We start from the raw sequence: 115,343 nt of genomic DNA, 5'->3' as shown, positions 1-115,343 counted from the left end.
ACGAGCTGGCCGCCCGTATCTTTGGCGACAGCATCCGTGACATCAAGTTTTTCCGCTTTGGTCTCTTTGCATTTGAAGGGCGTGAAATGGTGGTGGCGCGTTCGGGCTATTCCAAACAGGGCGGTTTTGAGGTCTATGTCGAGGGCGCAGATATCGCGATGCCGCTATGGGATGCGCTGTTCAAGGCGGGCGAGGACCTGAATGTGCGGGCAGGGTGCCCCAATGGCATTGAACGGATCGAGGGCGGATTGCTGTCTTATGGCAACGACATGACGGATGACAACACGCCACATGAATGCGGGCTTGGGCGCTTTTGTGATACACAGACGGCCATCGGCTGTATCGGTCGGGATGCCTTGTTGCGCGTGGCCAAGGAAGGCCCGGTCCAACAAATCAGAGCGATTGCGGTCGAAGGCGACCAGTTGCCGCTGTGTGACCGTGCCTGGGGGCTCTACGCCGGTGATACGCGGGTCGGGCAGCTCACATCTGCCGCCTGGAGCCCGGATCATCAGACCAATGTCGCCATCGGCATGGTGCGCATGACCCATTGGGATACCGGCACCAAGCTGCGCGTTGAAACGCCGGATGGCGCGCGCGAGGCGACCGTGCAGGCCGGTTTCTGGCACTGACAGGTTTTGCTTTTGCCGCGGTTTTCGGCAGAGGCGTCCAACACAATAACAGGGGCACAGTCCCCGGATAGGAGAACTGAATGTTTAAGGCGCTTGTGGTCAACAAGGACGAAGAGAGCGGCAAGACGTCGGCGGCAGTCGAAGAGATGACCGTTGATCAATTGCCCGCTGGTGAGGTCACGGTTGCGGTCGAATATTCGACGGTGAACTATAAGGATGGCCTGTGCATTGGGCCTGGCGGCGGTTTGGTCCGTCATTATCCGCATATTCCGGGGATTGATTTCGCGGGTACAGTCGAGACGTCCGAGGACGCACGTTACGCGCCCGGCGACAAAGTCGTGCTGACAGGCTGGCGCGTGGGCGAGGCGCATTGGGGCGGATATTCTCAGAAGGCGCGCGTCAAGGCGGATTGGCTGGTGCCACTGCCTGCGGGTCTGGACACGCGGCAAGCCATGGCCGTGGGAACGGCAGGTTTCACCTCGATGCTGGCGGTCATGGCGCTTGAAGATCACGGTCTGACACCGGGCAACGGGCCGGTTCTGGTGACCGGGGCTGCAGGCGGTGTCGGGTCGGTCGCGGTCGCGATCCTCGCAAATCTGGGCCATGAAGTGGCGGGTGTCACCGGGCGGCCCGAAACCGGGGATTACCTTAAATCCCTTGGGGCTACGCAGATTGTTGCGCGTGACGAGATCAACGAGACCGTCAAACGCCCGCTTGAAGCTGAGACATGGGCCGGCTGCGTCGATGCGGTCGGGGGTGCCATGCTCGCGCGGGTGCTGGGGCAGATGAAATATGGTGCATCGGTGTCAGCGGTTGGATTGGCCGGCGGCGCGGGTCTGCCTGCCACAGTGATCCCGTTTCTGTTGCGCGGTGTGAACCTGCTGGGCATTGATTCCGTCATGCAGCCCTATGACAACCGGGTACGGGCTTGGGAACGGATCGCGCGTGATCTGCCGATGGACAAGCTCGAAGCGATGGTGCAGCCCGCAACCCTTTCGGACCTGCCCAAGCTCGGCAGCGATATCCTCAAAGGTCAGGTAAAGGGCCGGGTGGTGGTTGACGTAAACGCATAAACCAAGCGGTTTCGTTCTTCCGGATCGATTGTCCGGCCTTGGGTCACCGGGTGATCCGACACCTTTGGACTGCGCTGAATGTTCCGACAACCGGGCGCATTAAAACGCATGTATTAGACAAGACAGCGCGCCACACTGTGGCGCGCTAGCGTAATTTAGATCAGACGGGGTTATTCGGCTGGCTGTGCTGCGGCATCGCCGATACCTGCTTTGTCACGGCGCCCGTCGTTGAACAGCGCCTTGATGAGCGACAAGACCATCAACACCATAATCATGGTAAAGGGCAGCGCCCCGATGATCATGGCGTTTTGCAGCGCGGATAACCCGCCACCGCCCGCCAAAAGCAAGGTGCCAATCACCAAAGTCAGGATAACACCCCAGATGATCCGATGCTTGACGCCGGTTTCTTCTGCACCACCGGACATGATGGTGTTCATGACCAGAATACCGGAGTCCGCCGACGTCACGAGAAAGGTCATGATCAGCACAACGCACATGATGATCAGCGCTTGCAGCACGCCACCAGACAGCATTTGCTCAAGCGTGACGAACAACTTGGCCGAATTTGAGGCCGCAATGATCACGCCATCCGCACCGCCATTGATCTCAAGATCAATCGCGGTACCGCCCAAGATCGTCATCCATGCAAAACACACAAGCGCAGGCGCGAAAACGGCGCCCAGCACAAATTCGCGCACCGTGCGGCCCCGCGAGATACGCGCAAGGAACAACCCCACAAAGGGCGAGAATGCAATCCACCACGCCCAGTAGAATGTCGTCCATCCTGCTTGCCATCCGAACAAACGGCCCTGTTCGCCAGCCGCATAGGCGGCGTCCAGATCGGCAGCGGGCAGGGCGGCAGCGGCCCCTTCAAGCCCGCCTGTAAAGCCTGCATAGCTGCCCCACTGGTTGGTGGCGCCCGAATAGACGGCGGACAACTCTTCGGCGGGCAGGGCCTGCACCGCAGCAGGCGCTGCGGTTGCAAAGGCATCCTGCGCCAGCGGCGCATAGGCCTCAAAGCTCAGGTTCACAAAATGCAGCAGATAGTCGATCAGGGCGGTCGCATAGGTCGTCATGGCAAAAAAGAACGAGCCAAAGATCACGAATGTCATCAGCAGGATCAGCGACAGGACGAGGTTGAGGTTCGACAGGTATTTCACGCCGCGCCCCACACCTGACACGGCCGAGATGATCGACATGCCCATGATGACAACAAGCGCTGCAATCAGGCCCGCCTTGGTCGCAACAGGGGTGTCGCCCGTTGTATCCATCATCCATTCGGCACCGGTGATTGAATATACACCATCCACCAGCTGGCTGACGCCGAAACCGATCGTGACCGACACGCCCAGAATGGTCGCCACAACGCCCAGAACGTCGATCAGGTGGCCAAAGGCCCCGTTTGCAAACCGACCGATCAGAGGTGTCAGCGCCGAACGGATCGTCAATGGCATGCCGCGGGTGTAGGCGTAATAAGCCAGGCTCAACCCGGTCACCACATAGATGGCCCAGGCATGGAACCCATAGTGCAGGAAGGTGTAGCGGAACGTGGACTGCAGCGCTTCGGGTGTGTTGCCCGTGACTTCACCCGATACCACCGAGGGATTTGATCCCCACAAACCAAGCGGTTCTGCCGTTGCAAATGTCATCAGACCCACGCCGAGACCTGCGCCGAACATCATGGAGAACCAGCTGAAATTGGAAAACTCAGGCCTTTGTCCGGGTGTTCCGAGAACGCGTTTTCCTGTCGCGGGGATGATTGCGACAATGATCAGAAAAAACGCAAAGGCCCCCACAGAGAGGATGTAAAAAGTATTGAATGAGTTCAGCAACGTGCTGTTCACATCCGCCAAGATCGCCCCAGCACCGGCAGGAAAAACCAATGCCCAGAGGACCAGAAGCACCATGCCGATCTTTGAGACCAGCGCGATGGGAAGGCTGTAGCCTTCGTAAAAGCCGGAGTCCTGAGTGTTGATCTCAAGGTCCGTGAATGGGGGTTTGACTGTCATTTTTGTTTCCCTGTTTTCGAAACGCTGTTTCAGCGCGTTTTTTATTTCTGAGACAGAGTAGCACAAATGAGTCCATTTTTCGCAGGATGAGTGGTTTTGGACTTAAACGGGTGACATCCGTTCTTTTTTTGTGCAACTATTGCTGCCTACCGATGGGCAGGATCATGATACTGACCCCAAGAGCATAAGGGGCGGTTTTTGTATCTTCATGACTGATTGCGGCGTTTTGGCCTGCAAAACTGTCGTTTCTCTTCGTTGTCCGTCGGGCAGCTCAATTAGCGTTAAGAAACAATAACGAACAGGGAACAGTAAAAAAATGGCTCTTAAACCCCCACTTTCTGATCTGCCGATCAAAACGGCAGACAAGGGATTTTACCGCGGCTTCAGCGTCGATGTGACGGTGGCCAGTAAAATCATCATCAGCGTATTGGTCGTCTGGTGTATCTTCTGGCCGACGCAGTCAGGCCGGGTCCTCAGTGATCTCAATACCGTTATTCTTGCGAATGCGGCGGGGTGGTACATCTGGACGGTCGCTTTCTTTATCATCGTCTGCCTCGGGTTGGCACTATGGCCGACAGCGGGCAAAATGAACCTCGGCATGGATGGTGAAAAACCTGAGTTTTCAAATTTTTCGTGGTTTTCGATGATGTTCGGTGCCGGTATCGGCGTGGGCATGTTGACCTGGGCCGTGGCCGAACCGGTCGCACATTTCGGCAGCAATCCTGAAACAATTCAGGGCCTTACGACGGGTGGCGCCGCCGACAACGTGCGTATGGCCTATAAATGGTCCTTCTTGCACTGGGGTCTTGGGGCCTGGGCCTGTTATGCGGTTTGTGGCTTGTCGCTGGCATTTTTCAGCTACCGGCGCGGATTGCCACTGACGATCCGGTCAGCGCTGACGCCTCTGTTTGGCAAAGCTTTGTCGGGCAAATTGGGCCATATGATCGACATCGTCGCTGTGGTTGCGACCATTCTTGGTGTCGCGCAAACGCTCGGCTTTGGTGTTGAGCAATTCGTGGCTGGTCTGACGCGGATCGGTATTGGTGGTCTGGTCGATGCAGAAGGGGGTGCCACCTTTGTTGGTATTGTCGTCGCATTGCTTGTGATCATGGGCGCTTCAACGCTTTCAGCACTTTCGGGTGTGGGCAAGGGGATCAAGTGGCTGTCCAACATCAACATGGTGCTGTCCATATTCCTCCTTGGCTTCTTCATCCTGTTTGGAGCGACATGGTTCGGGGCGTCAGCGATGTTCCTTGGGCTGATTGATTATCTGCTGGCCTTGCCACAGATGAGCTTCAACGTCTGGCAGTCTGATGGTGTCGAGGGATCGCAAGCCTTCCTGTTGGCGCAGTGGCAGGGCTGGTGGCCCGTGTTCTACTGGGCTTGGTGGATCGCATTTGCACCCTTCGTGGGACTGTTCCTTGCGCGTATCTCGCGCGGTCGCAGCATCCGTGAATTCGTGCTGGGCGCGATGATCGTACCATCGCTGATGTGCTTTGTCTGGTTCGCATGGGCTGGCGGCACCGCGATTGATCTTGAATTGAACGGTGGCGCGAATGGTGTGATTTTTGATGCCGCCAATGGTGACAAGATCTTTGCAATGACCGAATTCATGCTCGCACCGATTGCCGACGCGCTGGCATGGGGCATGGCCTTTTTGATCGTTGTTCTGCTGATGACGTTCCTCGTGACGTCTGCTGACTCTGCGGTACTGATCGTAAACACGATCAACGCCGGGGGCGACGAAGGTCCAAAAGCACGGCCTCATATCCTTTTCTGGGGTGCCGCTTTGGGTCTCGTGGTCGCAGGTCTGTTGCTGTCGGGCGGGACATCCGCCATTCAGACCGCCATGGTCATCGGTGCATTGCCATTCTCGATCGTGATGGTGCTGATGTGCATTTCGTTGATCAAAGCGATTTACAATGACGGGCGCCGTGAGGCAGCTGGCATTCCGGCTGTCATCGACACGGATGCAACGCCTGCCGAGTAAAGGCCTGTATCAACGTGAAAGAGGGCCGCAGTTCACGCTGCGGCCCTTTTCCGTGCAGAGTTCGGTTTCTCATGCAGAAAGGTGCTTGACGCTCCCTGCGCCGCGGACAACTTTGCCATCATGAGACTAGATTCAGATTTCGTGCGCGCGCAGTTCCCCGCGTTTCAGGTGCCCGCCTTGCAGGGGCAGGCGTTTTTCGAGAATGCGGGGGGGTCATATACGTGCAAACATGTGATCGACCGCCTGACGCGATTTTACACGGAACGTAAGGTGCAACCCTACGCCCCTTATGTGGCCAGCGCGCTCGCAGGCGAGGAAATGGATGAAGCGCGCAGCCGCATGGCCGCTCTGCTTGGTGTTGAAACCGATGAGCTGAGCTTTGGTCCGTCCACGACGCAAAACACCTATGTGCTGGCGCAGGCCTTTGCCGAGTTCCTGCAACCGGGCGAAGCGATTGTCGTCACCAATCAGGACCACGAGGCAAACACCGGGCCATGGCGGCGCTTGGCCAAACGCGGCATCGATATCCGCGAATGGCGTGTGGACCCGGTCACCGGGCATCTTGACCCGGAGGACCTCGAAGCCTTGCTGGATGAAAACGTGCGTCTTGTGTGTTTCCCGCACTGCTCAAATGTCGTGGGAGAGATCAACCCGGTGATCGAGATTACCGCGCTTGCCCATGCGGCAGGCGCCTTCGTCTGTGTGGATGGGGTGTCTTATGCGCCGCATGGGTTTGTGGATGTCGGCTCTCTCGGGCCGGACATCTATCTGTTTTCGGCCTATAAAACCTATGGTCCCCATCAGGGTCTGATGGTGATCCGCCGCGTTCTTGGGGGACTGTTGCCCAATCAGGGCCACGAATTTAACGGCGATGCCTTATACAAAAGGTTCACACCCGCCGGACCCGATCACGCACAGGTTGCTGCCTGCGCGGGCATGGCCGATTATATTGACGCGCTGTTTGATCATCACATTGGCGGACCTGCTAGTCCCGCAGAGCGGGGGCGCGCGGTGCATGACCTTATGCGCACCCATGAAGAAGCGTTGCTTGCGCCCTTGCTCGATGCGGTGAGCGGGCGCAATTCGGTGCGTCTGATTGGCCCGATGGACGCCGCAGGTCGCGCGCCAACGGTGGCCCTCGCGCTTGAGCGTCCGGGCGAGGATGTGGCAGCTGAACTGTCGCGCTATGGGGTGATGGCGGGTGGCGGTGATTTCTATGCAGGCCGCGCGCTTTCGGGCATGGGGGTCGACGACAGCCTTGGCGTGTTGCGCCTGAGTTTCACGCATTACACGACCGCTGAGGAAGTCGCGCAGCTGATTGATGCTCTGGACAAGGTGTTGTGAGCGGCAGGACTGATCCAAGGCAGGATCGCGCGCGTAAAAGTTATAATAAATTCAGAAGGGTTACGGCTTGAGCACATCTCCCGTTTTGGTCTGGTTCCGGCGCGATCTGCGTCTGAGCGATCACCCCGCATTGAACGCTGCCGTCAAATCTGGCAATCCGGTCATTCCCGTATTCATCCACGACGATCAGGTTGAGACGCTTGGTGCGGCACCCAAATGGCGTCTCGGTCTTGGGATCGACCATCTGTCAGAAACGCTGGAGGGCCTCAACAGCCGCTTGATCCTGAGGCGCGGTCCGGCGCTTGAAACGCTCCGAACGCTCGTTCAAGAGACGGGGGCAGGGGCCGTGTTCTGGACACGCCTCTATGACCCGGCTGCGGTGGACCGCGACACCGAACTCAAGGCGGCACTCAAGCAGGACGGCATCGATGCGCGCTCTTTCGGGGGGCACCTGATGTTTGAACCCTGGACCGTGGAAACCAAGACGGGCGGGTTTTACAAAGTCTATACGCCCTTCTGGAACATGGTCAAAAACCGCGATGTTGACGCGCCCCTGTCGGCACCGGCAAAGATCCCGGCACCCGACGCGTGGCCAAGCAGCGAAGCGCTCAGCGATTGGAACATGGGCGCTGCGATGGATCGTGGCGCGGCAGTGGTTGCACCCTACGTCCGGCTGGGGGAGGCCGCCGCACAAACGCGCCTCAGCACTTTTATCGACAAGATTGTTGCACGCTATGACACAACCCGCGATCAGCCTGCCGTCGATGGCACATCGGGGCTGTCGGAAAACCTCGCCCTTGGAGAAATAAGCCCGCATCAATGCTGGCACGCCGGGCTGCGCGCGCGCCAAGAGGGGAAACCCGGCGCTGAGACGTTCCTAAAGGAACTGGTCTGGCGCGAATTTGCCTATCACCTGATGCACCACACGCCGCGCATTCTGACGGACAACTGGAAAGAGGGCTGGGATAGTTTCCCTTGGAACCGGGATGAAACGACCGAGGCCGTCATGCGCTGGCAACAGGGGCGCACGGGTATCCAGTTTGTGGATGCCGCCATGCGAGAGCTTTATGTGACGGGCAGGATGCACAACCGGGGTCGCATGATTGTGGCGAGTTACCTGACCAAACATCTCCTGAGCGATTGGAAGATCGGATTGAAATGGTTCGAGGGCTGTCTGATCGACTGGGACCCGGCCAGTAACGCAATGGGCTGGCAGTGGTCTGCAGGTTCTGGCCCCGACGCGACGCCCTATTTTAGAGTGTTCAACCCCGTGACACAGCTGGATAAGTTCGACAAGGACCGCCAATACGTAAAGCGTTGGATCGCGCAGGGGCGGCGTGCGCCCTCAGAAACCGCGCTGTCGTTTTATGATGCAATCCCGCGCGCATGGGGTCTGAGCGGCGATCAGGAATATCCCGCCCCGGTTGTGGCGGCAGATGAGGGCCGTAAACGTGCTTTGGAAGCCTATGAAAATAGAGGGTTTTAATCGTTTGAAACGCTTGATTACAGCCCTAACTCTGTCTTAATGATCTGTTAACACGCGGCAAGAAACGAGCACCTCATTCATGATCCTGACATCGACAGACGGCCAGACAAACTTGCCGCGCTATTTCGTGCAAAGCTTTAAAGTTGCTCAGAAAATCAAGGCCGGGCGTCTGGACATCATCCTGCCGGATGGACGGACGTTTTCCGCCAGCGGAACCTTGCCCGGCCCAATCGCTGTGCTTGAGGTCAAGAATACCGACCTTTTCGCGCGGCTGGTCCGAGAGGGATACGTCGGGTTTTCCGAGGCCTATATGGACGACTGGTGGTCTACGCCCGACCTGCAGGCCTTCATGGATCTTGTGAACAGCGACAATGACGACATGTACAACGGCTATCCCGGACAGAAACTGGTGCAATTGTTCGAAAGGCTGCGGTTTTGGCTGCAACGCAATCACAAGGCGCAAGCGCGCAAGAACATCAGCTATCACTATGATCTGGGAAATGATTTCTACGGATTGTGGCTCGATGACAGCATGACCTATTCCTCGGCGCTGTTTGAAACGGGGCAGGAAAGCCTCGAAGCGGCACAAACTGCAAAATACAAGCTGATGGTGGATGAAATCGGCGCTAAACCGGGCGACCATATTCTGGAGATAGGCTGCGGTTGGGGCGGTTTTGCGGAATACGCCGCTAAGGAGCGTGGGCTTAGGGTGACTTGCCTCACAATCAGTGAAGAGCAGTTTAAGTACGCCAAGGAACGAATTGAAAAAGCTGGGCTTTCTGATCTGGTCGACTTCAAGCTGCAAGACTATCGGGATGAAAGCGGGTCCTACGATGGCATTGCCAGCATTGAGATGTTCGAGGCCGTGGGTGAAAAATACTGGCCGACCTACTTCAGTAAGGTCAGGGACCGGTTGAAACCGGGCAAATCCGCGACGCTGCAAATCATTACCGTCGCAGATGACCGCTGGGAAGCCTATCGCAACGACGTCGATTTCATTCAGAAATATATCTTTCCCGGCGGCATGCTGCCCAGCCCCAGCGCGCTGAAGGATCAAGTCGTGCGTGCGGGCATGGGGGTCGAACGCTCCGTCGAGTTCGGCCAGAGCTATGCGATCACGCTCAAGCGCTGGCACGAGACGTTTAATGAAAAGTGGGATCAGGTCAGTGCGATGGGCTTTGATGAACGATTCAGGCGCATGTGGAACTACTATCTGACGTCCTGTGCGGCGGCGTTCGAAACCGCAAATTGCGATGTGACGCAGATCACGATCAAGCGTCCGGCCTGATCTCGCGCGCAAAAGTCGCCACGCTTCTGCCTTAGTTTTTACACGCTTCAGTGACATGATCGGACCATTCTCGGCTTAGCAAAAAGCCGGAGATGAGGTTCGCACATGAGTATCCGAGGTTGGTTATGCCCGACGCCGCCAGATTGATCGCCGCCATTTGCATTGGCGCGCTTGCCTATGTCGTGTCACTGCAGATCAAGCCGCTGATGCCGGAAAGCACGGCCTTCGGATCATTCGCCTATATCAACGCGATACTGGGCATTGTCTGCGGCTGGACAGTGATGGGCAAACGCGCTGGTCGTGGTGTGGTTGCGGCGATCAACAACGGGTTGAGCGGCGCGTTGGTCCTGGTCATTTGGGGGTTGCTGCTGCACGCCAGCTACCAGATGTTCGACCGGGCGATGGACAATTGGTACAATGGGTTCTTTACCGCGATGGCGGCGATATTCCAGTTCATGGCGGAATACGCGCTTGTCATGGTGGACCCGCTGGTTCTGTTTTCCCTGATGGCGGGCGGTATCATTGCGGGGCTTGCCACGGAATACGCTTGGCGCACGTGGCGATAGCCTTTAACAGTCGGGCATGAGATACCTTTTCCTGTTCGGAACACTTCAACATCGACCGCTGCTGGATGCCGTATTGGGGCACAGCAATGACGTGACAATCGCTGCGGCTGTGTTGCCGGGATATACGGTTCAGGCCGTCGCCGAGGGGCCTTTTCCCACGATCATGGCGCAAGACGGCGTGCGGGCCGAGGGGGCCGTGATCAGCGGGCTCACCCCGGACGATCACGCGCGGCTCGGGTTCTACGAAGCTGCCTTTGGATACGCTCTTGCGCCCGTCACCCTTGAGAATGGTGATACTGCCGAGGCGTATTTCCCGCAATCGGACATGTGGACACCGCAAGGCGCGTGGTCGCTCGATGATTGGATCAGGGACTGGGGCGAGTTGAGCGTGCACGCGGCAACCGAAGTGATGCACTATCTCCATTCAAAGCGGCCCCATGAGGTCGCTGGGATGTTCCCGATGATCCGCGCGCGGGCGTGGTCACAGATCAACGCCAAACAGTCGCGTCACGGTGCCATGACGCTGATGGGTGACACACAGATTGACGCCGTGCGGCGACCCTATGCGCATTATTTTGCGCTTGAGGAATATGACCTCAGGCATCAGCGCTTTGACGGGACCATGACGCCACAGGTGGAGCGCGCGGTGTTTCGTGCGCCCGATGCGGCATTGGTCCTGCCCTACGATCCGGTCCGGGACTGCGTCATGCTGGTGGAACAGATGCGCATGGGCCCCCTTGCACGGGGGGACCGGGCGCTGTGGCAACTTGAACCCATCGCGGGCCGTCTGGACCCCGGCGAGGCACCCGAGGCGGCGGCAAGGCGCGAAGCGGTCGAAGAGGCCGGTCTTGAGATGGGCGAACTGATTGCCGTGGCTGAAACCTATTGCTCACCGGGCAATTCATCAGAGTTTTATTACATATATGTGGGGCTTGCTGATCTGCCGGAACGCGCGGCCGGTCTGGGTGGGGAAGAGGCGGAGGATGAAGACATCCGCTCGCATATCCTGCCTTTTGAGCAGCTGATGCAGATGTGTGATGATCTGCTGGTGGCAAATGCGCCTCTGGTCATGGCTGCATATTGGCTCGATCGTCATCGTGCGCGGCTCAAAAAAGCGTAAATCTAAAGCGGCGTGTGGCGGCGGTTCATCACATTCTTTTGCACGGCGCCATTACAGGTCCGCGTTGCTAAGCCTTGAGGTCGGGCGGGTGCCCCGATAGAGGTAAATGAAATTCGGCTAAAAAGAGGACAGGCTGATGCGTGTCGCGCGCGATCTTGAGCAGGCAATCGGAAACACCCCGCTTATCCGGCTGAAAGCCGCAAGTGAGGCAACAGGGTGTGAAATCCTCGGCAAGGCCGAATTCATGAACCCCGGGCAATCGGTCAAGGACCGCGCCGCCCTGTTCATTATCAAGGATGCCATCGCAAAGGGTATGTTGAAACCTGGCGGCACGATTGTGGAAGGGACCGCGGGCAACACAGGTATCGGTCTCGCCCTTGTGGGGGCGTCGATGGGCTTCAAAACCGTGATCGTCATTCCCGAAACGCAAAGTCAGGAGAAAAAGGACATGTTGCGGCTGGCCGGTGCGGAACTGGTGCAGGTGCCCGCAGCACCCTATCGCAACCCCAACAACTTTGTGCGGTACTCGGAGCGGCTGGCCAATGAACTGGCGCGCACGACAAACGAAGGCGTGATCTGGGCCAACCAATTTGACAATACCGCCAACAGGCAGGCGCATATCGAAGGCACAGGGCCGGAAATCTGGGAACAGACAGGCGGCAAGGTCGATGGTTTCATCTGCGCCGTGGGCTCAGGGGGCACGCTTGCGGGTGTGTCCGAGGCGCTCAAGCCCAAGGGGGTCAAGATCGGTCTGGTCGATCCGGATGGCGCGTCGCTTTATAATTATTACACGCGCGGTGTGCTCGAAATGAGCGAAGGGTCCTCGATCAACGAAGGTATCGGGCAAATCCGGATTACCAAGAACCTTGAAGGGTTCACGCCTGACTTCAGCTATAATGTGCATGACGCCGAGGCGCTGCCCATCGTTTTTGACCTGCTCGAACACGAGGGCCTGTGTCTGGGCGGCTCATCCGGAATGAATATCGCGGGGGCCATGCGTATGGCGCGCGACATGGGGCCGGGACATACGATTGTGACCATCCTGTGCGATTTTGGCACGCGCTATCAGTCGAAACTTTTCAATCCTGAGTTTCTGGCGAGCAAGGGCCTGCCTGTTCCGGCGTGGTTGGATCGCGCGCCTGCCAGCATTCCGGTCGTATTTGAAGACGCATGAGACGTTTCATACCCTTTTTGCTGACGTTGACCGTTTTGATGTGGGCGGCCGTGGCGCAGGCACAGGATCTGGCGGTCCGCGACGAGGACGACTCGCTTTATTCGTTTTGGGAGGATGCTGCATCCCGGGCGGAAGAACGCATCGATGCGGCCGAAGATCTGAGCACAGAAGACCTAGAAACGCTCAGGCAACGGCTTTCGACGTTTCGAGGCGAGTTTGATCTGGCACGACAGGCCAATTCGGCGCGCATCGCAACCATTCGATCCCAGATCAACGCGCTGGGACCCGTGCCCGAAAGCGGCGAGGAATCCGCAGAGATATCGGCGACAAGGGCGGACCTTGATCAGCAATTCGAAGACCTGCAAGCGCCCATTCTTGCGGCGGATGTTGCGTTTCGTCGCGCAGACGGTCTGATCAACGAAATCGACGCCATCGTAAGAGAGCGTGACACACGCCGTCTGCTGTCTTTGGGACCCTCGCCGTTAAATCCGAAAACCTGGCCCATTGCTTTCGCGGACAGTGAGCGCATCCTGCGGGATCTGGCGAATGATCTCGCCAGTATCACAGACGAGCGCAATCAGGAGAATTTCCAGAACAAACTGCCCCTTGTGCTGTTGTTGCTGGCGATTTCACTGACCCTGATTGTCAGGGGCCGTTTATGGGCCGGAATTGCGGTAAATTACATGCGCCGCTTTGGCGGGCGTGGGTCCGGGGTATGGAGCTTTCTGGTCTCCTTGCTGCGGATTTTTCTACCACTTGCGGGCATCTATATTTTTTCCCATGCCATTCTACTGACCGGCGTTTTCGACGACACCTTCGAAAAACTGATATCCCTGATGCCTGTCCTGGGCTTTCTGTTGTTGGGTTTTCGGTGGCTCGCTGAACGACTGTTTGCGCGAGAAGAAGAAGACGCATTGATCTGCCTGACGCAGGAAGGCCGGCGGGCCGGTCGGTTTTACATGCTTATTCTGTCGCTGCTGTTCGTGGCGCGCGGGGTAATCGCCGTCTTGTTTGATCTTGAGCAGGCAGCGCCCGAAACACTCGCGATCACGGCGTTTCCCGTTGTTGTGCTCTTTGGCGTTGTGCTTTTCTTCCTCGGGCTGTTGCTGCGCAAATACGACATTGTGGACGTTGAAGAGGGCGAGGATCACGCACAGAAACCGGGCGTCGGGCGTGTTGTGCGTTTCTTTGGCACCGTTTTGATCGCAGTCAGCCTGCTTGCCCCGGTGATGGCAGCCATCGGCTATTCCGAGGCCGGTAACGCGATGCTATACCCCACCATTCTAAGCTTGTTGGTGCTTGGGCTGGTGATGGTGCTTCAGCGCTTTGCGGCTGATGTATACGGGCTGATTGTGGGGCAGGGCGTGGAAGCGCGCGATAGTCTGATCGCGATATTCGCCGGGTTCCTCCTTGTTATGACGAGCATTCCGTTGCTGGCGCTGATCTGGGGCGCGCGTGTCACCGATCTGACAGAACTCTGGGGCAGATTTCTGGCAGGGTTCGAAATTGGCGGGACACGGATTTCGCCTTCTGACTTTTTGACCTTCGCAATTGTCTTTGTCCTTGGCTATACAATCACGCGCCTTTTGCAGAGCACGTTGCGGGTGAATGTGCTGCCGAAAACGCGGCTTGATATCGGTGGGCAGAATGCCCTGATTTCGGGTATCGGCTATGTGGGGATTTTTCTGGCAGCACTTATCGCCGTTACGGTTGCGGGTGTTGATCTCTCTGCCTTTGCGATTGTTGCGGGGGCCTTGTCTGTTGGGATCGGCTTTGGCCTGCAAACCATCGTGTCGAACTTTGTCTCCGGAATAATCCTGCTGGTTGAACGGCCTATCTCCGAAGGAGACTGGATCGAGGTCGGTGGTCAAATGGGGGTGGTGAAACACATCTCCGTGCGGTCCACCCGCATCGAGACATTTGACCGCACGGACGTTATCGTGCCCAACTCTGACCTGATCGCAGGGACAGTCACCAACTATACGCGCGGCAACACCATAGGTCGCCTGATCGTGAAGGTCGGGGTCGCTTACGGCACGGACACCAAGCGCGTTGACAGGATTTTGCGCGAGATCGCCAATGCTCAGCCGATGGTTTTGAATAATCCTCCCCCCAACGTCGTTTTCATGGGCTTTGGCGCGGACTCGTTGGATTTCGAAATCAGGGCCATCCTGCGGGATGTAAACTGGATACTCTCGGTCCAGAATGACATTAACCATGAAATTGCCGCGCGCTTTACCGAAGAGGGCATTGAAATACCCTTCGCACAGCGCGACGTATGGTTGCGCAACCCGGAAGTTCTGCAGACCAATACAAGCGAGAGTGACTGACGTCAGCTTGTTCGGGGCCGTCCCGAAAGCAGAAAGAGGTTTGGTTTTCGAGCGTGTTTTTGTATCTATATTCTCAGTCCGCGATCTAATTCAGTTCACTTTTTTAGGCGCATGCTTGAGACTGTGCGGTTTTTCAAAAGTCCGAGTGCCGGATCACCCACTGACAAATCACACACCCGGAAGCCAAACCCTAATTTGCCTCTTGCAAAGAACATCATCGCCGGGCTACACCGCGCCCACGGAGCGGTGGCCGAGTGGTCGAAGGCGCACGCCTGGAAAGTGTGTAGGCGGGAGACCGTCTCCAGGGTTCGAATCCCTGTCGCTCCGCCAGACTGCTATTTTCTTGAATTTGTTAAGGTCGCCTTGAGCGGCCTTTTTCTTTTTTAATGTTGGGTTTAACGGGTTCGCAGCTTTACCTTGAGTTTCTTTCGATGGTGCCTATCTTCGTTCCTTGAGTGGTAGAAAATGTGGTATTTTAGGAATGGCCCTATCTGGCAAGCTGACGAAGAAACTGGTCGAGAACCTTGGCGCTGGGCGTCACGGCGATGGCAATGGGCTTTATCTGGTGGTTGACCCTTCCGGTGCGCGACGCTGGATCGTGCGGGTGGTGGTTAAGGGTCAGAAGAATAAAAAGGGCGCGCCTCTTCGCACCGACTTTGGTTTGGGTGGCGCGGATATTGTCACGATCAACCAAGCCCGCGAACGGGCGCTGGAATATCGACGCATGGCCAAAACGGGTCTGAACCCGCGTTTCAATGCCAAACGCGAAATCCCGACGTTTGAAGAATTTGCCAAACAGGTCCACATTGACCGCTTGCCCACATGGAAAAACGCCAAGCATGGCCAGCAATGGATCAACACGTTGCGCGACTATGCTTTTCCCAAGATTGGCCGGATGCCGATTGATTCTGTGAACCAGCCCGAAGTGATGATGTGTCTTGCCCCGATCTGGACCGCAAAGCACGAAACGGCCAAGCGCTTGGCGCAGCGGATCAAGACGGTGCTGGACGTGGCACGCTCGAAAGGGTTTCGCGACGGCGAAAACCCCGTGACGGCGATCAAAGAAGCACATGCATTGCCCAAGGTGAAAGGGAAGGTGAACCATCATAAAGCGATGCACTGGCGCGACGTGCCTGCATTTTATTCCGATCTACGCGGGCGCAATGCGATGTCTGCCAAGGCGCTGATGTTTACCTGCCTGACCGGGTCACGCACGGGTGAAGTGCTGGGCACGCAGTGGGGCGAGATTGATCTGGACGCGCGCGTGTGGACCTGTCCGGCGATACGCATGAAGACGGGCGAGGATCACCGCGTGCCGCTCACGGATGAAATGCTGTCGATCATTGAACCGCTGCGCGCGATGCAGTCGGACTATGTTTTCGAGGGCCAGAAACGCCATAGGCCGCTGTCAAACATGTCCATGCTGATGCTCTTGCGCCGGATGCAGGTCGAAGGCGTCACAGTGCACGGGTTCCGGTCCACGTTCAGGGATTGGGCGTCCGACGTCGCAAACGCGCCGCGTGAGGTATCGGAAATGAGCTTGTCTCACCTAGTCGGGTCAGACGTGGAAAGGGCTTATGCACGGTCGGATTTACTGGACAGGCGGCGGGCTTTGATGGAGCGGTGGTCAAATTACGTGATAGGCTCGCAAACAAACATCATAAAAATGTCTGTTTGAGATGCCAAATTACTACCGTCCAATTGAAATTCCATAATATTGCTTTCTTTCAGAAGCGGTCGAGTGGCTTGCGATTGGTGAGGTGCCGGAAGCGGAATGGGAGCTTCCGGAACAAGCGTGTCAACCCAGCACCTATCCAGCCTTGGTGGAATACAGGTTTTCTTGGGAGTTTATGCCGGGTAACTTCCAGCCCCAAAGTGAAATCACATTGTTTGACAAAAACAATTTTAAATTCACCGGTATACCATTTCGGCACGGATATACAGAAGCGCAGGAGATTTGTGCATCTAATCACCTTGAATGGCGGGAAGAACAGGTCGAAAAGCTGCGCGGGGCATCGCCCTTCTTGGTACTAAATCAAAAAGGCGAAGAGTTCGATTTAAACGCCTTAGAGATTAAGGAACATCGGTCATTGCTCCGGCAGTTTGCAGATGAACTGCAATTGGTTAAAGCGGTGAACGCAGATTTTGCACCTTTCTTTGACGCGGCATGGGCGCGAATATTCACTGCCATTGTTGACGGCAGTCTTGAGATCGACGGAATTGATTTTGAAAGATGGGTCGACCTGAAAGAGGGACAGCGGTACGAAGATGCAGGTGAATTTCAATTATTGCCATCTGCAGCGCTGCCGCTAACTACGGACTGGAAATCAAACTCAGTCCTGTACGAATACCGTGATTTTGTGTCGCTAAGGTGCCGCACTGACGTAATTGCTGAGATGATTGCACCAAGACTTATGCAAACCCAACCCGTCGAAGCGCGAATGTGCGCAGGATTTCTTTGGTCTTCCGAACCTGCCCGCACCCAAAAAGCCAAGCGAGGCCGAGCACCGGCATTGGATTGGTCAGTATTGCGTGATCGGCTCGTGCAACAGGGTCAGGCGGGCTTGCTTCCGCCATCAAAAGAAAGCTGCATCTACGATTTGATCGCTTACGCTGAGGCTGGGCATTATCACTGGCAGCACGAGCCGGCCTGGTATGCCGTCCGCGGCACCGGGCACTGGTCTGGCGACCGCAGGCAGTCGACGCTCTGGTCCATCCCAAACCGGGATCAGGATGCGACGACGGTTCACGGCACGCAAAAGCCGGTGGAGTGTATGCGGCGGCCGATGCTGAACAATGCGTCGGCGGGTCAGGCCATCTATGAGCCGTTTTCCGGATCCTGCACCTCGATCATCGCGGCCGAAAGCAGCGGGCGGCTGTGTCTTGCGATCGAACTGGACCCGGCCTACGTGGATGTGACGGTGCAGCGCTGGCAGGCCTTCACGGGCAAGAACGCTCTCCTCGACGGGGATGGTGGTACGTTCGACGCGGTTGCCACCAAGCGTGGTGCGGAGGCGGCATGAGCCAGTCACACCGCCTGTCATTGCTGGAGGCCGCCACGAATGTCGTGGTGGGATACCTGCTGGCCTTCGCAACGCAGCTGGTGGTGTTTCCGGCCGTTGGCCTGAATGTCGGGCTGCAGGACAACCTGAAGATCAGCGCGGCCTTCGTCGCGGTGTCTCTGGCCCGCAGCTATTTATTGCGCCGCCTGTTTGCGTCGTGTGGGCCGTGATGGCGCGCCCGACGATCACGCTCTCGCCGTCACAGGTGCAGGAGGTGGAGACGCTTGCAGCCTTGCTGACGCAGGCGCAGATCGCGGACTACTTTGGCATCTCGCGTGCCACATTCCAGGCGATTCTCGGGCGCGACGACGAGGTTGTCGTGCATTATAAAAGGGGCAAGGCCAAAGCGATCGCCCATGTCGCCAACGGGCTGCTGCAGAAGGCACGGTCGGGGCACACCGCCTCAATGATTTTCTATTTGAAGACGCAAGGGGGGTGGCGCGAGACAGCGGAGATGGCGCATGTTGTCGAGGAAGGAACTGATGGCAGGGGCGCGGACAAGTTGAAAGTCTTGCTCGACGAGATCGCGGCAAAAAGGAACCGCATCGGTGTTGACCGCTTAGCAGGCGCCGGTGCACCGCATGCCGCTGTCAGGGAAGAGCAACCGTGATCCGGGGGCCGAAGCCAAGGGCGAGGGCTGGCGACCTCGCGGACATGCCGGTGGCGCCTGACGCTCTGCCGCGTTGCCCGGGGCATCTGACGGACGTGGCGCGTAAGGAATGGCGCAGGCTTGCGACACCGCTGCATGTTATGGGTGTGCTTTCCACCACCGACCGCGCGGCTCTTGCGGCGTACTGTCAGGCATAGGCGCGCTGGGTCGAGGCGGAAGAGCATCTCTCAAAAGGCCCGACGCTGATTAAGGCGCCCTCGGGCTACGTCCAGCAGTCGCCCTGGCTCGCCATCGCCAACAAGCAGCTCGAGATCATGGGGCGGTTTATGGCGGAGCTGGGGCTGACGCCTTCCGCTAGGGCGCGGCTGCGTGTGCCGGGCGGGGCGAAGAACGAGGACATCATCACCGAGATCAACTTCGTTTCGGTCTACGAAGACAAGGACGGTAAGCGGATCAAGGAGACAATCCCCGGATGGAAGGCCGTCTGAGACATCCGGCGAAGTGCCGCGAACGCCCGTCCATGCGCTCGATCGACACACTTGCGACTCTTGCTGTTGTGGTATTCGACCTGTCCCGAAGCCGGGAAAATGATCGAACCGGACCTTGAGCGCCGCCGCAGAAAATGATCGGTCCGAGCCCAATTCGACGAATGCTGCGCAACGCACAAATGGCTGCCAAGCATCGTTTGCGGATATTGGAGTTGGCAAAGACCCCCCATAGCAAGCTTTGAGCGTGATCTTGGTATGCTGCCATTGCTCTCAGCTAGCCGGACATGGGCTCCGAGCACACAGCAGAACAGCGTTTGCGTTTATGTATCGTAAAATTCAGCCCAACTTGGCATCGACGAAACCAACCCATTTGGAGTACCGGGCGGATTTATAAGCGAAATACAGAAGCTGCGATCCTCGGTCAGAACTGTAGTCCCAAGAACATCACCGCCAGTGGAACAGGCGAGACGGCGATCAGGATCGTCAGGAACGTGGCGAACGGCGCGAATATCCCGCTTAATCCTGCGACGATCATGATCCCGCCACCGCCGCCAATCAGGGAGTTGCCCGGCATGTTTACCGCGACGGCCAGCGCGACATAGCGGTACTGCAAGGTCGTCGAAACAGCGCGCTTTGATTGCCCTTCCAGAAACATCGCCAGACGTTCGTCCTTTGATAGCGGGGCAGCGCGGGCCACAAGGTCAGCCGCCCGCCCTAAACGAAGGACCCGGAATAGCCTTTCCAGCATGCCGATTGGCAAGAATCTTCCAATCGTGAATGCCAGCATCATAGCTGTCACGGTGCAGACGTAGATCAAGGGAGCGATGGCGGCGCCGAACCCCGCAAGCAGCGCGACGCCGATCTCTGCACCAGGCACGAATGGCATGGAAAGAAACACGATGTAGGCACCCACGCCAATCATGATCGCTTTGTGAACCTGCTGTTCGTTGTCGGGGCGGATCTGAATATCCAAGGCGTCACGGATTATGTGAACGCCCCATGTCGCGAGAACAATCACAGCGATCAGGATACCAAAGCGCAGAACGAGGCCCGGCGGCGTCGAGTTTTTTGACGACACCACCGTCATCTCAGCTCGCTAACTCCGGGGTCGAAGCCACAGCGCCAGTCGCTTGGATCTCGATCTGATTGGTCCAGTACCACCGGCGGGTTGTCCATGTGCCATCGATAACGACCTCGTCGCCCGTGACCCTGCCGTACCACACAACAGTGTGCGGGGCGTCTGGGCAAATTGCGGTGCTCGTGAAGTGAACAACGCCATCGATGGTTTTGGTTTGGTAATTGGACCAACCAAAGTTGCAATAGGTCTCGCAATCGGTCGATTGGAACGTGCCATCGCGAAAGACGATGTCATCTTCCAGCACGGCGCCACTTGCCGGATCTTCGCCATATATTCGAAACGTCCTGCCATCGAGCATGCCGGTTGTGGCCCACGCGCCTTCTGGAACAGCAAAGTCGGGAATGTCCTCGTTCATGACCGACATCGTGGCAGCCCCGGTTCCCAGCGTCGCGATGGTGATGGCGGCGACCTGAAGAGTTTGCATCATCAGATTTTCCTTGTGAGAGAGGTTTGCGCAGCAGCGTTAAACAATCGCTGCGCGCGTTCACGGTTTCAGGGAAAGACTTGGGCCCGGATCATTTGCCATGCCGTCGGGTCCACTGCCGTATTTTACTCGACCCCAAAGACCTCTGACAGCATTGCAACGTAGGCCGGACGAGCGAGTGCCACCCCTTCTTCGAGTGCGGGATGCGGAGACAGGGTCGTTAGGTAGCCCAATTCAAGCATGGATAGGTACGCTTGATCGTCCTCTTCGTAGAACGCGATGTTGCCGCAAGGCATCATGGCCAGATTGTGCAGCCCGGCCTGAACCACATAGCCTCGCATCTCATTGAAGCAGATTTTCATTCCGACGAAAGCGCCACCGGCCATGTCGAACTCACCGTTCAGAGACCATTCATCGCTCATGGCGATGAAATCGCGGAGCAGCGTGGCGGCCTCTTGCGGTGCCTGTTCCAACGGGTGAATGATGAAGTATTCGGACACCTCCGCGTGAGTGGCGGGCGCGGAGGTCAGGGCAGCAAGAGCAGCGACTGACAGGGTCTTTAGGATCGCGTTCATTTGTGTTTCTCCAATGAATTTTGGGTTTTATGTGGTGTTCACTTCGGCCGCATTGATATCGGCCCGAGGCACGGGCTAGGCGATTGCCTCAACCGCTTTGCCAGCCACGATGGATTCCATGAGGTCTGCCGCAGATGACGCACCGTCTAGGTTTCTAATGACCTTCGCCTGCTCTTCCGCGCTGCTTTTGAACGACGTATCACCCAGCACCCTACGCGCCGCCGGTGCAAGCTTGGCTGCATCGGCATCGCCGGGGAGGGCAAGCCCTACCCCCAGCTTTTCAACCAATGCGGCATTCGGCGCCTGGTCGTGCGGGAAACCGGGGATCAAAACCATCGGTACACCATGTTTGAGGGCGCGCATCATGGTGCCGTGCCCACCGTGGGTCACGCACAAGGCGGCGCGCGCAAGGATCGCGTTGTGATCGGCGTATTGAACAACATGGGCGTTGGCCGGGATCGTCAGTGCGGCGGGGTCAATTACCATGCTTGTGGTCACGACCACATGGGCCTCAAGCTCGGCGAGCCCGTCAAGCGCGGTCTGCACCTTAGCAGGGTCCTGCAATTCGGTCGTAGTGTAGCTGACCAGCACAAGCGGCATTGCATCATCTGCGGCCCAGGGCAGATCGATGGGCTGTGCAGGGGCTTCGTTGTCGAGGACGGGCCCGACATGGGTCACGTGATCCCAGCCAGGCAGAGGCGCATCATCTAGCGCATCAACCGAAGTCAAAACCATCTGCGTTTGCGCCTTCCAGAGCGTTTGCATGTCAGGCAGCGGCGCAAAACCGGCCGCCCCGCGCAACTCTGCCAGCTTGGTCATGATGCCCTGCCATTCATCCAGTTGACGCCACAGGAAGGTGTGACAGAACACAGATGTTGGCACGCCGAAAGAGGGCGCGATGTCCAATGCTGCCGGAAACATCGCATCGACCATGATCGCGTCTGGCTTTTCTGTGGCGACAATTTCTTTGATCTCGTCGGCTATGTCCGGCGAAGTCAGCGAACAGGCCACGCGGGTCATAGGCCCCATATCGGGGTACTTGTCGACTTGGGTGTAAGCGTTCTTGAAGCCAATACCGCGAAACCCTTCGCCTTCTATGCGGGCGATCGTTTCAGGTTTGGTCGCGAACACAACCTCATGTCCGCGTTTTCGCAAGGCATGCGCTACACCAAGACTTGGGGGAAGGTTGCCGCCGCTGGAATGGCTGAGCCAAAGATATTTTTTCATGATTTCTTTTTCCTGAATGAGAGATTTGAGAGTAAAAGTTACCGTCGCGACGGCCTCGTCGAAGCTGAGAGCCTCATCCCGGCACAATATTTTCCAGACGTAGATATCGGTCGCAGCCATCAAGGCGCGGAACAGAACCGGGCGGTCTTTGGCCGGCCTGCGCTCGATGTAGGGTGCAAAGACTTGGGACACCCACTCGACGTGATACGACCGACCGAGATCAAGCGCCCCTTGAAACTCTGGTGAGCGATGCTCTTCCGCCAGTGCGTGGATCACCAGATCACCGATTTTGTCGTAGGCCGAGAACACGGTGCGCACGAAAGCGTCGAGATCTTCGATGTCGATGTTCGCGAAAGACGTAAAGTCGACTGCATCGGGGGCGACGCTCTCGAGCGTCGCGATCACCAGGCCATCTTTGCTGCCGAAGGCGCGCAGGATCGTCTGCACACTCACGCCAGCGGCCTGCGCAACATCCTCCAACCTGATCTCGTCAGTATTGGAATCAGCAAGGACCTGGGCCGTGCATTTCAGAATGAGCGCGCGGCGCGCCTCGGCCTGAGCCTTACGTTTTGAGCCGTCGTATTTGCGCCTCTTTGATTTCATGTTTACTCAAGTGACATGAATTTGTTTTCGTGTCAAGTAAATTCACATGAAATAGCTTTTGCAACCCCTGGGTCTTGCACGGTTGGCTTTTTGGGCGTGATGCTCGTTTAAACCCATTGCCACCTATAAGACGAGCGCTGCACACTTCGCGGCTCAGGGGTGATCTATGCCGTGACCGTGGAACACTGATCAGGTCATCGCAAATAGACATCCAAATCCAAGGTCCGCTTGGAGCCCGAAGCGGACATGCTGCGGTGCCGACATTTGCAGATGCAGCAACGTATTTGACCAAATCGATCAACTGCGATGAAGAAAAATAATCAGGTGTTTGTTACCACTAAAGGAAGAATAATGGAGCGCTTACCATCGCGCTTACAGCGCACGAATCACCGCAAGGTGTCATTTTCAAGCAACGATAGCTTGCGTTGCGACATTGACTAAAAGCAGTAGAGAGTCCTTATCCTTCTAGCTTGAGTTGTGATTTGTTCCCGCATTTGGTGTGGCTGAACAAAATCGCCAAAACAATAAGACAAAATTGTGGCAAATACCTCCTCACTTTATATACCGCGCACGCTTTTTTGGCTAATGCTGGGATTAGAAACTTTAATGACATGGGCGAATATTTTATGGACAAGTATTTAATGACACTGAGCGCGGCGCTTTTGTCAGCAAGTGGTGCAATGGCAGCAACATTCGATCCAATTTACATCGAGAGTACTGGAAACCGTCCCAATGCGACGGGGGACATTACTGGTGTTCTCGACTTGGGTCTTATCGCTGCTGGATCGGATGTAGGTGTTGCCGGTCGGATCGTAACAGCCGTGGATACGTGGAAATTCCAGACGGACACCGGATGGTTTATCAGGTTTGTAGACCTGCCAATCGATGACCAGCTGTTCTTTGACAGCTCGAATATCATAAACCCTGTTGGCAGTTTCGCCGGCAACGGCGACACAACAACCGCGATTTTCTCTATTCTTGATGCAACAGACAGCTCGGTTCTTTTCACAAACACAGTGACTGCGGCAGCATTGGGTGCCGGCACAGAGAATGCACTCGACTTCACTGGGGTTGCCGGTAGTTTCCTTCTTAAAATCGATGGCCAAAGCAGTAGCCCTGGTGCTACCTACGACATAGGCATATCAACTGTCCCGCTTCCAGCCGCAGCTTGGCTACTTTTAGCTGGTGTAGGTGGCTTGGTAGCTGTGAAGCGCCGACAAAAGAAAAGCTAGTCTGTCATCAAACATAACTCATTAGTAAAGGCGGTGTTAATACACCGCCTTTTTCGCGTCGGCATGTCTGTCAGTGGCCAAGCCTAACCTGAAAACTGAGCGCACGTATCAGACGGCTTTGTCCGCGACTTGCTTGTTAAACCCGCGCACAGCGAATACGCGATTTGGATTTAGCGAGTTCTGGCCTCATCGAATGGTCGGTTTGGTGAAATCCGCTGTACTTCGGATTGTGCTTTGCTGCACATGCAAAGGTTTTCTGCGTGGGCATAGCTGTACCAGCAAAAGGCGGCTTTGTCCGCACTGCCGATCTCGGGCAATGCCACAATCTCGCGGGAGCAGCGAATGGCAGGTTAGGTGAAGCTGCAGCGCGGCACTTGACTGCCTCGCCAAGGTCCGGAATGGGGCCGTCCTTGCCGGGACGGTGCTGCCTGTCAGGCGCACATGCTGCGACCGACCCAACGGCGGCACTGAGCCCTCCTTGACCGATGCTGCGCCTGTGTCCAATGACCGCTTCAAGGAAGATCATACGATCAAGAGGGGCTTGGGCCTGTTCCAACTCTGGGATGCGCTCGTGTTCCATTAGACAATCCGACGCAAAGCACGATTTCTTCTGTGCGCGGGGCGTCGGGCACCCAGAGCGTTAAGGTGTCGATATGGTCAAAGGACCATGCCTCGTCTTTATGTCCCAGTGGCAGATCAATGGACGCGCCCAAAGCCCCGACTTTGTGTTGGAAGGCATGAGGAACTTACCGCCACCGACGGCGGCTCGCACCGGTTTGCCAAGTGCGGGGGTGCAACAAGGCAGCCCCGTGTTCCATCGCTTCCGAAGATCCGACAAGAGCGGCTTTGCCATAGTAGACAGCGGGTGCTCCCAACATACCACAAGCTCCTTTGTCAGCGACCCTCCAAGCCGCGCGCCAACGTCGAAAAGGGGCGATAGATCTTCTTGATGAACTCCAGCAAATGGGTTTCTGACAACCGCCATCGCGGAAACGCGTGTGATCTGGTCGCACGCCTGACCCATTTCATCTGCGGTGATAATCTCCTTGATGAAAATCGTTTTTCGAATGTTTATCGTCACACTTTCCTTTCCTGATCCATCACAAGCGCGCCTTTGAAAAACTGGAATGCGATGCCAAGCGGCACCACCGCAGCAAAGAGGGTCATTGCAAGAAGCAATGGACCTTGCGGATTGCCAGTCGCGTCAAGGATCGCACCGGCAACCGGCGGCGTGATCCACATGATCGCATAGTAAACCGTAAAAAAAATCCCCATGCCAAAGGCCCTGGCCTGGGGCCGCATGGCTTGCCCCGCCATTGCCATGATAACCCCGGCAGGCGCCATGCCAATCAGTCCAAACAGAATACTTGCGCCAACGCCAGCGCTAGGCAGGCCAAGTAACAAGAGCGCTGTGATGGCACCGCCCATGCAGACAGCCAAGACTGTGTTTTGTCCACCAATTCGATCCACGATCTGTCCGCAGGCCGCACCGGAAAAGATCATTATCCAGCTGCCCACACTTATGATGCCGGCGGCAGCAATAGCGGTTTGGCCGTGGCTTTCAAGAACCTTTGGCGCAAAGGCAAGATAGGTGACGTAGGCGGCGTTAAAGACGCCCCAGGCCGCCGCCGCACACAAGATCAAACGCCATTCCTGTCTTGTCAGCGAGATCCATGTACCACCCGTCGCATCAGGCAAATCATGCGGCGGACGGTAAAGCAAATAGACCCCTAGCGCCGCGATCAAGCAATAGATGGAAGCGGCCTGAAACGGCTCTTGCCAGCCGTATGTCTGGGATAACCAGGCGTGGCCAACTTGTCCCATAGCGATCCCGAAAGGCCAGCTCATCACAAGGATGCTCATGGCCGTGGCAATCTCGCGGCCCTCAAACCAATCCGCGACCATTTTGGTAAAGTAGAGCGTCGTAAAAAGAAACCCCGCCCCGGCAAAAACGCGGCCCATCCCTATGGCCCAGCTTTCCGTCGCAAGCGACGACGCGGCCCCACCCGCAGCCAGTGCGCTCAAACCAAACACCACCATGATGCGATCTGACACGTAACGCCCCCAATACCCGGCAGGTATAGCCAAAAACAATCCGGGTGCCATGAACAGCCCGATCAGGAAGCCGATATCTGCATAGCTGAGTCCGAAGGCGACGACGAGATCGTCGCCAACGGACGCTACGGTTTGGAACTGAAATCCGAGTCCGACACGCGCAAAAAACAGCAACCCCAGAATGCGCCAACGCATCACGCCCAGCCAAGCCCACGCAGCGCGTGTCCGTCGTTCCAGATTTTGGTCATATGGCTGATTTTGTCGCCGTCGAACTGCATCACATAGGCGTAATCTGAAACAACAGCTTTGCCCGTAGGCGCAACCGGTCCACCTTCCCCGGTTTGCGTACCGTGGAATTCGGCGGCGGCAACAACGGTGCCGCGCGTTTCATCCGCCGCAAAAGCTGTCAGCTTGTAACGGCCATCCGGTACGGGAGTCAGAAGCCCCTTCATCCACTCAGCGTATTCAGCAAGGGTTGTCATTTCTGCCAGCGCATCCGCCTGACAGGAAAAACGGGCCCCTTCGTAGCAGAAAGGCTTGCAGCCTTCCCACCCTTTGCCGGTTTCGCAGGCTTCGAAAAAGGCTTTGGCGGTTTCGTATTGTGTCATTGTGCTGTTCTCCATGTTGTTCCCATGGCAGCAACTTAGGTCGGCGCTGATCAATTCGGGTATCGTGCAGATGCTGTAAAATCAGCATTGGACGTGCAGTATTCAAACTACAGCATTTGCAGGATTGCTTGTTGAACGCGTTCTTACCAAACTTAGTACAAGGTCATTTTTCGGAGTATTATGGGTGTCTGGACAATCAGGTCTCAGCCAAAGAGAATTGCAGATCGCGCAATCCTATGCGGGTGGAGAGACCTATCAGACCATTGCCGACACGCTTTGCATTGCGCCATCCACAGTGCGGACGCATCTTGCGACGATCTACCGCAAACTTGAAGTCTCCTCGAAGCTGGAACTGGCAACCTATCTGAATGGCGACGCCCCTGAGCCCCGCAGCCAATCCGAAATGGCCGCCGTGGTGTCCGAATTGGCCCTGAGCCTGGAAGAAGCCATCAGTCGCGAAAAGGCCCTCAGCGAAGTCTTGCGGATTATTAGTGCGTCCCAAGGTGATCTGGACGCAGTAATGCCGCTGATCCTGACCTACGCACTAGAACTTTGCGACGCGGAATTTGGCATTCTGTTCGAGTATCAGCAAGACGGCAGGTTTCTCGCCAATCACACAGTCGGCATTCCGAAACCGTTTCGGGCCTGGCTAGACGCGCAAGGTGTCTTCACTGTCAGCCCCGAAACGGGTCTTGGCCGCATGAATAGTCAGCGTGAGACCATCAATATCATCGACGTCAAATCAGAGGCGATTTATCAGACCGATGATCCTTTGCGCTATGCCACTGCCGATCTTGGCGGGGCGCGGTCCTTTGTTGCCATCCCTATGCTTGCTGGTGACAGTTTGGTTGGCGCATTCACGATCTATCGCCAGACGGTCCGACCTTTTTCCGAAGACACCACTCGGCTAGCACAGATGTTTGCGGCCCAAAGCGTGATTGCATTGGAGAACGCGCGCATGATCCGTGCGATACAGGCGGCGCATTCGTGACCGAAAATTCCGATGAGACAAACATACTCACCGCCCGCGAAAACCAAATTGCAGCGGACTATGCACAAGGCGAAAGCTATCAGCAGATCGCTTGTGTCTTGCCCCATCGACGGTACGCACACATTTGGCGGCTATCTATCGCAAACTTGGTGTATCTTCGAAGTTGGAGCTGCGCGACAGGTTGACACCTGTGGCAACCACGCTCGCTGATTTGCCCATTGAACATCCCAACCGGCCTGAGAAACCGTCTATCGCCGTGCTGGCTTTTGAAAACATGTCCGGTGACCAGGAGCAGGAATATTTCTCAGACGGAATCAGTGACGACATCATCACTGCCCTGTCGCGTTCCCCTTGGCTTTTCATAATCGCGCGCAACACCACATTTACTTACAAAGGTACATCCGTCGATGTCCGCCGCGTTGCTGAAGAGCTTGGGGTTCGGTTTGTCCTGGAAGGCAGTGTTCGGCGATCGGGCGAGCGGGTGCGTGTTACTGCGCAGTTGATCGATGGCATAACAGGTGGGCATGTCTGGTCCGAACGCTACGATGGGCAGCTCGAGGATGTCTTTGACCTGCAAGATGAGATCACCCGCAACGTTGTGGCATCTATCCAGACGACAGTGCATCTCAGTACTATTCAAGAGCCAGTCGAGCGAGCATCACGACGCGATCTGACCGTTTGGGAGCTGACAATGCGGTCCTGGCATCTGCTCTATGATTTTACGCCCGAAAGCTACGCCCACGCCAAGACCTTGCTGGAACGTGCTTTGGCGATTGATCCCGAGAGCGCCGAGGCGAACATGATCTTGTCATTGATCAACCACCACATCGCGATCATGGGGTTTGTCCCTGATGTCCAACCTGCAATGGAAACGGCTTATGCATTGGCGCGACGGGCCACGCAGTTGGATGACCGCAATGAATACGCGCATTGGGCTCTGGGCATTTGTTGCTGGGGGCTGCTCAAATACGACGAATCCCTTGCAGCCTTGGAACGCGCCGTGGCTCTCAACCCAAACTGTTCATTGGCTTATGGCAGTCTTGGGACATTGCTCGGCATCCTTGATCGCTCGGAAGAGGCTATTGCCAATCAGGAAATCGCAATCCGCTCCAATCCCCTCGATCCTAGTATCTTCTTCCGCTTTTCTGGACTTGCGTTGGCACACTATATGGCTGGGCGCTTTGAGGCCGCAATCGAATGGGCCGAGCGCGCTATCCACCGAATGCCACGGTGGTATTTCGCACATCTTGTTTTAGTCGCGAGCTATGTCGCGCTCGACCGCCAAGAAGACGCGGTGAATGCGGTCAAATATTGTCAGGACGTCCTTCCTGACACCAGCATCAAAGATCTTGATCGTGTGCCTTTGAGAGACACCAGCAAACTTAATGAATTGCGAGCTCGTTTGATCAAGGCAGGTTTTTCTAGGCAACCGGTAGTTCACTAAAGCAGCCTTTGGCGCAAACGCAGCGAATTCACCCTTTGTCCGCATTGTGTAAGTTCACGCGCTTTGGAGCGAAGGTCAGCACCATGATCTCAACTTTCTGTCTTGGACGGGGCGATCAGGAGAGTGATTTGACTGGAAGATCGAACCCGCGTTTCCTCAGAAACCTAATGTCCGCTTCAATGGGAGTGTCGACTTTGCTGGCCTGCCCGGTGCAGAAATCACTACGCTTTTGGAAGGAACCGAGCGATGTACAGACCTGCGTAACCAACGTCAGGCAGGTGTGTACATGGTCAACAACGCTGTCCCGTCGCTTCGCCTTGTGGCCTATGAGCGTGTTTCGACGGGACGGCAGGGCAGGGCAGATCAGGACTGGGGCTGGAAGCACAATGCAAGGCCATCGGGGACTTCGCCGAAAGCCGCAACGCTCAGGTTCTCGCCCGGTTCACCGAGGTCGAGAGTGGAGGCCGCGACAACCGGCCGGAACTGGACAAGGCCTTACAACTTGCCAAACTGACCGGCGCCACACTGGTGATCGCCAAACTCGACCGCCTCAGCCGCAACGCCACCTTCCTACTGACCTTGCAGACCAGCGGTGTCCGCTTCCTCGCCGTCGACATGCCCGAAGCCAATGATCTGACCGTGGGGATCATGGCGCTGGTGGCGCAGCAGGAACGCGAGGCCATCTTGCGGCGCACCAAGGAGGCGCTGGCGGCCGCCAAGGCGCGTGGCGTTAAACTGGGCAATCCCAACGGTGCCGCGGCACTCAAGCGGGCAGGGCAGGGAGGTGACGCCCTACGCAAGACCGTCATGGGCAATGCAGACATCTTCGCCGCTGACCTTGCGTCGGTGATCGCCGACATCCGCGCTCAGGGCAATGTCACTCTCCGCGCGATTGCAGGCGAACTGAACCACCGCGGCATTCAGACACGACGCAGCGGGAAATGGTACGTCTCAACGGTGAAGAACCTTCTGGAGAGGATCGGGTAGGTGGGTTGGCGGGGGTCTTTCTGACTACGGTCGTGGGACCTGCAACGGTCCCGCAGCATGCAAAGTTTGCAGAAATTCGCCTCCGTTTGCAATCATTTCAATCAGGAACGCCGCCTCTATTCACGTGACAATTTCAAGCTCAACCGAACCACCGCTCTCGCCGAGTGGCGCCTGCTTTGTTCGGCATAAGTTCCGGTATTTGCCGGCAAACTGAGACTGGTTCGAATCCGTCTGACAGCACCCTTAATCTGTTAAGCCCATGCCGGCTAGGACTTGGCAACTGATGGGCTTGACTGGGCTAAAGCTTCCAGAAGGATGTGCGTCTGCCTAGGCGTAACATCTGACTCTGACAAAGCTTTAAAGCAAAGGGAGAGAATTGTGTCTGAACGGCTACAGGCACCTGCCAGAGTATTTATGCGTTCCGCCTTCGACAAAGCCTCGAACACCGATTTTGTAACGGTGCTATCATTCGAAGGCAGAATCCTATCCAAAGCAACAGCGCGTACAACCGACGCCGCGTCCTTTAGCGCGGCCGTCGCCTCATCGGTTGTCGCGCAATTGCGCACGGCAATTGCACGTACGAGCGCATCAGGGTCTGACAGACATGCTCGTAGCGCCAGAGCTGTCTCCGGGTTCATTGCCAGTATATTAGCCGCTGCAGATCTTATGGCGGGATGTTCATCGGACAATCCACTCTCGATTTCAAACGCGCCTTGTGCGGCAAGCATCCCGCCATCCGCCCGTTTTTCCAATGCACGCCAAGCGGCAAGCCGAAGGGTATCCTCCTCGCTTTCGGTGGCTTCAAGTATCGCGGCCTCTATTGCCGGATCAGAGGCACTGCCCGCAATACCAAGCGCCACCACACGCAGATCGTCGGCGATGGTGTCCGGGCCTTCGACCGGACGACGATGCCGCCGCTTTGCACTCGACTCCTCGGGAGTGTCTTCGGCAAGGTCTGCCTGCTCGAACTGTGATTCATCATTTTGAAGCGCACCAAGCGTAGATTGTGTTGCGTCGATCTTTTCATCTTGATCTACATTTATAATCTCACCATCCCGCGAAATTTTGACGTGCCCGCGGGGCGGCGTGTCGATCTTGGACATCGCCAGGTCCGGGCCGTCTATGTCCTCACGTACCACAACCTCGTTTGCCTGTGACAAGAGTGTGCGGTCGATGGACATTGCCAACGCGCGGCCTGCGGATGTGTCGCCATCCTGGCAACGTATAACTAAACGGGTCAACGCTACCGCCCGCACCTGCTGCGTTTCATGGCTCAGCAAGGCGATCAGGCGTTCAGTGGCGGGCGGATCGTTCAATGTGTCCAGCGCGGTGACGGCGGTAAGCCGCGCTTCGAGCGGACGTGCGGTGTCATAGATCAGCGCCAATAACGGTTCTACGGCATGTTCCGGTGCCAGGCGCGGCAAAATGCGCGCTGCAGCGGTCGCCAGTTTTGATTTGCTGATGCTGGTCCATGCGATGACATTGGCCGTCAGGGTCGTATGCAGATCGTCCTCGAGCGGCAGTGGCAGGTGATCTAGGGCGATCGCCTGCGCGGCCTCGCTCGGGTCTGCCAGGGCTTTGACGGCAAGATCGGGGTGAACCGGTGCGAAAAGCGCCAGCGCTTCACAGCGAAGGTCTTCATCAGGATCACGCAACGCCATGGCCTTGATCCGTTCATCATCCATTTCCAGCAGGGGCAAAGCCAAACGCCGAATATCTGCGGCAGGGTCTTCGACGATGACGTCGAAGGCGTCACGCAAAAGATCTGATCGCATTTCGGCCAAAGCTTCCAACGCGCGCTTGCGACCAAGGCCCGTTTCCGTCTGGGCGATCGACAAAAGCCAAACCACGCCTTCGTTGCCCATCGCCGCCAATGCGGCAAAGACCGGGCCATCAAGTACCTGACCTTCCTCATCATCACGCGCATCGAGGAGGTCCTGAATGCACTCTTTTGCATTCAACTCACCAAGCGCTTTGATCACCGCGATCTGTACATCCAGCCAGTCATCCCAGGAATCGTTGTCATCTTCCCAGGCCACATCATCACTGGCGCGCGAAGTGACAAGTTTTTGGAAAATCGGGATCGATTCTTGGCAGTTTAATCCAGTCAGGGCAAGGATCGCGGCGTGTTTGACCTCGCGTACAGGATCACCACATAGGGACAGGCGCAAGGTTTCCGCGTCCTCTGGTCGCGCGCACTGCACCAAAGCATCCATCGCGTCGGTCCGCACGTCTGGGTCTTCGTCCAGCAGACGGGCCAGCAGCGCGTCATGTACCCTGCCGTCCTGACCTGCGACGGCTGCGGCCGCGCGCACGGCGCCACAACGGATTACTTCGTTGCCATTGCTCAGATGTGTGAGGATTGAGGGCACCGGATCCAGATCATCAGCTGCGCGAAGAGTGGTATTATCCAACATGAAAGTATCCTGTCTTGCTAAGCTGTGTGGACTGTCCGGCAAGTGAAACGCCGGATAGAGGATCAGGCGATGTCGCGCCGTGCAAACGACATGGACCGGAATTGGTTTTTATAGGGGCTGACGCCCATTTTACGAACCTTGCCTACGCCCATCTTGTAGTTGTAGTTGCCGCTGATCCAATCCACGACCCGCCCAGACAATGCGTTTGCAGGTTGCGCTGTGTGCAAAAAGTCCATGTAGCCAAGGTTTTCCTTGACCGCTGGGGTAACGATGGCCACGGCAGTGATGGATCCTTTGGTCAGTTCGATATGACCGTTTTTCAACAGCTCTGCAAAATCGAAATCGCTGCCTTCGACGCCGACGATTGTATCGGTCTGAACCGGAATACGGTCGGAGTAGACCTGAACATAATCGCCACTTTCAATGCCGCGCGCTTCAGCTACAGACGGATGCAGTTCGATCCAGTTTTCAGGCCAGCGCTGTACGATATAGGGACGGCGACGATCATCATACCCGGATTGCCACCGCTCGTTGATACGACCGGATGAAATCCAGATCTCATCTTCGCGCGGCTTCATCCATTCCCAGTAGCTGGAAAACAGATCCCACGGGGCTTTCTGAATGTTGCATTTGCCGGTCTGGCTGTTGAAATGGGTGAGCTTTTTGTTGAACACATTGGCACCCTGTGGACCTGTGTCCGGCAGCACCCGGTTCACGTCATGCAACCGTTTGGTGCCTTCAAGCGAGCCGTCTGCCAGCATCAGAACCGGACCTTGGATACCGTTCGTGCCGAACTCACCGAATTTCTCATGCAGCGTCTTGCCTTCGCGCTTGGCGGCAACATGGACCATGTTAAAGTCTTTGCGGCTGCCGCGCGAGTGCCGCGCCCCTTCTTCCAACACGTCGTTTGAGTTTTTCCAGTCAAACCCTTCAAAGCCCATCTTTTTGGCCAGGTTGGCGATGATCCACCAGTCTGGCTTGGCCTCACCCGGTGCATCGTAGAACTTGGGGTACAGCCGCAAACGACGTTCGCCATTGGCCCGGGTAAAGGTCTCTTCGCCCCAGCCAGAGGCCGGGAATACGATGTCCGCATAGCGCGCACCGATTGGATCGACCAGATAGATGTCCTGATTCCAGACGACCATACCGCCACTGTCGGCACGCCTTTTCAGCGTGTCGATGATGTCCTGTTTTTCAAAACTGTTGACCTGATGCGGGTTGCGGGTGGTCAACTCGTCAAACTTGGTCTGCAGCGATTGCGTACCACACATAGCCTGCACCCACGTGGTCCCGATGACGTGGGCCAGTCGCGTATGCCCGCTCATGAGATAGCGATCGGTATCCATCGCGCGCCGCCTTCGACCGGGCAGTTTTTCGGGGGACTTGTTGCGCGGATATCCACCGCCCCGCAAACCGCCACGCTGGTGGCCACCGGCCCGGCCAATGACCTGACCCGGACGCCCGCCCGCACCAACCGCAATCCCTAAAGCCGAGATCGCCTGCGTGTTGCCGGTGTTATTGGACCAGTAAAAACCCTTTTCGATCATAATCGAGGTTTTGGGACGCGTGCCATCCTCTTTCGGTTTGGCCATCCACTCTGCGGCAGTATAGATCTTTTGCGCATCGATCCGAGCGATTTCGGCGGCCTTTTCCGGCACTGCATAATCTTGCGCCAGCAGCCATTCCTTCCAATCCTCAAACCCGTCAGTCTGGAATTTGCCCCAAGTCGTACGCCACTGCCATGGCGTGTTGCGGGTGCCCTGACCAAAGCCCGAAGAGCTTTCCCATTTGTTGTTCACCCACTGTTCGATCCATGCGTCATCTTGCCAGCCGTTTTCAACAATGACCCGCGCAATGGCCAGAACCACTGGCAGATCTGTGCCGGGCTGGATATCGAGGACAATGCCCCCGTTCTTTTCGGCAAAGGCCGTCCCGCCGGTACGACGCGGCAACATAAAGATCGTTTTTTGACCGCCCTGAATGGCTGGCATGATATAGTCGGTAAACAGGATCGTTTTGGACTCGTAGGGGTCTGTGCCGCACATCATCAAGGTATCAGCCTCGGCCCAATCGTCATAACTGGGACCAAAATTGTCAAAGCCCGCATCCCGGAAGCCCGGTGTGGAGGACACATCAGACGGTGTGTCATGGAACGTGAAATTTGCGGTATTGATGTGGCGCAGCGCGTATTTTGTGATTGCGTAGGTGTTCTCCATATAGCCGTAAGAGAACGTCTTGACGCCGTAGGCATTGGTGCCGTGCTTTTTCAACACGTGGTCGCCGACTTCTGCTGCAATATCCAGCGCGAAATCCCATGTGACAGGCATCAGAACCCCGAACATGCGCACCATCGGTGATTTAAGCCGGTCGCGGGTCGGGGTCTGCGGATTGTAGACTTTTTGAGCGAGCGCGCCGCCTCGAATGGACGAATTACCGGTGTAGTTGACGAAATCGGTATCTTTATCGGGAATGATAACGACGTGGTGCGGCTCGCCATTGTGCAGCACGATGTTGTGCTGATTGGGGGCCACCCATGCGCCGAGCGGGCTAACGGGAAAATCTTCGCCAAAGGCGTTCTGATCTGCGGCCGGGCCACCAACTTTGCCACCCGCAACAGGCCAACGGTAGACTTTGTACCCGCAGGCCACGATGCAATAATCGCAGGCGGTGGAAATGACGTCAGCATCTGGTGGCGGCAGTGGGACAGATTGTTCAGGCACGTAATATGGTGTCGACATTGGGTTTCTCCTCAGCCTTGCAGATTATCAAAACGGCCGTAAATCAGCCCGAACATGCCCACGGCATAGATGTCATCGTCGTCCAGCTCCAACAGGACCTGCGGCAGCGATTGATAGGCCTGACCCGAGATGAAAATCCCATGGCGGGTCAAATCAAAAGTGGTCAGGTGCAGCGGGCAGGGGCCAAGCGCCTTGTCATCGGCCTGATAAGTGCCCTGCAACGGGCCACCTTGGTGGGTGCAGGTGTAATTAAAGGCAACAACGTCCTTGTCGGGCCCTAAACCGCCGCCTGCTTCCTTATCCAGTTTGACCAGAATGCTCTCGGCATACTCCCCTTCGTCGGGGTATTCGAAATCAAACGGCTCATCCGCGACCAGCTCGCTTAGCTTGGCGATAAATTTGCGCGGATAGGTCGAGACGACCGCGGGGGTCTGCGCCTCTGGCATACCGGGGATACCGACCATCACGACGGATGTCGCAATACCGCTGGTCAGCAGAAACTGACGCCGGTTCATCAGACAATTTCGCGTGCCTGCTTTTTTGGCTTCGCCATTTTCGCCGTTGATCGCGGCGACGATTTTGGGATCAAGATCATTCATTGGCCTTGTTTCCTTTTCAATTGTTGGCCGCGAGGGGCAAGGGTTCCATTTCGGGCAAATCTGGTGCGTCGGGTAGAATTTCGTCCCCGCTCAGGCTTTCCAGAAAGGCGACGAGATCTCTCATTTCGGGATCGCTGAGGCCCAATGGCTGGATCAGATCGCTTTTGTTGTCGGCAAATTCGTTCTCACCGCCACCGGCATTATAAAACGCCACGACATCTTCCAGCGTCTCCAGCATGCCGTTGTGCATGTAAGGAAAGGTGTATTTGGTATAGCGAAGGCTGGGCGTGCGGAACTTGCCCTTGTCGGATTTCTGCTTGGTGCGGAAATAGAGACCGGGGTCGTCTTTGGTCGTCCGGTACATTTCTTCGGTCGAGCCTTTGGCAAGCAGTTCAAACCGGAAGGTGATCTGCGCAATAGGGTCATCCTCCCAACCATCAAAGGGCGGGACACCGACGTTGTAATACTGCTCATCACTAAGCAGCGCACCGTTGTGGCACGAAATACAACCCGCCTTGCCAGAAAACAGATCCAGCCCGCGTTTTTGCGCTTCATCCAATGCGGCATCGTCGCCATTCATGTAATTGTCGAACGGGGTATCGGTCTGCACAATCGTGCGCTGATAGGCGGCAATCGCCATATAGGCGTGCCGGATGTTTGGCCAGTCATCGCCAAAAACATCGGCAAAGGCTGCGCGATATTCGGGCACAAAAGCCAGACGCGCTTCCATCATGTCGTCTTCGCCATTGCCGGCCACGCCACCACGCGCCGCAGATCGGGCCTGATGTTCAAGCGAGCCGGACGACCCGGCCCAGAACAACTTACCATAATAGGCCGAATTCACGATGGTTTGGCTGTTGCGCCAGTGGGTGGTGCCCGGATAGCCAAAGCTGATTTTGTCCTGCACGGCCCAGCCTGCGTCGGGCAGATGGCACGCCGAGCAAGGCATTGCGTTGTTACCCGACAAGATCGGGTCAAAGAACAGTTTTTCCCCAAGGGCGATCTTTTCTGGCGTCATGGCGTTATCCGCCGGGATTGGTGGCGGGCCAAGAGCGGCCAGTCCTTCGGGCCGGTTCTGGGCGTTTGAGGGTGCAGCGGCCAGAGTAGCGAGGCCCAGAGCGATTGCGGTAAGATGTTTCATGGTCCTGCCTCCTTAATTTCTGGCGTTCTTCCAGTCTTCGATGGGCGTGTAGTCGTAATCATCCGCGCGCCAGACGTATGCATCGGTGTCAAAGCTGTCGCCGGACATCGCCTCAAGATAGGCCACCAAATCCGCCTTTTCGCTCGGGATCATGCCCAGCGGTTTCAGGCGCGGGTCTTTCAACGGGTCGTCACCGCCGCCGACATCATAGAAATCAACCACTTCGGCCAGCGTCGCGAACATGCCGTTATGCATGTAGGGTGCGGTCCACACCAATTCCCGCAGCGTTGGTGTGAGAAAGCTGCGCTTGGTTTCAGGGCGGTGGGTGCGAATGTAGGCACCCAGATCCTCGCGCAGGTTAATGTAGTTTTCGACGCCCATAAATTTGCCATAGGTCACAAAAGCGGAATGGCGTTCAGCCGAACTCCAGATATCTGGGTTGGTTGGCACACCAGTGTTATGCGGCCGGTCGTCGGTATAGCGCGGGCCTGTGTGGCAGGCGACGCAGTTCCCCTTGCCCACAAAGATGCCCTTGCCCCGCTGGGCGGCTGCGGACAGCTCACCTATATCGACCGGCGCACCACGCGACACGATCGTTTTCATGAAATCCATCAGCGCGTTGCGCGCGCCACCGTTGCCGGGTTCTGACATACCGGCGGCGGCAAACATTTCCACATATACCGGGTCTTGTTTCAGACGTTCCTGCATGATGCGCATGTCCATGTTCATCAGGTAGGTTTCTGTAATCATCTCGCGGGCAACATCATTGAGGTTGGTGCCCAGACGCCCATCGTGCAACCATGCATCGCGGTATCCTACGTTGGCCAGCGTCGGTGAATTTCGAAAATGTCCCGCCCCGGTATAGGCTTGGCTCAGGGCTTCGCCATCGGTAAATGCCTTGTCCGGTTGATGACAGCTGGCGCAGCTTAGCGATGTGTCGCCTGACAGACGCGTATCATAGAACAGGCGCTTGCCTAGTTCGGCCCGTGCGGTGTCCACTTCCATCGGGGTAATCGGAACTGCGTCCTGCGCAATCACGCTGGACCCCGCCAGCAATGAGCATATTAATGTTAGTTGTCTGAGCATTCTGACTCCCCCTCGGGTGTTCCGTCTGGTGTTAAAGATCTGAGCCTGATGGCCCGGTTCAACCCGTACGGGCGGCCGCGTTAAAGCGGTCGCTGGGATAAAATTCATTGGGCGGACATCTGCATCACGAAACATATAACCCCTGCCCACGATCAGCCTAGTCGCATCGCGACCCTCAATTGTTGCGGGCAGAGTGACGGCCTGTGACCTTTTGTGACGAAATGTGACGGACTGAATTTGCGCGTTTTCGCAGGGTGCGACCTAGCCTAGCGGGTAGCGTCGATCATTGCCCGAATGCTGTGCGCCAGTTTTGCTGGATCGACTGGCTTGTTCAACGTATCAGCCACAGGTCCGTTGATTTTCAACCCCGATGGATTGTATCCAGTGCAAATGATAACGGGGATGTTCGGGCGCAGGCGGCGCACGGCGTTTACCAGATCCTCACCGCTCATTTGAGGCATGACCATATCTGTGATCAGCAGGTCCGGCCTCTGCGGGTCAGCGCGCACGTGCTCAAGCGCTGTCAACGGTGATGTAAAGGCTTCGACCCGGTAGCCAAGTCGCAGCAAAACTCTGCGAAAGGTCGCTGCGACTTGCGCTTGGTCGTCGACCAGAATGATGCGTTCGCGCCCGCGCGGCACATCCAGCTTTTCGGGTTTGGTGCGTGCCGGGTCACCCGCGGTACCGGGCAGGAAAATACTGAACTTTGCGCCCTGGCCAAGCTGACTTGCGACGTCGATCTGTCCACCCATTTCCTCGACCAGCCCGAAAACGACGGCAAGCCCAAGTCCAGAGCCCTTGCCCAAAGGCTTTGTGGTGAAGAACGGATCAAACAAATGTCGCCGTGTCTGCGCACTCATGCCCGGGCCATTGTCGGCGACGTCGAACTGAACCCAGCCGTCTGACCGCTGTGTCAGCCCCTCGGGTAAATCATCGACCATACGGCGCGCGGAGACCATAATATCACCGGAGGCTCCGCCGATCGCTTCGATTGCATTGCGGCACAGGTTCATCACGATCTGGTGGAGATGCGTTTCGTCCCCAAGCACGGTCATGCCGTCTTGGACCGCTGTGCAATCCAGTGTGATGTTCGGCGGTTTGGCCGCCGTCAGCAGCCGCGACACTTCCGTGATGATCACCCCAAGATCGGTCGGGCGCGGTATGCCCGGTTCACGACGCGCAAATGTCAAAAGCCCCCGAACGAGGCTTTGGGCCCGGTGCGCTGCAATATCAATCTGCTCGATTTCATGGGCGATATCGCTGCCCTCAGGCGCATCCAGCGTTGCCAGATGTGCCGAACCGACGATGGTCGTCAGGATATTGTTAAAGTCATGGGCAATACCGCCTGCCAACAGCCCGACAGCCTCAAGTTTCTGAGCACGCGCGACCTGTTCACGGGCCTGCCTTTTCTCGGTCACGTCTTCGCCGATGCCGATGTAATTCAGAATTGTGCCATCCGCCGCCATCAGCGGCAGGATTTTGGTTTCTGACCAATAGCTGCTGCCATCCTTGCACCGATTACGGAACACGCCCTGCCATTCCTGACCTTTGGCCAGGCGCGCACGTATTATTTCATATTCGGCCGCGGGCGTATCCCCAGATTGCAAAAACCGTGGCGTTTGGCCATGAACCTCGTCCCGTGACCATCCGGTGAGCTTTTCGAACTGACGATTGGCATAGATGATACGTGCGTTCGTATCCGTCATGAAAATCGTGGCTGGGCTTTGCTCTACCGCGCGGGCTAATCGCTCGTTCGACTGTTGCAACGCGCGCCTCTTTTGCAGTTCCTTAGACAGCAAAGACAGTGCACCGCGCATGTCGCGCAGCAAGAGTATCAACAGATACCCGATCAGAACCGATGACAAAACGAGAGCGGCAATGGACGCAAAGCCAATCCAGATCAGCCTTTGCCCCCGACTGACGGCGCTGAGCATCCGGTCCGAACTGACCTGCCGATTAGCAGTCCAGATACGTTCCAAATCTGCAAGAGCGCGAATTGCAGCATCGTCATCCAATCTCACAGCAGCATCTGTGCGGGCGACGTCCCACTGCTGCTCGGCGGCCAGAATCGCCACGGGCAGGATCGCGCGGTATTGGTCGATAGTGTCGCGAACCGTCCCGATGGCGCGGCGTTCCTCCGGATCGATGGTGGCGGCCAGATAGTCCGCCGTGGTGGCCATGAATTCGTCGATCTGTTCTCTCGTCCGGTTCAGATACAAGTCTTCGCGCCGCAGAACATAGTTTTTGAAATTGTGAATGATACCGCCGTAACCCAAATGTCCGCGGATGGAACTGATCCAGACACCTTTTTGACCGACATCATCTGAATAGTCGGCCCAACTGGCTTCTACTTCGTAAAACTGGTCCCGGGTTTGCAGACCTAGGTACATACCCAGCGAGACGGTCAAAAGCAGCAACAGTACAGACGCAAGCCGAATACGGTGGCTGCGCGACAAGGCATTTTCGTTCATCGCCTCGGGCATAAAAATCGACCTTGAACAAGAGCCGGTTGTAAACGCTTCCGGAATTCGCAAGATAGCAGGTAGCAGCAGAATGGAAAGAAGCGCATGAACAACCGTATCCTAGTTGTCGATGACGACGGTCAATTGACGGCTTTCCTAAAGCGGTTTCTGGACAAACAGGGGTTTGATACGCGCATCGCCGCGACCGGCAGCGATGCGCGTAAGTTGCTAAGTTCAGCCTCTTTTGCATTGGTGGTTCTGGACCTGAATTTGCCGGATGTAGACGGCTTAGAAATAGCTGGTGAAATCCGACACAATTCGCAGACGCCGGTCATTATGTTGACCGCGCGTGACGAGGTTTATGACCGCATTGTCGGTCTCGAGATCGGAGCCGACGACTATGTGACCAAACCGTATGAGCCGCGAGAACTACTCGCCCGGATCAGGTCAGTGCTCAGACGCGCGGCCTCGAGCGAGATAAAGGAAGCGCATTCGATCCGCTTCATGGGGCTGGAACTCAGCCTCTCTCAACGCAAATTGGTTAATTTGGAGAACGACACGATTGTTCCCCTGACTAATACCGAATTCACGCTGCTCTATGCTCTGGTAGAAAATGCGAACGAAGTCCTTTCACGGGCTACGATCATGGAACTGCTTTATGGCACGAACATCACGGTGACGGACCGGTCGATAGACGCGCATGTCACGCGGCTACGTCGCAAGATTGATTTGACTAATGAAAGTGCGTCGCTTATCCGCGCCGTCCACGGGCAAGGCTATGTGTTCGCCGCTGAGCTACAGCAAGTCAGCGACGCAAGAGACAATTCATAATCGCTAAGCATGGCGCCGGTCTTGTCAGAAGGATTTGTGTGTAGGCGGTCAAGGCGTTCCCGTAGCCTACTCTCATGATGAAACCGGACCCATTCAGGTACTCTCATTGCGGTCCCGAAATCATCCGCTTGGCGGTCATTATGTACGTTCGATTTCCACTTTCGCTCCGAAACGTCGAGGACCTGCTACATGAGTGGGGCATCGATATAAGTCATGAAACGGTGCTCTACTGGTGGAGTAGATTCGGGCCGATGTTCGCCCCTGAGATCTGACGAAAACGGGTGCAGCAGATGCGGTCATATTCGAACTGGCAGTGGCATCTGGACGAGGTTTTTGTGAAGGGAAATGGGGAACGGCGTTGTCTTTGGTGGGCGGTGGATCATGAGTGGAGCGGGGCTATAATTGCGAGTTGGATCTCAGTCGCGTTTGCATCAGATGGAATTCAAACCGAAGGCCCGTGTTAAAAAAACAATGACTTAGGTAGTGGAGAAGGTTCGACGTCAGTCGCGCTCCCTCCGCCATTTACCCTAAAGAAACGTTTCTCCCGATCCGGCTGCGGCCGGATTTTTCTGTTTTATTGAACAGTTATGAGGGAGGGGCTGTTCACCGGCACCGGTGCGACGAGGGTCCAAAGCATCTCTGCCGGCTGATATTCTGCGGACTTATTACCTGCGCTGATCCAGTGAACTTTTTACAAGGCTGTGAAAATAAAACGTGTTCGGCGATATGGCTGAATGCTTCGACACCAGTGGCGCTTACGAGACGGGATAGAGGTCGAATTTTCCATTTGCACGGCTCAGGTCAATCCGACGCGGGTACAAGCGCAGTAAATGGTGTTTTCAGCATGTTTCTACCATTCAAAAGGAGCAGTTATGACGCGGCGGCCAAGAGTGAAGGCGTCGGCAACATGCGTCATGGGAGAGAGGTCAACTTCCCTCGTTCCTGCGGCAATCAATTCGGCAAAACGGGCGTAAAGCGCTGGATATTCCTGATCCTCACCCGCGGATGTTTCATGGCCGTCTATCGTCAATCGCGCGCCACCCTCGCTGAGGATCGCGTTTCCGGCATCTGTGTCGATGTGGATGTTCCATTTTGGCGGACCTTGTTCCAACCAGTCGAACGCAGCAGTAATGGGCGCATCACCCAACGGCTCAAATGTCAGATCAACAGCCACAGGCGTATCGCGATTTGCCGGGAAAGAAAGGGTCGCTTTTTGCAAGTGTACCGGTTCAGGCAGGATCGCGGTAAGCACCGAGAGCGCGTTGATACCGGGATCAAAGACGCCCAGACCGCCTGCCTCCCAGATCCAGTCTTGTCCCGGATGCCAGTGCCTTACGTCCTCCCTCCAGTCGATGTGCAGCCTTTGGATTTTGCGATCCGCCAGCCAGTCTCGGGTTGCAGCCACTGAGGCCGCATGGCGCGAATGCCAGGTCGCGAAAAGCGTGACACCTTTTTCAGCAGCCAGCCGTTCCAGGGCCTGTACCTCCGAAAGGGTTGCACCGGGTGGTTTTTCGAGCATCACGTGCCGTCCTGCTTCAAGCGCACGCCGGGCGTCGCCATAGCGTACTTGCGGGGGCGTCGCGAGCGAGACGCAGGTGATATCCGGTGCAGCCTGAAGCAGATCAGCGAGGCTGCGGTAGGCGGTGATGCCTCCGACTTCTGCGTTGCGGCTGGCTGTCGCGCTAAGGGTGAAGTCAGCGTTGCCCGCGATTGCGGGAATGTGTTGGTCGCGGGCGATTTTCCCGATGCCGACGAGAGCGATTGAATGTGGCATCAGTGGCTATCCTTTGGAACGTCGTTGCCCCGGCACCCGACGAGAAAGTCAAAGTCCGCGCCGGTGTCCGCACCTAAAACGTGATCATGAAACAGCAGCCCATACCCTCCAGCAGGTGCGAGATCTGCAGGTTTCAGAGCCTCAATACGTGCAGCAAGCTCGGCATCCGAAATGTTCAGGGTCAGGCTGCGGTTTGGAACATCAACGGTGATTGTGTCGTGGTTTCGCACGACGGCTAAAGGCCCACCAAGTGCTGCCTCGGGCGTGGTATGCAGGATGACTGTGCCATACGCGGTGCCGGACATGCGCGCATCCGAGATCCGGATCATGTCTTTGATGCCTTTCTTGAGTACCTTGGGTGGCAGGCCCATATTGCCCACCTCGGGCATGCCGGGATAGCCACGCGGGCCGCACATTTTCAGCACCAGAATGCAGGTTTCGTCCACATCCAACGCATCGTCGTTGATCTGTGCCTTATAATCGTCGATGTCCTCGAACACGACTGCGCGCCCGGTATGCGTCATCAGTGCAGGCGTGGCCGCAGAAGGTTTGAGCACCGCCCCCAGCGGGGCGAGGTTCCCCCTCAAAACAGCGATGCCACCGCTTTTTGTAAGCGGGCGGTCGACGGGGCGAATGACATCTTCGTTCCAGTTTTGGGCGTCTTTGACTTCGTCCCAGATGGAACCTCCCGAAACAGTAAGGGCTTCTTTGTGCAATTTCCCGGCCTCGCCAAGGCATTTCAGGACAACAGGCAAACCGCCTGCATAGTAAAACTCCTCCATCAGGTATTTGCCCGAGGGTTGCAGATTGACGATGGTGGGGACATCGCGACCAAGACGATCCCAGTCATCAAGGGTCAACTCAACCCCAGCCCGACCTGCCATAGCCAACAGATGCACAACAGCGTTTGTTGACCCGCCAATCGCACCGTTCACCCTGATCGCGTTTTCAAAAGCTTGCCGGGTCATGATGTCGGAAGGTTTCAGATCGTCCTTTACCATCTGAACGATCCGTCGCCCTGTCATTTGGGCCATCACGCGGCGGCGTGAATCCACGGCTGGGATGGCCGCGTTGCCCGACAGAGCCATGCCAAGAGCTTCGGTCATGCTCGCCATCGACGAGGCTGTGCCCATGGTGTTGCATGTGCCGGATGAGCGCGTCACCGCGGCTTCGGCTTCGATGAAGTCGTCTTGCGTCATTTCCCCGGCTTTCACGGCCTCTGAAAAACGCCACAGGTGAGTACCGGCCCCGACGCGTTCGCCCCGAAACCATCCGTTCAGCATTGGCCCACCCGTTACCACGATTGAGGGCAGGTCGGTGGAGGCTGCACCCATAATCAGTGACGGTGTCGTCTTGTCACAACCCACCATCAAAACGACGCCGTCAATGGGTTGCGCGCGCATGGTCTCTTCGACGGTCATGGCTGCGAGATTGCGATACATCATTGCCGTGGGGCGATAGGTATTTTCAGAGGCGGAAAACACGGGCACTTCCAATGGAAAGCCGCCGGCTTCCCAAACGCCGGCTTTTACTTTCTCGGCCAGTTCCCGAAGGTGCCCGTTGCAGGGTGTCAGTTCCGACCATGTGTTGAGAATGCCGATGACAGGGCGACCGTCGAACAGATCATGAGGATGGCCCTGATTTTTCATCCATCCACGGTGATAAATGTGATCGCGGCTGGTGCCGCCATACCATTCCTGAGAACGCAGTTTGCGGGGCCATTCGGCGGGTTTGAAAGTCATATCAACCCTGCTTTTGTTTGTTGTAAACGTCGAAAATGACGGCGGCGAGCAGCACAAGGCCCTTGATCATCTGCTGGTAGTCAATCCCGATACCCATGATGGACATGCCGTTGTTCATCACGCCCATGATGAATGCCCCGACCACCGCACCGACGATTTTGCCGACGCCACCGGACATGGATGCACCGCCAATGAAGACAGCCGCAATGACGTCAAGTTCAAGCGCGAACCCTGCTTTTGGCGTGGCGGTGTTCAGGCGCGCGGCAAAAATCAGGCCAGCAAGTGCCGCAAGAAATCCCATGTTGACGAAAGTCAGAAACGTCAGCCGTTCAGTGGCCACACCCGAGAGTTTGGCCGCCTTCACGTTACCTCCCAGCGCATAAATGCGGCGACCCAATGTCGTGCGTTCGGTGATGAAGGCGTAGATCATCGTTAAGATACCCATGGTGACAAGCACGTTTGGCAGGCCACGGAAGGTCGACAGTTTGTACAACAAGAAAAGAATTGCACCGCCCACGATCACGTTGCGGGCAATGAAAAAGGCTTTCGGCTCACCTTCGACGCCGTAGGTTTTATTTTGAGCCCGCGTGCGCATACCCGTCCAGACAATCACGATGACGGCCACAAAACCCACCGCGATTGATAGCCCGTTCACCCGCTTGTCACCGGTCACCGACTTTACTGCATCGCCCAAGGGAGAAAGCAGGTCGGGCACAAAACCAGTCGAGAGAAGCTGAAAGCCGGGAGGGAAGGGGCCAACCGATTGACCTTCCAGCAGCCAAAGCGAGGCGCCACGGAACACCAGCATCCCCGCAAGCGTGACAATAAAGGACGGAATGCTCCAATAGGCGACCCAATACCCCTGCGCGGCACCGATTAACGTGCCTGCCAGCAGGCAAACCGGGATGGCCACAATGGCAGGCAAATCATAGTTGACCATCATGACAGCGGCCAAAGCCCCGACAAAGCCCATCACCGATCCCACAGACAGATCAATATGGCCGCCCACAATCACGATCAACATGCCAAGCGCCATGATGATGATATAACTGTTTTGCAAAAACAGGTTGGTGATGTTGACCGGCTTTAGCAGCGTGCCGCCAGTGACAATCTGGAAGAATGCCATGATCGCTATCAATGCGAAAAGAAGGCCGTATTCCCGCAGGTGCGCAACAAGGTATTTGACGATTCCCGTGTCCGGCCCTGATCCGGCGGTCTCGTTTGTGGATGTATCCGCCATTTCGCTCCTCAATCCGTTACAATCAGCGACATAATGCGCTCTTGGCTGGCGTCTTCGGCGGAGAGTTCTCCGACGAATGCGCCTTCGTTCATGACGTAAATGCGATCGCACATGCCCAGCAGTTCAGGCATCTCCGAGGAAATCATCACGACACCTTTGCCTTGCTGTGACAGATCGTTGATGATGCCGTAGATTTCGAATTTCGCACCGACGTCTATACCGCGGGTTGGCTCATCAAGAATGAGCACGCGTGGTTCGGAAAATAACCATTTTGAAAGGACGACCTTTTGTTGGTTGCCGCCTGACAGGTTCATGACCTTCTGGAACACACTTGGCGTGCGTATGTTCATCGCGGTGCGATAGGTCTCGGCGACCTGTGTCTCGGCGCGAGCGTTGAGGACGCCGGTATTGGAAACGGCCGGAAGGTTTGACAGTGTGATGTTCTTGCGGATGGTCTCGTCCAGAACCAATCCAAGCGCCTTGCGGTCCTCGGTGACGTAGGCCAACCCTTCATGGATAGCGCGTATGACGGTTGACGTATTGATTTCCTTACCGTTTATCCGAACAGTGCCCGTTGCATTGCGCCCGTAGCTTCGCCCAAACAGGCTCATGGCTAATTCTGTGCGGCCTGCGCCCATCAATCCCGCAATGCCGACAACTTCCCCGGCACGAACATTGAATGAGACATCTTTTACGACTTGCCGCTCAGCGTGTTCGGGGTGGGTAACGGACCAGTTCTCGACCTCGAACAGCACATCGCCCGCATTTCGCGCGCGGGCGGGATATCGGTTTTCCATGCTGCGACCGACCATATCGCGTACAATTTGATCCTCAGTGATTTTTTCCGCACGTGCATCGCGGGTGCCAACGGTCGCGCCGTCTCGCAACACTGTAATTGTGTCGGCTACGCGACGCACTTCGTTCAGCTTATGGCTGATGATAATAGACGTGACGCCTTGTTCTTTCAGCTCAAGAATAAGATCGAGCAGGGTCTGACTGTCAGATTCCGAGAGCGCCGCCGTCGGCTCATCAAGGATCAAGAGCCGCACCTCCTTGGATAAGGCTTTTGCGATCTCGACAAGTTGCTGTTTGCCGACACCAATTCGGTCCACCGGCGTTTGTGGCGCATCGCTTAAACCGACCTTTTTCAGAAGGTCACCTGCACGCCGGTTCGTCTCTTGCCATGATATAATGCCAGAGGTGGCGCGTTCATTGCCAAGGAAAATGTTTTCCGCAATGGACAGCAGGGGGATCAGCGCAAGTTCCTGATGAATGATGATGATCCCGTGGCGTTCGCTGTCACTGATGCCGCCAAAGGTCATATTTTCGCCGTCATAGACGATTTCGCCCTGATAGTCCCCATGAGGATAAACGCCGGACAGCACCTTCATCAAGGTGGATTTGCCCGCGCCGTTTTCCCCGACGAGCGCATGAATCTCGCCCTCTTTGACAGAAAAAGAGACGTTATCGAGCGCGCGGACTCCGGGGAAGGTTTTCGTGATTTCACGCATTTCAAGAAGCGTCGTCATATGGTGCAGCCCTCGAAAAAACGGGGCGCGCCTGACGGCGCACCCCGGGGAGTATCATTTGATCTGATCTGCCGTGTAATAGCCCGACCCAATCAGAATTTCTTCCCAGTTGCTTGCATCGACGGACACCGGTTCAAGCAGATAAGACGGCACAACCAGCACACCGTTATCATAGGTTTCGGTGTCGTTGATTTCTGGCTCGCCACCCTGCAGCAAGGCCTCGACCATGCCGACAGTGACACGGGCCAACTCGCGGGTGTCCTTGAAGACTGTCGAATACTGCTCCCCGGCGAGGATCGATTTGACCGAAGGAACCTCGGCATCCTGACCGGAAACGATCGGCATCTCTGTACCGCCAGAGCCATAGCCGACACCCTTGAGGGACGACAGAATGCCGATGGACAATCCGTCATAGGGTGACAGAACACCATGGACCTGAGCATCCGTGTAGTGGGCCGAAAGCAGGTTATCCATACGCGCCTGCGCCACCGCGCCATCCCACCGCAGCGTGCCGACGGTATCCATGCCCATCTGGCCAGAGCTTACATTGATTTTGCCGCTATCGATCAAGGGCTGCAGCACGCTCATCGCGCCATTGTAAAAGAAATAGGCATTGTTGTCGTCGGGCGAGCCGCCGAACAGTTCGACATTCCAAGGTGAAACATCTGGAAAGCGCTGTTCGAGTCCGCCAACAAGAGAGCTTGCCTGCTGAACGCCGACCTTGAAGTTGTCAAACGTCGCGTAGTAATTGACGTCACCGCTGTCGCGTATCAGGCGGTCGTAGGCAATCACCGGAATGTCCAGAGCTGCCGCATTGGCTAGTGCGTTTGATAGTGTCGTGCCATCAATCGCCGCGATCACCAAGGCGTCCACTTCTTTGGTGATCATGTTCTCGATCTGGGCAAGCTGGTTCGGGATGTCATCTTCTGCATATTGCAGGTCGACTGCGTAGCCTGCGGCTTCAAACTGCTTGACCATGGACTCGCCGTCTGAAATCCACCGCGCGGAAGATTTGGTCGGCATAGCGATACCGACTGTTCCTTTGTCTTGGGCAATAACCGGAGCGGCCAGTAGTCCAAGCGAGATCGCAAGGGCAGAGAGCCCTTTTACATAAGTTTTCATGAATATCCTCCCATTGGTGTCAAGCGTTAACGCCGTTCAAAAGCGGCCTTGAGTTGGCCGAGTGGAGATCACAGTCTAACCAAATTGCATAACAATCAAATTACATCTAAGGTCATTAACATACCAATTTTGACATGTGGTGCTTGTGAAACTTGACGTCCAGAACCTAAACCTGCGGCATCTGCGACTGGTACACGCCATCGCGGACACAGGGCAGCTTTCTGTCGCGGCCAATCAACTGGCAATTTCGCAACCTGCTGCATCGCGCACGCTTGCGGAGATTGAGCGGTTGGTTGGAGAACCGTTGTTTGTTCGCAATCCAAAAGGAATGATCGCTACTGAAATCGGCCGCGTTTTCTGTCGTCATGCCGATGCAATTGTCGGACAGTTGGGCTCGACCGTCTCTGATCTGAACGCTTATCAAGCCGGGCAGGCGGGGACGATCAGGATAGGTGCAGTAACTGGCCCAGCCGTTGGATATGTGGTGCCCACAGTTCAGGCCCTGAAAAAGGAGGCGCCGCTCGCTGAAGTCAGTATTGATGTTGCACCTAGTATGGAGCTTTTGGACGGTCTGCTGCGCGATGCCTATGATATCGTTCTGGCACGCATTCCGTCGCACATAAACGCAAACCGACTGGAAATCAGCCGCGGTCGCGTTGAAGAAGTGCGCGTGTTGGCGCGTGCCGGGCACCCTCTGGAAAACGACGGTGGCCTTGGGTTCAAGGATCTGGTCGATCAAGCTTGGATCATCCAAGGCGCTGGCATGCCAATCCGGGATGCGATTGAACAGGCCTTCGTTAATCGCAACCTATCCGCGCCGCTGGACGTAATCGACACTGCATCGCTTGTTTTCACCGTCGGCTATTTGTTGAAAAGCGACACCCTTGCGGCTGTCACAGCGGAAGTGGCAAATCTCTTACTGTCCACACGTCCGGATGGGCTCATAGAAATAAAGTTGAAAGAAGAACTTATACTGTCACCGTACCACCTGATCCGGCGAAACGGTCATGCCATGTCACCCATTTGCGATCGTTTGCATCGTCTTCTGACAAAGGAACTGGCGATCTGAGGTGCGGATGACGGTTGCCCAAAGTCGTTTTAATGCAGTGGTGAAGGGAGCCAATTATTCTTGTCAGGTAACCTCGCTTGAGCAGGGCGGGGTATGGTTGGGGCAACCGATCAGGCTTTCTAGTAAAACAAATTGAAACTGAGGAACTTACGTCGACATGCCGTCACGCGCGCGCTGGCGGAGGCTTGTGCCGCCATATTTTTGATCCGGCTGAAATCCGCACCTTTGACCTCTGGTTGGTGAAGAGTAATCTGCTGGCAGTTGTTCGTGGGGATAGCGCGAGGATGTTCTGCCATTTTCTTGCTTGGACGCCTTGGTTTGAATGCGCGTCCCAAGGAACACGAAGACACGCCAAGGCCTCTGATGCCAATCTCCCAAATCGGGCGCAGCGCTAGGAGGCGGTTTTTTCGATTTGTGAACACAGCACATAATGACTGCCTTAGAGCAGGGCCCGAAATCGACATTCGAAGCAAGCGAAACCAATTCGACTGGTTGGGTTGCACGCGGACTTTCAAACGCGATGGAAGCCGCTTACCGTCGCTCGCGGTGTCCGGCAGAATGCTGGCAGTTGTTCTTCTGACAGACGGCACGCAAATTGCCGTCACCGGTTGGGCAATTTTTGCGCTGCTTATGATCAGCGTTCTAGTCGCCGCCTGCCTGTATATGTTGCTTGCCGATCAGAGACTGGTGTGCAGCCAAAGAGGAAAAGAAACTATCGATCAATTTTAATGCTTCGGCTGCGTGGGCTTTTGATCGGATCGCGATGTTCACGAACACCGTTGTCGGGGCTGCGGTGTTCAACGGCGTGCGCCGGCGCAAGAGGATGTCGTCCACGGCCGAGAACATCCAGCCCGGCGCAAACCGGATGACTGAGGAATAAAGGGCCGACTATCAGGCCGCCAAGCCTGGAACCTTCATCACATGGTATGACCGCGACGTATAAAAACCGACGGACCTCGCTCTGCCCCCATGGGCGCGTGATCCGCTGGAGCGTTGCAGATAGAACACCGCCGCCCAACCAGCACTTTCTTGTGCAATTGGAAATGCGCGGCAATCCACGCTACCGGCATCTCGGATTTGGCTGTCTTGATGACGTGCCTGTCCCGGATGTGAACGCCAGAACAGGGGCGCGGCAGGTCCATTATTTCTATGTGGTCGAAATGGGTGCTCAACATACTGACAATATTTGAAAAAAAACTATTCGCCGTGCCTGCCTTTTGAACTGTTTGCGTCGTGCCGGGTATTCTGCGCGGCACATAATGCAGGGGGCGCGGCTCGCCGTCTGGTACGGGCGTCCGCCGGTCTGCCTCCTTCTTCCGAGGGGCACCATGGCAGGCCGTGCAGGTTTGGTTTTGGATAGCTCCGCCGCATGCCCGTTTCGGCGACTACGGTCGGTCTTGAGTGGGGCTTGGCCTCGGGCGAAAGCGCAACCCTGCCGCCCCAGTACGATCCAGCCATATTGTCATTGAACAGGCACTGCCCGCAGCCCCGTCTGTGCGCTTTCGGTTGTGCTTTGGTCTGGGTTTGGTGGCGCCCATCTGCGCAGGCGGAGCGCGTTGGCAAGCACGAAAACCGAACTGAGAGCCATTGCTCCCGCCGCGAACATAGGAGACAGCAGGATGCCGAATGCCGGGTACAGCGCGCCCGCAGCGACTGGCAACAACGCGGTGTTATAGGCAAAGGCCCAGAACAGGTTTTGCCGGATGTTGCGGATCGTGGCCGCCGAAAATGCGATGGCCTTGACCACGCCGCCAAGCGCGCCCGACATCAGCACCACATCCGCCGCTTCGATGGCGACATCGGTGCCGGTGCCGATCGCCAACCCCACGTCGGCCTCCGCCAGTGCGGGCGCGTCATTGATGCCATCGCCGACAAAGGCCAAACGCCCGTGGCGTGATTTCAGGGCACGTATGGCCGCAACCTTGCCTTCGGGCAGCACGTCGGCGACGACCTCGTCAATGCCGAGCCGCCGTGCGATGGCGTCGGCTGTGTGCTGGTTGTCACCGGTGATCATGGCCACTTTCAGCCCCAGCGCATGGAGCGCGGCGATGGCTGCCGGGGTGGTGTCCTTGATCGGATCAGAGACGGCGATGATCGCCGCGAGACGGCCGTCGATGGCGGCGTAGAATGGCGACTTTCCATCCGCCGCCAGCCGCTCCGCCGCTTCAGCAAACTGCGCCACGCAATGGCCAAGCTGCGCCATATAGCGCGCGGCACCGATCTCGACTGGCGTGCCACTGGCGCGGGCGCTGACGCCCATGCCGGTGAGGCTTTGGAACCCGGACACCTCAGGCAGGTCGCAGCCCTCGCTGTCAGCTGCCGCGACAATGGCGCGTGCGATGGGATGTTCGGATTTCGCCTCCACAGCGGCAATCCGCGCCAGCACCTGCCTGCGCTCAAAGCCTTCTGCCACATGCAGGTCCGTCATCCGCGGGGCGCCTTCGGTCAATGTGCCGGTCTTGTCAAAGCCGACAACCTGCACATCCGACAGCGCCTGCAAGGCTTCGCCCTTGCGAAACAGAACGCCCATCTCCGCCCCGCGCCCCGTGCCAACCATGATCGAGGTCGGCGTCGCCAACCCCATGGCGCAGGGACAGGCGATGATCAGAACCGCCACCGCGTTGATCAAGCCAAAGCTCAGCGCAGGTTCAGGGCCAAAGAGCAGCCAGACACCAAAAGTCAGGACCGCGAGGGCAATCACAGCCGGGACGAAATACATCGTCACCTTGTCAACCAGCGCCTGTATCGGCAGTTTGCCGTCCTGTGCGTCTTCGACCATGCGAATGATCTGGGCAAGCATCGTGTCGCGGCCCACAGCTGTCGCCCGGAACACGAAATGCCCGGTTTGGTTGATCGTGCCGCCAACAACATGTGCGCCTGCCGCTTTGGCGACGGGCACGGGTTCGCCGGTGATCATGCTTTCATCGACATAGCTGCTGCCCTCCAGCACCGCGCCGTCCACAGGCAGTCGCGCCCCCGGCTGCACCTCGATAACATCGCCGATGACGACCTGCGCGACGTCTATATCCAGCGTTTCGGTGCCGCGGCGGACACGCGCCGTTTTCGGGGCGAGCCGTACGAGCCGCTGGATGGCCTGCGACGTGCGTCCCTTGGCCCGCGCCTCCATCCATCGCCCCACGAGGATCAGCGTTACGATCACCGCAGCCGCTTCGAAATAGACGTGCACCGTGCCAGCCGGCAAAAGACCCGGCGCAAAGGTGGCGATTACGGAAAACAGGTAGGCTGCAGCCGTGCCCACTGCCACAAGGCTGTTCATGTCCGGCGCCCCTTTGATCAGCGCGGGCAGGCCGTGGATGTAAAACCCGCGCCCCGGACCCAAAAGCACGGCGGTGGTCAGCGCGAACTGGATCAGCCAACTGGCCTGCATTCCGATGCTGGTCATGATCAGATGGTGCATGCCGGGCACCAGATGGCTGCCCATTTCCAGCACAAAGACCGGCACTGTGAGCAGAGCGGCCAGAGCCACGCGCCCTCTCAGGCTGCGGGCTTCTTCATCTCGCTTGGCGACCTGATCGACGGGTGGCGTTTCGCGGCTCAGCGCGTGGGCGGTCTTGCCGGTGCGCGCGACCGCTTCGATGAGAGCTTGCACAGGTGCCGCCCCGGTAACAACCGCGCGTTCTGTCGCCAGGTTCACATGCGCCGCCGTGACGCCCGGCACCGCCAGAAGTGCGCGCTCAACACCGCCCACGCAGCTTGCGCATTTCATACCGTCAATGCTAAGCGTCAGGGCGCGGCTGGGCACCTGATAGCCCAAGTTCTCGATGGCTTTTACCAGCGCACTTGGATCCACCGCATCATCAAACCGCACGTCCGCGCGCTCAGCGGCCAGGTTCACGCTGGCTGCCGACACACCGCGAACCGCCTTAAGCGCGCGCTCAACGCGACCCACGCATGAGGCGCAGCTCATGCCTTGGATGGGCAGTGTCAGCGACTGCGCAGCTCCGGGCTCGGCCTTCACTGTGGGTCTCCTTCTTTTCATTGAATATTCTGCTCGACCCATAGATAGGGCTTCCAGTTGCTGGAGGGTCAAGGGCAAATATGCTATTGACTCTCCAGTAGCTGGAAGCCGTACACCAATGCTCAGGAGGTGCCTTGCACATGAATATCGGAGACGTGTCGCGCGTCAGTGGATTGCCGACAAAGACCATCAGATACTACGAAGACATCGGCCTTGTGAACCCAGCGCGCGGGGCCAACGGATATCGCGATTTCAGCGAGCAGGACGGGCACAAGCTCGCCTTTCTTGGCCGGTCCCGCTCGCTCGGTTTCTCGATCGAGGAATGCCGAACCCTTCTGTCGCTTTATGAAGACCGCGATCGCGCCAGCGCCGACGTAAAGGATGTTGCTGCCCGGCATCTGGAGCGCATTGCGCAAAAGATCGAAGAACTCGAGGCGATGAAATCCACGCTGGAAACGCTTGTCACGCGCTGTCACGGTGATGACCGCCCCGACTGTCCGATCCTGAACGATCTCGCTGGTGGTGAGGTGGTGACTGCATGATGGTCGCATCCGATACATGTCTTGGCACCGCTTCCCTTTTTACGCCGGAGGGGGAGGCAACGCGTGCCAATAGCCAAGCATTGCGTGCCACCGGTGCAGCACCGGATCTGTCAAGGGAGAGAGCCATGAAATCACCTCTGCGCCTTGCCATCGCAGTACCGTTTTTAAGCGGTGCGGCCTTGGAACATGCCCAGAAGTCAGGGACCACTCCTGCGGACGGGGCGCAGATGGCCCGATGCGCATCACCATGGTGCGGTGCTGGTGCACGCGTCTTTGCGCCCGTTGAGTGATGGCGGGCGCAAAACAGTGACGCTCACCACCGTGACGTCACCGCCGCGCAAAAGCCCCGGCGCATCGACACCACCTATTTTGCCACCCCTGGGGGCGGCACGTCACACATCAGGAGACGCGTCATGACAGGGTTCACCCGCAGGCAGTTTCATCAATCGGTTCTAAGTGCCGCCGCGGCAGCAGCACTGCCGAGCGTCGCAGGGGCTGAGACTGCGCCGCTGCTCCGTGCGCGGACAGGCAGCGCGCGGCTTGCGCCTGCTGAATATCCGGAAACGCGGATATGGGGTTATGACGGCACCGTGCCGGGGCCGATCCTGCGCGCCCAACAGGGACAGCGCATCAGCAGGGTCTTTCAAAATGACCTCTCTCAGGCGTCATCCGTGCACTGGCACGGCATCCGGATCGACAACGCCATGGATGGGGTGCCGGGCATGACGCAAGCGGCGGTGGAACCGGGCGCGACGTTTCTGTATGATTTCGTGCTGCCGGACGCGGGCACCTATTGGTATCACCCGCATAACCGCACCTATGAGCAGATGGCCCGCGGCCTTTATGGCGCGCTGATCGTGGATGAGGCGACAGGCGCGCCCGAGGTCGATCTGGACGAGGTGCTGCTGCTGGATGATTGGCGTCTGAGTGATGACGCCCAGATCGCCGAAGGGTTCGGTAACATGCGTGACTGGTCCCATGCGGGCCGGATCGGCAACTGGATCACGGTGAACGGCGATGGTGGCTGGTCGCGCGCAGTGCCGCGTCTTGCCCGGATGCGGCTGCGTCTTGTCAACACGGCCAATGCGCGGATATTCACGCTGGCGGCGCGCGGTCTTGAGGGCTGGGTGGTCGCACTGGACGGGATGCCGCTTGAGGCTCCGCAGCCGCTGGCTGAACTCACCCTTGCCCCGGCACAGCGCGCCGACATCATCGTTGATGTGGTGGCTGGTGAGGGGGAAGAAGCCTTTCTCGTCAGTTTTGAGCGCGATGGCGGCTATGCCATCGCGGGTTTCCGGGTCACCCGTGCTGCGCGGGAAACCCGCATGACCGCCCCTGATGCCTTACCCCCAAACCCGGTGCCTGCACTCGGCCCGCTGGAGAGCGCGCGGCGCGCTGATTTGCTGATGGAGGGCGGGGCCATGGGCGGCATGGCGGGCGCGATGATGGGCGGTCAAATGATGGAGATGCGCGAGATGATCGCTGCCGGAAAGGTCTGGGCGTTTAACGGCATGGCCGATATGGGTGACACCCCCCTGATCGAGGCAAACCGTGGTGAGACGGTGCGGATTGCGATGACCAACGACACCCGCTGGCAGCATGGGATTCATCTGCACGGGCATCATTTCAGGCAGATTGGCCGCGATGGCGCTTTGGGTCCGCTTCGGGATACGTTGCTGATGAACCGGGGCGAGACGGCGGAAATCGCGTTTGTCGCGGACAATCCAGGCGATTGGCTGCTGCATTGCCATATGCTGGAGCATTCCGCGGGCGGGATGATGACCTGGCTGCGTGTCCTGTGACGCGCCATCTGACAAACTTACCTATCAGGAGATATAAAATGAACCGCAGACGCTTTATCTTTTCCAGTCTCGCCTCCGGCCTTGGGGCCGGGATGCTCGCCTCTCCGGCACGTGCGATGTCGGCCCGGATTGAGGTTTTCAAATCACCGACCTGTGGATGTTGCACCGCCTGGGTCGAGCATATGACCCAAGCAGGGTTTGAGGTTGAGACCCGTGATGTCGATCAGGAAACGCTCTGGTCGATGAAGGCCCGCGCAGGTGTCACACCGGAGCTGAGTTCCTGCCACACGGCCTTTATCGCGGGCTATTTCATCGAGGGCCATGTGCCGGGCACTGACGTTCAACGGATGTTGTCACAGCGCCCCGATGCGCTTGGACTGACGGTGCCCGGCATGCCGCTTGGCTCACCGGGGATGGAGATGGGCAACCAGCGCGACGCCTATGACACGCTGCTGGTGCTGCGCAACGGTAGGACCGAGGTCTTTGCGCGCCACGGCTGAGGCGTTGTTTCTGTTCGCAGCGCACAGCGATTGGTCATGTATTGAAAAACGCAACGGACGGGAAAGGGTCATCCGTCCGCTGTTGTTCGGATGACATCGATACCCGCGACTTGGCGAAGAGGTGCACCCCGTAGGTGCATCTCCACAGAAAGCTCAGCCCTCAAGGGTGACAGCTTGCCCGGTTGACGCAGAGCGCTGCGCGGCCATCCCCATGCGCACAGCCCACAGGCCATCGCTAAAGGACACCTCCGTTTTTGTGTTGCTGCCCTGCACAAGCGCCATGAACTTTTGATGCTGAAAATAGGTGGCCCCATTGTGATCCCCCGCTTTGAGCAGCACCGGATCGACAGGTATTTCATGCACTTTGATCTGTTTTGACAGGCGGGGGCTGATTTCGATCAGGGGGACGGGGGGCGCGCCCAGATCACCGGGCCAGAAACGCGTCGGCCCTGGCACGAAAGCTTCGATTTTCCCGTCCGGCCCGACGGCTGAAATGGTTTCCTGATATCTCGCGCCATCCGCAAACATACAGAGTTCCAGCATCGCCCGTGCGCCGCCATCGAAGTCGACAATGACATATCCATTGTCAATAATGTCGGGGGTTTTGCCGTCATAGTGCTCGTCCAGATGGTTTACGGATTGCGCAGCACTTGCCATGACGCGCACGGGATTGCGCCGCAAGATCAACCGCATCAGATCAAAGAAATGGCAGCACTTTTCTACGAATGTGCCGCCCGTGTTGGCATTGAACCGGTTCCAGTCGCCCACCTTTTGCAGAAAGGGAAACCGGTGTTCGCGCAGGCTCAGCATCTTTATGCCACCGGTCACGGTCTCGGCACGCTCCAGCAAACGTGCGATCGGCGGCATGTAGCGATACTCCATCGCGACCCAGATGGGGGCTGGGTAACGTTCTGCCGTTTGCGTCAGCCGCGCGATATCGGTGGGGTCAGTCAGCAGGGGTTTTTCAACAAGAAGGGGCAGGGGGCGCATGGCGGCGATTTCGACGATCTGATCGGCGTGGCAGTAATTGGGGCTTGCAATAACGAGGCAGTCAATATCGGCTGACCCCAGCATGGCGTTGACGGACGGAAAAAAGGCAGCCTGCGGTTCGATGTCTTTGGCCGTTTGGCGCATTGCTGCATCTGGTTCAAAAATCGCGCTGACGCATGCGCCGTTTAACAGAGCGATATTTCGCAGGTGTTCCTGTCCCATCATGCCGCAGCCAATGATGCCGTATCTTACCAATTGGGTCATCGGGCATTTCCTTATTTCAAGCGCTGCACATATACAGCGCGGTCCGGGTCAAACCATATGCGCGAGAATTCGACCGGTTTGTGTTCATCCGACCAGCCAAAACGCTCGATATATCCGCAGGCATGATCCATGCGGGCAAAATCGCAAGGTGTCCAATTCGGAAAACTGCCAATTGATACCCGGTCTTCGGCGCGGGTTATCCATAGATTGAGCTGTTTCAAGTAGGTTTGATACAGGGAATCAGAAACTGCATTCGCGTTCAATGTACCAACCGCCGCATCCAGCCAGATCTCTTCGACGGCGATTGCGATGTCGTTCAGGAAGCGCAGACGTCTGATGCGCGTGGCCTTTTCCGAACGCCCAAACCGGGGCAGAGTGGTGGGTTTTTCCATGACCGCCATTGATAGTACGCGCGCAGTTGGCAGCCCGCCGCCGGCCGGCAGTTCCAGACGAAACATGGCATATACACCGCATGGATTGTGGCCTTTGCGGATGTAGTTGCCAGACCCCTGAACGCGTTCCAACAATCCTTTGTCATGCAGTTCCGCGAGCGCCTTGCGCAGCGTGCCGATGGAGACGCCATAGCTGCGCGCCATTTCGCGTTCGGGGGGCAGGCGTTCTGCGTCCAGCAAACGACCAGCATCAATCTCGCGAATAATGAGTTCGCTAAGCTGGATGTATTTGGGCAAAGCGCCGCGCGTATCGCTTGGGTTTTTCAAACGGACCACTGGGGTGAGTTAAAATTGATATATGATTGATCTACATATTTTGCAGTGCTATTCAAGGAAAATACGACACGCTTCAGAGAGTGCAAAGATGACCGTTGTACCGATAACATCCGCCGACCTGATGGCTGCAGAAGTGTCGTGGTTCTCCGCACTTTGCTCGGATGATTATCAGTTTCTGGGTGTGCCGGACGGCGATTTGCGCTCCAGCTGGGCGCATTGTTCGGACATCGTCAAGACAGCAGAGGCGCAGGGGTTTCGCAACATCCTGTGCCCCTCCTCCTATCAGGTCGGTCAGGACACGCTGAGCTTTGTGGCCGGATGCGCGCCGATCACCCAAAACATCAATCTGCTGGCGGCGGTGCGCTGTGGCGAGATGCAGCCGATCATGCTCGCGCGCACCCTCGCCACGCTTGACCACATGCTGAAGGGCCGCTTGACGGTCAATATCATCTCATCTGACTTTCCGGGCCAGAAAGAACCCAGCTCCTATCGCTATCAAAGATCGCGTGAGGTCGTGCAGATCCTCAAACAGGCCTGGATCCGGGATCAGATTGACCATGCCGGTGAAGTCTACAATTTTTCTGGCCTGACCACCGATCCGGTCAAACCCTATCAGACGGGCGGGCCGCTCTTGTATTTCGGGGGCTATTCCCCGGATGCGCTGGATTTATGCGCTGAATATTGCGACGTCTACCTGATGTGGCCGGAGCCGAAAGATGCTCTGGCAGACAGAATGCGGGCGGTGCATGATCGCGCGGCCGCGCGGGGCAGGACGCTGGATTACGGGTTGCGGGTACATGTGATCGTGCGCGACACGCAAGCCGAAGCGCAGGAATATGCCGAATACATCGTGTCAAAGCTTGACGATGAACAGGGGCGCAAAATACGCGAACGGGCTTTGGATGCAGCGTCACTGGGCGTCGCGCATCAATCAAAGAACCGCGATATCGCAGACGATTACGGCTATATCGAGCCGCATCTGTGGACTGGGATCGGGCGCGCGCGGTCCGGATGTGGCGCCGCTTTGGTTGGTTCGGCCGATCAGGTGCTCAGCGAGATTGAATCCTACCGCAAAATGGGCATGCGGGCATTCATCTTTTCGGGCTATCCGCATATTGATGAGGCAGAACACTTTGGCCGGCTCGTGCTGCCTGAGCTGGAAACATGTTCGTTGCCGCATGCCTATGGTCGGGTGCCTGACACATGCCCCGCAACGCCGCTTGGAACAGGAGAACGCCGCTGATGGAACGGGTAAATCTGTCCGCTGATGTCGACGTCAGCCGGATCATTTATGGCATGTGGCGTCTGGCCGATGACAGCGATACATCACCGGCGCATGTGCGGGCCAAGATCGACGCTTGTCTTGCGCAGGGCATTACCACTCTGGATCAGGCCGATATCTATGGCGGATATGCAGCGGAGGCGGTTCTTGGGGCCGCATTTCAGCAAAGCCCAGGTTTGCGCGACACGCTGGAGGTTGTAACCAAATGCGATATCGTCGCGCCGGTGGGCAGATACGCTGACGCCCGGGTCAAGTATTACGATACATCCGCGGCCCATATCACGGCATCGGTGGAGGCATCGCTGTCCAACATGCGCATTGAACAGATCGATGTTTTACTGATCCACCGCCCGGACCCGATGATGGATGCGCGCGAAACGGGCGGGGCCCTTGATGCGTTGATTGACAGTGGCAAGATCAAAGCGGCGGGCGTGTCGAATTTCAAACCCTGGGATTGGGATTTGCTGCAGGTGCATATGAAACATCCCCTTGTGACCAATCAACTCGAACTCAGCCTTGCGGCGCGCGACAGTTTCACCAACGGGGATCTGTCGCATGCGCAACAACACGCCGTACGTCCGATGGCATGGTCGCCCTTGGGCGGTGGCAGCCTGATGACACAGCAGACCAAGCCAGCCATCACGCTGGATAAAGTCGCACAGGCGCAAGGCGTTGATCGCGCAGCGGTCGCAATTGCATGGCTGCTGGCGCATCCATCGGGGATTTTGCCGGTGATGGGCACCAACACACTGTCGCGCATTGCGACCTTCAGTGATGCAACGAAGGTTGAGATGGATCGCCAGACGTGGTTTGAGCTTTTTGAAGCCGCGAACGGGCATGAGGTGCCTTGATGCCGGATGGAACCAGTCAAGGAACGGCAATGCTGCACTTCGACCCTACAGACGACAATCACCGCATGTTCCGTGACGCGCTGGGACGCTTTTCGTCAGGTGTGACAATCGTGACGGCCAATACGCCAGAGGGCCCGGTGGGCATGACGGCCAATTCCTTTACCAGCGTCTCCATGGAGCCGCCGCTGGTGTTGTGGTGCCCGGCGAAATCATCCAGCCGCTATGCGCTGTTTGCTGATGCCACTGATTTTGCCATTCATGTGCTTGAGGCCAAGCAAAAAGAACTGGCGCTTGCGTTTGCGCGCTCGGGCACGGCATTTGACGCCGTTGATACCGCCCGCAGCGACCGGGGTGTCCCGGTTTTTGATAGCTGTCTGGCGCGGTTTGAATGCGAAACTTATGGTTTCCACGATGCAGGCGATCATTCGATCATGGTGGGTTTGGTACGCCACGCGGCCTTCAGGCAGGGCGCCCCACTGATATTTTCGCAAGGCACGTTCGGACGATTTGACAAAGAGGTTGAAAAAGCCAACGTATAAAAACTGCGGGGACACCCGCGCGCGACCGGCAGAATGTCGGTTGCAGGGAGGAGGCCCATTCATGGGGGCACTGCTGCTGGTGCTTGCACCGCTTCGGATGATCAACGAAAGCGTGTTGGCCATTGGCCGGGCGATCGGAATTTTCGCCGTCGCAGCGATGGTCATCGCGATTCTGGTGCAGGTGTTTTTTCGGTATGTTCTCAATAGTGCCCTGCCTTGGCCAGACGAGGCGGCGCGTTTTTGCATGTTATGGATGACAGGTCTTATGGCGCCCACCGCATTCCGCCGGGGTGGGTTTGTGGCGATTGACACGCTGGTAATTCTTTTGCCCAAACTGTTGGGCAGCCTTCTGGCGCTCTTCCTGCTGTTTGTCAGCCTTGCCGTGCTTGTCGTGGCCGTGCAGATCGGGTGGTCCGAAGTGACGGGTTTTGCAGGACGGTTCGCAACTGCGTCCCTTTATGTTCCAACTGATTTGAGCTTGGAAAACTGGTTCCGGGTGCCTCGCAGTTGGATGATGGCCTCTTTGGTGGTCGGACTGATCATGCTGATATCTGTCAACGTGGAACTGATCCTGCGCGCAATTGTCAGAATGCTGGGCGGGGCTGACAGGTTGCCGGCAATCCCGCTCGATGAAAAGATAGGGGCGGAATAGATGCTGGTCTGGTTTCTGCCACTCTTTTTACTGTTCCTGCTCATCGGGTTGCCGGTCTTTTTTGGCCTGCTCGCAGCACCGGGTCTGTTGCTTTACCTGAATGGGCAGGAAAAGGACATCACACTGCTTTATCGCAATGTTTATAACGGGATGGACAGCTTTCCGCTCATGGCGATCCCCTTCTTCATGCTGGCCGGAGAGTTGATGAATCGGGGCGGGATCACCATGCGTCTGGTTGAATTCAGTCAGGCCATGATGGGGCATTTTCGCGGCGGGTTGGCGCATGTGAATATCCTGTCCTCCATGCTGTTCGCCGGGCTTTCGGGGTCTGCAGTGGCCGATACATCCGCACTGGGATCGATGTTGATCCCCGCGATGGAAAAACAGGGCTATAGCCGCAAATTCGCCGCGGCGATTACAGCGGCAAGTTCCGTGATCGGGCCGATCATCCCACCATCGGGCATCATGATCATCTATGCCTATGTGATGGGCGAAAGCGTTGCCGCCCTGTTTCTTGCAGGCATCGTACCGGGGGTGATGGTGGGCCTTGGGCTGATGTTCATGGTCAAGATCATGGCGGACAAATATGATTTTCCCGTCGCCACCAAAAAACACACATGGGGCGAACGCGGGCAGGCCAGCCTCAAGGCGTTTTTCCCCTTGCTGACCCCGGTGATCATTCTGGGCGGTATTCTGGCAGGCGTCTTTACCCCGACCGAAGCGGCGGCGGTGGCCGTGGCCTACGCGCTTTTCATCGGCCTGTTCGTGATGCGCAGCCTCAAGCTGAGTGAGTTGCCGGATGTGCTGGGCCGCGCGGGGCTCACATCGGCGGTTGTGCTGTTGCTAGTCGGTGCCGCGATGGCGTTCAAAACAGTTGTCAGCCTCAGTCACGCGCCCGAAGCCATGGCCGAATTTGTATTGGCGCTGACGTCCAACCCGCTGATCTTGCTGTTTTTGATCAACCTTTTGCTTTTTGCGGTTGGGATGTTCTTGGATGCGGGGCCTGCGATTATCATCCTTGGGCCAATTCTGGGGCCAATTTTTGTCAGCCTCGGCGTGGACCCGATCCATTTTGCCATCATCATGAGTGTGAACCTGACCGTCGGACTGGCCACACCGCCGATGGGGCTGGTGTTGTTTGTCGCCTCCTCGGTTTCAGGCGAGCGGGTCGAGGCGATTTCAAAGGCGATCCTGCCGTTTCTGGCGGTCGAAATCGTGGTGATTTTCCTGATCACCTACATACCGGCAATTTCCATGACCATCCCGCGACTGACGGGCTTTGCCAACTGACACATCATCCAACTGGGAGGAATAAATGATAAAACAAACCCTGAAATGCGCGCTCCTTGCGGCTTTACTCGCCGGGACGGCGATTGCGGCACAGGCGCAGGAATATACGATCCGCGCCACGGCCAATTCCAACGAAAACGATGAAGACTACGACGGTCTTGTCGTGTTCAAGAACTATGTGGAATCCGCGTCAAACGGCGCCATCGCGGTTGAACTTTTCATCGGCACGCAGCTCTGCAGCAATGGGGCTGAATGTCTGCAAGGCGTGGCGGATGGCACGATTGACGTTTATGTCTCCACATCCGGCGGCGCGTCGGGCATCTTCCCTTACGTGCAAGTGCTTGATCTGCCCTATCTGATGGCGGACGACCGCATTGCCGAACATGTGCTGTCGGGTGATTTTACCCGTACTATGCGGGCGATGGCGCTGGAGGATTCAGGCGACATGATCCGCCTGATGACGATTGGAAACACCGGCGGGTGGCGTAACTTTGCCAACACCAAACGCCGCATCGCTGAGCCCTCTGATATGGAAGGTTTGAAAATCCGTACGGTTGTCGCGGATTTGCCGCAGGAGTTGGTCAAAGCGCTGGGTGCGGCCCCGACACCGATCCCATGGCCTGAGCTTTTCACGTCCTTTCAGACCGGCGTGGTTGAGGGGTCCAAGAACGGCATCACGGATATCATGGGCATGAAATTTCCGGACGCCGGGCTAAAATATGTCACGCTGGATGGGCATGCCTACATGGGCGCGCTGTGGTGGATGAACAACGCGAAATTCACCGGCATGCCTGAGGATATGCGCCGGGTGGTCGTGGATGGGTTTTATGCGCTGCAGCAGGCGACTTTTGCCTCGCCCAAGCGTAAATCGATCGCGGCCTATGAGGAATTCGTGGCCGATGGCGGTGATCTTTACGTGCCCACGCCTGAGCAGAAAGCGGCCTTCAAAGAGGGGGCCGCCCCCGTGTTCGACTGGTTCAAAGCCAATGTGGGGCGCGGGGATGAAATATTCGACGCGCTGACAGAGGCTGTGGCGCAGGCCGAAGCCGAAGTGGGTGCCGCGCGTGCCGCCGATCTGAATTGACCACAACGGGGCGGCCTCCGGGTCGCCCCGATCATCTGAACGGATACATCCACACCTTATAGTCAGCGACGAGAACATGGGCCTTGTTGATTTCTTCCGCCGTCATTTTCTTGGCAACTTCTTCAAGGCTGATTGCCGCGTCAGGGTCCCCGCCGATCGCGGAAAGCGTGTACCACATATAGGCGCGCATAAGGTCCGGTGCGGGCAGGCCGCGGCCCACTTCGTAATACCAGCCGACACCCGATTGCGCACCGGGATGGCCCTTCATGGCCGCGCGCAGATACCATTCAAACGCGCGCTGGTCATCGCGGGGCCGTCCCAGACCCATGGCATAGATGACACCGATCAGTTCCTCCGCTTCGGCATTGCCCGAACGCGCCGCGGGCCAAAGCGCCGCATAGGCCTCGTCAAATCGACCCGCATCCATCAGATCGCGCGCCGCTTCCAATTCCGCCGCGACCGGCGTGGCCAAAAGAGCGAGGGCAAAAGCTATTGTGCGCATGGGGTCGTTTTGTCCTGTTTTGCATCGCTGGCCGCAGCCGCAGATTTACCACCGCCGCTGACGGATGAGGATTTCATCGAATTCGACGTAGCGCAAGCGGCACTGGGGCAAGCGCTGTTTTATGATCCGATCCTGTCGGGCAATCGCAATATCACCTGTGCCCATTGCCATCATCCGGAATTTGGCACGGGCGACGGGCTGTCCCTGGGGATCGGTGAGGGCGGGCAGGGGGTGGGGCCTGATCGCACGCCCGGTGCGGGCGCGGATCGGGTGGCCAAACGCATCCCACGCAATGCGCCGGGCCTGTGGAATCTGGGTGCGCGTGATCTGTACACGATGTTCCATGACGGGCGGCTGAGCCTGTCGGATATCTACGGCAACGGGTTCAATTCACCCGCGCAGGAGTGGTTGCCCGAAGGGTTGAATTCGCTGCTGGCCGCCCAGGCGCTGTTCCCCCTCGTGGCCCAGTTCGAAATGGCGGGTAATCCGGGCGAAAATGACGTAATCGGCGCTGTGCATGACCGCATTGATGCGGCATGGCCGATCCTTGCAAAACGGGTGCGCACGGATGCTGACTATGGCCCGGCCTTCGTGGCGGCCTTTGACGAGATCGACACGGCGCAGCAGGTCAGCATCGTGCACATCGCAAATGCGCTGGCGGCCTTCATGGCGCTGGAATGGCGCAGCACCGACAGCCCATTTGATGCCTATCTTGCCGGGGATGAGGCGGCGTTGAACCGTGGTGAACGGGCGGGGATGGCGTTGTTCTACGGCAAAGCCGCTTGTGCTGACTGCCACGCGGGATCGCTGATGAGTGATCAGAAGTTTCATGCCTTGGGCCTTCCAGCATTCGGGCCGGGGCGCACGCGTGCATTCGATCCTTATGCCCGCGATGTGGGGCGCATGGCCGAAAGCAACCGGTTGCGCGATGCCTATGCCTTTCGCACGCCAATGCTGCGCAATGTGGCTTTGACCGCGCCTTATGGGCACAACGGGGCCTATCCGACGCTCGAAGGCATCATTCGCCATCATCTGGACCCGGTGGCGGCAAGGGCTGCATGGCAGCGCCAGATGGCGCAGCTTCCCGATATTGCGTGGCTGGCGGCAACGGATTTCATTCTGGGCGCTGACGCATTGGAAATGGACCGACAGGAACGGGCAATAGCGGTGACACCCATGCACCTGACGGATGCTGAAATCGCGGAATTGGTCGCCTTCATGCATGCGTTGACCGGGGCAAGCGTCAATACGCCTGCGTTTGGCATACCGCCGGATTTCGTGCCTTAGAGCGTCTGACGAAATACCTGAAACATCGGGTATCAGGTAACGCGTTGAAATCTTTGATTTCAGGCAGCGTTACGTGATTCAGGTTTTTCGCATGACGCTTTTAACGCGCCAGCGCACGGGCAATTGCGTGATAGGATGCCTTGGGCGTGCGCTGCAGCGTGTCAAAATCCACATGCACCAGACCAAAGCGTTTTTCATAGCCCAGCGACCATTCGTAATTGTCCATCAGGGACCAGAACGTATAGCCCGCCAAGGGCACGCCCACCGCGATGGCGCGTTGGGAGGCTGCAAGATGTGCATCCAGATAGTCCATGCGCGCGTCATCGGGGGTGGTGGTGTCATCGGCATTGGCCATGCCGTTTTCCGTTACGTAAAGCGGCAGTGCGCCGGTGTAGTTTTGTTGTAACCACGTCAGAATATGCTCAAGGCCTTCAGGTTTAATCTCCCAACCGATCTGGGTTTTCGGCAGCGGCCCTTCGACCTCGCGCAGCGATGGCCATGGGCCGCTGTCCGCCGCAATGCGTTTGCAGGTGTAATAGTTGACACCGAACCAGTCGAGTTTCTGCCCGATCAGGTCAAAATCATTTTCCCAGCCTTTGGGCATATGGGGCCCGAGCCCTTCGAGCACCTCATCTGGATAGGCCCCCTGAAACAGACCGCCCACGAAAAAGCGGTTGTAAATCGCCTCATAGCGGCGCGCGGCCTCCGACGCCTCGGGCGTGTCAGTTGCGGCTTGTACATATTCAAAATTGCACACAGCGCCGAGGTTGTTCATGCCAATAGCGCGCATGGCCTGAATGCAACGCCCATGCGCGGTCAACACGTGATGCATGGCATGGGCGGTGGCGCGAATATCGCGCAGACCCGGAGCTTGCAGGCCCATGAAATGGGACAGCCATGCAACGCACCATGGCTCGTTGATGGGGGCGGCACTAAAGACGCGATCGCCGATGCGTTCCATCACAATGGTGGCAAAATCGGCAAGCCAATGGGCAATATCGGGATTGCGCCACCCGCCCAGATCCGCCAATGCAGCGGGCAGTTCCCAGTGGTAAAGCGTCGCCATAGGTTTCAGATCACGCGCCAGCATGCCGTCAACAAGGCGGTCGTAGAAATCCAGCCCCTTCTGATTGACCGTGCCACGCCCCTCAGGCAGGACACGCGCCCAGCTTGTGGAAAAGCGATAGGCATCAAGGCCCATCGCCTGCATCAGATCAAGGTCCTCCTCCCAGCGGTTGTAGTGATCGCAGGCGATCTGCCCATGTTCTGCACGCACCACATTGCCCGGCGTTGCGGCGAATGTGTCCCAATGCGTCGGACCAGCGCCCCCGAACCCATGTCCTTCGATCTGATAGCTGGATGTCGCAGCGGCAAACAGAAAATCTGGCGGAAAGGTGGAGCGCGAAAAATCCATGATAACACAGGCCTTTATGCGTGAGGTCCGGGTCCGGTAGAGGCCCCTTGGACAAATTCGGCTTCCCATAGCTCAGATGATGGCGGCGCACCGGGCGTCTTGATACGCTCAAGAAGCAATGTCGCACAGCGCGCGCCGGCCGCGTGCACAGAAGACCGCATCGCCGTGAACTGCGGCGTGCGACCAGCATTGGGCAGATAGGAAATATCGTCATCAAAACAGATCACCGACACATCTTTTCCGATTGTCAGCCCGTGCTCTTCGATGGCGCGTTTCACGCCCAATGCGATGACGATTGAGGAGGCAACAAAAGCCGTGGGTGGGTTCTGGTATGCCAAAACCTCACATGCCGCTGTATATCCATTGGGCTCTGACATATCGCCTGAACGCGTCAGCGCAGGGTCCGCTGGGATGCCCGCATCTGCCAGTGCCGCCTCATAGCCCGCCCGCCTGCGCAGGGCAAAGTCCATTTGCTCGCGCCCGTTGATCAGGCCGATACGGCGGTGGCCCAGGTCAATCAGGCTCTGCGTCGCCGCTTTGATGGCGCGATGGTTGTTGACGTCCAGCCAGGCATAAGGGGTCTCAATCCCGGACGCGCGCCCGTGTACAACAAAGGGGATATTCAACCTGAGCAGACGCGCAATGCGGGGATCGTCACAGGTCGGACCCTGCACGATCACACCATCCACCGCGCCTCTTTCAGCAAAGGCGCTATAGGCGTCCAGTTCATCGTCATCCCGAACAATCGACAGGGTCATCGTGTACCCATGCTCGGCATAGACCAGTCCCGCACCCGCCATGAAATCCGAAAACACCATATTGACCAATTCGCTTTGCTTGGACAGCGGGATCACATGGCCCACCGATTTGGATTTTCCGGTGGCAAGCGTCTGGGCGCGCACATTGGGGCGGTATTGGTACTTTTCCGCAGCTTCGGTGACGCGCTTGCGGGTCGCCTCATTAACTTCGGGGTATCCGTTCAGAGCGCGGCTGACCGTTGTTTGTGACAGTTTCAGTTGTTTTGACAATTCTCTTAGGTTCAAAGTCCCGGCCTGTTGATAGCATAACGTGATGGTATGTTCGATGCGCACATGCATCGAGTCACCGAACAACATGCCATTAGCCGGGCCATTCTCAAAGCGCTTTGAGACGATTCTTGCAGCGCCGACAGAGCAACAATCGAGACCGGTGAAGACACCGGCTCAACGGGAGGACATCACAATGGCACGGTTTTACGCCGGCGCGGCGGCGCTGGCTTTATTCGCAGGTGCGGCATACGCTCAGGGGCAACAGCCTTTTGCCGTAGGTGAGGGCGATTTCAACTGGGACAGCTACGAAGCTTTCGCAGAGAAATACGACCTGAGCGGTCAGACGGTAGAGATCACCGGTGCCTGGACCGGCAATGAAAAGGAAAAGGTCGACGTCGTCTTTTCCTATTTCGAAAGCGCCACAGGGGCGACAGTCACCTATTCCGGCTCAGATAGCTTTGAACAGGACATCGTTATTTCCACCCGTTCCGGTTCTGCGCCGAACCTTGCTGCGTTCCCGCAACCGGGCCTCGCTGCCGATCTGGCAAGCCAGGGCCTTTTAACGCCGCTGCCAGAGGGATCAGCGGATTGGGTTGCTGAGAACTTTGCCGCCGGTCAGTCGTGGGTGGATCTGGGCACCTACGCCAATGATCAGGGTGTTGAGGACATCTATGGCCTGTTCTACCGCGTCGATGTGAAATCGCTGGTCTGGTACTCCCCGATTGCTTTTGACGAGTCCGGTTACGACATTCCCGAAACGATGGAAGAGCTCAAAGACCTCACCGACATGATCGTTGAGGATGGGGGCACACCATGGTGCATCGGTCTGGGTTCAGGTGCTGCGACGGGCTGGCCTGCCACGGATTGGGTTGAAGAGATGATGCTGCGCACGCAGTCCCCCGAGGATTACGATGCATGGGTGTCAAATGAGATGAAGTTTGACGATCCCAAGGTCATCGCAGCCATGGAGGAATTCGGCTATTTCGCGTTGAATGATGACTATGTGGATGGCGGCAGCGAAGCGGTGGCGAACACGGATTTCCGCGACAGCCCGACGGGTCTCTTCTCGATCCCGCCGAAATGCTACATGCACCGTCAGGCGTCTTTCATCCCGGCGTTTTTCCCGGAAGGGACCGAGGCGGGCGAAGATGTCGATTTCTTCTACTTCCCGGCCTATGAGAGCAAAGACCTTGGCAAGCCGGTTCTGGGGGCAGGGGCGCTCTTTGCGATCACCAACCCCTCAGAGGCGACAAACGCGATGATCGAGTTCCTGAAAACGCCGATCAGCCATGAGCTTTGGATGGCGCAGGGCGGATTCCTGACGCCGCACAAGGGCGTGAACCCCGCAACCTATATCGATGACAGCCTGCGGGCGCAGGGTGAAATCCTGCTGGGCGCGACCACCTTCCGGTTTGACGCATCCGACCTGATGCCGGGCGAAATTGGTGCGGGCGCTTTCTGGACGGGCATGGTGGATTACACCACCGGCGCGCCGGCCGCAGAAGTCGCCAAGGGCATTCAGGACCGCTGGGACGCGATCCAGTAGTCACCGCCCAGATCACTCTGTCCGGCAGGAATAGCCTGCCGGACAGATCATATTTCACTCCGGGGAGCGTCTGATATGTCACCACTCGTGCAAGGTATGTTGACCATCTTCATCGGTGTCGGTGGATGTGTCGGATACTTCTATTTTTCGAACCTGATCCTCGACAAAGTGATTTTCCCGGCCAAAGGCGACAATCCCGGGATCAACATCAACCGTGCCAACCTTGTGCGGCCATGGTTGTTTCTGTTTCCGGCGATGGCGGCCTTGGGGCTTTATCTTGTCTATCCGGTGGTCGGTTCATTCTGGCGCTCGCTGTACAACCGGTCAGGCGATGAATTCATCGGCTTTGGCAATTACGCGGTCATGTTCAACGATGACGGTTTTCAGGTGGCACTGTTCAACAACTTCCTTTGGGTTCTGATCGTGCCCGCGGGGGCCACGTTCCTTGGCCTGCTGGTGGCGCAGCTGACGGACCGGCTCAAATGGGGCAACATCGCCAAATCGCTGATCTTTATGCCAATGGCGATTTCATTCGTGGGCGCCTCGCTGATCTGGAAATTCGTCTATGCCAACAACGCGGATATTGGCCTGATCAACGCCATACGTGATATGCTGGGCGCGGAGGAACCGCTGGACGTCTTGCAGGTGTCCTTCTGGAATAACTTCTTTCTGATGGTGATCCTGATCTGGATCCAGACCGGGTTTGCCATGGTCATCCTGTCCGGTGCGTTGCGCGGCATTCCCGAAGAAACGGTTGAGGCCGCAATCATTGATGGCGCCAACCCGTTTCAGGTGTTTTTCAAGATCAAAGTGCCGCAGATCATGGGCACGATTGTCGTGGTCTGGACGACGATCACCATCCTTGTGCTCAAGGTTTTCGATATTGTTTACACCATGACAGGCGGCAATTTCGGCACTGAAATCCTGCCCAGTTACATGATGTCCTATATGTTCCGGGATGACGGGCGCGCCACGGCGGTGGCCTTTGTCATCATGATCATCGTGCTGCCGGTGATGATCTGGAACATCCGTCAAGCCCGTGCGGAGATGAGGTAAGCCATGGATAATATAGCAGGAACGAAGTCTTCGCTCGGGTGGGCCGTCAATATCTCGGTGGTGTTTCTGGTGGTGCTCTGGTTGATCCCTACGGTGGGGCTGCTGGTCTCCTCCTTTCGCGACCGGGATCAGATCACGGCGACGGGCTGGTGGTTGTCCCCCTTCGCGGTGGAGCAGAATTTTCAGGCGCGCATCTCTGCTGAAGAGGCCGTGCGCGACGGTGATTATTTCGTCATTCAGGGCAATATCTTTTCGGGTGGCGAGAATGAGGTGATCCGCTTTGGTGGCACACGTTCGGCCCCGACGGCCTTTGCACCGGGAGAAACCGCCGATCTGCGCCGGGACCGCTCGCTGACTGTCCAAGCAAACGGAGATTTCATCTACAAGAACCCCAATGAAATAACGCGCGATCCAAGCGTTTATTACTCCAGCGCCACGCCGCCGAGTTTTTCATTGGATAACTATCGAACGATCCTGTTTTCCAACAACATGGATGTGGCCTTTATCAACACGTTTACCGTGACAATCCCTGCCACCATCATCCCGATCCTGATTGCGGCCTTTGCGGCTTACGCGCTTGCGTGGATGGATTTCAAGGGACGCGGTTTTCTGATCGCGATGGTCGTGGGGCTGCTTGTCGTGCCTTTGCAACTGGCGCTGGTGCCGCTGTTGCAGTTTCATAACCAGGTCGGCATCGGGCAGAGCTTCCTTGGGATTTGGATGGCACACACGGGCTTCGGCCTGCCGCTCGCGATTTATCTGTTGCGAAACTATATGGTGGGTCTGCCGCGCGATATTATCGAGTCTGCGAAAGTCGATGGCGCGACCGATTTTCAGGTCTTTACCAAGATCGTGCTGCCGCTGAGCTTTCCGGCCCTTGCGTCCTTTGCGATCTTTCAGTTCCTCTGGGTCTGGAATGACCTGCTGGTGGCCAAGGTGTTTTTGCCCTCCAACTCGGAAAGCTGGGTCATGACGGTGAAAATTGCCGATGATCTTCTGGGCTCGCGCGGCGGGGACTGGGGCATTCTGGCGGGGGCGGCGTTTATCTCAATCGCTGTGCCGCTGATCGTATTTTTCACAATGCAACGCTATCTGGTGCGCGGTCTTCTGGCCGGCTCCGTCAAGTAAGAAAGAAACGCTCCATGGCAAAGATGGAACACAATCTGCACCTGAGTGCAGTCGACAAGGACTGGTGGCGGGGTGCTGTCATCTACCAGATTTATCCGCGCAGTTTTCAAGACAGCAACAGCGACGGGATCGGTGATCTGATCGGGATTGCGCAGCGGATGGAATATGTGGCCTCGCTCGGCGTTGATGCAATCTGGATTTCGCCGTTCTTTACCTCGCCGATGAAAGACTTCGGTTATGATGTCAGCGATTACTGCGATGTTGACCCGATGTTTGGCACGCTGGCGGATTTTGATGTGCTGGTTGAAGCGGCGCATCATCACGGGCTGAAGGTGATGATTGATCTGGTGCTCAGCCACACCTCGGACCAGCACCCTTGGTTCATCGAAAGCAAGTCAAGCCGCAGCAATCCCAAAGCGGATTGGTACGTCTGGGCTGACGCCAAACCAGACGGCACACCGCCCAACAACTGGCTGTCGATCTTTGGCGGGCCTGCGTGGCACTGGCATGCGGGACGCCAGCAGTATTATCTGCACAACTTCCTGACCGAACAACCTGACCTGAATTTCCACAACACGGATGTGCAGGACGCGCTTCTGGATGTGACACGGTTCTGGCTGGACCGGGGGGTGGATGGCTTCCGCCTTGATACGATCAACTTTTACTATGCGGATAAAGACCTGCGCGACAATCCTGCCCTGCCGCCCGAGCAGCGCAATGATACCATTGCGCCCTCGGTCAATCCCTACAACCATCAGGAACATCTCTATTCCAAGAACCAGCCTGAGAATATCGCCTTTCTCAAACGCTTCCGGGCGCTGTTGGATGAATACCCTGCAGCGGCCTGCGTCGGCGAAGTGGGCGATGCTCAGCGGGGTCTGGAACTGCTGGGGGCCTATACCTCGGGGCCTGAAATGGTGCATATGTGCTATGCCTTTGAGTTCCTGTCCAAGACCAAACTGGATGCCGCCCGCGTGGCGGAGGTTTTTGCTGAACTGGATGTGGTCGGGCAAGATGGGTGGCCTTGCTGGGCGTTTTCCAACCATGACGTGATGCGCCATTCCACCAGATGGGAATTGCCACCGGCTGCTGAACGGCTGTTCGCGACCCTACTAATGTGTCTGCGCGGGTCGGTGTGTCTGTATCAGGGCGAGGAACTGGGCCTGTCTGAGGCGGATGTCGCTTTTGAGGACCTGCAAGACCCCTATGGCATCACCTTCTGGCCCGACTTCAAGGGCCGGGACGGGTGCCGCACGCCGATGGTCTGGGAAATGTCCAACCAAAACGGCGGCTTCTCCGAAGGCTACCCTTGGCTGCCGGTCAGCCATGAACACCTCAATCATGCCGTGTCGGTGCAGGAGTCCGAACCCGGCTCCTTGCTGCATCACTACCGTAATGCGATTGCCTTTCGCGCCGAACACCCTGCGTTGACCAAAGGGTCACACGGCGGGGTGCATGCCAACGGGGATGTCCTGCACTTTACCCGTGAACATGATGGTCAGACGCTCTATTGCGCGTTCAACATGTCGGACACGCCGTCGTTGCACCAGATGCCCAAAGGCACCTGGCAGGTGATCGGACAGGAATTGGGCAGCGCCAGTGCGTCACCCCAGGGCCATTTGCACTTTGGGCCGTGGCAGGTCTGCCTCGCGAAGAAACAAGACTAACCCGCGTCTTGGGAGGGACGTAAGATATGGCAAATCTCAATCTGACTGACGTTGGCAAGGCCTATGGTGGTACCGTTGAGGTACTCAAGGACATCAATCTGGACATTCAAACAGGGGAGTTGATCGTCTTTGTTGGCCCCTCAGGGTGCGGAAAATCGACATTGCTGCGCATGATCGCCGGGCTCGAAAAGATCACGGCAGGCGAATTGCTGATTGATGGTCAGCGCATGAATGACGTCCCACCAGCGCAGCGGGGCATTGCGATGGTGTTCCAGTCCTACGCGCTTTATCCACATATGACCGTGCGCGATAATATGGCCTTTGCCCTCAAGCTGGCCAAGAAATCTCCCAGCGAGATTGACGCAGCAGTCAGCCGCGCCGCCAAGGTGCTGCAATTGGATGAATACCTTGACCGGTTGCCCAAAGCGCTGTCTGGCGGGCAGCGCCAACGGGTGGCCATCGGGCGCTCGATCGTGCGCGACCCCAAGGTTTATCTCTTTGATGAACCGCTCTCCAACCTGGATGCGTCCTTGCGCGTCGCCACGCGGATCGAAATTGCGCAGCTCAAAGAAAGCATGCCGAATTCGACCATGATCTACGTGACACATGATCAGGTCGAGGCGATGACGCTTGCCACCCGTATCGTGGTGCTGGCCAACAAGGGCATTGCGCAAGTCGGCACACCGCTTGAACTATATGAGCGGCCCGAAAATGAGTTCGTCGCGCAATTCATTGGTTCACCGGCCATGAACTTGCTGCCCGGAGAGATCGTCGAACCTGGTGAGGTCACCAAGGTGCGTGTCGAAACAGGACAGGGCACAATCGTGGCGAATATCCCGACCACCGAAAGCGACCGCGGCGCGCACGTGAACGTCGGCATTCGTCCCGAAGATATGATCGCCACCGATCACGACGATTATGCCTTTGCTGGCAAAGTTGAAATCGTTGAAGCCTTGGGTGAGGTGACGCAGCTTTACTTTGAGAAGAGTGGGGCGGATGAAGCAGCGGTCATAGGCAAACTGCAAGGTATCCATGCGGGCGTAAAAGGGTCACAGATGAAAATGACCGCACATGCCGCAAAAGTACACTTGTTCCAGAATGGCCAGTCACTTCTTTATCGTTAACCTTTGGTGTTTGCGCCATCCCCGTGCAATAATTTGATTGTGACGGGAAATAGGATGTAATTTTCCCCGTTAAATTGTATGCAGCCTGCATTTACTGGTTGTATGGTACGTTTATTTTACGACTTTGTTTCAGGTCCGAGAGGGGATTGGTTTGAGCGATGTTCTTGGGGCTTTGATTATTCTCCTCTGTTTGCTGCAAGCAAAACACATGTTTGCCGATTATTTCCTGCAAACCCGATCAATGCTGGACGGACGGCATATCTATCTGCATGGGGGGCGGTTGTTGCATGCAGGTGTTCATGCTGCGGGCTCTGCTCTGGCCTTTGTTGTTATGGGCGCGCCGCTGGTGCTGGTCCTCTTGATGGCTGTTGGCGAATGGATCGCGCATTTCCACATTGATTGGGCGAAAGGGCGCTACACGGCGACGCGCAAGCTAACGCCTGACGACGCTGCCTATTGGCGGGCAACGGGGGCTGATCAGGCCTTGCATCAGCTGACCTATATCATCATGGTCTGGTGCTGGCTGACCTACGGGATCGGCGCCTAGCCCTCAGGGCGGCCCATTCACGGCAGATAAAAATCCAAAAAAGAGCGTTTTCCGGCGGGGAGACTGTTTGCAGCGCTCTGCGGTTTGACGCTATAAGCCTAGCATCTGGGCGTAACCTGACCCCAACATGTAGATGTCAGATGCGTTTCCAAGGGGGAGCAGAAATAATATGGCGATGTGCAACGCGTCTTGGGGCACTTGGAATATCTATGCGCTCGCGTCGGCACTTTGCATCGGTTTCGGCGGATCTGCCTTAGCGTATGAAGCGACGCTTTCGGGCCCTCTGGACGAAGAGCTTGCCGCTGAGCTGGAAGGTGGCTCGCTCTTGATCGAGCAATCGCTGTTGGAGGAAACGCCGGATGTGCGCGAGATCGTGTCATCGGCACAGGCGGATTATCGTCGATTGCTCGCGGTGCTCTATAGCAAGGGTTATTTCGGCCCGACGATCGAGATCAAGCTGGATGGTCGCGAAGCCGCCTCCATTCTTGCGGTTACCCCGCCTGCGCGCGTATCCAAAGCGACCATCAGCGTTGATCCGGGGCGTCAATTCCGGTTTGGCACTGTTGAGATAAGCCCGCTGAGCCAGAATATGACGCTGCCCGATGCGTTGAAAAACGGCGAAACGGCGAGCATCACCTCGTTGCAATCCGCAGCGGCATCGGCGGTGTCGGGGTGGCGCGATGAGGGGCACGCCAAGGCCGAGGTCACGGATCAGCAAATCACGGCCCGCCACCGCAGCGCTGAAATTGACGCCAAGGTACGGATTGATCCCGGTCCCAAGCTGACCTTTGGCGCATTGCGCGTGCGTGGCGAGTCCGCGGTCAGACGCGAGCGGATCATCGAGATCGCAGGCCTGCCAGAGGGTGAGCAGTTTTCCCCCGAAGAGATCAAGGATGCCGCAGCGCGTTTGCGGCGCTCAGGTGCCTTCCGCTCCGTCGCGATGATCGAGGGCGAGGTTTCAGACACCGGCGACACGCTGCCGATCAATTTGCGCGTGGCGGATAACAAACCCCGTCGTCTGGGCTTTGGCGGTGAGTTTGCGACCATCGAGGGCGTCACACTGAGTGGTTTCTGGCTGCACCGGAACATTTTTGGCGGGGCAGAAAGCTTGCGCTTTGATGCCGAAATCGGCGGTATTGGGGGCGATACCGGGGGGATCGATTATTTGCTCGGGACGCGCTTTGAGCGACCCGCGACCTTCAGAAAAGACATTAACTTTTTTGCCTTGGGCGAGGTCGAGCAGGAAGATGAACCAAATTACTTTTCCCGGCGTGTTTCTGTAGGCGCAGGGTTTACGTATTTTGCAACGGATGAGCACACATACCGTTTCGGTCTCGGCTTTAGCCGCGCCATAACCGAAGACGCCTTTGGCGACAGCGATTACACGATTTTTCTTTTGCCCGTAGGCGCGACCTATGATTATCGCAACAATGAGCTTGACGCGCGGCGCGGCTTTTACGCGGATGCGAAGCTCACGCCATTTGTTGCCATCGCAGGTACTGACAACGGTTTGCTCTCTGAACTGGATTTTCGCACCTATCTGACCGCTGGCGAAACCAGCCCCACAACGCTTGCGCTGCGGGCGCAACTGGGGTCTTTGGTCGGACCTTCCTTGCGCGATGCACCTGCGGACTTCCTGTTCTATTCAGGGGGCGGGGGCACGGTGCGGGGGCAGGATTTTGAATCCCTTGGCGTTGATGTGGGCGGCGGTGACATTGTGGGTGGCCGCTCTTTCCTCGGGCTGTCCGCTGAGGTTCGTTTGCGCACCACTGGCAGTCTTGGGTATGTTGGCTTTGTAGATGCAGGCTACATCGGTGAGGAATCATTTCCGGATGGATCGGGCGAGTGGCACAGTGGTGCAGGCCTCGGTATCAGATACGAAACACCGATTGGGCCGTTGCGTTTTGATGTCGGGGTGCCGACAAGTGGTGATACGGATGGAGAGAACTTCCAACTTTACTTCGGAATAGGTCATTCGTTTTGAGATATCTGCTGATCATTGCTGTCACACTGACGCTGTTGCCGCTGTCGCTCGCGGCACAGGATGACGAAGACGGTGGTGGCTTTTTGACACGCACCATTGAGGGCGCGTTATCGGGTGCTGGGCGTGAGGTGAACATCGTCGGCTTTGCCGGTGCGCTGAGTTCGGAGGCGACATTCGACACCATGACGATTGCCGATGCCGAGGGCATCTGGCTGACGCTGGAAGAGGTATCGCTGATCTGGAGCCGCACCGCCTTGCTGCGCGGACGCCTCAAGGTCGACAGCCTGACTGCACGGTCCCTGCAAGTGGCACGCCTGCCCATCGCCGAAGAGCAACCCGTCGAGATACCGTCCGCCGAGGCCGAAGAATTCAGTCTGCAACTGCCTGAACTGCCGGTGTCCATCAATATCGACGCGTTTGAAGTGTCAGAAATTGACCTTGGAGAACCCATTCTTGGCGCGGCGGCGCGCCTGTCCTTGAAAGCGAGCGCGCGTCTGGATGATGAGGGGTTGTTTCTGGACCTAGTGGCCGACCGTATCGACGAGGTCGCAGGCACATTCGCCCTGCGCACAAACGTCGAACGTGACGGCGCTGAGATTGATCTGAACCTGACACTGTCAGAGGCGGCGGATGGCATTACGGCGAAATTGCTCAACCTGCCTGATCGACCCTCGGTTGACCTCAGTGTCGCCGGTATTGGTCCGTTGGATGATTTCACCGCCGATATAGCTTTGTCGACTGCGGGGCAGCCGCGTCTCGCCGGGCAGGTGGCGTTGCGCGCCGAAGAAAGTGCCATCGTCGATGCGGGACCTGATCGCCGGATACGTGCTGATCTTGGCGGCGACATCACATCTCTGATCGCGCCCGAGTATCATGACTTCTTTGGTCCTGATGTTGCGCTGAAGGTCGAAACACTGCTGGTGGCCGACGGTTCAATTGATGTTCAGAACTTTAGCATCGGCGCGCAGGCTGTTGATCTGACAGGTAGAGTTCAATTGAATAGTGATATGTGGCCAAGCTTTGTCGATGTCAAAGGCCTGATCGCGCAGGATGGACAAGACGTTGTCTTGCCCGGCTCAGATGCGGGTATTACGGTTGGATCTATTGGTCTTGATATATCCTTCGACGCGCAGGCGGGCGATGCGTTCAAGGGTGTTTTTGACATCGATAATCTGCAGCATGAGGCCGCACAGGTTGCCAGCATTGACCTCATCCTTGATGGCACTTTGGATGGCAGTGTGGACAGTATCGGTCGTTTTGTGACGGATCTGCGTCTGGATGCAACCGGTGTGGAACTTAGCGATGAGAGCACGGCGCAGGCTCTGGGCGATGCAATCAACGGCTTTGCCACCATCAACTATGTCGAAGGCCAGCCAATCGAGATTACGAACCTGTCCCTGTCGGGTCCCGATTTCGGGCTGGACGGCGATGTTGAGATCGAAGGGTTGGACAATGGCTTTCCGACAAACTTTGATCTAGCTGTGGTGACGCAGGATTTATCGCGCTTTGCAGGGCTTGCAGGGCGGCCCCTGAGCGGTGCTGCCGATTTATCGGTGGCCGGGCGCGTTGTCCCGCTGTCCAGCATGTTTGATGTCAAGATCGCAGGAACGGCGCAGGATATTATCGTAGATATTCCCCAAGCTGACGCGTTGCTGACAGGACGCACCGAACTCTCTCTTGGTGCGGCGCGCGACGCCACGGGGACTTTTGTGCGGGACTTGTCGCTGCAGAACGATGCGTTGGATGTGACAGCGGATGCGGCGCTGCGCAGCATGGGCAGTGAGGTGGTAGCGCGCGTCAGGCTATCGGATGTCGCCCTTATCGCGCCGCAGTATCAGGGGCCTTTGTCGCTCGACGCTGATGCGAAACAGTCACAAGAGGGATGGCAGATCGAGGCCGCGCTCGATGCGCCCTACGATGCGCGCGCTGTTGTTTCGGGGCTGGCGACCGGGCCGGATGCTGATCTGAGTTTTGACGTCTCGATCCCGGAAATTCAGCCCCTTGTCCCGGATGCACAAGGTCCGGTTGCCGCTAAGGGGCGGCTTTGGCAGTCGGCTGCAGGCTATCAGATCGACGTCAAAGCGGACGTACCCTTTGACGGACGGCTTGAGGTTCTGGGCCTCGCCACCGGGCCCGATGCGAAAGTCACCTTTGACGCGAGCTTGCCCGATATGAGCGTGCTGGTGCCTGACATTGGTGGCCCCCTCGCGCTGAAGGGGGATTTGGCGCGCGCGGGCGAAGGTTGGGCCGTCGACACGCTGCTTGAGGGGCCTGCCGGAATGACCGCAACAATTGCCGGCACCGCAGCACAGGATGCAAGCACGGTTGATCTCGAGATTGACGGTGAATTACCACTCGGACTCGCGGGTCCGTTTCTGGCACCCCGCAGTCTGCAAGGGCAGGCGGTATTTGACCTCGCCGTTCAAGGTGCGCCGTCGCTTGAGGCTCTGAGCGGGCAAATCTCCAGTAGCGGTGCGCGGTTTTCGGACCCGAACCTGCGTCTTGGCCTCGAAAATCTGAACACGCGCATCGATTTGCTCAGCAACACGGCGCAACTGAATTTGGGGGCGGATTTCGTGACGGGGGGGCGGGCTGAGGTCGGCGGCTCTGTCAATCTGGCCAGTCTGATTGGCGATCTCACGGTGGCCCTGCGCGATGCTGTTCTGCTTGATCCGAATTTGTACGCAGCCACTGTAGGCGCAGATATCACCGTGAACGGTCCCTTGACGGGTGGTGCACGGATTGCAGGGCAGATTGATCTGAAAGAGGTCAATATAACCGTGCCGGGCACGGGGGTCACATCCATTGGCTCCATCCCCGAAATTCGCCATGTTGGTGCAACGCGCCGCGCCACGGTAACCCAGTCCTATGCGGGGGTTTTGCCAAAGGAAGAAAAAGAGGAAAGGGCCGATGCCCCGGCATTTCCACTGGCCATCGACATCAATGCCCCCTCGAAACTCTTTGTGCGTGGGCGCGGCATAAATGCCGAAATGGGCGGCGCTCTTTCTGTGCGCGGGGATACCAATAACATCATCTCGTCAGGCAGCTTTGATCTGATCCGTGGTCGCCTGGACATTATCGGCAAGCGTTTTGAACTGGATGAAGGGTCCATCCAGTTTCAGGGCAGTGTCACACCCTACATTCGCTTTGTCACAACCACTGACACCCCCGAGGGCACGGCCAGCATCACCGTAGATGGTCTCGCCGATGAGCCGGAAATCACCTTCAGCGCCATACCGGAGGCCCCGGAAGACGAAGTGATGTCGCTGATCCTGTTCGGGCGGTATGTATCCGAACTTTCGGCGTTCCAGGCTTTGCAGTTGGCGAATGGTATCTCTCAACTGTCTGGCCGTGGCGGCATCAACGTGCTTGGCGGTTTGCGAAGCGGTGCGGGACTGGATGAGCTGGACGTCACGACCGATGAGGATGGTGCAACCTCCGTGTCGGCGGGGAAATACATCACGGATACGATTTATACGGATGTAACGAACAACAGCGACAAGGGCACCGATATTTCGCTGAATATCGATCTGACCAGCGATCTCAAAGGCAAGGCGACCGTGGCCGAAGACGGCGACAGCAGTGTGGGTTTCTTTTTCGAACGGGACTATTAATCCGCGACGACAGCGGGTGTGAACTGCCCAAAACGCCCCTGATCAAACAACAGTCCGTTCCCGCCACTGGTATCGTGCACAACATGGCGCACACGTCCAAGGATGAGTGAGTGATCACCAGCCGGATGGATGGCATCTGTGTCGCAATGAAACTCTGTCAGACAGCCCTTGAGTGTTGGCGCACCAAAGGGTCCTTCGTGCCAGTCAAAGGTGTCAAAGTCCGTGCCATTGCTGGCAAAGTGCTTGGCCATTTTCAGTTGTTCTGCTGCAAGAATATGAACGCAGAAATGCTGGGCCGCCACAAAGGCCGCATGCCGCTTTGAACTGCTGGACGGTGCCCAAAGCACTAGCGGTGGATCAAGCGAAATGGCGGAAAACGAATTGGCTGTCATACCGACAGGGCCGTCCGGTGTTTGGGCACAAACGATTGTCACTCCGGTGCCAAAACACCCGAATGCGTCGCGCAGTGCACGGGTATGATCCAAGGTCGGCTCAAACGAATGCGCCCCGCTCACGTTTGCAACCGCTGTTGATGCAGAGATTTGATTTCGCACATTTTAATTTCGAACTTCCCATCGTGCCTTAAAGAAAGTGATGTAAATTCAAAACCCTTCAGGGCAAGGGGCGCGTGGCAGACTTTATCCAATCGCCGGCCACGCGAAACCGGGAGGTCCTTCGGGCGCATGTTTTGCGCCCGAACCATCCATTTTATCAAGCGTCCTGTTTGTTCATTCGGTTTGTGATGAGGTCTGTGACGACGGTTGGGTCTGCGAGGGTTGAGGTGTCTCCGAGGGTTGCGAAGTCGTCTTCGGCGATTTTGCGCAGGATGCGGCGCATGATCTTGCCTGAGCGTGTTTTGGGCAGGCCGGGGGCCCATTGGATGAGGTCAGGCGACGCGATGGGGCCGATTTCGGTGCGGACCCATTTGCGCAATTCCTGATAGAGTTCATCGCTGGGCTCTTCGCCGTTCATGAGCGTGACGTAGCAGTAGATGCCTTGCCCCTTGATCGCGTGGGGGTATCCCACGACGGCGGCTTCGGCGACTTTGGCGTGGGCGACCAGCGCGCTTTCGACCTCTGCGGTGCCCATGCGGTGGCCTGAGACGTTGATCACATCATCGACGCGGCCCGTGATCCAGTAATCACCGTCTGCGTCACGTTTGCAGCCATCCCCGGTGAAGTAATAGCCTTTGTAATCAGAGAAGTAGGTCTTTTCGAACCGTTCGTGATCGCCCCAGATGGTGCGCATCTGGCCGGGCCAGCTGTCGGCGATGACCAACACGCCCTCCACGTCATTGCCCTCAAGGACTTCGCCCGAGGCGGGCTCCAGCACCATCGGCTTGATGCCAAAGAAGGGCTTCATCGCGGAGCCGGGTTTCATCTCATGCGCGCCGGGCAGGGGGGTCATCAGATGGCCGCCCGTCTCGGTCTGCCACCAGGTGTCGACGATGGGGCATTTGCCCTTGCCCACGACGTCATTGTACCAGTTCCAGGCCTCTGGATTGATCGGCTCACCCACGGTGCCCAGCACCTTGAGGTCACTCAGATCGCACCCTTCGACAAAGGATTTGCCCTGTCCCATCAGTGCGCGGATGGCGGTGGGGGCAGTGTAGAACTGGTTTACTTTATGCTTTTCGCAGACCTGCCAGAAGCGGCTGGCATCGGGGTAGGTCGGCACGCCCTCGAACATGATGGTGGTCGCGCCATTGGCCAGCGGCCCGTAGACGATATAGCTGTGGCCCGTCACCCAGCCCACATCCGCCGTGCACCAGAAGACGTCGCCATCGTGATAATCAAACACGATCTCATGGGTCATGGCGGCATAGGTCAAATACCCGCCCGAAGTGTGCACGACGCCCTTGGGCTGGCCGGTGGAGCCGGAGGTATAGAGGATGAACAGCGGGTCTTCGGCGTTCATCTCGGCGGGGTGGGAGATATCCGAGGCCTCCAGCATCATCTCGCCGCAGTCGTAATCGCGCCCGTCGATCCAGGTGGTCTGCCCGCCGGTGCGCTTGACGACGAGGCATTTGACCGTGTCCTTGCAGTGCAGCAGGGCGGCGTCCGTGTTGGATTTGAGGGCTGTGGCCCGCCCGCCGCGCGGGGCGTGATCGGCGGTGATGACGAGTTTGGCGTCACAGCCATTGATCCGCGCCGAAAGCGCATCGGGCGAAAACCCGGCAAAGACGATGGAGTGGATCGCGCCGATCCGCGCGCAGGCGAGCATCGCATAGGCCGCCTCGGGGATCATCGGCAGGTAGATCACCACCCGGTCGCCGCGCCGCACGCCAAGGCTTTCCAGCACATTGGCCATCTTGCAGACCGAAGCGTGCAACTGCTTGTAGGTGATATGTTTGGCGGCATCCTTGGGGTCATCCGGCTCCCAGATGATCGCGGTCTGATCGCCGCGCGTGGCCAGATGCCGGTCCACGCAATTGGCCGCCACATTCAAGGTGCCATCCGCGTACCAGTTGATCGACACATGGCCGAGATCGAAATTCACATCCTTGACCTTGGTGAAAGGCTTGATCCAGTCAACCCGCCCCCCCTCACGCCGCCAAAACCCCTCAGAATCCGAAACAGACTCCGAATACAACGATCCGTATTGCGATAACGTGACGTGGGCGTTTGCCACCATATCGGCGGATGGTGGATAGGCTTTCGGGGCGTTTTTTGTGTCAGGCATTGAAGCTCCTCCCTCTTTGGTCTTGTCAGTGCCAAATGGCATGATCCGGTGCGGCCAACGGTTCGAGTGTCAGCCATTTGCATTCTGTGTGCATTTTGAGGTCAATCGCTGATCGAAAACAAGCGGATAACCCTGCAATTTGCGCGGAATCTGGGCGGCACCGTAACCGGCAAGGGTATTTGCTTTTGGATAAAGCGGTAAAATATAAGTCTAACCAACAGGTTAGGTGGTTTTTGGAGCTTTGATCTCAATCTTTGCTGTGCATTGGGTTGGTGGCTGCACTTCCGGGTACTCTGCTTTCACGAATATATCTGTCGGGGTGCGGACATCGGAAATATATCCGCGCTGTCTGATTGCTCAGGGGCGGGCTTTCAAAGGGGGCTTGGCAGTCTTACCGCCGTTGAGTAGGTTTGCCGCAATCCGTTCTGAATAATACGGGCAACCAGGGAGAAATATCATGAATAAATACCTAAGTGGGGCGGCCGTTGCTGCCATCAGTTTTGCATTTGTGTCCGAGGCAGCTGCCAGGGAATGGAATGTGTCGGTCTGGGGCAAACGTCGCGCGTTCACAGAACATGTTGAAAAACTGGCCGAACTTGTTGCGGAAAAGACAGGTGGCGAATTCACCATGAATGTCAGCTACGGCGGCTTGTCGAAAAACCGCGAGAACCTTGACGGAATCTCGATCGGCGCGTTTGAAATGGCGCAGTTCTGTGCGGGCTATCATCCGGATAAAAACCGGGTGATCACCGTGCTTGAATTGCCCTTCCTCGGCGTTGAGAACCTTGAGCAGGAGGTCGCGGTGGCCAATGCGGTCTACGCACACCCGGCGGCAACCGAAGAGATGGCGCAATGGAACGCCAAGCTGCTCATGACCTCGCCGATGCCGCAGTATAACATCGTTGGAACCGGCGAGCCGCGCGACGAACTTGCTGAGTTCGAAGGCATGCGCGTGCGTGCAACAGGTGGTCTTGGTGAAGCGTTCAAGACGGTTGGTGCGGTGCCGACATCCGTGACGGCAACCGAGGCCTATCAGGCGATGCAAGGGGGCGTGGTGGACACGGTCGCTTTTGCCCAGCACGCGCATCTGAGCTTTGGCACGATCAATCAGGCGGATTGGTGGACGGCGAACCTCAACCCCGGCACGGTGAACTGCCCGGTGGTGGTGAACATCGACGCTTATGAGTCATTGTCGGATGCGCATCGTGACGCGCTGGATTCCTCGGTGGGCGAAGCGATCGATTTCTATCTCTCGAACTACGCTGAGCTTCTGGAGCGTTGGGATTCGGTTCTCGCGGAAAAAGAAGTGCAGAAAGTCGAGATTGCTCCGGACGTGATTGCGGCTTTCCAAGCCAAAGCGGGCACGCCAAACCATGAAGCGTGGATCGCGGAAATGGAAGCGCAAGGCCTGCCCGGACAAGAGCTGTATGACCTTGTCGTCAGCACATTGGCAGAAGCCAAGGGCGGTAGCTAAACTGATTTGGGTCGCTTCATCCGAGGCGGCCCATTTTTCCTGATTTTCCAAACATAACGGGAGGTGGGCGATGGCAGGTTCTGCTGCGGTGCTCGAAGATTCCAGTCTGCTGAGCCGACTGGACCGCGCACTTTTACCGCTTGAGCGTTTCTGCGCACTGCTGAGTGGTCTTGCCATATTCTCGCTGATGTTTCTGGCGGTCTACTCCGTTACGGGGCGCAAGTTCTTCAGCTCACCCATGGCGGGCTATGTGGATTACATCGAAGCCATGATGCCGATCATTGCGATTATGGGCGTCTCTTACGTGCAGCGTGACGGGACACATGTGCGCATGGACATGTTGGTGGGGGCGCTCAAGGGGCGCGTATTATGGCTTTTTGAACTGATTTCGGTCCTGTTGATCCTTGTGTTGATTGTCGCGCTGGCATGGGGGGCATGGAATCATTTTGACCGCTCCTTTGATTGTGCGCGCCCGCTGTGCAGCCGGGACAGCTCGATTGATGTGGGCATCCCGCTGTGGCCATCCAAGCTAGTTGTACCCATCGCCTTTGGGGTGCTGGTGCTGCGCTTGCTGCTGCAAACCTGGGGCTATGGGCGTGCTTTGGTGCTGGGGCTTGAAAACCCCGTCGCGGTCCCGCTGAACCTGACCATTGCCGAGCAGGCCCGTATCGAGGCCGAAGCGCTGGAAGGGGCCGACTGATGGAACCTATTGATATCGGGCTGTGGGTCAGCGGCGGGCTGCTGGTCTTTGTGATCCTCGGCATGCGCGTGGCCTTTGCGGCGGGTCTGGCCGGGTTCGTGGGGCTGGTCTGGCTGCGCTGGAACGGTTTTGATTATGACCCTGAACGGTTCTGGAAAGCGGTGGAGATCAGCGTCAAGATCGCGGGCCTCACGCCGCATTCCAAAGTGTCGGCGCAGGTGTTGAGCCTGATCCCCGTGTTCATCATGATCGGCTATCTGGCCTATCACGCTAAACTGACCACGGCCTTGTTTACCGCCTGTAAACGCTGGATCGCCTGGGTGCCCGGTGGGCTTGCGGTTTCGACGGTGTTCGCCACCGCCGGCTTTGCCGCCGTGTCGGGTGCATCGGTGGCGACGGCGGCGGTCTTTGCCCGTATCGCCATCCCCGAAATGCTCAAGATCGGGTATAATAAACAATTTGCGGCGGGCGTCGTGGCTGCCGGTGGCACGCTGGCCTCGCTGATCCCGCCATCGGCCATTCTGGTGATCTATGCCATCATCGTGGAGCAGGACGTGGGCATGTTGCTGCTCGCGGGGTTTATCCCCGGCATGTTCTCGGCCTTGGTCTATGCGGCCCTGATCATCGGGATTGCGGTTATTTTTAAAACCGTCGGGCCGCCGGTCAGCGGGTTCACTTGGCGCGAACGGTTTGAATCGCTGCCGCCGGCCTTGCCCATTGTGGCGGTGGTCGTGATCATCGTCTTTTTTGTCTACAACCCTTTCGGAGATGCCTGGGGCACCCCGACCGAAGGGGGGGCTATCGGCGCTTTCATCATCTTCCTGATGGCCCTTTACCGGGGCATGCGCTGGTCGCAGCTGAAAACAGCCTTGCTGGATACCGCGAAACTCACCGTGATGATCTTTTCGATCATCTGGGGGGTGTTGATCTACGTCCGCTTTCTGGGCTTTGCAGAATTGCCGGAAGCCTTTGCAAACTGGATAACTGCTTTGGACATGTCGCCCATGCTGATCCTTGTGTGCATCCTGTTGGCCTATGCCGTGTTGGGCATGTTCATGGATGCGATTGGCATGCTTCTGTTGACGCTGCCGGTGGTGTACCCGGCAGTTATGGCGCTGAATGGTGGTGAATACGTGACCGCTGCGGACAGTGCTTTCGGGATGTCGGGTCCCATGTGTGCGATCTGGTTCGGCATTCTGGTCGTCAAAATGGCGGAGTTCTGTCTGATCACGCCGCCCATCGGTCTGAACTGTTTCGTGGTTGCCGGGGTGCGCGATGATCTGAATGTGCAGGACGTGTTCAAAGGCGTGACGCCGTTCTTTCTGGCCGACGCTGTAACCATCGCGTTGCTGGTGTCTTTTCCGGGTATCGTTTTGTTCTTGCCGATGCTGGCGGGTTAGCCCTCGTAGGGCAAGCCCACGTAGTTTTCGGCCATGGCCTTCTGCGCAGCTTCATTGCTGCGCAGAAATTCAATCTCAGCCCTCTGCATCCGCAAATCAAAGCCCGAGTGATGCGGAAAGCGGTGCATAAGTTTTGAAAACCACCAGCTGAACCGCTCCGCCTTCCAGACCCGTGCCAACGCACGGTGCGAATACTGCGCCACGGCATCCGCGTCATTGTGCTGATACCAACGGGTCAGCGCGGAAAACAGATAGTGCACATCTGAGGCTGCGGTATTCAGCCCCTTCGCCCCGGTGGGCGGCACGATATGCGCCGCATCACCACATAAAAACAACCGCCCCCATTGCATCGGTTCCGTCACGAAAGAGCGCAGGGGCGCGATGGATTTTTCAATCGACGGGCCGGTGATCAGATTGGCGGCCTGTTCCGCCGGAATACGCCGCTTGAGTTCTGTCCAGAAGGCGTCATCGCTCCAGTTGTCGATATGATCGCCCGCATCACATTGAATGTAATAGCGCGATAAGGTCGGGTTGCGCATCGAACACAGCGCAAAGCCGCGATCAGAATTGGCATAGATCAGCTCATCACTCACAGGTGGCGTTTCGCTGAGGATACCCAACCAGCCAAACGGATATACTTTTTCATAAGACCGTTGGGTGGCCCCGGGGATGCTTTTGCGGCTGATGCCGTGAAACCCATCACATCCGGCGACGAAATCACACGCAATGCGGTTTTGCACGCCCGATTGCAGATAGGTGACCGCCGGGGCATCGCTGTCAGCCCCTTCAATCTGAACCTCGTCGACTTCGAACTCGCTTTGTCCGCCGGTTTTGTCCCGCGCGGCATAAAGGTCGCGCGTCACTTCGGTTTGCCCGTAAACCATAACGGATTTGCCGGTGAGTTCGGCAAAATCAATGCGAAAGGCTTCGTCGCCATAGGTGATCAGTGTTCCGTCATGCGGCATACCTTCTTGTCGCATACGCGTCCCGGCGTCGGCCTGTTCCAAAAGGTCAAGTAACCCGGTTTCCAGCACGCCTGCACGAATGCGGCTCAACACATGTGCGCGGGTCCGGCGCTCCAGAACAATGCTGTCGATGCCGCGCCCGTGCAGCAGTTGTGCCAGCAAAAGGCCCGATGGCCCGCCGCCAATGATCACCACCTGTGTGCGCATGTTATTCATGATAACCTGTTGCCATACCCGCCCGCGAACCGCTAGCAATGATTGGAACAGGTTGGAGCATCTTGAGTCTTTGGCCTTTGATTTCATCTGATGTAGAAAAGGTTGAGCCATATGGAAATGCGCCCCAATTCGATGGAAGCCCGCGACGTGGCTTATCACCTGCACGGCTACACCAACCCCAGAGCACATGAAGAGCAGGGCCCGATGGTGATCGACCGGGGCGAGGGGGTCTATGTCTTTGACACCCAAGGCAAGCGCTACATCGAAGGGATGGCTGGTTTGTGGAGTGTTGCGGTCGGGTTCAACGAAAGCCGCTTGATTGATGCCGCACAAAACCAGTTGCGTAAACTACCGTATTATCACAGCTTTTCGCATAAATCCCACGGGCCTGCGATTGATCTGGCAGAGCGGCTGATTGACATGGCCCCGGTCCAGATGAGCAAGGTCCACTTTACCAACTCAGGCTCCGAAGCGAATGACACGATCCTCAAGATGATCTGGTTTCGCTCGAACGCGCTTGGCAAGCCTGAGAAGAAGAAAGTGATTTCGCGCCTGCGCGGTTATCACGGCGTGACCATCGCGTCGGCGTCCATGACCGGGTTGCCGAACAATCACCGCTCGTTTGATCTGCCGATTGAGGGCGTGTTGCATACGACCTGCCCGCATTACTGGAAAGAAGGGCGGGACGGCGAAAGCGAAGAGGCATTCGCGACCCGCTGTGCCGAAGATCTGGATGCGATGATCCAAGCTGAAGGGCCCGATACCATCGCCGCCTTTATTGCCGAACCGGTCATGGGGGCGGGGGGCGTTGTGGTGCCACCGGCGACCTATTGGCAAAAGATACAGGCGGTTCTGGCGAAATATGACATTTTGCTGATCGCGGATGAGGTCATCTGCGCCTTTGGCCGGACGGGCAAGATGTTCGGATCAAACACCTACGACATCAAACCGGACATCATGACCATGTCCAAGCAACTCACCTCGTCTTATTTCCCGTTCTCGGCGTTCATGATAAATGAGCGGGTGTATGAACCGATTGCAGATGAGGGAAACCGCATTGGTATTCTGGGGCATGGCTATACCGGGAGCGCGCATCCCGTGGGCGCGGCGGTCGCACTGGAAAACCTGAAGATCATCGAAGAGCGCGACCTCGTGGGCAACGCCGCAGAACGCGGAGCGCAGTTGCAGGCGGGTCTTGGCGAACTGGCGGCGCATCCGCTGGTGGGCGAAGCCCGGGGTGTGGGCCTGATCGCAGCGCTTGAGATCATCGCGCCAGAGCGGCAGGGCGATGCGCGTGCGCCGGGGGCTCTTGGCGCGCACATGAACCGAATTTTTCACAGCAACGGGCTGATATCGCGCAACATGATCGACGCGGTGGGCTTTTGCCCGCCTTTGATTATCACTGAGGCGCAGGTGTCCGACATGCTGGGAATTGTAGAGAAGAGCCTCGAAACCCTTACGCGCGAGCTGGTGTGAGACGGTGAGCTTGCAGTGTTGCAGGCCTGTTGCGCGATACGTTTGCTCTGTGGGCGCTGTCGCGCGCTTTATGCCAGATGTTGCCCGCCATTGATCGGGATTTCGGCGCCGTTGACGTAAGAAGATTTCTTTGAACACAGAAAAGCCACCACATCCGCGACCTCACCGGGATGACCGAGCCTTTTCATGGGCACATCGCGGCTAACGACTTCGCTGGTGCCCGGTGACAGGATCGAGGTCTCGATCTCGCCGGGCGAGACGGCATTGACCCGCACACCCTTTGCGGCCAACTCATGCGCCAGTTCGCGTGTCAGGGCGGACAGACCCGCCTTGGAAATGGCATAGGCCGCGCCTGCGAAGGGGTGCACTTGCGTGGCGGCAATCGAGGACACGTTCACGACCGCGCCGCCCGCCTGCATCAACGGATCAAGGAGTTCCCGTACCAGAATGAGCGGTGCGATCAGGTTGACCATCTCGACCTTGCGAAAAACCTCAATCTCGGTTTGCGTGGCCAGCAAACGCCCACCTGTATCATCTTTGGGCGAAATCCCGGCGTTGTTCACCAGCGCGTCCAGCCCACGGCCAGCCAGGCGTTCCCGCAGGTTCATCGCGGCCGCACGGACCGACGCTTCTTCAGACAGGTCCGTTTCAATGTGGTGCACGATGCCTTCTGCCCAGGGGCACACCTGGCTAAAGGGTGTCCGCGCCAGTGTCAGCACATCCCACCCATCATCGTAGAACTTCTTGACGATGGCGTGTCCAATACCGCGACTGGCCCCTGTAACGGCGACGATGGGTTTTGCTGTCGGCTCAAAACTGTTCATGTTGTGGTCCTCCCTATGCCGGCAAGCGGCGGGTGTGTGACGGTCTATGCCTCAACGGGTCAGCACTATCGTCACGAGGGGTTTTCAAACTGCATTCTCTTGCCCCCTGACCCCGCTAGCTTGCACGCATCAACATGGGATGCAAATGATCATGCACTATCTCGCGCATCGTTGAACAGGGCGGGCCTCAGTGCCTTGATACGGACAGGTCGTCGTGACCGCGCCGAAGTTGTGTAGGGGTTGCGCCCAGCCTTTTCTGACAATGATCAGCGAGGTTCGCACCGCTCGAAAACCCGGCTGCATAGGCCACAGACGTCACCGATCGCGTGGTCTGCCTGAGCATCCAAACAGCGGCGCGCAGCTTGATGTCGACGAGGTAGTCTTTGGGGGAACGCCCGACCTGCTGGCGAAACAAGCGTAGGAAATGCCGCTCGCTCAACCCCAAAGACCTGGCAAGCTGCGAAATGCTGGGGTTGGTGGTGGCTTGCGCGTCCAGCGTCACAACCGCGTTTTGGATGCGCGGGTCGGTTATGGTCAGATTTGTCAGTGCCGGGGCCCAATGGGCCGGGCTGATCCCTGCAACAGCGGGCAATGTCATCTGGTGGATCATCTTGGCGGATCTGTCGGGGCCGAAATGCTCCTGAATGATGCGGGCGGTGAGCGCGAGGATCGACACGCCGCCCAGAACGGTGATGATATTTCCAGCACTCACATAATCCTTGTCAAACACGGGCCTCAGGTGCGGAAACGCTGTCTCGAAATCGGTTTGGTGATAGGGATGTACGCAGACCGTTTTGCCCTCCAGCAACCCCTCGCGTGCCAGCACGAAAATGCCGGTACATACGCCAATGATCACCGATCCCGCCCGGCCCGCCGCGCGCAGAAAATTGCGGTGCCCGTCAGGCACGTTGGGCAGATCCCGCAAAAGCCCGCCAATCACAAATATGTAGTCAAACGCCTCTGGCTGCCCGTAAGGCGTCGTTGCCTCTACCGGGATGCCGCAACTTGACATGGCGCGACTGCCCGGCGCGCCCAGCACATCCCACCGCGCATAGCGCGGATGCGAGGCGTCGCCGTGATCCCCGGCATGACGCAGGCTCTCCACAATACCTGCCAGCGACATCATCGGAAACGACGGCCACAGAACAATGCCGACCCGTAAGGGCGATGCGTGGATATTGCGTGCAGACCCGTCCGGTTTGGGCAGCGTATCAGATGCACCGTTGCCAGTTTTACGAGCAGGGGTCTGCGCAAAAGTCATAATAAACCGTAGCGAGTCCGTTTTCAGATAACAATGGCGGATAAGCGAAAGACAGGGTGTCATAGCCGCCGCACAGTTTGAGTGTCAATCTGGGGGGTTGTCAGTGGTCCGGGTGGTGCAGTCGCGTATTTTCAGGGTGTTTTCAGCACCTTCCAAGAGCTTGCGCATGTGTTCGAAACCCAAGTCACCTCTCCGGATGCTCGGAATGAAGTGTTTAGACAACATCATAACCGGTCGTTCGTACCGGACATCCAACAAAGGAGTTTCACTATGAAAGCAACTTTACAAAGGCGCGTTCTGCTGGCGTCCGTCGGCGCGTTGGCTCTGGCTGCGGGGTCGGCCTTCGCTCAGGACTGCCCTATCAAAATCGGAGCGCTGGCGCCTCTGTCGGCACCCGGCACGGTCGTAGGCGGGGAGGCGATGCGCGATGCGATGCTGATCGCAGAAGCTGACATCAACGCAGCCGGTGGCGTGCTGGGCTGCGATATCGACGTGGTCATCGGCGACAGCGAAGGTCTGCCCGAACGCGCTATTGCCGTGATGGAACGGCTGATCACGCAGGACGGCGTCGTGGCCGTCGGCGGCGGGTATCACAGCTCGGTCGGGGTGGCTTCCAAGGACGTGGCGAACGCGCGCGGCATTCCCGTGGTCTTTGCCGAAACATGGAATGACACGATCACCGGGGACAAGCAAAAATACATCTTTCGCATCGCGCCCCTGTCATCTTGGGCCTCGGCCACGATCTGGCAATTTGCGCTGACCCTGCCGGATATCGGCAAAGTGGTTATTTTGACGGAAAACACGGATTACGGGATCCCGGCAAGCCAGGAAACGGCTAAGGGGCTGGAAAGCGGCGGCGTGGAAAGCACCATTTTCTCGGTGGATATCGGCACGCAGGACTACGCAGGCATCGTGGAGCGGATCAAGGCGGAAAACCCCGATATGATCATCACGCTGGTCACGGGCGAGGCGGCCTATAACTTCACCCAGCAGGCGGCCGATGCCGGGGTTGGCCCGCTTGATCTGCCTTTTGTGACCGGTCAGGACGCGCTTGAATCCGGGGCCTATTGGACCAATGTGCCGGATGGGCAATATGCCTTTGTTCAGCGCATCGGTGTTCCGGAATCCGAATTCACCGAAAAAGGTCGCGTCTTTGCTGCGGCTTACAAGGAAAAGACCGGCAAGTCCGATGTGGAAAGCTATGCGATGGAGGCTTACGATTCCATCGCGATCCTTGCACAGGCCATGAATGAGGCCGGCGAAACAGGGGGCGATGCGATCGTCACAGCGCTTGAATCCATCGAACACGAAGGCACCTTGGGCAAAATCTATTTCCCCTATGGCAGCCAGAAAGACCCCAGCGAGGACGGTAAAGGGGATGAGTGGTGGCACCAGTGGCCCGACCCGGCGCTGACGATGATCCAGTATCAGGAAGAGGGCCAGTCATCGACTGACGCGGCGATTGTCTATCCGGATGCTTACAAAACGGCCGAGCCGGTCATCGTGAACGAGTAAACAGGGACCCGGCCGGGCGCGACTTGAGTGCCCGGCTGACAGACAAAACCGCAAGACCCCGGACAGCAGCGGGGCAGCACGGGGGACAATCGTGGAAACACCGGCCATTTTCTGGGGCGTCATTCTTTGGATGATCGTCTGGGGCGTTCTGGGCAGCGTGATCTTGCGCCGTCGCTATTTTGCCCGTGATCTGGATACGACGAATGCCTCCTTTGCGGGGGCGATGTCGGGCGCGGCGATGGGGCCGGTCGGCGTGGCCTTGCTGTGGATCAACACGCCCAATCTGACCGGGCGGGTGACCACGACCTTCGGCATTCTGGCGGTCGTGTTGATCGCTGCAGCGTTTTCTTTTGCCGATCCGCAGAACAACTGCGTGGCCAACGGGTCGTTTGTGGCCAGCCAGATTTCCAACGGGCTGATCATCGGAATCATTTACGGGTTCATGGCGCTGGGGTTGACGCTGATCTTCTCGATCCTCGGGGTCGTCAGCTTTGCGCATGGTGAGTTTTACATGATCGGGGGCATGCTGGTCTATTACATCACGGCGGTGTGGTTCCCGGGGGTCAGCCCCTTGCTGGGGGTGCTTGGGGCCTGTTTCATTGCCTTTTGCCTTGGCGCTGTTTTTGAGCGTGCCATGTTGACGCCGATGTATAAGGGCAAGGTGGATCGACCCGTTGAATACGGTATCCTCGCCACATTCGGTCTGGCCTTCACGCTGCAGTATTTCGTTCAGGCCGTGCATGGGGCCAGCCCGGTCAAAGCCTCGCGTTTCATCGACTTTCCGCGCATCCGCTGGCCCGAAGATGCGGACCCGCTCTGGATCAAGACCAGCCGGGGCAACCTCACACTGTTCGAGACGATTTCGATTTCGAACCCGCGGTTTGTTGCGGCGATCACCTGTATCCTCGTGCTCTTGGCGCTCTTGTATCTGCTGCACCGCACATGGACGGGTAAAGCGCTGCGTGCGGTCAGTCAGGACCGGGACGCCGCCGCCATCGCAGGGATTGATCCCAACCGCATGAACATGCTGGCCTTTGCGCTGGGGGGGATGATCGCCGCCCTTGCCGGGGCGCTGCTGGTGCAGGCGTTTTCATGGCTGCCGCAGGTGGGTGCGATCCCGGCGATGCGATCTTTCGTGATTGTCGTGCTGGGCGGGCTTGGCTCGCTGCCCGGTGCGTTCTTTGGCGGTATCATCGTAGGGCTGGTGGAGGCGGCGGGCACCGGATGTGTGCCGGATGCACAAAAGGCCGCGTCCTATATTCCGGCCTATGGGATGATCGTGCTGACGCTGACCTTGTTGCTCAGACCCACGGGTCTGTTCGGGCGGCGCTTTGCCTCCGGCACACATGGGCAAGGGGGCTGATATGCGGCAGGTTCCCAATATCGCAGGCGTGTTGCTGCTTGGCTTTTTCGCGCTGTTTCCGCTGGTCTATTCTGGCGGCAACTACGACTACGTGATGCATGTGCTGATCACGGCGTTCTTTTACGCGATCCTTGCCTCCAGCTGGTCGATGCTGGCGGGCTATGCCGGGCAGTTTTCCTTTGGGCATATGGCCTTCATGGGGATCGGCGCGTATGGTACGGCGCTGTTCTGCCATTACTTTTATATCACCTCGGAACCCACTGGAATATGTACAGAATTCGCGTTCTTCGGGAATTACTTTGTGATCAAGAACGCCATCGGGGTGACCTCGACCACACTGGATCAGGATTGTCTGGCGCAGGCGGTGGCCGTCTGGGGCGATAGCGTCAGCGTGCGGCCCATGCCGGTACTGATGGGCATCATCCTTGGCACCATGGCGGGTGGTCTGTCCGGCCTGTTGGTGGGGCTTTTGGTGCTGCGGTTGCGGGCGGCCTATCTGGCACTGTTCACGCTGGGCTTTTCCGAGATCGTCAAGGCAGTGATTTCGGCTGAGATTGACATCACCCGGGGACAGGCCGGTTTGGAACTGCCTGCGCTTTTTGAAAACGGCGTGAGCCTGATGGGCACCACCTTCGATAAAACGGACAAGATCCCGCCCTATTATATCATGCTGGGGCTCTTGGTGTTGTGCCTTGCCTTGCTGGCGTGGCTTGCGCGCTCGCGCTTTGGTCTGTTTGTGCGGGCACTGCGCGAGGATCAGGATGCCGCCGCCGCGCTTGGCGTGAATACCACGCGTTACAAGGTCTACGTCTTTACCATCACCACGGCCATGGCGGCAGCGGCAGGGGCGGTACAGGCGCATTACGTGCAGATCGTGACGCCGAACCTGATGTTCCTGTTGCAGATGTCGCTCGTGGTTGCCATGGCGGTGATCGGCGGGGTCGAGAACTTTGTCGCGGCGGCGCTTGGCGCGATCTTTCTGCAAATCCTGTTGGAGCTTTTGCGCACCAGCTTTACGATTGGCGGTGTTGAGGTCGACATGACCGTCTGGCGGTTGGTCTTCTTTGGCATACTGCTGATGATCACCCTTCGGTTTTTCCGAAACGGGCTGATCGCGCCCATCATCGCCTATTTCTACCGCTCCGGCATGGCCGAAGAAACCGTGGCCAAGCGCAAGACGGGGGCACCGGCATCATGATCCATCTCAAGGTCTCAAATCTGCACAAACGCTTCGGGGGCAATCACGTGCTCAAGGGCGTCAACTTTGAAATCAACGGGCCGGAACTGATCGGGGTGCTTGGGCCGAATGGCGCGGGCAAGACGACGATGACCAATATCCTTGATGGCGCCATCAAGCCCAGCAGCGGCACGGTGTACCTCAACGATCAGCGGATCGACCAGATGCACCCGTTCGAGGTGGCGCGTGCGGGTCTTGGCCGCACATTTCAGGTGACGCGGTCGTTTCGCCGCATGACGGTGTTGGAAAACCTCTATGTGCCGTCGCTCGCCATGGGGCATATGGCGCAGGGTCGTGCGCTGACAGCCAAGGCTGATGAGGTGCTGGAATTCCTGACGATTGATCATTTGCGCAATGAATACGCACAGGCGCTGTCGGGCGGGCAGCAAAAACTGCTGGAACTGGGGCGGCTGCTGATGCTGGACCCGGATGTCATCATTCTGGATGAGCCTTTCGCAGGTGTGCACCCCAAACTGATGGAGGTGATCTATGCTTACATCCGGCGCATGCAGGCGGCGGGCAAAGCCATCGTGCTGATCTCGCACCAGATGGACGCGATTTTCGCGCTGTCGGAACGCTTGCTGGTGTTGAATTTCGGTGATCTGATCGCTGATGGCAAACCCGATGATGTCAAGAACGACCCGGAGGTGATCAAGGCTTACCTCGGCACAGATGACGAGGATGCCGCATGAGCGATGCCGTGCTTGAAATGAAGAACCTGAGCGTGGGGTACTACAGCGACCTCAACATCCTGTCTGATCTGGATATCAAAGCGCGCCGGGGGCAGATCACCACCATTCTGGGCGCCAATGGCGTCGGAAAATCCACAGCGCTCAAGGCCGCTTTCGGGTTTTTGCAGCCAAACCAAGGAGATATCCTGCTAGAGGGCAAAAGCATCCTGAACATCCCGCCCTATCAGAAAATCCGCTCCGGTCTGGCCTATATTCCGCAGCAACCGGGTGTGTTCAAGGACATGACGGTTGAGGAAAACCTCGAACTGGGCGGCTGGACCTTTCGCCGCGATGCCAAGCAGGTGCGCGACAAGATCGAACAGAACTACGACCGCTTTCCCGCCTTGCGCGACAAGCGCAAGCAGGTGACCGGCGAGCTATCCGGCGGGCAACAGCGCATGGTTGAGATCGGGCGCACCCTGATGGCGGAGCCGCGCATGTTGCTGGTGGATGAACCCACGGCTGGTCTGTCCAAGATGCTGGCGCGCGAAGTCTATGACATGCTGATCGATCTGAAAAAGGAGAACCTGACCATCCTGCTGGTCGATCAGGAAATCCGTCAGGCGCTCAAGATCGCGGATTACGTCTATGTGCTTGAGCTTGGGCGCAACAAGTTTGAGGGCCCGGCCGCGGATTTCACCGATCTGGAAAAGGCGTTCTGGGTGGCGTGATGAGTAAGCCGAGCAATCTCTTTTGGGGGGCAAGCCGACGCAAAGCGCGCATGGTGCGGGCCGAGGGTGTGTATCTTTGGGATGACACCGGCAAGCGGTATCTGGATGGATCGTCCGGTCCGATGACCTGCAACATCGGGCATGGCAATGCCGCCGTTCTGGCGGCGATGCAGGATCAGATGCGGGCCTCGACCTTTGCCATGCGGCTGCATTTCGAAACCAACCCGGCAGAGCATCTTGCGACCCGTTTGGCGGAAATCGCTCCCGGCAATCTGGATCAGGTGTTTTACACCTCCGGCGGGTCTGAGGCAGTGGAAAGTGCGATGAAACTGGCCCGCGCCCATGCGCTGGCCATGGGCGAGGCACAGCGCTGGAAGGTGATTTCCCGGTATCCCGCCTATCATGGTTGCACGCTCGGTGCCTTGTCTGTCACGGGCTATGCGCCGATGACGGCACCGTTTGATCCGATGATGGTGCAGATGCCGAAAATCCCCGCGCCGCGTGCCTATCTTGACGGGCTGGACATGGATGACCCCGCGACCGGGCATCATTACGCTGACATGTTGGAACACAGCATCCTTGCCGAAGGGCCCGAAACCGTGCTCGCCTTTATCGTCGAACCCATTGGCGGGGCGTCGACGGGCGCTTTGGTGCCGCCTGCGGGATATATGGCCCGCATCCGCGATATCTGCGACCGTTACGGTGTGTTGCTGATCCATGATGAGGTGATCTCGGGCGGGGGGCGTGTTGGGACGTTTTTCGCCGGTGACCTCTGGGGCGTGGTGCCTGACATGATCACCCTGTCCAAAGGGTTCGGCGCGGGATACATGCCGCTGGGGGCGGTCATCCTGCGCGCGCCGATTGCCGGGGCTGTCGTCGGCGCTGCCAACTACCTGCACGGCTTTACCTATGGCGGCAACCCGCTGGCCTGTGCTGCAGGGCTGGCGGTACTGGACGAGATCGAGCGGCAAGGCATGATGGACACTGCCGTCACGGTGGGCACGCGACTCGGCACAAGGCTGCGCGCGTTGATGCAGCGTTATGAGATCGTGGGCGACGTACGCGGCACCGGGTTGTTGCAGGCGTTTGAACTGGTCTCGGACCGCACGACGATGGCACCGCTGCCCGCAGGGTTGAATGCCTATGACCGTCTGGTCGAAATCGCCTATGAAAACGGGCTGATCATCTATGCGCGACGGTCTCGCGGCGGTCATGCGGGCGATCATTTTCTGCTGGCCCCGCCGATGATCGCTACGGATGCCAATATAGACGAGATCATGGAAAAGCTGACCCGCTCGCTTGATACCTTCATCGCAGAAAGCAGGCTCTGAATGTCCCGCATCATCATCAGTTGCGCCGTTACAGGCTCCATCCACACGCCGACCATGTCAGACGCCTTGCCCTATCGGCCCGAGGATATCGCGGATCAGGCCGTCGGGGCCGCCGAGGCCGGGGCCTCGATCCTGCATCTGCATGCGCGCGATCCTGAAAACGGGCACCCCTCAGCGCAGGCGGCGCATTTCATGGCCTTTCTGCCGGACATCAAGGCACGCTGCGATGCGGTGGTGAACCTGACCACCGGCGGCAGTGCGATCATGACGCTGGATCAGCGACTGGAGGCCCCGTTAGCAGCAGAGCCTGAGATGTGTTCGCTGAACATGGGCACGATGAATTTTGCACTGTATCCGATGGCAGCGCGCTATGAGACTTGGAAATTCGACTGGGAAAAACCGTTCTTGGAAAACTCCGACGATCTGGTGTTCAAGAACACCCCCCGCGATATCGAGGCCGTACTGACCCGTATGGGCGATGAGCGCGGCGCAAGGTTCGAATTTGAATGCTACGATACAGGGCATCTGACCATGCTCAAACACTTCGTGGATCGTGGGTTGGTCAAGACACCGATCTTTTTGCAATTCGTGTTTGGCGTCTTGGGGGGGATGGCGGCAACGGCGGAAAACCTGACGCATATGAAACGGCTGGCCGATCAGTATTTCGGGGATGATTACCAGTTTTCGGTTCTCGCCGCAGGTCGGGCGCAAATGCCGCTGGCGGTCATGGCGGCGGGCATGGGCGGGCACGTGCGTGTCGGATTGGAAGATAACCTCTATATCGCCAAAGGAGTTCTCGCCAAATCCAACGCAGAACAGGTCGCCAAGATCAGGAGCCTCGTGGAAGGGGTGGGCCGCACGGTCGCAAACCCGGCTCAAACGCGTGAGTTACTTGGGCTGAAGGGCGTTGCGCATGTGCGCTTCTGATCTGCGCATTCAGACTGTTGGCACTGAGGATGTATCTGCCCTGATGCGGGCTTTGAAAGCTCTGGCGCGGGATTTGGATGATCCGTTCAAGGCCACACCGGATGATATATCAAAGGCGCTTTTTGGTCCAGACAGCTTTGCCTTGGCGTTGCTGGCCCGGCAGGGCGACCGCGTGTCCGGTGCGGTGTTGGCAGCGCCTTTGTTCAGCACGATGGGCGGCGGGCCCGCTTTATATGTATCGGACCTTTGGGTGGACGTATCCGCGCGCCAGCAGGCCGTTGGCAAACGCTTGCTGGTGGCAGCCTCCATCGAGGGGTCCAGACGCTGGCAAACGACCGGGCTGAGGCTAACGGTCTATCGCGACAATGCGCCGGCGCGCGCTTTTTATGACAGACTTGGGTTTGCCCTGAACGAAAAAGACCTGAGCGCTTTTCTCCCCGGCACGCGCGTTGCCGCCTTGCAAGAGGGCGCGGAATGACCGTGTCCATTCGACCTCGACAGTGCTGCAAAATAGGATTTGCAGTGCTGTGGCGGGTGGGGCAAATACGGGTTTCGCCGGGGCGCACGGCCAAATCAAAGAAGGTGTCGCATGAAAGTTGAGTATCATACCGTTTATCTGAAAAAGCGCTTTCCGCTGCGGATCAGTCGTGGCGTGTTTGAAGGGTCGGACAACCTGTATATCTCCCTCACGGAAAACGGACACACAGGCTGGGGTGAGATGGCACCGGGCGGCACCGAAGGCGCAGAGACAGCCGCCGCCGGTCAGGCAATGCTTGAACAGTTCTGCGCCACCGGGCTGAGCGCGTCAATCCATGATACATGGCAGAATGCGCATGCCGCAGGGGTTGCGCCCTGTGCGCTCGCAGCTCTTGATATGGCGCTTTGGGATTTGCGGGCGAAACAGGCGGGGGTGCCGCTTTATGCGCTTTTAGGTCTGGCGCGCCGCGCTGTGGTCAGCTCCGTGACCGTGGGGATCAACCCGCCGGATGTGGTGCGCGAACGGGTGCCGTTGCTTTTGGCGCGAGGGGCGCGGGCGCTCAAGATCAAGCTTGGCTCGCCCGAGGGTATCGAGGCCGACCAAGCCATGTTCGCCGCGGTCTTTGAGGCCGCGCAGGGCAGTGGTGCAGTCTTGCGGGTGGATGCAAATGGCGGCTGGTCGCTGAAAGATGCGCGCCGCATGATGGGCTGGCTGGCAGAGCATGACGTTGAATACATTGAACAACCGCTTGTGCGCGGGGCCGAAGATCAACTGCCCGATTTGTTCAAGGATCGCGCCATGCCGATCTTTGTCGATGAGAGCTGCCGGATGTCAGGCGATATCGCGACGTTCTTTCAGTCGGTCGATGGGGTGAACCTGAAACTGATGAAATGCGGCGGAATCACGGAGGCATTGCGCATTGTTGCCACGGCCCGTGCCTTTGGGCTCAAGACCATGATTGGCTGCATGGGCGAAAGCTCCGTTTCGATTGCGGCCGGTGCCTCGATCGGGGCGCTGTTTGATTACATCGACCTTGATTCACATCTGAACCTTGACCCGGACCCTGCCACCGGCGCGCCATTTGAAAACGGAATAACTTTGCCGGCAGATCAGCCCGGCCATGGAGGAGTGCTCAGCCATGCTTGACCCGAACCAGCCGATCGCAATTTTCGCCGAAGCCACCATGGGTCTGTTGAATGCAAAGATGGCCGAGGGGATCCTGCGTTATGGGCGCAACCCGGCAGTGGCCGTGATCGACAGCACCAAGGCGGGCAAAACCGTCGGTGATGTCTGTCGGCTGCAAAGCGATGTGCCGATAGTTGCGACGCTGGAAGAGGCCATTGCATTGGGTGCGCAGGTGCTGGTTCTGGGTACTGCACCTTCTGGCGGGCGGGTGCCGGGGGAGTGGATGGATATCCTGCACCGCGCCGTTGGCGCCGGGCTGTCCATCGTCAACGGCATGCATGACGAACTGGCCCCGACGCTGGGGCGTGATCTGGCCGAGGGGCAATGGATATGGGACATTCGCATGGCGCAGGGCACCTTGCCCGATATCGCCATGGGCCGGGCCGCCGCATTGTCGAATGCGCGCATCCTGATGGTTGGCACGGATATGGCCGTGGGCAAGATGACGGCCGGGTTGGAAATTCACCGCAGCCTTTGCGAGGCTGGTGCGGATGCGGCGTTTCTTGCATCAGGCCAGACAGGGATTGCCATCATGGGCACAGGCATTCCGCTGGATGCGTTCCGCGTGGACCATGCAGCGGGCGCGGTTGAACGCATGGTGCTGGGCGCCGCGGATCATGACTATGTGATCGTCGAGGGGCAGGGATCCTTGCTACATCCGGGCAGTACGGCAACGCTGCCGCTGATGCGCGGCAGCTGCTGCACCAGCATGATCCTGTGTCACCGTGCCGGGATGAAGGCCCTTGATACGCTGGACAATGTGCGCGTGCCGCCCCTGCGGGATGTGATTGCGCTGAATGAAATGACGGCGACGGCCAATGGGACGCTCACGGCCGCCAAGGTGCTCGGTATCGCGCTCAACACCAGCCATTTGAGCGAGGATGCAGCGAAAGCAGCCATTGAAGAAACCATGGCCGAGACCGGGTTGCCCGTGAGCGATCTTGTCCGATTTGGGGCGGCCCCGCTGGCAGACGCAATCATGGCGTTTCACACCAAGTGACACGCGCAAACCGCGCTGTGGCTACAGTGCCGCTTTGCGCACGACAGTCTGAAAGATCTGCGCCGTGTCTTGCCAGGTCGGTAGCGTTTCGGCGCGGGCTTTGGACAATCCGCTGAGCTGTGTTGCGGTCTCGGACGACGTGAGTATGCGGCGCAGCGCGGCGGCGAAAGCAACCGGATCGTCGGGCGGTGTCAGCAAACCTGCCTCGCCAACGGTTTCCGGCACGGCCCCAACCTCGCAGGATACGACGGGCAGGCCGAAGAGCATCGCCTCGCTCAACACCATGCCATAGCCCTCATAGCGGGTGGCAAGGGCAAAGATCGATGCCGCCTCAAATTGGCGGCGCAATGCGGTTTCGTCCAACTCACCGGTGAAGGTCACCCTGTCGCAAAGGCCGAGTTCGCGGCACTGTCGCGTCAGCTTATCTGCAACCACCGGATCGTGAATCTGACCGCATATCGCAGCGGTCCATGTCAGGTCACGGATGTTGGACAAGGCATCCAGCAGCACATCGTGCCCTTTGCGCTCAGCCAGCAGGCCAACGGACAGGATCAATGGCGGATCAACCGGGGGGCTGTTGCGTGTGGGACGATTAAATCCGGGCAACGCCACGGTGATTGTCTGCGGGTCTGCGCCAAACTCCCGTGTCAGAACCTGTGCGGTATGCGGGCTGGGGACGATCACCTGTGCCGTATGTGTGAGGGCTGCCGCCTCATTTGCACGCAAGAAGGCTGCGCGCGCGGGGGACAGGCCGGTTTCGGTGCCAAGGGGATGGTGGATCATCGCGATGATCGGTGCCTGCACCTGCGCAAGCCCCTCAGGGTCAATAGCCCCGAACACGAGACCATCCAGAATGATCGGCACCTCAGATGGCACGCCGCGCAGGGCCGCGAGCGCTGTTTGCATGTCGCTTGCAGATGGATCGGGAAACCCATCCGGAAGCTGCAGATGCGCGGTCGCAAAACCCTGTTCATTCAATACACGCAACACCGTGGCTTCGTACAAAAACCCACCGGTTCTGCGATCCTTGTCGCCCGGAATCGCGAAAACCGCCTGCGTCATATCACCTGTTCACTTGCATACTTTGATAAAATCACGCGCTCCAGCCAGACCACCACCGCATACATACCGACTGCAAGCAACGTGGTGGCAAGGATGCACGACCACAGCATATTGTAGTTGGAGGTGGTGGAGGTCAAGGCCACCAGCAGCCCGATTCCTTTGCCCGTAACCAGCCACTCCGTGGTTGTGACCGCAAGGATCGCGGCGGGCACCGCCATTTTGGCGGCGGCAAAGAATGCAGGCAGCATCGTCGGGATCTGGGCGAGACACAGAACGGTTATGGGCCCTGTGCCATAGCTGCGAAAAAGGTCAGTCACCTGCCGTGGGGTCTGCCGCAGCCCCTGCAGGCAGGCCACAAAAGTCGGGAAAAAGATCATGATCGCGATCACCGCAATTGTGCCAACGGCCCCGCGCCCCAGCGCCAGTACGATCAGCGGTGCGGTGGTGATAATGGGGATTGCGCGCAGGGCGACGGCCACGGGCAGGACGACACCTGAAGCCTTGGGAAGAAGGATCACCGCCATGGCCAGTGCCGCGCCCAGCACCAGCCCGGCAATATAGCCGGGAATTGTGGCCGCTGTGGTCTGGGCCAGTGCGCTGAGCAGTGTCGCGCGGGCGTCGGCATCGCTTCGCAGATAACTCAGCACGTCTGCGGGGCGTTTTGCAAAGAACCGGTTCAGGTCTGCCAAATCCATGGTGATCTGCCAGAAAAGGATCAACAGCACCGCCGCGCCAAGCGTTTCGATTATCCCGCGCCAGCGCTTGTGGCCCATGCTCCGGGGCGGGGACAGAATGATGTCAGGGGCATATCCAACCAGCCAGCGACCAAGCCTGCCCACAAGCGCATAAAGCAGCATCGCCATGGCAGCAGAAATGATCGCCAGTGACCACGTGGCCTCAACATCCAAGCTGCGCATCGCCCGCAGCGTCAGCACACCAAGGCCGCGTTCCGCGCCTGTGAACTCTCCGATCATCGCGCCGAGAAAGGCGGCGGGTGCGGCGATCTGCAGACCGACAAACAGATAGGGCAAACTGGCGCGCGCGCGGATGGTCACAAGGCTGGTGATTGCGCCGCGTCCATAAACCGACATCAGATCTGACCAATTGGCCGGCATCGCGCGCAACCCGACACGCAGGGCAAGGAAGGTGGTGTAATAGACTGCCAGCGCGGCAAGCGCGATCTGCGGAACATCGCCGGGGCCGGAAATAACCCTGAGGATCGGGCCGGTTGCCACAAGGGGCAGGCAGAAAATCACGAGGGCCGCGGATGAAATAACGCGTTCCGCGCGTGGAAAGACAATCACGACGCTGGCCATGATACCGGCAGCGAGGTTCCCCCAGATGAAACCCAGTGCGGCGTTCTGGGTTGTGGTTGACGTGGCGCGGCCCAAGAGACCGAGGTTCGCCCAGATATGGGAGATTATTCCAACTGGGCCAACGAACAAGAGGTTGTCTGCAAAGACCTGTGCCGCCATTTCCCACAGACCCAAGAGCACAAGTGCCGCAATGCCTCCTTTGCAAATGGACATTCAGACGGTGACCCCAAGGGCGTCGAGGACCTCTTTGGTTTTGGCCTGAAAGACAGGCAGGCGCGTGATGGACATGCTGCGCCGTCCCTCAAGCATGACCGGAATATCCGCGATGATCTGGCCCGGACGTTCTGACAGAACGATGATCCGGTCCGACAGGAGCACCGCTTCGTCTACGGAGTGGGTGACCATGATGGTTGTGGTGTCCCGGTCGCGCCAGAGCGGGGGCAGGTCCGCGTTCAGCTTGCTGCGCGTCAGGGCATCCACCGCGCCAAAGGGTTCATCCAGCAAGAGCACATCAGGCTCGGAGATCAGGCTGCGGGCGATGGCTGCGCGTTGTCGCATCCCACCCGAAAGCTCCGCCGGGCGATGCCCTTCAAACCCGGCCAGTCCAACCAGCGCGATCAGGGCATCGGCGCGGTGATCCGGTTTGCGCGCAAGCCGCGCCCCGAGCGTCACATTCGCACGCACCGTCCGCCACGGCAGCAGGGCATGGTCCTGAAACGCCATCGACAGCGCGCCGGATCTGGCGACCTCCTTTGGAGGCTTGTGGCCGATGCGCACGGTGCCTTCTGTGGGATCTTCAAGCCCGGCAATCAACCGCAGCAACGTGGACTTACCACACCCCGACGGTCCGACCAAAGCCGTTGTCTGTCCGGGTGCAAAAGTCACGGACAGCGGCCCAAGGGCGGCCCCATCATCAAAGCGCTTTGCAAGCCCTTCGCAGCGAATTTCGTTTTGTGACATGCGGTTTTTACGCGTGCGCCTCTTCCAGCAGCGATCTGTCCCACAGATCTGCGCTGACGTCACGGCCCAGCAGCGCTAGCGTTTCCAAATTTGCAGCAATGGTCTCTTGCGTGAACCAGCCGAACCCGCTGGTCTGCGTCAATTCCGAGAACATCAGCGGCACTTGTCGTTCCGCCTGCAGTTTCTGCGTGGCCAGATCGAGGCCAGCATCGGGAAACATCTCAACCGTCAACGCCGCTGCGGCATCGGTGTCGGACAGATAATCGTTCCATCCCATCACTTCGCCCTTGAGCAGGTTCACAAGATCAGCGCGGCGGCTGGCGATGCTGTCTTCGGTTGCGATATAGGTCTGCGAATGCACAGAATAGCCGTGATCCGCCATCAGCATGGTGGTGTTTTCAACGCCTTGAATATCCATCGCGACAGGCAGGTCCGTCTCCCAACAAAGCAGGCAATCCACCTGTCCGCTGACCAGCGGTGCAGGGTCATATTGGGTCGGCACAATTTCGATTTGCGTGATGTCTATGTCGTTGATTGTACAGAGAGCCTGCAGAACAGGGGTGTTGGAAACCGACATGCCGATTTTCTTGCCGATCAGATCCGCAGGGCTGTTCACCGGGTTGGCCGAAAGGGACGCGATCGCGAACGGGTTCTTTTGCATGGCCACAGCGATGATTTTGAAAGGTGCACCCTGTGCGACGGCAGCGGCTGTATAATCGGCCGCAGAGATGCCGACCAAGGCTGTGCCTGATACGACTGGTGGTTCGACTGGGGCGTTGGGGCCGCCTTGGGACAGAGCTATATCAAGGCCCCGGTCTGCCCAGTAGCCACGATCAAGCGCGATGTAGCTGCCGCCAAACTGCACAGAATGCAGCCATGAAAGCTGAAAGTTCACGGCGGTGTTTGCGCGGGCCAGCGTGGGCAGGCCGAGCGTTGCAGCGCCCAATGCCGCCCCACCGGTCTGGAGCAAAGCGCGTCGTGTGGGATGATGAAGATGTCTCATAAAACGTCCATTTTCGAAGTGTGAGGTAAAGGATGAGTTTGTGTGGATTTCATCGCGATCAAAACGGCCGGGAGGGCCGCCAAGAGCATCACGGCTCCGTAAGCGATCCCGGCGGCGACCCCGGCACCGGGGCTCGCACCGATCATGGGAAACAGCGCCGCAGCCGCGCCTTCGCGCCAACCCCAGCCCCCGATAGACAGAGGGATCAGCATGGAACACAGGATCAAAGGCACCAGCGTGGCAAGATCTTGCAGCGGTATGATGGTCTGCGTGGCGCGGGCGCAGGCATAAAAGCTGAAAACCAAGAGTGCCGCAATCACCAGAGAATACCCGATAAGGCGAGGGGCTCTGATCAACTCCAAGGCCAGTCGCACGAACCGGGCGGATGCAGATGCGCCGCGCGCAAGGATCACGGCGCTGCCCAGTGCTGCGCAAAATAAAGCTATGCCGAGCCATGTCCAGACAGGCCAATTTACGCCGCCCGGTATCATCAGCGCAGCGGCAAAGCCGACCGCCATCAGCGCAAAGATCGAAATCTGACCAATCAGCCGCTCCGTTGCGACGGATTGCGCGGCGCGCATCAGGTCACCCTGCCGCCGGATACGAAACGCGCGCCCCACGTCGCCGATAACTCCGCCCGGCAGGGCCATATTGGCCAGTTGAGCGACGTAATATTCAGACCATGCATGCGCAAATGAAAGCCGTATGCCAAGCGCCTGCGCCACGATCTGCCAGCGCCGTGCCATCAGAGCCGTCAGCGCGGTCAGCGACACAAAAGCCGCACAAAGCCACGTCAGGTCGGCATCGCGAAGTTGATGGATGACAACCATTGGATCGACCCACCACAGCAGCCCCGCCATCACCGCGCCTGAAACGGCAAGCTTGAGAAACCACCGCATCATTCGACCACCCCGACCAACTGTTGAGTCGCGGAAAAAGCGGACAGAAAGTCATTTCGAAACATGTCCATACGGCGGACCGGGGCGTCTGGGTCCGGGATCAGGCCGTCGCTCCAGCCCCAGGTGTCAATGCGTGCCACAAGGTCAGGGGGGCCGATCATGTGCACTGCTACGTCATGATTGTCGCTGCCCGCCACAAATCCAGCGGCTTGATGATCGCCGATGACCATCACAAGCGGTGCGTGCTCGCCCAATCGCGCGATGTGAGAGAGCGTCACCTGCAGCGAATAATCAATCGCGTCCCGATAGGCGGCGCGCACGTTGTCGCGGTCTTTCCAAAGGTCGCGCGGCGTCGGGCCTTGCGCGACCATTTCGTTAAACTCGGTGCCGTCCTTGATGTCGCCCCATTCCAGCATGTCCGGGACAGGGACCCAAGGGGCGTGCGAAGAGATCAATGCAATTTGGATGAACTCCGGGCGCGGATCCTCGGACAACAGCGCGGGGTAGGCGGCCAGCGTGAACTGGTCAGGCATCGTGACCCAGTTGAACGGGTTGCCCTCATAGGGAATGTCTGCTGCGGCAAAAACCTGATCAAACCCCATTTTGCTGCTTTCCGGCCAGCTTAGCGTGATTGCGGGCATGATCGCCGTCGTTCTGTACCCGGCGTCTTGTGCGAAATGAAACAGCCACCGGTGACCGCTGGCAAGCATGGCGTTGTAGCGGCCATTGTCGCTTGTCCACAAGCCACTCGCCAGTGTGCCATGGGCCAGCCAACTCTGACCGCCCGCCGTGGGCGAGGTGAGCCAGCCGCTGCGCATGGCAAAACCAGCTTGGTCGAGCGCATGCTGGCCCGATTTCAGCGTTTCGAGATGTGTCGGGGCATAGAGCGGGTTGTCAAAACTCGCCCGGCCATAGCTCTCGACATAGATCAGGATCACGTCGCGCCCGTTCAACTGGTCCAGCAGGCCGGTGGCATTGGCGAAGCTGTCAGTCTTTGCATCCTTGGAGAACTGGACCAGATCCGCAGCCGTTTCGCGCATCTCAACCGCACGCTTGAATGCAAGCCGTGATGTCCATGCACTGCCGGGTGGGCTGCGTTCGAACGTCCAATACGCGAGGTGATGGCCTGCATCCGCTACGGCCCAGCCGCCAAAGCCGATTGCCGCAATCAGGCTGCATATGCGGCCCCAACGCGGCACGCTCAGGATGGCCCATGCCCGCAGGCTACGCATCAAGGCCACAAACACCAAGACCAATACGATCGCGCTGCCCGCGATGGCAAGATAGGTGAGGGGTTTGCCAATGCTGTCGCCCAGCAACCCGATGCCCGCATTCATCAAGAACGCATCAAGTATCGGGTTAAAGGTCCTGTTATAGGCTGTGAACATACCGTAATCGGCGAGTTTCAAAAACGTCGCGGCAAGAAGAGCCATCGCGAGGGTGCCGATGAGCCACGGTCGATTGCCAAGCGCGATCATGCCCAGCAACAATACCGGCAGCTCAAGCGGAAACCTGTTCAGCGCAGTCAGGTTCATCGTACCCGGATGGTTGGGCAGGACAAGCACCAGAAAAAGCATGAGACTGGCCAAAGCAAGATAAACGGGCTTGGTCATCAAGGGCGGCCCAGCAACCAACGCGTATCGCTGGCAAAAGACCACAGCAACAAGCCAGCGGCCCCCCATGATAACGGCGCCATCAGCCACAGCGGGGTCAAGGGGCATATCAATGCGATCAGGGCCGCGATTTGTATGACACATATGGTCTTGCGTCGCAGGCTGTCAGGCAGGGCAGCGCGCAATTTTGGCAAAAACAGGCTCGCGACCACGAATGCATATCGTGTGAACCCCAAAAACAGGATTTCAGGCCCGACATGACCGTCTGTCAACAAAATGAGCGCCAGAACGGCACCGAGAAGGGCGTCAATCTCCATGTCGAAGCGCGCGCCGAAGGCGGATGTAAGACCGGATCGGCGTGCCAGCCAACCGTCCAACCCATCAAGCGCAAACGCTGTGCAGGCGAGGGCAAACACGGCCCAAGTGGCGGGTTGCGCAGCCACAACCGCACCCGCCAAGACCGCAACCAGCGCTGCGCGTATCAAGGTGACGCCATTGCCCATCCCGAGCGACCGGTGAGAATAATGCATCACCATCCCACGCAAGGCGATGGCGCTTGTGAGCACGAACAATCCAAACGGCAGGGCAAGGTTGTCAAAGACCGCTTGCGCAGCCCATGAAACGACCACGAGCAAGGTAACAGCCAGTAGCAAAAACAGCGATGGGGGGGCAAAAACGACCCGTCCTGTCCAAATATGCTGCCTGTTGCCCTCTATCACCGTGATCCCACCGTTCGTTTACCTAACAAAGCACGTAGGTCGCCAATAGATCATGGCTACTCCGATGACCTGTTTTAAGCGGCTTTGTTACGCCTCTTCACGGTACAGTGACCAGAGCATGCAGCGGACGGTGGTCAGATGCCGCATGAATGCCGGGATGATCCAGCACGCCCACGCTCTCGACACGGCCGGGCGCGTCGGTCAGGATCCGGTCCAACGGCAATATGGGCCACCGTGCCGGAAAGGTGCATTTTGCCGGGCCTTTGAGGGATGTTCCCACAATAGCTTTGCAGAACGCAGCACCGCCCCAGGGCCGCCATTCATTCAGATCACCGAGCAGGATTGTCTGCATTTTTGGACGTCTCATCAGGTACTGGCCGATGATGCGCATCTGAACGATACGCAAGGGCTGTGATAACGACAAATGCGTGGAGATGACCCGCACGGCGCGCCTGTCAATCAGGGTTTCGACGGCAACCGCGCCCCGGTGGCAATGTCCCGGCAAATCAATCACATCGGCGTGCGTTTGATCAAAGCGATTGTGCAAAAACAAGATTGTGCCCAGAAATCCGTAGCTGTTCGAACCCCACCGAAGTGCTGCGTCCTGATGGGCATATGCAAGTCCCGTCGCCTTGGAAATCTGCGCGATGTTCAGAATGCCGCCATGGGGTGGGCATTCCTCATCCGCTTCCTGCAAAGCGAGAATATCGGGCGCGGCCGGGGCGAGGATTTGCGAGATTGCGCTTTCAATGCGACCCGGGTCAACTTGACCATCGGATCCTTTCGCGCGGTGGATATTCCACGTCATGCATTTCAGTTTGAGCACCCGCATTCCTTTCCGGTCACGTTGAGGTTATCCGCTTAAAACTGCAGGTGCACATCTGTCGGAAACTTGTAAACGTATTATCTAAGATGCAATTCAACCGAAATCGGAGATTCCTATGCGTATTTTGACGTGCACCACTTTGGCCGTTGCGATCTTTGGCACAACTGCGCTCGCTGAGCCCGCACGCTTTGAGCTTGACCCATCCCATACGGCAGTTTTCTTTACCGTTGATCACATTGGATATGCCAAGACTTTGGGTATCTTCGGTACGGTCAGCGGCGAATTCACCTATGACACGGTCACTCAGGACCTGAGTGATGTGCGAGTGAGCATTGATGCGGCCAGCGTCAACACGTTTGACAGTGCCCGCGATGGGCATGTCAAAAACAAGGATTTTCTGGATGTGTCAAATCATCCCGAGATTACATTTGTGGCAACCGGCGGGACGCCAACCGGCGATACGGCGGGCACGGTAACGGGTGATTTGACCATTCTCGGGCAGACCCAGCCCATTACGCTTGATGTGACCCTCAACAAGGCGGCAGAATACCCCTTTGGTCACAAGCGTATGACGCTTGGTCTGTCGATAGAGACATCGATTGAGCGTAGTGATTTTGGGATGACCTATGCGGTCGGCAACGGGCTGGTCGGCGATACGGTTGATATCAAGATTGAAACCGAAGCCATGAAAATGGACTGACCACGCGCCGCCCGTCAGGCATCATATCTGGGGATATGGTGCCTTTGCGCGCGATGCGGGGACGCCGAAAGCGTCCAAATGACATCAGGCCGCAGCTTTTGGCCAGATCGCCGGACAATCGGGACGAGTAACAGCGGGGCACGCGGTCATGTTGCTCAATTCCGCCTCTGTCCTGAAGCCGAAGCCATTCAAGCCGTTCCGCTGTTATTTTTGATTGTTGCGCGAGCATTGCTGCACTGAGCTTGCGGCTGACCATGGCCGGTCAACCGCAAGCTCAGTGCAGCGGTTCAAACAAAATGCGGTAAGCCTGTCGTTGGCTACGCGGACGTGAGCAACAGGCGGACTTTTCTGATCACGGGGTCGGCGGGTGACCCTGTTTGCAGGCTGAAATCACCCTTCAGGGGATCCTTGAACAACGGGTCGATCCCCGTGGTTTGCCCGTCAGCAACATTGAAATTATCGACCACCGTAAAGCGGGCATCATCCGCTACATTCGCGCGCATCCACATGTCGCCATCCGGATTCCATGCGATATTGCCGCGCAACTCAATACCATCCACGATCGGTTGACCGGCCAGATTGGTTCCGAACGTCGCCCAGTCATCAATATTGAGATCGCGGTAAAACCCGTCGGTATTGGTGTTATAGAGCGTGTTCAAGCGCGCGCGAATGCGACGGATATGCCCGATGTCCTGCTGGTCCTTTGATGGATGCCGCTGAAAGTGAATGCCGATGCGCGACAGATGGGCAAGGGTGTTGTTATCGATGTCAATGTCTTCAAAAACCAGACCGTCACCACTGTCGTCATCGTCTTCCTCACGCGACAGAACAATGCCCGCACGGCAATGCGTTACAACGTTGTCTTTGACGGAGATTCTGCGAATGTCGGTCTCACCCGCATCCAGATAGATGCCGTAGCGAATGACCCGATCAATACGATTTCCATGAATTTCACCATCAACCACGTGGTTTTTGAAGTCGATCCCATATTGGCGGCTGTTGTGGACGTTATTGCCGTAAACATAGACATGTTGCACGCTGTTGGCGACTGTGATGGCTTCACCGACGCCGCCGGGTTCGCCGAATGAATTGGTGATCGTGTCATTGTAATCGGTGACAACATTGGTCTGTGTCACCTCATTGTTCCGGATGGTGATGTGGCGCGTGCGAAAGGGATCGGTCGGGGAAACTGGCAATTCCGGCCGTTCGCCACAGGCGAGAATGCCGCTCAGCCCGGTGTGTTGGGTAAAGCAATCCTCGACGATATGGTTGCCGGTGACGGTGTTTTCCCCATGCCCGGCGATGAAGATGCCGTTGCGCCAGCAGTATTCGACGGTCAGTCAACGCAGCACCACATGGTTCTTGCCCACGATGCGTATGCCGTCGCGCATGGCGTTGTTTTGGGCCACACCGGGTCCGCCATACGCCACGTGGCTTTTCAAATCGCCACGTATGATGACCTGCCGCTCTTCTCCGGGCAGTGTCGTGATCGTGAGCGGGCTGCCTGCGCTGCCGCTGCCTTGCACCTCGAAGGGATCGTAGACGCCGGGGCGCAGAAAGATCGTATCACCGGGCATGGCTCTGGATGTGGCAAATTCCGGGCTTTGGTAGGGGTTTGTGGCGGCCCCGGTTCCGACGCTGTCGCTGCCTGTGGGCGAGACATAGATTTCTGCCGAAGGGACATAGGCCTTGCCCGCGCGGCTCAGTTCTCCTGCGCCGACTTCCCAATTGACCCGCCGTCCGGCATCCGGCCCGCGCAGACGCAGCGATATGGCGCCAAACGTCAAATCACCATTGATGCGCAGAAACGGGTTTAACTCCGCATTCTGGCAAGTGAGGATCACGTTGTGAACACCAATGGTGCGTTGCAGTTGGCGAAAGCCGAATGGGCCGTTGATTGCGGTGAACAGCCCGTTGGAGCCGCCATCCCCGGTTATTTCGTAATAAAGGACATAGTCTTCACCCGTCGTCAAAGCACGGGTTGTCGTCGCAACCGCGCGGCCCGCACCGCTGAAGCGTCCCGTCGTGGTGTTGCTCAGCTCATCCCCGGTCGTGCCCAAAGGCAGATCGACGGTCCATTCCGCTTTGCAGCAAGAGACGAAGCCAAAAGTCAGCGACCCTTCGGTGCGAAGAAGCGTTGTATCCGTGTCATTTGTTGCCGTCACAAGGCGATTGTGAACTCCGGGAGTCGTATTGAGGGCCTGAAAGTCAAACGGGCAACCTAAGCGGGGGAAATACACAGTCGCGAGCGGGCTGGCCTCGCTGATTTCATAGGAAACCAGGTACAGAGCGCCAAGCTCCAGCGTTTGCGTCAGTTCAGCGGCAACCACGCTGTCATCCCCAGAAGGCGCAGAAAGGCTTGTGACCAATTCCGCCAGCTCAGGACTGGCAGGCGCGTCGCGCAGCAAGGGGCGCGTGTCGCGGTCATCGAGGGTCAGGGCCGATAACGTCAGATCCACGCGCCCATGCGTGCGCAGCCTCGCAAGGCGGAGCTTCATCTGCGTCGCTTCCTTGTCAAAGGAGGATGCGACTGAAATCTTGATCTGGGGGGCCGTCGTGGACTGACTGACGCCGAGACTAAGTATATTCATGGATCATAACACCTAAACATTGCCGTTGTTTTGTTTTCCAAAGGTGCTGTGGCACCGACGGGTGAATAATTTTGATGCGCACCCACCCCGAGCACCGCGCATCAACCTGCAGCTGCCGCTATCGCGGCCTGTGCACGCGCCAGACAGGGCCTATTAAACGCCCTGAGACAGGCGCATGCGTTGCGGGTGTGTTTGCCCCGCGTGTGCAACACGCCTTTTGTCTGTCGGGGGAAATCCGTTCATGCCATGCCAACCCACATCTAAACTTTGATCGGCGGTCAGGATGGCGATAAGGAATTGAGTTATTCTGATGCCACCGCGCGCGACGGTGCCAAAGCCTTAACGATTAAATCTGTTGCGCTGAGGTCTCATGCTTTGATCGGAAGGCAATTTATGGCCTTTGATATAGGTCGCCGATTGATTTATGCGTTTATCTGTATCAAGAGGTTAGGCTCAAGATGCTGGCACACCGTAGATTGACCAAATGTACAAGACACACATGACCGCGTTTATATGACATCTGACCCGAAAACCTTCGTTCTAGGCCTGGGCGCTCAGAAGGCCGGAACAAGCTGGCTATATCATTATCTGAATGCTGACCCCGCGTCGGATTTC

General features: G+C 57.7%; 95 protein-coding genes, 1 tRNA gene and 5 pseudogenes (2 of these 101 cut by a window edge). 61 read left to right on the top strand and 40 right to left on the bottom strand.

Going from position 1 to position 115,343, the window contains the following annotated elements:
• Both RLO149_RS10845 and acuI read left to right on the top strand, forming a co-directional pair.
• On the top strand, positions 1–629 hold the 3' portion of the coding sequence (locus RLO149_RS10845; RefSeq protein ID WP_013962134.1) for a dimethylsulfoniopropionate demethylase. The gene continues 475 nt to the left of window position 1, outside the view; 629 of the gene's 1,104 nt are visible here — the last part of the coding sequence; the start codon falls outside the window, past its left edge; its stop codon occupies positions 627–629.
• An 80-nt stretch (positions 630–709) separates the two neighbouring features.
• Positions 710–1,702: an acryloyl-CoA reductase gene (gene acuI, locus RLO149_RS10840; RefSeq protein WP_013962133.1), complete on the top strand. Its 993-nt coding sequence runs from the start codon at positions 710–712 to the stop codon at positions 1,700–1,702.
• 170 nt (positions 1,703–1,872) lie between these two features.
• Here acuI and RLO149_RS10835 read toward each other — a convergent pair whose 3' ends face one another.
• The gene (locus tag RLO149_RS10835) at positions 1,873–3,711 is read right to left on the bottom strand and encodes a BCCT family transporter (RefSeq protein WP_013962132.1); all 1,839 of its coding nucleotides are present in this window, start codon (positions 3,709–3,711) and stop codon (positions 1,873–1,875) included.
• 316 nt (positions 3,712–4,027) lie between these two features.
• On the opposite strand from RLO149_RS10835, the gene RLO149_RS10830 reads away from it, so the two are divergent.
• From RLO149_RS10830 to RLO149_RS23150, 14 genes and pseudogenes are all read left to right on the top strand, one after another.
• Positions 4,028–5,701, top strand: coding sequence for a BCCT family transporter (locus RLO149_RS10830; protein ID WP_013962131.1), 1,674 nt, complete (start codon positions 4,028–4,030; stop codon positions 5,699–5,701).
• Positions 5,702–5,821: 120 nt separating this feature from the next.
• A complete protein-coding gene (locus tag RLO149_RS10825) occupies positions 5,822–7,045 on the top strand; it encodes an aminotransferase class V-fold PLP-dependent enzyme (protein WP_044025638.1) in 1,224 nt (407 codons plus the stop codon).
• Positions 7,046–7,112: 67 nt separating this feature from the next.
• Positions 7,113–8,531 carry a cryptochrome/photolyase family protein gene (locus RLO149_RS10820; RefSeq protein WP_013962129.1) on the top strand — a complete coding sequence of 473 codons (1,419 nt, stop codon included), beginning with the start codon at positions 7,113–7,115 and terminating at the stop codon, positions 8,529–8,531.
• 79 nt (positions 8,532–8,610) lie between these two features.
• Positions 8,611–9,819, top strand: a complete 1,209-nt coding sequence (locus RLO149_RS10815; protein WP_013962128.1) for an SAM-dependent methyltransferase — start codon at positions 8,611–8,613, stop codon at positions 9,817–9,819.
• Positions 9,820–9,911: 92 nt separating this feature from the next.
• Complete coding sequence (locus tag RLO149_RS10810; RefSeq protein WP_342626635.1) at positions 9,912–10,385, top strand: TrgA family protein; 474 nt, start codon at positions 9,912–9,914, stop codon at positions 10,383–10,385.
• Between the two features lie 16 nt (positions 10,386–10,401).
• Positions 10,402–11,505, top strand: coding sequence for an NUDIX domain-containing protein (locus tag RLO149_RS10805; protein ID WP_013962126.1), 1,104 nt, complete (start codon positions 10,402–10,404; stop codon positions 11,503–11,505).
• A gap of 136 nt (positions 11,506–11,641) precedes the next feature.
• Positions 11,642–12,679, top strand: coding sequence for a cysteine synthase A (locus tag RLO149_RS10800; RefSeq protein WP_013962125.1), 1,038 nt, complete (start codon positions 11,642–11,644; stop codon positions 12,677–12,679).
• Entirely contained in the window at positions 12,676–15,009 is a 2,334-nt protein-coding gene (locus tag RLO149_RS10795; protein ID WP_013962124.1) for a DUF3772 domain-containing protein, read from the top strand. Before RLO149_RS10800 ends, RLO149_RS10795 begins: the two co-directional genes overlap by 4 nt.
• Positions 15,010–15,249: 240 nt before the next feature.
• Positions 15,250–15,339: transfer RNA gene (locus tag RLO149_RS10790), tRNA-Ser, on the top strand.
• Positions 15,340–15,490: 151 nt separating this feature from the next.
• On the top strand, positions 15,491–16,687 hold the full coding sequence (locus RLO149_RS10785) for a tyrosine-type recombinase/integrase (protein WP_013962123.1): 1,197 nt from the start codon (positions 15,491–15,493) through the stop codon (positions 16,685–16,687).
• 172 nt (positions 16,688–16,859) lie between these two features.
• Positions 16,860–18,032, top strand: a complete 1,173-nt coding sequence (locus RLO149_RS23550; RefSeq protein WP_013962122.1) for a DNA methyltransferase — start codon at positions 16,860–16,862, stop codon at positions 18,030–18,032.
• On the top strand, positions 18,029–18,241 hold the full coding sequence (locus RLO149_RS10775) for a DUF7220 family protein (RefSeq protein WP_013962121.1): 213 nt from the start codon (positions 18,029–18,031) through the stop codon (positions 18,239–18,241). The genes RLO149_RS23550 and RLO149_RS10775 overlap by 4 nt, the downstream gene beginning before the upstream one ends.
• Entirely contained in the window at positions 18,241–18,681 is a 441-nt protein-coding gene (locus tag RLO149_RS10770) for a hypothetical protein (protein WP_013962120.1), read from the top strand. Before RLO149_RS10775 ends, RLO149_RS10770 begins: the two co-directional genes overlap by 1 nt.
• A 44-nt stretch (positions 18,682–18,725) precedes the next feature.
• Positions 18,726–19,169: pseudogene (locus tag RLO149_RS23150) on the top strand (phage terminase small subunit P27 family).
• 421 nt (positions 19,170–19,590) lie between these two features.
• Here the strand turns inward: RLO149_RS23150 and RLO149_RS10760 are convergent.
• The 4 genes from RLO149_RS10760 to RLO149_RS10745 form a co-directional block, all read right to left on the bottom strand.
• On the bottom strand, positions 19,591–20,256 hold the full coding sequence (locus RLO149_RS10760; protein WP_013962117.1) for a hypothetical protein: 666 nt from the start codon (positions 20,254–20,256) through the stop codon (positions 19,591–19,593).
• Between the two features lies 1 nt (position 20,257).
• Positions 20,258–20,734 (bottom strand): hypothetical protein, encoded by a 477-nt coding sequence (locus RLO149_RS10755; RefSeq protein ID WP_013962116.1) that lies wholly within the window; start codon positions 20,732–20,734, stop codon positions 20,258–20,260.
• Positions 20,735–20,856: 122 nt separating this feature from the next.
• Entirely contained in the window at positions 20,857–21,306 is a 450-nt protein-coding gene (locus tag RLO149_RS10750) for a hypothetical protein (RefSeq protein ID WP_013962115.1), read from the bottom strand.
• Positions 21,307–21,381: 75 nt separating this feature from the next.
• Positions 21,382–23,136 (bottom strand): nucleotide disphospho-sugar-binding domain-containing protein, encoded by a 1,755-nt coding sequence (locus RLO149_RS10745; protein WP_013962114.1) that lies wholly within the window; start codon positions 23,134–23,136, stop codon positions 21,382–21,384.
• A gap of 482 nt (positions 23,137–23,618) precedes the next feature.
• On the opposite strand from RLO149_RS10745, the gene RLO149_RS10740 reads away from it, so the two are divergent.
• Positions 23,619–24,368 carry a VPLPA-CTERM sorting domain-containing protein gene (locus RLO149_RS10740; RefSeq protein ID WP_245538055.1) on the top strand — a complete coding sequence of 250 codons (750 nt, stop codon included), beginning with the start codon at positions 23,619–23,621 and terminating at the stop codon, positions 24,366–24,368.
• Positions 24,369–24,979: 611 nt separating this feature from the next.
• Here the strand turns inward: RLO149_RS10740 and RLO149_RS24500 are convergent.
• From RLO149_RS24500 to RLO149_RS10725, 3 genes and pseudogenes are all read right to left on the bottom strand, one after another.
• Positions 24,980–25,392 (bottom strand): annotated as a pseudogene (locus tag RLO149_RS24500) (amino acid synthesis family protein); the annotation flags it as partial.
• Between the two features lie 53 nt (positions 25,393–25,445).
• Positions 25,446–26,618 (bottom strand): MFS transporter, encoded by a 1,173-nt coding sequence (locus RLO149_RS10730; protein ID WP_013962110.1) that lies wholly within the window; start codon positions 26,616–26,618, stop codon positions 25,446–25,448.
• Positions 26,618–27,031: an ester cyclase gene (locus RLO149_RS10725; RefSeq protein ID WP_044025308.1), complete on the bottom strand. Its 414-nt coding sequence runs from the start codon at positions 27,029–27,031 to the stop codon at positions 26,618–26,620. Before RLO149_RS10725 ends, RLO149_RS10730 begins: the two co-directional genes overlap by 1 nt.
• Before the next feature lie 184 nt (positions 27,032–27,215).
• Between RLO149_RS10725 and RLO149_RS10720 the strand changes: the two genes are divergently transcribed.
• The 4 genes and pseudogenes from RLO149_RS10720 to RLO149_RS24135 form a co-directional block, all read left to right on the top strand.
• Positions 27,216–28,022, top strand: coding sequence for a LuxR C-terminal-related transcriptional regulator (locus RLO149_RS10720; RefSeq protein ID WP_013962108.1), 807 nt, complete (start codon positions 27,216–27,218; stop codon positions 28,020–28,022).
• 190 nt (positions 28,023–28,212) lie between these two features.
• Complete coding sequence (locus RLO149_RS10715) at positions 28,213–29,466, top strand: tetratricopeptide repeat protein (protein ID WP_245538053.1); 1,254 nt, start codon at positions 28,213–28,215, stop codon at positions 29,464–29,466.
• 369 nt (positions 29,467–29,835) lie between these two features.
• Positions 29,836–30,453 carry a recombinase family protein gene (locus tag RLO149_RS10710; protein ID WP_342626661.1) on the top strand — a complete coding sequence of 206 codons (618 nt, stop codon included), beginning with the start codon at positions 29,836–29,838 and terminating at the stop codon, positions 30,451–30,453.
• 39 nt (positions 30,454–30,492) lie between these two features.
• A pseudogene (locus tag RLO149_RS24135) lies at positions 30,493–30,642 on the top strand (IS6 family transposase); the annotation flags it as partial.
• Positions 30,643–30,719: 77 nt separating this feature from the next.
• Here RLO149_RS24135 and RLO149_RS10705 read toward each other — a convergent pair.
• The 6 genes from RLO149_RS10705 to RLO149_RS10680 form a co-directional block, all read right to left on the bottom strand.
• A complete protein-coding gene (locus RLO149_RS10705; RefSeq protein WP_013962105.1) occupies positions 30,720–32,870 on the bottom strand; it encodes a HEAT repeat domain-containing protein in 2,151 nt (716 codons plus the stop codon).
• A gap of 62 nt (positions 32,871–32,932) precedes the next feature.
• Entirely contained in the window at positions 32,933–35,608 is a 2,676-nt protein-coding gene (locus RLO149_RS10700; RefSeq protein ID WP_013962104.1) for an arsenate reductase (azurin) large subunit, read from the bottom strand.
• A gap of 11 nt (positions 35,609–35,619) precedes the next feature.
• Positions 35,620–36,207 (bottom strand): arsenate reductase (azurin) small subunit, encoded by a 588-nt coding sequence (locus RLO149_RS10695; RefSeq protein WP_013962103.1) that lies wholly within the window; start codon positions 36,205–36,207, stop codon positions 35,620–35,622.
• 16 nt (positions 36,208–36,223) lie between these two features.
• On the bottom strand, positions 36,224–37,348 hold the full coding sequence (locus RLO149_RS10690) for a cytochrome-c peroxidase (protein ID WP_013962102.1): 1,125 nt from the start codon (positions 37,346–37,348) through the stop codon (positions 36,224–36,226).
• A gap of 12 nt (positions 37,349–37,360) precedes the next feature.
• Entirely contained in the window at positions 37,361–38,434 is a 1,074-nt protein-coding gene (locus tag RLO149_RS10685; RefSeq protein WP_013962101.1) for a cytochrome-c peroxidase, read from the bottom strand.
• A 266-nt stretch (positions 38,435–38,700) separates the two neighbouring features.
• Positions 38,701–40,917: a hybrid sensor histidine kinase/response regulator gene (locus RLO149_RS10680; RefSeq protein WP_013962100.1), complete on the bottom strand. Its 2,217-nt coding sequence runs from the start codon at positions 40,915–40,917 to the stop codon at positions 38,701–38,703.
• 84 nt (positions 40,918–41,001) lie between these two features.
• Between RLO149_RS10680 and RLO149_RS10675 the strand changes: the two genes are divergently transcribed.
• Positions 41,002–41,727, top strand: a complete 726-nt coding sequence (locus tag RLO149_RS10675) for a response regulator (RefSeq protein WP_013962099.1) — start codon at positions 41,002–41,004, stop codon at positions 41,725–41,727.
• 74 nt (positions 41,728–41,801) lie between these two features.
• A pseudogene (locus RLO149_RS24130) lies at positions 41,802–42,146 on the top strand (IS6 family transposase); the annotation flags it as partial.
• 431 nt (positions 42,147–42,577) lie between these two features.
• Here the strand turns inward: RLO149_RS24130 and RLO149_RS10665 are convergent.
• Genes RLO149_RS10665 through chvE form a run of 5 tightly spaced genes read right to left on the bottom strand, consistent with a single transcriptional unit; the run spans position 42,578 to position 49,134 of the window.
• Positions 42,578–43,501, bottom strand: coding sequence for a Gfo/Idh/MocA family protein (locus tag RLO149_RS10665; RefSeq protein WP_013962098.1), 924 nt, complete (start codon positions 43,499–43,501; stop codon positions 42,578–42,580).
• Entirely contained in the window at positions 43,501–45,243 is a 1,743-nt protein-coding gene (araD, locus tag RLO149_RS10660; RefSeq protein WP_013962097.1) for an L-arabinonate dehydratase, read from the bottom strand. The genes RLO149_RS10665 and araD overlap by 1 nt, the downstream gene beginning before the upstream one ends.
• 1 nt (position 45,244) lies before the next feature.
• A complete protein-coding gene (gene mmsB, locus RLO149_RS10655) occupies positions 45,245–46,483 on the bottom strand; it encodes a multiple monosaccharide ABC transporter permease (RefSeq protein WP_013962096.1) in 1,239 nt (412 codons plus the stop codon).
• An 8-nt stretch (positions 46,484–46,491) separates the two neighbouring features.
• Entirely contained in the window at positions 46,492–48,012 is a 1,521-nt protein-coding gene (mmsA, locus tag RLO149_RS10650) for a multiple monosaccharide ABC transporter ATP-binding protein (RefSeq protein ID WP_013962095.1), read from the bottom strand.
• A 54-nt stretch (positions 48,013–48,066) separates the two neighbouring features.
• Positions 48,067–49,134: a multiple monosaccharide ABC transporter substrate-binding protein gene (gene chvE / locus RLO149_RS10645; RefSeq protein ID WP_013962094.1), complete on the bottom strand. Its 1,068-nt coding sequence runs from the start codon at positions 49,132–49,134 to the stop codon at positions 48,067–48,069.
• 145 nt (positions 49,135–49,279) lie between these two features.
• On the opposite strand from chvE, the gene RLO149_RS10640 reads away from it, so the two are divergent.
• From RLO149_RS10640 to RLO149_RS10635, 3 genes are all read left to right on the top strand, one after another.
• Complete coding sequence (locus tag RLO149_RS10640) at positions 49,280–50,203, top strand: LysR family transcriptional regulator (protein ID WP_044025634.1); 924 nt, start codon at positions 49,280–49,282, stop codon at positions 50,201–50,203.
• Positions 50,204–50,761: 558 nt separating this feature from the next.
• Entirely contained in the window at positions 50,762–50,932 is a 171-nt protein-coding gene (locus RLO149_RS23780) for a hypothetical protein (protein ID WP_158308154.1), read from the top strand.
• 197 nt (positions 50,933–51,129) lie between these two features.
• Positions 51,130–51,393, top strand: a complete 264-nt coding sequence (locus RLO149_RS10635; RefSeq protein WP_044025307.1) for a hypothetical protein — start codon at positions 51,130–51,132, stop codon at positions 51,391–51,393.
• Between the two features lie 272 nt (positions 51,394–51,665).
• Here the strand turns inward: RLO149_RS10635 and RLO149_RS10630 are convergent, their stop codons facing one another.
• On the bottom strand, positions 51,666–54,203 hold the full coding sequence (locus tag RLO149_RS10630; RefSeq protein ID WP_044025306.1) for a heavy metal translocating P-type ATPase: 2,538 nt from the start codon (positions 54,201–54,203) through the stop codon (positions 51,666–51,668).
• A gap of 119 nt (positions 54,204–54,322) precedes the next feature.
• On the opposite strand from RLO149_RS10630, the gene cueR reads away from it, so the two are divergent.
• The 4 genes from cueR to RLO149_RS10610 all read left to right on the top strand — a co-directional run bounded on the left by cueR (position 54,323) and on the right by RLO149_RS10610 (position 57,026).
• Positions 54,323–54,724: a Cu(I)-responsive transcriptional regulator gene (cueR, locus tag RLO149_RS10625; RefSeq protein ID WP_013962089.1), complete on the top strand. Its 402-nt coding sequence runs from the start codon at positions 54,323–54,325 to the stop codon at positions 54,722–54,724.
• A gap of 125 nt (positions 54,725–54,849) precedes the next feature.
• Complete coding sequence (locus tag RLO149_RS23775) at positions 54,850–55,014, top strand: hypothetical protein (RefSeq protein WP_158308153.1); 165 nt, start codon at positions 54,850–54,852, stop codon at positions 55,012–55,014.
• A 123-nt stretch (positions 55,015–55,137) separates the two neighbouring features.
• Positions 55,138–56,526 carry a multicopper oxidase family protein gene (locus RLO149_RS10615; protein WP_013962088.1) on the top strand — a complete coding sequence of 463 codons (1,389 nt, stop codon included), beginning with the start codon at positions 55,138–55,140 and terminating at the stop codon, positions 56,524–56,526.
• 38 nt (positions 56,527–56,564) lie between these two features.
• Complete coding sequence (locus RLO149_RS10610) at positions 56,565–57,026, top strand: DUF411 domain-containing protein (RefSeq protein ID WP_013962087.1); 462 nt, start codon at positions 56,565–56,567, stop codon at positions 57,024–57,026.
• Positions 57,027–57,179: 153 nt separating this feature from the next.
• Here the strand turns inward: RLO149_RS10610 and RLO149_RS10605 are convergent, their stop codons facing one another.
• On the bottom strand, positions 57,180–58,280 hold the full coding sequence (locus RLO149_RS10605) for a Gfo/Idh/MocA family protein (protein ID WP_013962086.1): 1,101 nt from the start codon (positions 58,278–58,280) through the stop codon (positions 57,180–57,182).
• Between the two features lie 11 nt (positions 58,281–58,291).
• Positions 58,292–58,999, bottom strand: a complete 708-nt coding sequence (locus tag RLO149_RS10600; protein ID WP_044025633.1) for a GntR family transcriptional regulator — start codon at positions 58,997–58,999, stop codon at positions 58,292–58,294.
• A 97-nt stretch (positions 59,000–59,096) separates the two neighbouring features.
• On the opposite strand from RLO149_RS10600, the gene RLO149_RS10595 reads away from it, so the two are divergent.
• The 6 genes from RLO149_RS10595 (at position 59,097) to RLO149_RS10570 (ending at position 64,706) form a co-directional block, all read left to right on the top strand.
• Positions 59,097–60,251: an LLM class flavin-dependent oxidoreductase gene (locus RLO149_RS10595; RefSeq protein ID WP_044025304.1), complete on the top strand. Its 1,155-nt coding sequence runs from the start codon at positions 59,097–59,099 to the stop codon at positions 60,249–60,251.
• Positions 60,251–61,141, top strand: a complete 891-nt coding sequence (locus tag RLO149_RS10590; RefSeq protein WP_013962083.1) for an aldo/keto reductase — start codon at positions 60,251–60,253, stop codon at positions 61,139–61,141. Before RLO149_RS10595 ends, RLO149_RS10590 begins: the two co-directional genes overlap by 1 nt.
• Before the next feature lie 29 nt (positions 61,142–61,170).
• On the top strand, positions 61,171–61,680 hold the full coding sequence (locus RLO149_RS10585) for a flavin reductase family protein (RefSeq protein WP_013962082.1): 510 nt from the start codon (positions 61,171–61,173) through the stop codon (positions 61,678–61,680).
• A 61-nt stretch (positions 61,681–61,741) separates the two neighbouring features.
• Positions 61,742–62,332 carry a TRAP transporter small permease gene (locus RLO149_RS10580; protein ID WP_013962081.1) on the top strand — a complete coding sequence of 197 codons (591 nt, stop codon included), beginning with the start codon at positions 61,742–61,744 and terminating at the stop codon, positions 62,330–62,332.
• Positions 62,333–63,622, top strand: coding sequence for a TRAP transporter large permease (locus tag RLO149_RS10575; protein WP_013962080.1), 1,290 nt, complete (start codon positions 62,333–62,335; stop codon positions 63,620–63,622).
• Positions 63,623–63,647: 25 nt separating this feature from the next.
• Entirely contained in the window at positions 63,648–64,706 is a 1,059-nt protein-coding gene (locus RLO149_RS10570; protein ID WP_013962079.1) for a TRAP transporter substrate-binding protein, read from the top strand.
• Between the two features lie 31 nt (positions 64,707–64,737).
• On the opposite strand, the gene RLO149_RS10565 is transcribed toward RLO149_RS10570, so the two are convergent.
• Entirely contained in the window at positions 64,738–65,208 is a 471-nt protein-coding gene (locus RLO149_RS10565) for a tetratricopeptide repeat protein (protein WP_011568513.1), read from the bottom strand.
• A 9-nt stretch (positions 65,209–65,217) separates the two neighbouring features.
• Between RLO149_RS10565 and RLO149_RS10560 the strand changes: the two genes are divergently transcribed.
• Positions 65,218–66,495, top strand: coding sequence for a cytochrome-c peroxidase (locus RLO149_RS10560; protein ID WP_044025303.1), 1,278 nt, complete (start codon positions 65,218–65,220; stop codon positions 66,493–66,495).
• A gap of 100 nt (positions 66,496–66,595) precedes the next feature.
• On the opposite strand, the gene RLO149_RS10555 is transcribed toward RLO149_RS10560, so the two are convergent.
• Together RLO149_RS10555 and RLO149_RS10550 are read right to left on the bottom strand one after the other, a co-directional pair.
• Positions 66,596–67,909, bottom strand: a complete 1,314-nt coding sequence (locus RLO149_RS10555; RefSeq protein ID WP_013962077.1) for a GH1 family beta-glucosidase — start codon at positions 67,907–67,909, stop codon at positions 66,596–66,598.
• 14 nt (positions 67,910–67,923) lie between these two features.
• Positions 67,924–68,952: a LacI family DNA-binding transcriptional regulator gene (locus RLO149_RS10550; protein ID WP_044025632.1), complete on the bottom strand. Its 1,029-nt coding sequence runs from the start codon at positions 68,950–68,952 to the stop codon at positions 67,924–67,926.
• 178 nt (positions 68,953–69,130) lie between these two features.
• On the opposite strand from RLO149_RS10550, the gene RLO149_RS10545 reads away from it, so the two are divergent.
• From RLO149_RS10545 to RLO149_RS10510, 8 genes are all read left to right on the top strand, one after another.
• Positions 69,131–70,483: an ABC transporter substrate-binding protein gene (locus tag RLO149_RS10545; RefSeq protein ID WP_044025302.1), complete on the top strand. Its 1,353-nt coding sequence runs from the start codon at positions 69,131–69,133 to the stop codon at positions 70,481–70,483.
• Positions 70,484–70,558: 75 nt separating this feature from the next.
• The gene (locus tag RLO149_RS10540) at positions 70,559–71,539 is read left to right on the top strand and encodes a carbohydrate ABC transporter permease (protein ID WP_013962074.1); all 981 of its coding nucleotides are present in this window, start codon (positions 70,559–70,561) and stop codon (positions 71,537–71,539) included.
• Between the two features lie 3 nt (positions 71,540–71,542).
• Positions 71,543–72,667 carry a carbohydrate ABC transporter permease gene (locus RLO149_RS10535; RefSeq protein WP_013962073.1) on the top strand — a complete coding sequence of 375 codons (1,125 nt, stop codon included), beginning with the start codon at positions 71,543–71,545 and terminating at the stop codon, positions 72,665–72,667.
• 14 nt (positions 72,668–72,681) lie between these two features.
• Positions 72,682–74,334, top strand: coding sequence for a beta-galactosidase BglA (gene bglA, locus RLO149_RS10530; RefSeq protein WP_013962072.1), 1,653 nt, complete (start codon positions 72,682–72,684; stop codon positions 74,332–74,334).
• A gap of 26 nt (positions 74,335–74,360) precedes the next feature.
• On the top strand, positions 74,361–75,458 hold the full coding sequence (locus RLO149_RS10525) for an ABC transporter ATP-binding protein (RefSeq protein WP_013962071.1): 1,098 nt from the start codon (positions 74,361–74,363) through the stop codon (positions 75,456–75,458).
• Positions 75,459–75,609: 151 nt separating this feature from the next.
• Positions 75,610–76,005 carry a DUF3307 domain-containing protein gene (locus RLO149_RS10520; protein WP_013962070.1) on the top strand — a complete coding sequence of 132 codons (396 nt, stop codon included), beginning with the start codon at positions 75,610–75,612 and terminating at the stop codon, positions 76,003–76,005.
• A 169-nt stretch (positions 76,006–76,174) separates the two neighbouring features.
• Positions 76,175–77,989, top strand: a complete 1,815-nt coding sequence (locus RLO149_RS10515) for an autotransporter assembly complex protein TamA (RefSeq protein WP_013962069.1) — start codon at positions 76,175–76,177, stop codon at positions 77,987–77,989.
• Positions 77,986–81,603 (top strand): translocation/assembly module TamB domain-containing protein, encoded by a 3,618-nt coding sequence (locus RLO149_RS10510; protein ID WP_013962068.1) that lies wholly within the window; start codon positions 77,986–77,988, stop codon positions 81,601–81,603. Before RLO149_RS10515 ends, RLO149_RS10510 begins: the two co-directional genes overlap by 4 nt.
• Here RLO149_RS10510 and RLO149_RS10505 read toward each other — a convergent pair.
• Together RLO149_RS10505 and acs are read right to left on the bottom strand one after the other, a co-directional pair.
• Positions 81,600–82,118 carry a flavin reductase family protein gene (locus RLO149_RS10505; RefSeq protein ID WP_044025301.1) on the bottom strand — a complete coding sequence of 173 codons (519 nt, stop codon included), beginning with the start codon at positions 82,116–82,118 and terminating at the stop codon, positions 81,600–81,602. The two genes, RLO149_RS10510 and RLO149_RS10505, sit on opposite strands and share 4 nt — an antisense overlap.
• A 196-nt stretch (positions 82,119–82,314) precedes the next feature.
• Positions 82,315–84,285 (bottom strand): acetate--CoA ligase, encoded by a 1,971-nt coding sequence (acs, locus tag RLO149_RS10500; protein ID WP_013962066.1) that lies wholly within the window; start codon positions 84,283–84,285, stop codon positions 82,315–82,317.
• Positions 84,286–84,742: 457 nt separating this feature from the next.
• Between acs and dctP the strand changes: the two genes are divergently transcribed.
• The 3 genes from dctP to RLO149_RS10485 all read left to right on the top strand — a co-directional run bounded on the left by dctP (position 84,743) and on the right by RLO149_RS10485 (position 87,859).
• Complete coding sequence (gene dctP, locus RLO149_RS10495) at positions 84,743–85,759, top strand: TRAP transporter substrate-binding protein DctP (RefSeq protein ID WP_013962065.1); 1,017 nt, start codon at positions 84,743–84,745, stop codon at positions 85,757–85,759.
• Positions 85,760–85,829: 70 nt separating this feature from the next.
• Entirely contained in the window at positions 85,830–86,459 is a 630-nt protein-coding gene (locus RLO149_RS10490; protein WP_013962064.1) for a TRAP transporter small permease subunit, read from the top strand.
• The gene (locus tag RLO149_RS10485) at positions 86,459–87,859 is read left to right on the top strand and encodes a TRAP transporter large permease (RefSeq protein ID WP_013962063.1); all 1,401 of its coding nucleotides are present in this window, start codon (positions 86,459–86,461) and stop codon (positions 87,857–87,859) included. Before RLO149_RS10490 ends, RLO149_RS10485 begins: the two co-directional genes overlap by 1 nt.
• Here RLO149_RS10485 and pobA read toward each other — a convergent pair.
• On the bottom strand, positions 87,856–89,031 hold the full coding sequence (gene pobA, locus RLO149_RS10480) for a 4-hydroxybenzoate 3-monooxygenase (protein WP_044025630.1): 1,176 nt from the start codon (positions 89,029–89,031) through the stop codon (positions 87,856–87,858). The two genes, RLO149_RS10485 and pobA, sit on opposite strands and share 4 nt — an antisense overlap.
• Positions 89,032–89,151: 120 nt before the next feature.
• On the opposite strand from pobA, the gene RLO149_RS10475 reads away from it, so the two are divergent.
• The gene (locus RLO149_RS10475; RefSeq protein WP_013962061.1) at positions 89,152–90,516 is read left to right on the top strand and encodes an aspartate aminotransferase family protein; all 1,365 of its coding nucleotides are present in this window, start codon (positions 89,152–89,154) and stop codon (positions 90,514–90,516) included.
• Between the two features lie 68 nt (positions 90,517–90,584).
• On the opposite strand, the gene RLO149_RS10470 is transcribed toward RLO149_RS10475, so the two are convergent.
• Positions 90,585–91,340: an SDR family NAD(P)-dependent oxidoreductase gene (locus RLO149_RS10470; RefSeq protein ID WP_013962060.1), complete on the bottom strand. Its 756-nt coding sequence runs from the start codon at positions 91,338–91,340 to the stop codon at positions 90,585–90,587.
• Positions 91,341–91,527: 187 nt separating this feature from the next.
• Positions 91,528–92,601 (bottom strand): GlxA family transcriptional regulator, encoded by a 1,074-nt coding sequence (locus tag RLO149_RS10465; RefSeq protein ID WP_052304797.1) that lies wholly within the window; start codon positions 92,599–92,601, stop codon positions 91,528–91,530.
• A gap of 270 nt (positions 92,602–92,871) precedes the next feature.
• On the opposite strand from RLO149_RS10465, the gene RLO149_RS10460 reads away from it, so the two are divergent.
• The 10 genes from RLO149_RS10460 to RLO149_RS10415 all read left to right on the top strand — a co-directional run bounded on the left by RLO149_RS10460 (position 92,872) and on the right by RLO149_RS10415 (position 103,039).
• The gene (locus RLO149_RS10460; protein WP_013962058.1) at positions 92,872–94,116 is read left to right on the top strand and encodes an ABC transporter substrate-binding protein; all 1,245 of its coding nucleotides are present in this window, start codon (positions 92,872–92,874) and stop codon (positions 94,114–94,116) included.
• Between the two features lie 91 nt (positions 94,117–94,207).
• Positions 94,208–95,479: a branched-chain amino acid ABC transporter permease gene (locus tag RLO149_RS10455; RefSeq protein ID WP_013962057.1), complete on the top strand. Its 1,272-nt coding sequence runs from the start codon at positions 94,208–94,210 to the stop codon at positions 95,477–95,479.
• A 1-nt stretch (position 95,480) separates the two neighbouring features.
• Positions 95,481–96,677, top strand: coding sequence for a branched-chain amino acid ABC transporter permease (locus RLO149_RS10450; RefSeq protein ID WP_013962056.1), 1,197 nt, complete (start codon positions 95,481–95,483; stop codon positions 96,675–96,677).
• Positions 96,674–97,408, top strand: coding sequence for an ABC transporter ATP-binding protein (locus RLO149_RS10445; RefSeq protein WP_013962055.1), 735 nt, complete (start codon positions 96,674–96,676; stop codon positions 97,406–97,408). The genes RLO149_RS10450 and RLO149_RS10445 overlap by 4 nt, the downstream gene beginning before the upstream one ends.
• On the top strand, positions 97,405–98,118 hold the full coding sequence (locus RLO149_RS10440; RefSeq protein ID WP_013962054.1) for an ABC transporter ATP-binding protein: 714 nt from the start codon (positions 97,405–97,407) through the stop codon (positions 98,116–98,118). Before RLO149_RS10445 ends, RLO149_RS10440 begins: the two co-directional genes overlap by 4 nt.
• Positions 98,118–99,449 carry an aminotransferase family protein gene (locus RLO149_RS10435; protein ID WP_013962053.1) on the top strand — a complete coding sequence of 444 codons (1,332 nt, stop codon included), beginning with the start codon at positions 98,118–98,120 and terminating at the stop codon, positions 99,447–99,449. The genes RLO149_RS10440 and RLO149_RS10435 overlap by 1 nt, the downstream gene beginning before the upstream one ends.
• On the top strand, positions 99,450–100,376 hold the full coding sequence (gene kce, locus RLO149_RS10430) for a 3,5-dioxohexanoate:acetyl-CoA acetone transferase (RefSeq protein WP_013962052.1): 927 nt from the start codon (positions 99,450–99,452) through the stop codon (positions 100,374–100,376). It begins immediately after the preceding gene.
• Complete coding sequence (locus RLO149_RS10425) at positions 100,363–100,854, top strand: GNAT family N-acetyltransferase (protein WP_013962051.1); 492 nt, start codon at positions 100,363–100,365, stop codon at positions 100,852–100,854. The genes kce and RLO149_RS10425 overlap by 14 nt, the downstream gene beginning before the upstream one ends.
• A gap of 111 nt (positions 100,855–100,965) precedes the next feature.
• Entirely contained in the window at positions 100,966–102,000 is a 1,035-nt protein-coding gene (locus RLO149_RS10420; protein WP_013962050.1) for a mandelate racemase/muconate lactonizing enzyme family protein, read from the top strand.
• A complete protein-coding gene (locus tag RLO149_RS10415) occupies positions 101,993–103,039 on the top strand; it encodes an N-acetyltransferase DgcN family protein (protein ID WP_013962049.1) in 1,047 nt (348 codons plus the stop codon). Before RLO149_RS10420 ends, RLO149_RS10415 begins: the two co-directional genes overlap by 8 nt.
• 21 nt (positions 103,040–103,060) lie before the next feature.
• Here RLO149_RS10415 and RLO149_RS10410 read toward each other — a convergent pair whose 3' ends face one another.
• The 8 genes and pseudogenes from RLO149_RS10410 to RLO149_RS10375 all read right to left on the bottom strand — a co-directional run bounded on the left by RLO149_RS10410 (position 103,061) and on the right by RLO149_RS10375 (position 111,443).
• Complete coding sequence (locus tag RLO149_RS10410; protein WP_013962048.1) at positions 103,061–104,101, bottom strand: glycosyltransferase family 4 protein; 1,041 nt, start codon at positions 104,099–104,101, stop codon at positions 103,061–103,063.
• Positions 104,098–105,630 carry an ABC transporter permease gene (locus RLO149_RS10405; RefSeq protein ID WP_013962047.1) on the bottom strand — a complete coding sequence of 511 codons (1,533 nt, stop codon included), beginning with the start codon at positions 105,628–105,630 and terminating at the stop codon, positions 104,098–104,100. Before RLO149_RS10405 ends, RLO149_RS10410 begins: the two co-directional genes overlap by 4 nt.
• A pseudogene (locus RLO149_RS10400) lies at positions 105,631–106,287 on the bottom strand (ABC transporter ATP-binding protein); the annotation flags it as partial.
• 97 nt (positions 106,288–106,384) lie between these two features.
• A complete protein-coding gene (locus RLO149_RS10395) occupies positions 106,385–107,380 on the bottom strand; it encodes an ABC transporter substrate-binding protein (protein WP_013962045.1) in 996 nt (331 codons plus the stop codon).
• Positions 107,377–108,282 (bottom strand): lysylphosphatidylglycerol synthase transmembrane domain-containing protein, encoded by a 906-nt coding sequence (locus tag RLO149_RS10390; RefSeq protein ID WP_245538162.1) that lies wholly within the window; start codon positions 108,280–108,282, stop codon positions 107,377–107,379. Before RLO149_RS10390 ends, RLO149_RS10395 begins: the two co-directional genes overlap by 4 nt.
• Positions 108,279–109,892, bottom strand: coding sequence for a sulfatase-like hydrolase/transferase (locus RLO149_RS10385; protein ID WP_013962043.1), 1,614 nt, complete (start codon positions 109,890–109,892; stop codon positions 108,279–108,281). The genes RLO149_RS10390 and RLO149_RS10385 overlap by 4 nt, the downstream gene beginning before the upstream one ends.
• Positions 109,892–110,521 carry a CDP-alcohol phosphatidyltransferase family protein gene (locus RLO149_RS10380; RefSeq protein WP_245538173.1) on the bottom strand — a complete coding sequence of 210 codons (630 nt, stop codon included), beginning with the start codon at positions 110,519–110,521 and terminating at the stop codon, positions 109,892–109,894. Before RLO149_RS10380 ends, RLO149_RS10385 begins: the two co-directional genes overlap by 1 nt.
• Before the next feature lie 187 nt (positions 110,522–110,708).
• Positions 110,709–111,443 (bottom strand): endonuclease/exonuclease/phosphatase family protein, encoded by a 735-nt coding sequence (locus RLO149_RS10375; protein WP_013962041.1) that lies wholly within the window; start codon positions 111,441–111,443, stop codon positions 110,709–110,711.
• Positions 111,444–111,552: 109 nt separating this feature from the next.
• Here RLO149_RS10375 and RLO149_RS10370 point away from each other — a divergent pair, with 109 nt between their 5' ends.
• Complete coding sequence (locus tag RLO149_RS10370) at positions 111,553–112,137, top strand: YceI family protein (protein ID WP_013962040.1); 585 nt, start codon at positions 111,553–111,555, stop codon at positions 112,135–112,137.
• Between the two features lie 317 nt (positions 112,138–112,454).
• On the opposite strand, the gene RLO149_RS10365 is transcribed toward RLO149_RS10370, so the two are convergent.
• Positions 112,455–113,477 (bottom strand): right-handed parallel beta-helix repeat-containing protein, encoded by a 1,023-nt coding sequence (locus RLO149_RS10365; protein WP_083825457.1) that lies wholly within the window; start codon positions 113,475–113,477, stop codon positions 112,455–112,457.
• The gene (locus tag RLO149_RS10360; RefSeq protein WP_013962037.1) at positions 113,478–114,728 is read right to left on the bottom strand and encodes a hypothetical protein; all 1,251 of its coding nucleotides are present in this window, start codon (positions 114,726–114,728) and stop codon (positions 113,478–113,480) included.
• 513 nt (positions 114,729–115,241) lie between these two features.
• Between RLO149_RS10360 and RLO149_RS10355 the strand changes: the two genes are divergently transcribed.
• A protein-coding gene (locus tag RLO149_RS10355) for a sulfotransferase domain-containing protein (RefSeq protein ID WP_013962035.1) crosses the window boundary here: on the top strand, positions 115,242–115,343 show its beginning. The gene runs 774 nt beyond the window's last position; 102 of the gene's 876 nt are visible here — the first part of the coding sequence; its start codon is at positions 115,242–115,244; the stop codon falls past the right edge of the window.

Source organism: Roseobacter litoralis Och 149 (genome assembly GCF_000154785.2).
Taxonomy (GTDB): Bacteria; Pseudomonadota; Alphaproteobacteria; order Rhodobacterales; family Rhodobacteraceae; genus Roseobacter; species Roseobacter litoralis.
Note: the sequence above shows the minus strand (reverse complement) of the source record. Positions and strands in the feature narration are given on the sequence as shown.

Coding starts and splice junctions, on each gene's coding strand:
- RLO149_RS10730 (WP_013962110.1), bottom strand. CDS start 26,618: ATGCGTTGGCGCATTCTGGGGTTGCTGTTTTTTGCGCGTGTCGGACTC.
- RLO149_RS10470 (WP_013962060.1), bottom strand. CDS start 91,340: ATGAACAGTTTTGAGCCGACAGCAAAACCCATCGTCGCCGTTACAGGG.
- RLO149_RS10390 (WP_245538162.1), bottom strand. CDS start 108,282: ATGATGCGGTGGTTTCTCAAGCTTGCCGTTTCAGGCGCGGTGATGGCG.
- RLO149_RS10360 (WP_013962037.1), bottom strand. CDS start 114,728: ATGAATATACTTAGTCTCGGCGTCAGTCAGTCCACGACGGCCCCCCAG.
- RLO149_RS10700 (WP_013962104.1), bottom strand. CDS start 35,608: ATGTCGACACCATATTACGTGCCTGAACAATCTGTCCCACTGCCGCCA.
- cueR (WP_013962089.1), top strand. CDS start 54,323: ATGAATATCGGAGACGTGTCGCGCGTCAGTGGATTGCCGACAAAGACC.
- RLO149_RS10445 (WP_013962055.1), top strand. CDS start 96,674: ATGATCCATCTCAAGGTCTCAAATCTGCACAAACGCTTCGGGGGCAAT.
- RLO149_RS10755 (WP_013962116.1), bottom strand. CDS start 20,734: ATGATGCAAACTCTTCAGGTCGCCGCCATCACCATCGCGACGCTGGGA.
- RLO149_RS23550 (WP_013962122.1), top strand. CDS start 16,860: ATGCCGGGTAACTTCCAGCCCCAAAGTGAAATCACATTGTTTGACAAA.
- RLO149_RS10595 (WP_044025304.1), top strand. CDS start 59,097: ATGACCGTTGTACCGATAACATCCGCCGACCTGATGGCTGCAGAAGTG.
- RLO149_RS10425 (WP_013962051.1), top strand. CDS start 100,363: ATGTGCGCTTCTGATCTGCGCATTCAGACTGTTGGCACTGAGGATGTA.
- RLO149_RS10485 (WP_013962063.1), top strand. CDS start 86,459: ATGGAACCTATTGATATCGGGCTGTGGGTCAGCGGCGGGCTGCTGGTC.
- RLO149_RS10725 (WP_044025308.1), bottom strand. CDS start 27,031: ATGACACAATACGAAACCGCCAAAGCCTTTTTCGAAGCCTGCGAAACC.
- RLO149_RS10490 (WP_013962064.1), top strand. CDS start 85,830: ATGGCAGGTTCTGCTGCGGTGCTCGAAGATTCCAGTCTGCTGAGCCGA.
- RLO149_RS10680 (WP_013962100.1), bottom strand. CDS start 40,917: ATGCCCGAGGCGATGAACGAAAATGCCTTGTCGCGCAGCCACCGTATT.
- RLO149_RS10545 (WP_044025302.1), top strand. CDS start 69,131: ATGGCACGGTTTTACGCCGGCGCGGCGGCGCTGGCTTTATTCGCAGGT.
- RLO149_RS10750 (WP_013962115.1), bottom strand. CDS start 21,306: ATGAACGCGATCCTAAAGACCCTGTCAGTCGCTGCTCTTGCTGCCCTG.
- RLO149_RS10690 (WP_013962102.1), bottom strand. CDS start 37,348: ATGAAACATCTTACCGCAATCGCTCTGGGCCTCGCTACTCTGGCCGCT.
- mmsB (WP_013962096.1), bottom strand. CDS start 46,483: ATGGCGGATACATCCACAAACGAGACCGCCGGATCAGGGCCGGACACG.
- RLO149_RS10590 (WP_013962083.1), top strand. CDS start 60,251: ATGGAACGGGTAAATCTGTCCGCTGATGTCGACGTCAGCCGGATCATT.
- RLO149_RS10685 (WP_013962101.1), bottom strand. CDS start 38,434: ATGCTCAGACAACTAACATTAATATGCTCATTGCTGGCGGGGTCCAGC.
- RLO149_RS10800 (WP_013962125.1), top strand. CDS start 11,642: ATGCGTGTCGCGCGCGATCTTGAGCAGGCAATCGGAAACACCCCGCTT.
- RLO149_RS10770 (WP_013962120.1), top strand. CDS start 18,241: ATGGCGCGCCCGACGATCACGCTCTCGCCGTCACAGGTGCAGGAGGTG.
- RLO149_RS10775 (WP_013962121.1), top strand. CDS start 18,029: ATGAGCCAGTCACACCGCCTGTCATTGCTGGAGGCCGCCACGAATGTC.
- araD (WP_013962097.1), bottom strand. CDS start 45,243: ATGACTTTCAAACCCGCCGAATGGCCCCGCAAACTGCGTTCTCAGGAA.
- RLO149_RS10745 (WP_013962114.1), bottom strand. CDS start 23,136: ATGAAATCAAAGAGGCGCAAATACGACGGCTCAAAACGTAAGGCTCAG.
- RLO149_RS10525 (WP_013962071.1), top strand. CDS start 74,361: ATGGCAAATCTCAATCTGACTGACGTTGGCAAGGCCTATGGTGGTACC.
- RLO149_RS23780 (WP_158308154.1), top strand. CDS start 50,762: ATGCTGGCAGTTGTTCTTCTGACAGACGGCACGCAAATTGCCGTCACC.
- kce (WP_013962052.1), top strand. CDS start 99,450: ATGTCCCGCATCATCATCAGTTGCGCCGTTACAGGCTCCATCCACACG.
- RLO149_RS10555 (WP_013962077.1), bottom strand. CDS start 67,909: ATGGATTTTTCGCGCTCCACCTTTCCGCCAGATTTTCTGTTTGCCGCT.
- RLO149_RS10635 (WP_044025307.1), top strand. CDS start 51,130: ATGACCGCGACGTATAAAAACCGACGGACCTCGCTCTGCCCCCATGGG.
- RLO149_RS10395 (WP_013962045.1), bottom strand. CDS start 107,380: ATGAGACATCTTCATCATCCCACACGACGCGCTTTGCTCCAGACCGGT.
- acuI (WP_013962133.1), top strand. CDS start 710: ATGTTTAAGGCGCTTGTGGTCAACAAGGACGAAGAGAGCGGCAAGACG.
- RLO149_RS10410 (WP_013962048.1), bottom strand. CDS start 104,101: ATGACGCAGGCGGTTTTCGCGATTCCGGGCGACAAGGATCGCAGAACC.
- RLO149_RS10515 (WP_013962069.1), top strand. CDS start 76,175: ATGGCGATGTGCAACGCGTCTTGGGGCACTTGGAATATCTATGCGCTC.
- RLO149_RS10705 (WP_013962105.1), bottom strand. CDS start 32,870: ATGTTGGATAATACCACTCTTCGCGCAGCTGATGATCTGGATCCGGTG.
- RLO149_RS10785 (WP_013962123.1), top strand. CDS start 15,491: ATGGCCCTATCTGGCAAGCTGACGAAGAAACTGGTCGAGAACCTTGGC.
- RLO149_RS10835 (WP_013962132.1), bottom strand. CDS start 3,711: ATGACAGTCAAACCCCCATTCACGGACCTTGAGATCAACACTCAGGAC.
- RLO149_RS10460 (WP_013962058.1), top strand. CDS start 92,872: ATGAAAGCAACTTTACAAAGGCGCGTTCTGCTGGCGTCCGTCGGCGCG.
- RLO149_RS10825 (WP_044025638.1), top strand. CDS start 5,822: ATGAGACTAGATTCAGATTTCGTGCGCGCGCAGTTCCCCGCGTTTCAG.
- RLO149_RS10760 (WP_013962117.1), bottom strand. CDS start 20,256: ATGACGGTGGTGTCGTCAAAAAACTCGACGCCGCCGGGCCTCGTTCTG.
- pobA (WP_044025630.1), bottom strand. CDS start 89,031: ATGCGCACACAGGTGGTGATCATTGGCGGCGGGCCATCGGGCCTTTTG.
- RLO149_RS10805 (WP_013962126.1), top strand. CDS start 10,402: ATGAGATACCTTTTCCTGTTCGGAACACTTCAACATCGACCGCTGCTG.
- RLO149_RS10580 (WP_013962081.1), top strand. CDS start 61,742: ATGGGGGCACTGCTGCTGGTGCTTGCACCGCTTCGGATGATCAACGAA.
- RLO149_RS10605 (WP_013962086.1), bottom strand. CDS start 58,280: ATGACCCAATTGGTAAGATACGGCATCATTGGCTGCGGCATGATGGGA.
- RLO149_RS10540 (WP_013962074.1), top strand. CDS start 70,559: ATGTCACCACTCGTGCAAGGTATGTTGACCATCTTCATCGGTGTCGGT.
- RLO149_RS10795 (WP_013962124.1), top strand. CDS start 12,676: ATGAGACGTTTCATACCCTTTTTGCTGACGTTGACCGTTTTGATGTGG.
- chvE (WP_013962094.1), bottom strand. CDS start 49,134: ATGAAAACTTATGTAAAAGGGCTCTCTGCCCTTGCGATCTCGCTTGGA.
- RLO149_RS10610 (WP_013962087.1), top strand. CDS start 56,565: ATGAACCGCAGACGCTTTATCTTTTCCAGTCTCGCCTCCGGCCTTGGG.
- RLO149_RS10695 (WP_013962103.1), bottom strand. CDS start 36,207: ATGAATGATCTTGATCCCAAAATCGTCGCCGCGATCAACGGCGAAAAT.
- RLO149_RS10575 (WP_013962080.1), top strand. CDS start 62,333: ATGCTGGTCTGGTTTCTGCCACTCTTTTTACTGTTCCTGCTCATCGGG.
- RLO149_RS10415 (WP_013962049.1), top strand. CDS start 101,993: ATGCTTGACCCGAACCAGCCGATCGCAATTTTCGCCGAAGCCACCATG.
- RLO149_RS10665 (WP_013962098.1), bottom strand. CDS start 43,501: ATGCCACATTCAATCGCTCTCGTCGGCATCGGGAAAATCGCCCGCGAC.
- RLO149_RS10615 (WP_013962088.1), top strand. CDS start 55,138: ATGACAGGGTTCACCCGCAGGCAGTTTCATCAATCGGTTCTAAGTGCC.
- RLO149_RS10630 (WP_044025306.1), bottom strand. CDS start 54,203: ATGAAAAGAAGGAGACCCACAGTGAAGGCCGAGCCCGGAGCTGCGCAG.
- acs (WP_013962066.1), bottom strand. CDS start 84,285: ATGCCTGACACAAAAAACGCCCCGAAAGCCTATCCACCATCCGCCGAT.
- RLO149_RS10830 (WP_013962131.1), top strand. CDS start 4,028: ATGGCTCTTAAACCCCCACTTTCTGATCTGCCGATCAAAACGGCAGAC.
- RLO149_RS10475 (WP_013962061.1), top strand. CDS start 89,152: ATGGAAATGCGCCCCAATTCGATGGAAGCCCGCGACGTGGCTTATCAC.
- RLO149_RS10385 (WP_013962043.1), bottom strand. CDS start 109,892: ATGACCAAGCCCGTTTATCTTGCTTTGGCCAGTCTCATGCTTTTTCTG.
- RLO149_RS10375 (WP_013962041.1), bottom strand. CDS start 111,443: ATGCGGGTGCTCAAACTGAAATGCATGACGTGGAATATCCACCGCGCG.
- RLO149_RS10435 (WP_013962053.1), top strand. CDS start 98,118: ATGAGTAAGCCGAGCAATCTCTTTTGGGGGGCAAGCCGACGCAAAGCG.
- RLO149_RS10420 (WP_013962050.1), top strand. CDS start 100,966: ATGAAAGTTGAGTATCATACCGTTTATCTGAAAAAGCGCTTTCCGCTG.
- RLO149_RS10440 (WP_013962054.1), top strand. CDS start 97,405: ATGAGCGATGCCGTGCTTGAAATGAAGAACCTGAGCGTGGGGTACTAC.
- RLO149_RS10465 (WP_052304797.1), bottom strand. CDS start 92,601: ATGACTTTTGCGCAGACCCCTGCTCGTAAAACTGGCAACGGTGCATCT.
- RLO149_RS10565 (WP_011568513.1), bottom strand. CDS start 65,208: ATGCGCACAATAGCTTTTGCCCTCGCTCTTTTGGCCACGCCGGTCGCG.
- RLO149_RS10570 (WP_013962079.1), top strand. CDS start 63,648: ATGATAAAACAAACCCTGAAATGCGCGCTCCTTGCGGCTTTACTCGCC.
- RLO149_RS10810 (WP_342626635.1), top strand. CDS start 9,912: ATGAGGTTCGCACATGAGTATCCGAGGTTGGTTATGCCCGACGCCGCC.
- RLO149_RS10450 (WP_013962056.1), top strand. CDS start 95,481: ATGCGGCAGGTTCCCAATATCGCAGGCGTGTTGCTGCTTGGCTTTTTC.
- RLO149_RS23775 (WP_158308153.1), top strand. CDS start 54,850: ATGAAATCACCTCTGCGCCTTGCCATCGCAGTACCGTTTTTAAGCGGT.
- RLO149_RS10405 (WP_013962047.1), bottom strand. CDS start 105,630: ATGTCCATTTGCAAAGGAGGCATTGCGGCACTTGTGCTCTTGGGTCTG.
- bglA (WP_013962072.1), top strand. CDS start 72,682: ATGGCAAAGATGGAACACAATCTGCACCTGAGTGCAGTCGACAAGGAC.
- dctP (WP_013962065.1), top strand. CDS start 84,743: ATGAATAAATACCTAAGTGGGGCGGCCGTTGCTGCCATCAGTTTTGCA.
- RLO149_RS10535 (WP_013962073.1), top strand. CDS start 71,543: ATGGATAATATAGCAGGAACGAAGTCTTCGCTCGGGTGGGCCGTCAAT.
- RLO149_RS10675 (WP_013962099.1), top strand. CDS start 41,002: ATGAACAACCGTATCCTAGTTGTCGATGACGACGGTCAATTGACGGCT.
- RLO149_RS10370 (WP_013962040.1), top strand. CDS start 111,553: ATGCGTATTTTGACGTGCACCACTTTGGCCGTTGCGATCTTTGGCACA.
- RLO149_RS10815 (WP_013962128.1), top strand. CDS start 8,611: ATGATCCTGACATCGACAGACGGCCAGACAAACTTGCCGCGCTATTTC.
- mmsA (WP_013962095.1), bottom strand. CDS start 48,012: ATGACGACGCTTCTTGAAATGCGTGAAATCACGAAAACCTTCCCCGGA.
- RLO149_RS10585 (WP_013962082.1), top strand. CDS start 61,171: ATGCTGCACTTCGACCCTACAGACGACAATCACCGCATGTTCCGTGAC.